This window comes from Sphingobacteriaceae bacterium, assembly GCA_002319075.1.
Classification (GTDB): Bacteria; Bacteroidota; Bacteroidia; order B-17B0; family Aurantibacillaceae; genus Aurantibacillus.
In genome coordinates, this window is sequence record NVQB01000001.1 from 4,206,251 (window position 1) to 4,321,593 (window position 115,343).

A 115,343-nucleotide genomic window follows, 5' to 3' on the forward strand; every position below is an offset into this window, starting at 1 on the left:
CGTCCTTCGGACGCGACGAAAACTTAGCTGTTGTGTGCTTTACATTTTGTCAGCTCATTCCTGTATTTTACAACCGTGTTTTGCTTCTCTAAGTTGGTTTTCAATAGAGTTACCGTCTAGCAACGACCAGTGCTCTACAATTTTTCCATCGGTAAGTTTGTAATACCTGTAACCAACCGTTGATATTTCAAAATAAGTAGGTTCAATATCTCTCCAAACGCCAATGTGTTTAAGATGCATTCTCATTTTCAGCATAACCTTATCTTCTTCGCAAACAATGTCATCGATAATAGTTTTATGTTCGAAAGATTTGCCTGTCCCGATAATCCATAATTTCATACCGTCTTTGTCTGCTGAAAGAGATGGCGGTAGCGAATGGTCAATAAAGCCGGCAGAGATGTAATTGTCAATTTTTTCAAATTGGTTTTGATTCCAAATTTCTTCAATGAAATTTGTTACGATTGATTTGTTTTTTGAATTCATCTTTTTAGATTTTTAAATGAATTGCAAAGCTCAACCTTTCTAATTTTTTTTACCTGTGATAATCGTCACAAAAACTTTCTGGACTTTATTTTTTTCTTATTCTGCTTAATGTTTCCCTTGCAATACCCAAATAAGATGAAAGTTGGGAAAGACTTATTCGCTGCAATATTTCAGGTTTGTTTGCCTGTAAATAGTGATAGCGTTCCGTTGGGGAATAAATTTTAAACAAGTTGCTGTGTTCTTCCTGGGCTATTAAAAGTTGTTCTAGAAGTTTTCTGCCGAATGATTCCATCTCTGCCGATACATTGTAAAGTTGTAGAAGTTTGTCTTTGTCAAATTCGTAAATGGTTGTAATTTCTCCCGCTTGTATTGAATTGTCAGCCGAAGAAGCAGAGCGTAAACTTTTTAAGTTGGTAGTAAAATTGCCTTCAAAAGTAAAGTCTGTGTTTATTTCTGTACCATCTTTTTCAATAAACGTCCTTAAATATCCTTTTTCAACGAACATGATAGTTTTACAAATTTGTCCCGTCTTTAGAATAAATTCTCCTTTTTGAAATTGCCGTTTATCAGCAATTTCAAAGAGCTTGTCAAGGCTTGAAACAGAAATTTCAGTAAGTTCGGTTATCGTTTTGTATAATATGGTTTTTGAATTGTCTGTCATATCTTAGGGTATTCCAGTGCATAATTGCTTTATACCAGCTATCAGGTATAGGAATCAGCTTAAACCAAATATAATTAAATTATCAGCTTTTATTTTCTCCTGAACAAAAAATCCCCCACCAAAGGCAGAGGATTTTTAATTTTTATTTTCGAAAAGAACTAGTTCAACTCTTTTACACGTTCTTTTAATAGAGCAAGTTTTAAAACTTCTTCCATTTGTGTGACGTAATGAAACGTTAAACCTTTTAAATATTCTGGTTTAATATCGTCTACGTCTTTTTTATTATCGATGCACAAAATAACTTCTTTAATGCCCGCACGTTTTGCTGCAAGTAATTTTTCTTTTATGCCACCCACTGGTAATACTTTACCACGCAATGTAATTTCCCCGGTCATAGCCAAAGCTTTTTTTACCTTGCGTTTGGTAATAGCACTTGCTACAGAGGTTAACATCGCAATACCTGCGCTCGGACCATCTTTCGGAGTTCCGCCCTCAGGCACGTGAATGTGAATGTTCTGATTTTCAAAAGTTGTTTCGTCAGCGTCTACCAGATGCGGATGTGCTTTCAAATATTCCAAAGCAAGTGTTGCACTTTCTTTCATCACATCGCCCAAGTTTCCTGTTAGAGTTAACTTACCGCCTTTGCCTTTGCTTAAGCTGGTTTCGATAAATAAAATATCACCACCCACTTGTGTCCATGCTAAACCCGTTACTACGCCGGCAATATCATTGCCCTGGTATTTGTCTTTAATGTGCGATGGACCTAATATTTTTACAACCGCTTCTTCCGTAATTTTAGGAATATCTTCATTCTTGGCTATGTGAACAGCTGCGTTACGTGCGATCTTAGAAATTTTCTTTTCTAAATTACGTACTCCACTTTCAGCTGTGTAAGTCTCGATTAAATATTCTAAAACTTTATCGGAGATTTTTAATTGAGATTTTTTCAAACCACTTTCTTCCACTTGTTTCGGAATTAAATGGCGTTTAGCGATCTCCATTTTTTCTTCTACGGTATAGCCATTCACTTCAATAATCTCCATACGGTCGCGCAAAGCGGGTTGTATGGTGTTTAGATTATTACAAGTAGCAATAAACATTACTTTACTTAAATCATAATCCAATTCTAAAAAATTATCGTAGAAAGTTGAATTTTGTTCGGGATCTAAAACTTCTAACAATGCAGAGGAAGGATCACCATGATAATCGGAACCTACTTTGTCAATTTCATCTAAAATAAAAACAGGGTTTGAAGATTGCACCTTTTTTAAATTTTGAAGGATACGTCCTGGCATAGCACCAATGTAAGTTTTACGGTGACCACGAATTTCGCTTTCGTCTTTTAATCCGCCTAAACTCATGCGGACATATTTTCTATTCAATGCTTTGGCAATGCTTTTTCCTAAAGACGTTTTACCCACTCCCGGAGGTCCGTAGAGACAAATAATCGGGGATTTTAAATTGTTTTTTAGTTTTAAAACAGCAAGATGCTCGATGATGCGGTCTTTCACTTTTTCCAAACCAAAGTGATCTTCATCTAAAATAGCCTGTGCATTTTTTAAATCGAAATTGTCTTTCGTTACATCATTCCAGGGTAATTCTAAAATGAGTTCTACGTAATTTGTTTGAATGCCGTATTCGGCAGCATTCGGATTCATACGTTGTAATTTAGAAACTTGTTTTTCGAAAAGTTCTTTTACTTCTTCGCTCCACTTTTTAGTCAGCGCTTTTTCTCTGTAGCCACTGATCTCCTGTTCGAAGTTAGTGCCACCCAATTCTTCCTGGATGGTTTTAATTTGCTGATTTAAAAAATACTCACGTTGTTGTTTATCCAGATCCATTTTTGTTTTGTTCTGGATCTGATTGCGAAGTTCCAGCATTTGAAATTCCTTGTTCAGGTATTCCAACACTAATAAACTGCGTTCTTTTAAATTCGGCACTTCCAGCATTTTTTGTTTGTCGGCTGTTTTAGCGTTCATGTTGCTGGAAATAAAGTTTACCAAAAAGGTAGGACTCTCAATGTTGTTAATGGCGAAACTAGCATCACTTGGAATATTCGGAGAAATCTTCACGATCTGGGTAGAAGTTTCCTTCAAATTGGATACTATAGCCTGAAATTCCTTGTCATTCTTAGGTGGCAGAGCCTCTTCCATAGCCGATACTTTCGCTTTATGGTAAGGTTCCGTCTGAATATAAGAATCGATTTTAAAACGTTTTTTACCTTGAATAATAATCGTGGTATTGCCATCCGGCATACGCAACATTTTAATGATATGGGCTACAGTGCCCACACTGTAAAGGTCTTCGCTGGTAGGTTCTTCGGTACTGTCGCTTTTCTGAGCAACCACACCAATGGTTTTATCGCCTTTATTGTAGTCTTTTATTAAGTGTATTGATTTATCGCGGCCAACGGTAATCGGAATTACGACACCAGGGAACAAAACTGTATTGCGGAGCGGTAATATTGGCAGTATTTCAGGAACTTTCTCATTCCTCATATTGTCTTCATCCTCAGCACTCAAAAGGGGGATAAAATCCGAGTCCTCGTCAATGCTGGTTTTAAAGTCTAAATCGTTCAAATCTCCAAAGTTCATAGTCAAAGTATTTATTAGTACTAAAGGTAGTTCATATTTTGTGCCACAGCAAAATATTAGACTATTTGTCAGTAGCCGGAATTCTCATGTAGAACGAAAATCCGTTTTTGCTATACAATTTGTGAATTTGTGTTAAAGCATTCATCTGGCTTTCATCTTTGGTTTTGCAGACTATGTAAGCAGGGCGTTTGATGATACCATACTCCATCCACATAAGATTAGAGGTAGCAAAACTTTTAATGCGCGAATGTCCTTCCTTCACCATGATATCGAGTTGATTTTCGATGTATTTGATCTGGTTTGGATTACTGTAATCGTCGGGTTTTCTGTCGGAATAAAATAAGTAAGCGTAACTTTTAAAATTATGCGTTTCCACATCGGCATCTTTTCCTGCACAATTCTTATAAAATTCAATAGCAGCGTGTTGCGAATACTGTTCAATTTTTGGAACGAGGATGAGAATGGAGCCCGTAATAAACAAAAGATTCAAAAGCAATCCGTAATAAAGTAATTTAAGTTTATGTTCGGTAAGAGCCTTGTAAATTAAATAGGATCCTGCTAAAAAAATCAGCCCTATCATAAATTCAAATCCGGTCCAGTGCACATCGGCTTGTAAATTTTGTACGGCAAATTCGTCGGCAATCAGTCCGCTGTTTATGATCGGCTCTTTTATAAATTTCATCAACCCAATAAGTGTAAAAGCCAGCGACAGCAGGCCTGCACAAAACCAGTACAAGATTTTTAAAGCCTTTGAAAAACTAAAGGTCTCAAAATAATTTATAAGGCCAATAGTGGCAACAAAGGTTAATGGAAAATAACACAGGGAGGAGTAGTGAACAATTTTTGTTTTGATGACAAAAGAAAATAAAATAAGAACACTCCAGAAAAGGCAAAGAAAAATTTTTCGGATCTGTCTTTGAAAAGGAGTCAACTCACGGCACTTTAAATAAGATGCAATAAAGATGAGTGACGCAGGAAAACAACCGATAAGTAACACTACAAAATGGTAAATAAAGGGACCGCCATGCCCAGCATCTTCTGTTTCCAGGAGACGGATCTGGTATTCAATAAACTCTTCAATGATCTTTCCATTGCCTTTAGCCAACTCAATTAAGAACCAACTGCCTGAAACAAGCAGCGTAGTGGCTACAAAAATTAAAAAAGGTTTAGAAAGTAAAAGTTTTAATTGCCTGTTCCAGATGAAGTACGAGAGTAGTGTAAGTGCAACTATTACAAGTGCTGCGGGACCTTTGGTTAATACAGCAAGGCCAAGGAAAAGTCCGGCGAAAAGAGCATTCAGAATTTCTTTTTTGCCTTGTGGATTATTTAAAAAAAGAAGGCATTGATAAACAGATAGAAAAATAAAGAGATTAAACCAGGGATCAATAATTCCCGACTTAAAATACATGTGTGGGAGCAATGACGCTGCATATAAAAATGCCCAAAGAAGTCCGAATTTTTGAGAATGAAATTTTTTTCCGATCAAATAAATAGAAATTAAGGAAACGATACTGCATATCGCATTTGGAAAACGTGCGGCAAATTCATTCACGCCAAAAAGATTCATGCTTAAGGCCTGCATCCAGATAAAGAAAGGCGGTTTCTCCCAAAAAGGACGAAAGTTGAGTTGAACGTGTGAATAGTCGCCGGATACTACCATTTCGCGCGCGCATTCCGCAAAGTTTACTTCATCCCAGTCAAACAAAGGACAATTGCCGATAAAAGGAATGAATACAAGCGCGCTGATGAGAGCGATTAAAAAAATAATCAGTTTATTGTTTGTTAGAGCAAACATTAAGATTTCTTTAAATTCAGCAAAGGGCGGTTTAATTTTTCTATCCGGTTTCCGTGGATAAAAATAAAATAATAAACAAGGCTAAACAAAGTACCTATGATACTACCAACGGTAATGTCTACCAGCCAATGCTGTGAAAGATAAACGCGGCTTATCGCGGTAAAAACGGCAAGGCCCAAAAACAAAAATTTGTATGCCTGATTTTTAGTGGCAAATATCAGGCACATAAAAATACTAAATGCCTGTGTGGAATGTCCACTTGGAAAGCTGTTGTGAATGAAAAGGTGAGTTCCTTCCACCACGTTTAATTTTTTCCATAAATAATATTTAAAAACAAAACTCGGTCGGTTAACATCGTCGTAAATTTGGTGCTTTAAAGTAATAGACAGAAGCGTGGCAGTGAGAAAAGAAGCCGAGGCATACAAGCCCAAACGGATGTTATAGAGCAGGATAAACAAAAGGATAAAGGCTGCAATGGCGCCATCGCCAAGGTAGGTGATGTAGTAAAAGAAATAGTTAAAGAATGAATTACCTACAAACTGGTTCAGATAGTCGTGTATCTGAACTTTGCCATAGTTTAACAGAAAGCCAACGGAGGTTCCAATGAGCAGTAAATAAACTAAGACTATTAAAAAATTATTTTTGAGAAATCCCTTCAAATCCACTTACAGTTTTTTTGCCTCGTTCCAGTAAACGTCCAACTCCTCCAATTTGCAATCGGCAATTTGTTTACCTTGTTCTTTCACTTTGCTTTCCATATAGTTAAAACGCTTTATAAACTTTTTATTAGTTTGTTCTAAAGCATCTTCCGGATTGATATTTAAAAAACGCGCATAATTAATTAATGAAAATAAAATATCGCCAAATTCTTTTTCGGCATTGGCCTGATTTTTATTTTTTATTTCTGCTTCAAATTCATTTAGTTCTTCTTTTACTTTTGCGTAAACTTCCGACGGATCTTCCCAGTCAAAGCCTACGGCACGCGCCTTTTCTTGTATGCGGTAGGCTTTTAGAAGCGCGGGCATACTGTTAGGAACGCCCGAAAGCACCGTTTTATTGCCACCTTTTTCTTTTTGTTTGAGTTGTTCCCAATTCTGAGAAACCTGTTCAGGGGTTTCGGCCTTTACATCACCATAAATATGAGGATGACGGAAGATCAGTTTTTCGCAAAGTGTATCCATCACATCCTTGATATTAAAATCGTTGGTTTCGCTTGCTATGCGTGAATAAAACACGATGTGAAGGAGGATATCGCCCAGTTCTTTTTTTACTTCAGTAAGATCTTTTTTGAGAATCGCGTCACTCAATTCGAAAGTTTCTTCAATTGTAAGGTGCCTGATACTTTCAATGGTTTGTTTTTTATCCCAGGGACACTGTTCCCTTAACTCATCCATTATTTTCAGTAACCGTAAAAAAGAGCCTGCCCGTTCGTCCATAGAGGGCAAATTTAAGAAATTAATAGAGTAAATCGGGTTGAGAAAAGTAAAGGTTTAGTTATTTTAATTATTTTAGCACCTTGTTTAAAAAATACCTCTTTTTAGCGCTTTTGTTCTGTTTTGCGGCCTCCGAAATGACCGCCCAAAATGGTATTACCGGTAATCCTGACTGGCAAATTAAACCTGTTATCAACCAGGGTTTTATTCTTGTGCACCGCATAAGCATCGGCCATTTGGTAAAAGGCTACCCAACCAATTACGAATTAAATATTTCAAAACCTTCATTAGGAAACAAACTCTGGCAAATTGAAAATAACAAACCCGATTTTGGAGTGAGCCTGCAAGTGCTTGATTTTAAAAATCCCGTACAATTAGGGTATGCTCTTACCGCTGCGCCCTACATCGAACTTCCCTTAAATGCACGAGAAAAAGCATCGCGACTTATTCTGAGATTATGTTTTGGAGCAACTTATATAACAAAGAGTTTCGACATCCAGAAAAATCATAAAAACATTGCTATTGGAAGTCACGTAAATGCCTTCGTGCAGTTTAAATGGTTCTGGCAATTAAAATTATCGAAGAACTTGCGCTTCGAGCCCGGTTTTGCTTTTACTCACGCCAGTAATGGGAAAGCAAAAAATCCCAATCTCGGTTTAAATGTGGTGAGCTTAAATTTCGGATTGAATCTCCTGATTCCATCTAAAAAGCCAAAACCGGAGATTATCAAAATTGATTCTTCTACAAAAGCAAAGTCTAAAAATGAGATCATGGCTTTTGCCGCTGTAGGGTTTAATCAACGCAGTATAGCTACAAAAGAATTAAAGGCGTACGTAGTTTCGGTAAGTTATCAAAGAAATGTTCGCAATACACACAAATGGAGTGCCGGTATTGATTTGTTTTTAGATGAAAATTATGCTTACGATTATGAAAACCGATTTGGAAATAAACCAAAAGGCATCGATGCTACACGCATGAGCCTGAGGTTAGGATATTCTTATAACGTAGGCCGTATCAGCTTTCCCATAGAGTTAGGCTATTATGCCTTTCAAAAAGTGAGCCCTGGTCCTGATGGTGCTGTGGTGAGCCGAATAGGAGTAAGGTATTATGATAGATCGGGAATTGTAGCACACTTCGGTTTGCGCACACACTTTGCGGTGGCCTATGATTTTGAATACGGCTTAGGGTATCGTTTTTATCTCAAATAATGGTGAGAGGTTTTTTATATTTTTTTCTTTTCCTTTTTTTAAGCTCTTGTAAAAAAGAAAATGCCGTTGATTGTTTTAAATCAAACGGTAAAGAGATTACTGAACTTCGTCAGCCCGGCAGCTTTACAAAGATCGATATGAATGATAAGATTGATGTAACACTTGTTCAGGGGCCGGAAATAAAAGTGGAAGTCACTGCCGGGCAACACATCATTAAAAATATTTCTACCCGGGTAGAAGACGGAATTTTAAAAATTCAAAATAACAACAAATGCAATTTTGTGCGGGGATACAAAAGACGTGTGCGTGTAAAAATTACTTTACCTTATTGTTATAGCGTTATTAATAACGGAGTGGCAATGCTTACTATAGAAGCAGGCTTCGCACAGGATTCTATCAGAGTAAGAGCAGAAAGTTCGGGAGACATTCATTTAAATGGTACATACGATTACGTAAAAGCGCATTCTAATGGTAACGGTGATGTGTATCTGAATGGAAGTTGTAAATCATTAAATGTTTTTATAAACGGTACTAATTTTTTGCGAGCAGAGAATTTTGTCATCAGCGATTATGTTTTTGTGCAAACATTAAGTAAAGGCGACTGCTTTTTTAGCATTGATAAGTTAAATAAGTTCGAGTACATTATTTACGATAAAGGAAGTATTTATTACAAAGGCAGTCCTGCCACAATGAGTGGCTTTGTGGAAAAAGATGCCAGCGGGAAACTTGTAAAGGAGGATTAGTCTCTGCATAACTTAAAAACATAGAAACATAGAAGGGATAGGAATAAGCTGGATGCTTAAACTAACACAAAGGATTTGAAACTTTGCTTCAAATTCACGAATGAAATCCAGCCTGCGATTCAAAGATTTTACTCCAAAATGTTTCGCGGCCAAAACATACTATGTGTTTCAATCTTTGTTCGGATAAACAAAAACCCCGCCATCACGGGTAGCGCGATCGACGGGGGGTGTTGCGTGATTAGTTGGATGGTTATAACCACAAATTAATTATCAATAAACCGGTCTTTTAATTGTTGTTCGGTATTGATGATATGAATTATAAAATTTAAAAGATTAAGTAAATGCAGTTGTTGGTTTTGCGCTGCAAGCAAACGGTATTTTTCAGGATGCGTTAACTGTAAAGCAGAGGCTACACTGTAAATGGTAAGATTAGCAACTGTTTCATAATCTATTAATTTATTCTGAACGGTGCCAAAGTAATTTACAGTAGCATCCTGAAGATTATTTAAAATTACTTTTTGGTTGACATTTAAATATTCTATAAGTCCTGCACCATATAACTTCGGACGAAGCACTTCAGAAAATTCTAAGAGTTCAAAAATGTTTGTACCTTCTACAAGAATGTCCATTCCGCCGTTTTCGTAGGTTTTAAGAATGCGGTTGATCTTTACTTCGCAACCAAAACGTTGTCTTTTTCCTTTTTCCACGAAGGGAATACCAAAGGAAGCATCATTGTCTAAACAGTCATCCACCAATTGTTTGTAGCGCTCTTCGAAAATATAGAGCTTTGTTGTCTCTCCCGGAAATAACACCATGTTAAGGGGAAACATGGGAAGCGTTAATTGTCTTGTTTTCATATGCGTGTATTTAGTGTTAATTACAGGCCGCATGAAATAATCATGCATCTTTGGAGCTGGTATATCAGGTAGCCTGTAGGTACTTATACCTTTAGAACGGAATTTTTCAAAAATCGTGCTGAGTTTTGAAAGAATTTGTTCGAATATACCTGGAGATTTGTTTAGCATAACGGTTCAAGTATATATACGAAGGCGGCACCCGGAACGTTGGGTACAAGTAAAGGTAATTTGATACAGCAGTCTAAAAGGTGCTTTTCGGTTATTGAATAGCAGTTTTCAATGAGTGAATGAAATGCTCAATTGCCTGATTTTAGGGCAATTTTCCATAAAAAGCGTGTAAGAGGGTTATAAAGTAATGCCTAATTTTTTGGCAATTGCCGGACTCAGCGCTTTTTTGTGAAGCATAATACTCGTTGTTTTATAAAGCACATAGCTTTCGCTGGCATAGAAATAACCATCGCATTGATTTGATTCTGCGCCCCAGCTGTTCTTTACAATATAGTAAGGGGTAGTATTCTGATCTTTTACCAGGCCAACCACATGCATACCATGATCATCCTGCGTCTCGTAGTTATCAAATGCTTTCTGGCGCAGCTCCTGGGTTATTTCCAGTTGTTTTACAGGTTTAAGAGACATGTTTTTTCTTTCCTCATCCGAGAGTTTTGCCCCGTAATTTTCAGGAATAATTGCAAGTCCATCCGCACGCATAAACCCTTTCTCACTTACATCAGCGCCCCAGGCAAAAGTATAACCGGAGTTAATAGCAGTGGTCATAACTTCTTTAAATTCGTTTAATGGTAAGTTGTAAGTCTGTTGCCAATTCCAGTTGTCTGGAATCTCCAAAACAAAAGGTGTGTAGTAGGGATGATGCGAAAAGGAAGTTAGAAAAATATAATCGTCAGGATTTAGTCCTGTTGCTTGCGCGTAACTTTTCGGAGTATAACTTTTTCCTTTGTAGTCAAATTTTTCGGGAATTTTTCCCAGATATTCGTCACACACTGCATTTACAGTGTTGTGTAAAAAGGTAAAATCAATTTTTTGCGTCTCGTCTAAAGACGTGGGTTGCAAGATGTTTTTCAGAGTTGTTTCTAACATCTTATGATTATGAGGCGCACTGAGATCTTTTTTACCTGTGTAAACTTCTTCTGGTACCATTCCGTAGTTTTTTAAAACGTTAATAGCATCTGGAAATCCGCCCCCCTCGCCGAAGTTCGTCCGTCCATGCATGCGGATGTAGTTATCTGCTTTTAGAGCGTACACTTTGTTTACCACAAACATTTCGCTCAGGTTAAAATCTTTCCCTTTTCCCATTCTTATCATTTCACTTTCAAAGAAGGAGAGTGATGAAAATGACCAACAGGTGCTGGTTTGGTTCTGATTTTGAACAGGGGTATTTTCAATGTCTTTCACCACTGTGAATTTATATTCGCTGTCTTTTTTATTTGTTCTCTCTTGAGCTGTAATGCCAAGACTTAAAAAGAACAATCCGATAATCAGTTTGTGTTGCATGATGTTTATTTAGCTGGAGTAGTTTTTATAATGTGAAGCAAATATCTTATTTCAAAAACGGTAAACAAAATATAATGCAGTATGAAATGGATTGAAAAAGTATAAAATCCCGGATTGTCAATCACAGAATAGGCCAGGATAAAAACCAATGCAAAAAGTAATTTCACCACCACTGTACCCAATAAAAGTTCGGTAAAGCCTTCCTTACCTGCTTTATGGGAGTATAAAAAATTAAGAATGATGGAAAGTAGGGCGAAAAATGAAAGCCCCAGGTACCAGTTCTTCGAAACTAAAGAACTTAAACCATTTAAAGCAAGAGAAAGAAAGATGCAAAGGAGAGAGGTGTAGAGAACTGTAAGTAAATTTCGGAGCACTAACTTCATTCCTTTTTTGGATTTATAAAATCTTTCAAAACCAAATATAAGGCTGTTCCAATTCCTAACAAACTTAAAATGATAGTATAAACGGGTGTGGTAGTTTTGAAGTGCTCGTCGAGTTTGGCTCCTCCCCAGCAGCTCAACCCAATAATAACAGCCATTTGTATGGCTATATTACCGTATTTAAAAAAAGGATTAGGCTGTTTTTGCTGTGGCATTCATTCTGTCTGAATTCTGAACCATGTTTTTTACTTTGGCGCCCATGTTACAGCTTCCGGTAAATAAGGCTCCCGGCTCAATCATTAATTTAGAAGTAACAATATCACCATTGATCTTTGCGGTTGCTTTTAAAGAAAGCGTTTCCGAAATATTCACAGTGCCTTTCACTTCACCTTCTAATTCGGCATTTACGCTGGTAATATTACCTTCTACCATCCCGTTCGGACCAAGAACTAACTTTCCGGTTATCACAATGTTTCCGGTTAAAAGTCCATCAATACGAACGTCACCTGCAGATGTAATGTCACCTACGATTTTGGTTCCTTTTCCGATAATGTTTATTGATCCGACTTCTACTGTCTGATTTTTTGATGATCCCATTCCCAACATGATGTTTAATTTTTTGGTCAGTAATTAATAATTCCAAAAATAGCAGAATCTTTTGTTTTTACGCTTGATTTAACGTTAAAATTGGCATTTTTTCGACAAAACTGCTTAATTTGAGCATAAAGCCGGGCCCAGCGTTTTTGTGCCTGATCGCTAAACAAGCCAGCAGATCTAAGAAAATTCTCAAACCTGGAAACAACAGGAACTTATGGTATTCTGAGGGTTACTTAATGGTTTACCTGGCAATTATCACAATATACTGTCATCCGTTTTCCTTTCCCGATATTTTCTTTAATCAAAGGAAGGTTGCACCGCGGACAAATTTTTTTCTCGTAAACATTAAAGTGCTTACTAAGCGTATTCTCTTTTTTCCATTTGTAAAAATTCCAGGTGTAGGTTTCAGTTTTTTTAATGAGTTCTCGTAGTTTTTTAAGAGGAAGATCCTTCACCAAGGACCTTGGATGAATACGCGCTAAAAATAATGCCTCATTTTTAATAATATTTCCTACACCTGAAAAAATTTGTTGATCGAGTAGGGCGTCGCATACATTTAAGTCTTCAGATTTTGTAAGTTCTTTCAATTTTTTCTCTGCGCCTTTAGCGTCCCACTTATCAGACATGATATCTGCTTTCATATCATAAACATCTTCGGGAGAGCCTTCTACCAGGATCACATTGCAGGTATAAAAATTTATTTCTCCTTTGATAAAACTCAACCGTAGGCGTGGCTTTGCGTCCCGACGTTCATTTATCCGATAAGAACCAAACATTAATAAGTGAATGCGGATGAAAAATCCTTTGAAACAAATTAAAGTATGTTTACCCCAGCTTTGTAGTGTTAAGATTTTTTTGCCCTTCATGCGCTCCAGGCCGACTCTAGCAGTGCCACTCGCTTCAATGACTTTTTTACCTTCAAAAGGTTTTAGTTTTTCTTTGAGAATGAGTATAGATGGACCTTCAGGCATGTGTGAGCTATGCGAAGGGTATGCCAGTTCTCGACTACCAACAAGCTGGCCCTAACCTCCACCGGATGGGAGCACTGCTTGCACTGACAAGCTACGTTCGCATTGACAAGACTATACTTGAAACAATATCGACTACCTGCTATCCAAAGTCGTAATCTCGAAAAGATGTTGGTGATGCTCGAGCTTACCTAAGGGATGTTACTTCGAGCGTAGTCGGCTGTTACTTCGAGCGTAGTCGACTGTCACTTCGAGCGTAGTGGAATGTCACTTCGAGCGTAGTCGACTGTCACTTCGAGCGCAGTGGAAGGTCACTTCAAGCGTAGTCGACTGTCACTTCGAGCGTAGTCGAGAAGAGTCGAACAAATCCATCTGCACGCAGTCTTTAGGTGGTTTTGATTTTCCGAAGACGGTTCTGCCGCCGTATTTATAAGCATCTCTGCGCTCTTGTTCAATGACTTTATAAAAATTGGCATTGGGCATAAAGTTTTTTTCTATGGCCTGGGCAGCGAGAGTCAGATTTTTAATTGCTTCTTGTTTGTCTGTTGCTCCAATTTTTGCAGCTTCTACAGCGGTTCTTAAAATAGTAATGGTTTGATCGTATGTCTTTGTGGGAACGGGAAACGGATGTCCATCTTTTCCGCCGTGTGCAAAAGAAAATCTTGCGGGATCAGTAAATCGTGAAGGTGTGCCGTGAATAATTTCGCTCACCAGTGTTAAAGACTGAATGGCCCTCGGACCAACCCCTTCGAGCAGTAACAAAGATTCAAAATCATCTACTTGTTTTTCATGCGCTAAAGCGAGAACAGACCCTAACCTTTTCAAGTCTACATTTTCTTCTCTGAGTTCATGGTGCCGAGGCATAACAATCCTGCGAATTTCTGGCATCATCATTTCTGGTGATTCTTTTACCATGGCGAGCAGACCGGCTTTGGTCTGGCCCGCGTTTTTATCCGTGAGATTCAAAATTTCGCCCTGGTTCAACCCATAAATAAAAGTATGGGGTTCTTCTACAAAAGAATTAAACTCCGTTGAATGCCAGTGGTATCTGCGGGCCATGCCGCTGTTGTTGTTCATGCCTTGTTGAATAACAGCCCATTCTCCTTCTTTAGTCACTATAAAAGTATGCAGGTAAATCTGGAAGCCATCTTGTATTGCATTGTTATCAACCTTTGCAGTAAGGCGACTGTTTTTTACGAGCTCTGTTCCATTCAGCCCGGTTCTTTCGCTGAGCGCAATCAGTTCAGAAGGGGTTTGCCTGGAATATTTTCCTTTTCCTCCACAAATGTAAATACCAAGCTCATTGAATTTATAATTGAGCGCATGTTTCAAAGCGCCCATAACGGAGGTGGTTATGCCGGAAGAATGCCAGTCCATTCCCAGCACACAGCCCAGGGCTTGAAACCACAAGGGATCACTCATACGCGAAAGCACTTCCGATCTTCCGTATTGCTGAACAATAGATTCGATAATGGCCCCACCTAGTTTACTCATGCGTTCCGCGAGCCATAGAGGAACTTTTCCATGATGTAACGGAAGGTCAGCGTAACGTGTAGAATCGAAATGGAGCGTAGGCATAAACAAAGGTAAGTCTGCAAAAGACCTACCCTTGCTATGATCTGTAGTATTAAGGGGAATTAGATTGTCTAATGATCTTAACTTTTGCCTCCGAAATAGAAATTTATTCCAAGCGAAACATTCGAGAGTGAAAAATTAAGTCGTGAATTGAAACCTGAATATGTACTTGAGTTTGGATTATTTTGTCCGCCTTCATTTTTTGTATAGAAATAACCTACATTGCCGAAGAATGCTTCAGCAGCAATTGTTTTTGTGAAAAAGTAAGTAAGGCCGGGTCTTATAACTACATTAAACGAAGAGATTTTTGGTCCTGGTAGCTCCGGATACTTCACTCCGTTAGTTTCATTTGTGTTTTTGGACTTTCCGCTGCCGTAAGTTGCCGCTAATTCGCCAAAGACCGCAAAACGACTAGTACCGATCATTTTATAATATCTTGAAAATGCTCCTGCAGAAAATTCAAGAGTGCTGGATTTATTGCGTTCTGCATAATTATAACTTGGGACCGGAGAAACAACTTCCGTTTCACCCTCAAATTTCGATCCGTTTAAACCTCCCAGTAAGCCAATCATAAAACCATCGGCAACAAAATACCCGTAGCGGAGAGATACATTGTAACTGTTATTTTTAGAGGATTGCGTTCTTTGTGTTTGATTGCTTGTATCCTTATAAGAGCTGTTTGTGTTTTGCGTATTGAAGCTTCCACCGAGCATCATACGTCCTTTATTGATTTGTGCTGAGGCAACAGAACACAGTGTTATTGCCGTTAAACATAAAAAGAGTTTTTTACTCAATGTTTTGGCTCTTAGTTTAGAGCCTTCGTGAATCTTTGATTTCATAGGGTTAAGCGTTAGTTTATTTACAAACGCAATGTCGCCCTAAATATTAGAAGGCTTGTTACCGCTTTACATATATTAACACCTAAATGCTTACAGATGGGTGTAAAACGATACAGAGAAGCCTTAAAAATCGATTTTAATCTACACTTTACCGATTAAAAATTTAGCGAGTGCTTTGTCCTTATGATGGTAACGAATGCTAAGAATGCAAAGAATACTATTTACGGTAAGGGAGAAACCGTTAGAGATAATAATGATCAGGTCGGTTTTATAAAAGCCATAGATCACCCAAAAAACAAGCCCTATAAATAATGATCCCAGCATAAGTGGTGAGGTGCCGCCGCTTTTTTTTTCCTGAATGATTTTAATAAGTTGTGGCAACAGAGCAATTCCGGTAAATACACTGGCTAGAATACCGACTATTTGCGTAGCGTCCATTACCTCCAGTATTTCTCAACGCCGCCCTTAAGTCCCAGTACGGGATCACGATCTGGTAATGCAAGTGTAAGCAGGTTGGTATCGGCTAATGGTCTTTCACCTTTTTTGCCGGTGCAAATATCATAAGTTGCGCCGTCGGCATAAGCTCCTACACAGGCTACAGCATTCTCGTCGCCAAGATTTTTATGGGCCACTCCGGCAGGTATAATAATCACATCGCCTTTTTCGAGCATCACTTTTAAGCCATTTTCTCCGCCTAACATAAGCTCTGTTTTTCCTTTATAAACACCAATTACTTCATGGGCATTGCTATGATAATGGTGATAGGTGAAGATGCCTGCTTTCCAGCTATTGGTCCAGTTATTTTTTTCAAAAAGATGCGTGATGTAAACTGCATCAAAAAATAGCGGAAAATCAAGAACATCTTTGTAAATCAAAACAGGTAAGTGACTGTTTGGAAAAATTCCATTGTCGTCGATTACATGTGAATATTCTACAAATAGTTTTTGAGCTGCTCTTTCCATGAACCCTGATTTTATTTTTCCAGATGAATACTGTCCTTATCTATGTTTCCGGGATGCACTACCGTATCAACCCCTGTCTTAACCTGACTACCTGGAGTTTCCGGAGGCGTATTGGCGTGTCCTTGCTCCTGGTAACCACAGTTTGAAAGTCCTATCAATAGAGCCATCACAGCCGGTAAACCATAAGAATGAAGAAATCGTATCATGTTGTTATTTTTTATTTTTTAATGCTTTACAAGTTTCTTTAGCCTTATCCCTGTTTTGTTCAAGAACAGGATAATAAGAGGCAGCCCATGATTTTATTTCCGCGTCTTTAGCTTTCTTAGATTTTTTCTTTACATAGCAGGCTCCCATTTTATGCGATTTAACGGCGCATTTGGTATACCATTTGTCAAAATCAGCTCCTTCTTTTTTGTTTAGTTTATCATAATAGTTTTGCTGTTTTTCGCTAATGGAAGAAGGCAACTGGATGTTTTTTTGAGAAGCCAATTGCTTTAATTCTCCTAAAGCCTTAGTATGTGAATTACTGAGGGTACTTGCCAGGGATTTTACATCAGGCGAAGTTGATTTGCTTTGGGCAAGGTCTGCCAGTTTTATTTCTAATAAAGTGTGCTCGTACGAGTGAATTACAAAATTGCTGTCTTTTTTGCTGAGGTTTTTTTGACTGAATAAAATTCCCGAGCAGAGGCTAAGGAGAAGTAAAAAGGTCTTTTTCATAAAGTTTTTTATTTTAAACTCAGTAAAAAGTATGCCAATACAACTTAAGCAAAAAGGGGTCTACAAAGCCTGAAAATGCTTACAGACGCTCTTTAACCGCAATTTTTTGAGAACTAAGGGGGAATTTTTTTCTACGTTATGAAAGCTCAGGAGAGGGAAAATTAATTTTTGGAGTTAAGCTTGCGGTAATTTTCCTGGTAAAATAAGCGATAACCCTCAACATTTTTACTTTTGTAAAAGAAGGGGAGATTGCCTGCAAGTATTGGAAAAACATCAATTTGGTCTTTTTTCACTGCGCCTTTAAACACTTCTGTATCCGCTACTAAATTATCGTGGTAGGCAATGGCATCCTTAGCGTTTGCGAAGGTTTTTAAAACTATAAGTTGTTTGTTGGTTCCAAAAAGGTTAGACGTCATGTCGAAGCTTTTATCACTGTAGTAGGTGGAGTTGAAGTTGCCTATGCGTGTTTTTAGAACGTCGGCAATTTTAGGGTCGTCGGGTGCAACAGCGATAATAAAATGCTGGGAGTCAAAATCCACGTTAAACGTATCTTTTTTAGAAACGCCTACTTCCTGGGTCTTAAACATATCAGGATTTTTTTGTTTTTTAATAGCTAAGAGAATGTCTTCTGAAAGTGGTGTAACTTCCGTTTTGGGATACTTTGCTACAAATAATTTTAAATTCATTTCAAGCGTATCAATTCCTTTAAGTTTACCCAGGCTCATGATGCGAATAAATTCGAACTGCGGTAAATATTGACTTTTTCCGAATTTACTGATTCCTTCTTTTGATTGTGTGTAAGATTCCTGGTAGTTACTTAATGTGTAGGTTGTGTAAACACCCGTGTAGAATTCTTCCACCTCACTTTTTTGTGCGTTTATTTCTGCAACACGTTCTGGATTTTTTATAATCGCGGCGAACTCACTGTCCGGAAATTCGGTCAATATTTTGTCTTTATAATAATCGGATTTAGGAATATTTTTGTCAGCAAGATAAGTTCTGTATAAAACATAATAGCTACGAAGTAAGTAGCTGTTATCAGGAAAACGTTTATTTAGTTCTTCAAGGGTGGCGATAGCTTTTTTCGAGTTATTTAAATCCTCTTTGTAAAGTGACCCCATCAGATAATAGGACTTCACGATTCTACCATTACTTTTGCGAAACATGGTATCGTTAGTGAACAGGTTTTTCGCGTAAAATGCTCGTGTTTTTTGAGGAACTACTCCTGTATCTCCCCCGGCTGTGGTTCGCGTTTCATCCTCTCTTGTTTCATCGAGGGTCATTGCTTTATTTGAGCGACGCCAGTTATCTTCTAATTTTCGCGATCCCCACTTTTTCTGAAAGTCTGCTACGCCAAAGGCCACTGTTGTGGGATTATAAAAGTAAAAAGTAGCGCCACTTCCTCCACCAAAGGCAGGTTCTGCCACCGAACTTCCGCCACCCAATGTATTTGTAGAGCCCGCTAAAAGAGCTGCTGCTTTTTCTTTAGCAATACGGTCTTGTTCTTTTGTGTAGTTTTCAATCAACTTATCTATAAAAGCATCCTGTTGCTCTTTCGGTAGTTTAGAAATGCGCTGTATGCTGTCTTCACGCGAAATAGTTTTAATATATCCTACAAGTGTTTCAAGTGTTTTTTTACGAGCGAGAATTGAATTGTAATCAGGGTGATCTTTAGGAAGTGTTGTGATGGTGCTGTCGTAATAGGCTTCAGCAGGGGTGTAGTTGGTAAGATCAAAATTGATCTCGCCTAATTTTAAATAGGAGAGCGCTTTTTGATTGGGGTTGTTTGTGCTTTTCTGTACTGATTTTTTATAATAATATAAAGCCTGTTTAATATTTCTTTCTTTCTCTTCAATTTCTCCCAAGGTAAAATAGATCACATCATAATAATCGCTGTTTTTAAATTCACGCGTCATTTTAAGTAGATCTTTTTTTGTTTTCTCAGAATTATTTCTCTTAACATCCAGTAAACGCGCCATTTTGATCTTGCTATAAAAGATCATTTCATATTCTGGTTTTAGTTTTATTGTCTTTTTGTAATACTGGATCGCTCTTTTAGTATCTTTCATTTGTTCTGAAAGCTGGGCTATGATAAAAGAATAACGGGCACGGTCTTTTTTTGGAATTCCGTTTATAAAACTGGTATTGCGGGTGGCTTCCATTAGCTTGGCAACTGCCTCAGAATTCTGACCACGGCGCATGTAATAATCGGCCCAAACAACTGGAAGTTGATTTTTTATTTTTCTTTTTAATCCTTTTTCGTTTTTTAAGAGGCTGATAATGGGTTCAGAACTACTTACAGCGCCAATTTCATTGTTAGCCTTAATAAGCCAGAGCATTGCCAGGTATTTATCGTCAGACTTTGTATAGGTGCGCATCACATATTCAAAAGTTTCGATGGCACTAAAAAATTCGCGTTTGTAGAAATGCGAAATTCCAATATTGATCCAGTTGTTATCGATCCACTTGCCCGACGAAGGAATCTCATTTCCCTTCTTATCCTTAATGGCATGTTTCTGAATACTAAGAGATGATTTTTTTATAGCCTTATCAAATTCAGGAAAAGTCGACTTCGCTTTTTCCGGAGTTGGATAAACGAAAACAGGAAGAATTTTCTCGTAGTTTTCTTTGTTGCCTTTTTCGGTTTTATAAACGCCTTCATCTATACTTACCGTAGAATAATAAAGTCCGTTAAAACGCGCGGTTAAGTTATGGTATCCGCGATGCACAACCGTGTTCTTTTTAGTAGTACAGGCGGCCAAAAGAGCAGTAAGGCCCAAAAAATATAAGAGTCGTTTAACTAGCACGGTTTTTATTAACGTGAATATACTAAAAATAGTGTGTGGAGCGTGCTAAAAATCAATAAAGCGCAATGTCGAATTGAACAAGATCAACAAATTCCTGAACGCGTTCCTCAACATCTTCTTGCGAAAGACCTATCAAGCGTTCTGTTCCGAATTTTTCGACTGTAAAGCTGGCCATAGCACTTCCGAAAATGATCGCATTTTTCATATTTTCGAAGCTAATGTCTTTGGTCTTAGCAAGGTAGCCAATAAATCCACCTGCAAAACTGTCGCCGGCGCCCGTTGGATCATACACTTCTTCTAAAGGAAGGGCAGGGGCAAAGAACACTTCATCCTGGTTAAATAATAAAGCACCATGCTCTCCTTTTTTAATTACCAGAGTTTTTGGACCCATTTTTAATATTTTTTGAGCTGCTTTTACAAGTGAGTATTCCCCTGAAAGCTGACGAGCTTCGGCATCGTTAATAGTAAGAACATCTATTACTGCAATCACTTTCATCAACTCTTCCATGGCGATATCCATCCAGAAGTTCATGGTATCCAATACGATAAGTTTCGGACGTTCTTTCATTTGGTTGATTACACTTAACTGTACAGCAGGTGCAAGATTACCAAGCATTAAAAACTCAGCATTTTTGGCAGCTTCAGGCACCACGGGCTTAAAATCGGCAAGTACGTTTAATTCTGTTACTAAAGTATCGCGTGAGTTGAGGTCGTTATGGTATTTTCCACTCCAGAAAAAAGATTTTTCTCCTTTTTTTACTTCAAGTCCATCCAGATTAACCCCTTCTTTTTTTAATGTTGATAAAAAAGATTCCGGAAAATCATCACCGATAACTGAAACCAGGTGAATGTTTTTATTAAAGTATGACGCTGCTAAAGCGATGTAAGAGGCTGCTCCGCCTACAATTTTATCTGTTTTTCCGAATGGTGTTTCAATAGCATCAAAGGCTACGGTACCTACAACTAATAGACTCATTTATTTTTTTTTATTTTTTTTGTAAAGATATTGTTTATTTCATAAAAGCTATGTAAATTTGCAACCCTAATCAGGGAAATTACTTTTGAAAAAAAGAAATTTTTAAGGTTAGTAACAGATAAATTCCTTCTTAGCTCTCCCGATAGCTATCGGGAGGTTGGAGCACAAAACGGGAATAGTTCTTTTTGAGATTGTTAGTACAAAAAAATTACAAATTTAGTTTGTAATTATAACCAGAATATTTTCCTTCTTAGCTCAGCTGGTTAGAGCACATGACTGTTAATCATGGGGTCCCTGGTTCGAGCCCAGGAGAGGGAGCTTGAGTGGGATGGAGACCAAAATAGGTCTCCATTTTTTTTTGCACCTCGCCGGAGGCATTGATTTATTGGCTATCCGGAGCGCTGCTTTATTTATATATGTGGTTCGAGGTCGTTTATTTTCGAACCATAATTTTTGAGGGAAAATCACACCAACTATTCTTCGTTTTGTATCAAGATTTCCTTGTTTGTATAGTTCATCTATTTGCAGCATTAGTTGCGTGGCAGATTTTACTGGATCAGGCGCAAAAGTTGTGGGGAAGAAAAAATAATCTGAATTTTACGGGGACTAAAACTAACTATGGACCCATCCTACAATGACTTTTTAAAAATAGTATTACCTGAGGGGATTTGCGATTATTTTGAACTCACAGGTTATAAAAAAGACTCAGAAAGCGAGCGCATTGATTTGTATTTACAAGAGATAAGCACTATTCCTGCTGAGTACGCGACTGTCCGATTAACTTCAAAAGGTTTTTTTGATCAGGTAACTATACAAGATTTTCCGATTCGGGGGCACAATGTTTTTCTGCATGTCAAGCGTCGTCGCTGGCTTAATGAGGAGACCGGAAGTGTAGTTTTTCGTAATTGGGATATCATTACAAAAGGGACGCGAATCACAAACGATTTTGCGGCTTTTTTAAAAGAAATTAGTTGATACGCATGCGCATAGCATTAAAACTATAGGCTCATTTTACGGCATTAATGGCAAAAAGCTTCAGCGTTACTATCGTAAGAAATTAAGTGATTATAACGATTGGAAATACAAGAATAAAGCCGAACAAGGAATTATATTTCCTGAAAACATTGGTCCTTATTTATCCATTGATGAGACCTGTTTATCACACTCAGAGCTTTACACAATCCTCTCCAACAAAGCGGCAAAAGGGAAGAAGGGTACCATAGTTGCGATTTTAAAGGGGACTCACTCGGAGAGCATAATCTCATTGCTACAAAGTATCCCCTTACATCTTAGAAAGAGAGTTCGTGAAGTCACACTGGATCTTGCGGGTAGCATGGGGTTAATCGTAAAAAAATGTTTTCCTCATGCAAGTATGGTTATTGATCGCTTCCATGTTCAACAGTTAGCTACCGAAGCACTCCAGGAAATAAGAATAAGACATCGTTGGGAAGCTATAGAGGCTGAAAATAATGGCATTGACGAATCCCGGAAAAACAAAAGAGCTTATGTCCCTGAAATTTTAAGTAATGGTGAGACTCTCAAACAACTACTCGCAAGAAGCCGCTATTTACTCTACAAAGCCGAACACAACTGGACTTTAGAACAATCCCAAAGAGCTAACATACTTTTTGATCGTTATCCTGATATTAAAAAAGCGTATGGTCTGGCTCAAAAATTATCCTGGATCTACAGCAATACAAAAGAGAAAATATATGCGTTTACAAGATTAGCCAAATGGCATGAAGAGGTTGCCCAATCTGGGTTCAAGACCTTCAATACCCTATCCAGAACCATTGAAAACAATTACAAAAGAATACTAAACTACTTTAATAACAGAAGTACTAATGCCTCAGCCGAATCATTTAATGCGAAAATCAAAGCTTTTAGAGCGCAATACCGAGGAGTTACAGATGTAAATTTCTTCCTATTTAGACTCTCTAAACTATTTGCCTAAATTTTACTCCACAGATTTTGCGCCTGATCCATTTTACTTTATTCAAGATATCTTTTCCGGATGTGTCAAATTCTATTTGCTTTGAGTATAGTGCCGATATTCTCGCGCTGTAATCCTTTTTGAGAAGCATGTATGTTTCAAGAGGTATTGTTTTCAAAATATGATATCCCTCTTCGAGTTTTGTAACATTTGCACTCAGCTCTTCGAGTTTATTATCGATTGTTTCTTTTTCCCGTTTTTGACTCTTAGCAGTTTCGTTCATTCTGTCAGTGAATTTTGCGACAAACAAGTCTCCAACTTCCGGACTGATCCTTAACTCCTGTAAAACCGACTGGATTTCGTGATCCACCATACCAACACCGTATATATCCTGGCGGCACTTATAACACTCGTAATAAGAGTATTTACCTCCACTAGAGATTGGCTTGACACGAATGCAGGTTCACCGGATAGAAGCCGGTTATAATATCACGCTTAAAACACTTCTGAAATTATCACTCGCACTGGAAATTACACCCGAAACTCTTTTAAAAGTAAAAAAGAAATTTAAGAAGGAGGATTTGGAAAGGCTTATTAACCCGGGTAGACTTTCTAAAGGAAAGTAAATTAAATTTCTGGGTCAGTTCCGATCGGCAATTTGATCTGAATTTATGACTTTTGATGATCGGGTATATTCACTTGAGTATTATAATAATATCGAATGTTTATAAAAATCACAATTTTTGATATACCTGAAATCTTATTCAACAGTACCGGAAAACATCTAGTTCGAATTACTCCAAAAAAAATCTCCGGATATGGCTATGCAACATCCGGAGATTCTAAATATTGTAGTATATCTACTTCTGCATCAAATAATCAAATCTTAATTCGCTACTTGCTTCTCCTCTTCCATTCTGTTTTCTTCTACCCAGCCATAATGCAACCTGACCATGATGCCAGCGCGCACGTTGCCAGGTCATTGTTAATATTGCACCGGAACGCGGCACCTCTTCCTCCCAGATATAACTTCTCTGCCATGATGTATCTGTTGAGCCAGCCTTAAGTATCGTTGTCCGTGGTCTTACGCGACCACTCGGAGCATTATTTAGAATTTGTCGCGCCATTGCTCCGCGTTGTAATTGAATATCCGGAACCCCAGTAGTTGACCCTCTGTTTACCGGTATAAACGGAATCCAGTTTTCAGGAACCCTTGTCATCAAATTATATTTTATTTCCGCAGTATTTGGATTACCAAATGTGGACGGAGTAGATCCAGCATTAGCTTCCAAGAATGCTGTCAATCGCTGAGCAGCTTCTTTACCAGGTTGTCCGCCTGAAACGCCATTAGGAATAATTGTTTCAATTCCCCAAACCATATTGGCCATCTCGTCGCGCATTAAATTCACGCTTTCCAATTCAGCACTCTCTTCCATATTTTGAACAACGGGTGGAATAAATAGTCTGGGATCAACAACATCAGAACCTTGAGTTTTGAGCGTGAACATGTTCCAGTCGTTATTACTGGCAGAGGTAATGTAAGTGACTTGTCCAAATACATCGGTCACAAGCACTTTACGAAGATTGCAAATTGACCCGGTAGGCACAGTATAAGGTAAAAGAGTCCAATCATTGCTGTATAAAGTTGCGAATTCACTAACTAAAAGTTGAGCAGTATCGGTAGTAGATGCACTCATATTTCCAATGTCAATACGGCGATCTTCCATTTCCCAGAAGCGAGGGGCAGGCATACCTCCAAAACTTATTTTTGATGGAATTACAGTGAATGGCTGCTGTTCGATAAGCTCCCGCGCCGGATTATCGGATATCAATGAAGTAAACTGTGAATACTGGTCCTGGATATTGAAAGAGTACCAGTCCAAGTGGCCTTGATAATATTCTTCAGCACTAAGCACGCTATAAGCCGTGTCACTTTTGGGTGCAGAACATGTGAATTGGTATTCAAGATGATCATGAAGCCAGTAGTCTTCAGATGCTCCTGCTGGTTGAGAATAAACACTATTATACCAAGCTAGAAATGCTAATCCAGTAGCATCTAGTTTTGAAGTCATCGAAGGGTTTGTTGGAGAAAAAGTAATAAGTGTTGATAGAGCAACTGCTGCTTTTAGCTGAGTTATGATTTTAAAACCATCTATAGCTCTTCCGTTACGAATTGCTAAGGTGGCTTGATGTAATTCTGGACTACTCAAGAACTCTGGAGTCGTCGGCATTGGTGAACCAAATTTAAAAATAACTGTATTACGAACATTATCCAAAGCTGTATCAAGGGCTGGATCTGCTAAAGCATTTGGAGTTGTGCCCAAACTCTGTTGAAGCATTTTAATAAACTGTCTTCCTAATTCAATGCGGTGCAATAAATCAGGAACCACTGGTTCACGCTCTACAAGACATTCTAAAGGCACGTTAGTATCTATAGTCACATCTGCGCCTTGTTTTTTTGCTATACGATTTATGCGCGAAGTCTGCATATCAAGTCTGGCAAATGCTGCCGTGCCAGTATCTTCAGCATTAAATTCTCCAATTTGCCATTGGCGCGTTATCATCCACAGGGCGTCGCGTACTTCCGCGCGTAATGATCGCGCAAAACTGTTTGTTCTAGGGCGAGGCTCTAGTCTATTCCATGTTTGTACAGGCATATCTTTTTATTTTAGTATTGTTATTGAGTTGAACCATTTCTATCAACAGGATAATCATATCCTAGCGACGTATCAATGCCATTTTTGCCGAAGTCGAGTGAAGGCGATACATCAGAGCCACCACCACTTATTTGAGCCATGATAGCAGGCAGTACTTGGCTCAAAGGACTATCTTGAATCATGTCTGGCTCTACAGCACGAATTTGCGCCATTTGTATTGTTTCATTAAGCGTATCCATGAGATCATTCCAGGCCCAACTGCTTTTAATTTCAGGAGTAACGGCAAGAATAATACTTTGAGGTGCTTCAGAAGAGGGCTGATCATAATTAATCGCAATACCAGAGGTAACTTGATCAATAGGAATTTGTTCTGCCCACTCGTCAATCACCATCCCACAGGTTGGTATAGCTGAGGATGTTCCGTCAGATTCAATAATCATTGAAATAGCGTCGGGTGGAATTTCATAGCCAGTTGGTAATTTCATACCAATCCATCTGTCTGTTCCTGTGGTTGTATCTTTAACCGGAAATTGAAATACGTTCTGTTTTGTAAACGCAAAGGAGCTTGTAGATGCAGGACTATAACGCACACTTTCAGCAATAACCATTTGCTTATGATATTCACCCATGCGTGAGCGAACTCTCGCCACACCAGCCATCCATGCTTCAATAGGAAATGGACCCGCATCATCTAATAAGGTAGTATAATTTGAGGCAGCTTGAACTTCCGTTGCATTGTGCAATGTAAAAGTTGTAAATACTTTAAACGAACGCCCAAAAATAAGTTTTGCAATTTCTGCCAATTCGGTAACACAAACTTTATGTTTTGCAGCTGTGTTAGCTTGCCCCACCAAAATAGTTACAGCTGACAATCTGGTATCGGCCTCATCATATCGTTTTTTTAAGTCTTTGTATGCGGTGTCAGCTTGTTCTACTAATCTATCTCTTGTCTCCACAGTCGTCGACGAAAATGCTTCCGGATATGCTGTGGTAACTCCAAATTCTGAAGCCGTAACTAAAACTGTACGTAAATTATTTAGTTTAGTCGCGCCGCCCGCAGGAATTGCTGGTGCATAGACCATTGCGGCCACAAGGTCGCGTTTTGTTGTAGGGGTAGTAGTTGGTTGTCCACTAACGTAGACTGCCTCAAGATCACCAATCAAGCCACTCATAGTAACCTTTGCAGTTGTAATCCGGTTTTTCAATGCTACGCTGTCTAGCGCTCCTGCTGGCGACGCCATGGCGCTGAGAACAGATGGAAGTAAAAAATCATCAGGACTTAGTTGCCGCCCATTTCCTATAATTCTGCTAAGGCTCTTAAGCATAGGCGTTAACTGGAAAATACTGCATTGATCAGCCGTAAATCCGGTCTCGTCCATGAAAAAAATCTTTACTTCTACATCGTCAGTCAACGTATTTGCAGATCGAACGTAAGCTTTAATTCTGCGCGAAAGTTCGCTGGAGTCAGCTGATTGATTCTCTCCCGACGATTCAAAAATGTAAAGTAAATCTATTGGTTGCAAATTAAGATTTGCAACAGTTAGATTAAACATAGTTGCATTTGTTCCGTGCTTGTAATTAATGCGAATGTTCGCAGGCGTTGGGAGTTGAGATGCTAACCAGATATTTAAAGCAGGTTCGGCAGTCGCACGTGTACTGCTTGCAGTCCAATTAGTATTGGCAATAGCTGGTGTAAACTGCACTGCACAGCGATGAGTAAACGTATCTGCCTGACGAGGAGTTTTTATTATTTCTGGTTCGGGTATATTCTTGGCATATCCAAGCGCTTGTAGCACACTACCTGCCCGTTCATGATTACCTTTAGTAATTTGAAATATGGCCTCTGATAATAACAAATCTCCAATTGCATCTAGATCGTCTTTTATCTTTACAATCTCTTTTACAATATTTGCTCCATCAGTGGTGTAGGCACTTGTAGTGGTATTGTAAATTAAGGCGGGGTTGGATAAACCACTATACCAAAATGGCGTGGTAGTTCTAGCATAGTATTCAAGTAATTTTAAGCCATCAACGACATTTCTACTTTGTCCATCTTTATTCTGCCCCACGGGAGTTTGTGTAAGAGTTCCTGCAACGAGTGAGTAAAGACTTCGAAGATCTTCGATATAGCCGTCCAATGACGTGACGGAAGATTGCCTCTCATGCAAACCTCTTTCAAATCGATAACCTAACAATGCGGCAAGGTTCTGACCGTTACGAATACCATCAATGTAAAACATGGCTGTGCGCACACGATCTGAAGAAAGGGTAACTGCCATAGTTTTTGCATTCGTCACTGTGCTGTTGTGAGCTGCATATCCTGCCCGCATTACAGCTGCTGCCACCGCATGGTTTAAAGATGGAGCGAGAATAAATCCTTTATTGTCTGTGTTATATTGCTGTCCAGAAACGATTTTTCCACTATCTGGATCTTCTATCAAAAGTGTATTAGGATCATCGCCGAGGTAGACAAATGAAGCTGGTTGTGTTCCTGTCGCCTGCGCTGTAACATAAGCCCCTCCAGAATTAACTGGGTAACCATTTATTTCGGTTAGGTCAAGAATCTTACGCTGACCTTTTTTTGCGACTGCACCGGTCCAGGAATCTGCTGCACTAATATTTACAACGTGAACTCCCTTAAAAGAACCTGGTTTTGGCCTTTCTAAAATTCCATAGGCTCCGAGATAAATTCCATTTGGTGTTGCTGTCCTTTGTTCCTGAAGACGTTTGTTTACCAAACCATTAAACCACGAATCTAATCTGTAAGCACAAGTATCCAGGCTTTCAGCGAAAATACGTTCAAGGCGGGCCGTTGGTAAATTTTTTAGTTTAATGAGGGCGTTATTAGTATCCCGTAAATCGGTATAACATGGGTTTGTTGAATTTATCTGCGACCTAATATAGTCGCCTACTGATACATCACGAGAAATGGTGTCGTATTTTGCGCTAACATAAGCCCACTGATTTTCATTAACCGTGTACTCACTAAGTCGCTGATCGTATCTGCTGGTTGTGGAACTTGCAACCGAACTGGCTGATTGATCACGAAGGTAAATTTCGTATTCGGCCTCGTTCAATCCCGATTGCTGATAGTGCGTATTAGTTGTGAGATTACGCATGGTATCCTCTATCACCAATTCATTTTCAAACTGCACTTCCGATCTTACAAAGCCAAGTAGCATGTCTTTTTGTTCAGCTGTAGCATTTGATGGTCCATTCTCAGCAGTCATCTTAGCGGCTTCATGGTTATGCCAGGCATCCTGGGTTATTGTCCCAGTCGTGGTCAAAAGGCAATGCGCTGTTTTAAGATACTCAAGCAACCATGCGTGTCTCAGTAATAAATATAACAAAGCTCTTGGAGCTTTAAAATCAGACGGTACTGGATTTTGAACGTTTGTGAAGTTTTCGCTCCGTATATTACCGATTGGACTACCTACTAACCATTCAATGTAGTTAGACGTGCTATTAGTCAGCTTTTCTAATTCCCTTATTTCTGACAAAGGCAGCGTATCTATCACTGGCCCGTTTAGTAACCATTGTGATCTTGCAAAACCCATAGTGAAAATACGGGGGATGTTAAAGTAAGAAAAGCTCTGTAGAGAAGCACTCTTATATAAAGCATCAAGTTGAAGAGATGCATTTACGTCAGATAAGGGACTTAATGGTTGAGTTATACCTGCAGCGGTCATAAATTTGGTCATGTTCGATGACAAAACCGCTCCAATACTTGTGCGTTGGTGAAATTGTAAGGAGCTTGGATGAAGCCCTAAAATATTAATTAGTAAATCACCGGGGTTGGCAGATCCTTGTTGTATGTGTTTAACCTTAACAAAAAAATTTGCTATCCAATACTTACGAAGTCTTTCCAAGATGCCTTTATGCAATTTGGCTTCGTAAATTGTTTTATCGCTGTACTTCCATTTAGAATAAACAGTAGATGTCAAAATACCATAAGGTTGATTTCGAACTCTGAACGCTGGAATAAGTCCTCTTCCTAAAACATAGTTGGTAAAAAAACTCCGCGTGTCATCAATATGGCTTTGAACTATAGATGGTGTTAGCATATTTTTTGCGTAATATCCCATTGTTGCCGGCCACAATGCACGATTCATAGCCATTCCTTCTTCAACATCTTTCGTTTTGCTGTTACGTATATGTTGAAAAACAGACGTATTTACACCGAGCGCTTCTGCAATTCTTTGACCATCGGCTTTATCATAATGTGTGCTTGTCGTAGTAAATTGATTTGCGCCTAATTCTATCTCAAAACTTTCCTCATATCCTGGTTCTAAACTAGCAAACCCAGATTTGCTTTCTTCTGTATTATTAGTAGGCGTACCCTGCGGCACCAGCGCTAAGCCGGCAGAGTAGTGATGATTGTCTAGAAGTGTTTCAAGTTCCTGTTTAGATGCCGTTGCATTTAAATCTAACTTCGTACCAAGTACTAATAAACGGTCGAAACCATCATTTTTTTCATTATTTTGAAGTGTAATACGGATTCCCATCCCGATTTTTTCAGCTTCTTCAAAATCAGTAAGCCAACGTAGATCCGCGGGCATATTAATCTCGCTGCCATTTTGATCAAGATAATTCGTGTACGGATCCATCGGATCAAACCCCACTGGCAATGGCGAAGGAACTGGCTGACCTACCACCTCTCGGTAAGTGTTATTGCTGTATACACGAACTACAAATCGCTCAGGCATAACCCGAGTTTCCGGCTTTTGTGACCACGACGCTGTTTGCAAAGCTATAGTTGGAAGCGTGGGAAAAGGATTTAATATCGTTAATGACGGGTCGGTTAAACTTGGATCATCCGCAGGCTTGCCTGTTGTGCCTGGATTAGTCTGTGAAACGATCCACGCTGCTCGCTTCGATCCGTAAGAACTGCACAAAACCCTCCACGCACCTAGTTCAAATTTTTTAACGCCGCAAGCTTTCCATACTTCGTTCCAATAAATTTGCGCGTCATCTTTTTCAGTCTGCGTGAGTTTACTTTCGTGTGTATGTATAGAAATTGCATCAGGATAGATCCTTACCCAAAGCTCATGTAAGTCTGCAATGGCCTCTGAAACAGTTGCAGTGGGTACTGTGCTGCCTGTCACCGGTGGAGAGCTGTAAGTTACCGTCCTGCTATCTGTCACAGTCTTTATCGCTTGTACATCCGCATCAGTTCTTATAACGCTTGTGTAAGAGGAATAAGATATATTGTCGCGAACATGTTTAATGGTCATAAAACGCGTCTCCAAACGCACTGGTAAAAGGGCGAAAGGTATATTGTCGTTTAACAACTGCACTTTTAATCTTGGATCAGCACTATAAAAATCGAAGAGATTCCAGAATACACTTGTAGCACTGGCTAACTTGCTTCCTGTAGACTCAGCGTAAATCGCCATTATATGAAACTTATCTACCGTTACTCGGAAATCTTTGTAATAAGCTATTTCGGCTGCTGTGCCAGTTCTAAATTCGAGTTGCTTACTATAAGCTTCGAGCTCGTTGTAAGCAATTGTTAGTAGACGGGCATTTTCATTTATAATCTTCGCTTCAGCTCTTCTTTCCGTTGCTGTTGCTTTTGCAGTGGGAAGGTCTGGATTACTTGCTTCACTTGTAAAACCTACTGCCGCTGATTTTAACTGTCTAAGCAGAGCATCTTGTGAGGTACTTTTAGATGGAGCAGCGGCTATTAAATTATTAATTGACGTTTTAACTGTGTTTAATAAAGTGTCAGTGGTAACATTTATTATGCCTTTCACCAAGCCATCTCCAAGGGTTTTCAGATTCGTTCTGGCGGTCTGCATTGCGCTGATAACTGGCGTCATGTCATCTGAGATAGTTTTTGCCTGAACTAACAAAGTATTAACTTGTGCTGCAGTTTTAGGAGCGATAGAAGCTATGAGTTCCTGTAATTTAGTCTTCACGGCGAGTAGACGCGCTGTATAGGTGCTGGCATTACTTTCCGAAAAGTTTACCACAGTGAAATCACGCTCTAATTGAGCATCAAATTGTGTTACAAAATTTCGCCTCTGTGAACCAGGTGTGCCAATATTAAAATGTTGACGAATCTCTGTAATTTCATTATAGATTTGATGGGTTTCTGCGGCATCATTATACAGATTTACAGCATCATTATAGAGAGTGTTTACAGTATTTAATGCACTATTCATGCTAGCAGACGTGTCCACAACCAAAGTATTAGCGGCGTCAGCTAGACTTGAAAGTATACTTGTAATAGGTTCCGAGTCATCATTCATCTGTTCGTCAGATGTAGATAACATATTGGTTATCTGATTAAGTGTTGGATTATTAGTATAGGGAATACTGTTATTTTGAAATCCATTAGCTAATTGAATAAACTGGGGGTGCACTTCGTTTTGAAGACGATCTTTGTGAGCCGCAAGTCTGTTTACAAGATCAGGGGCATTCCCTAAGAGTGTGTTTAAAGTTGTAATAGTCATAAGTAAAGCTTATAAATTCAAAATTATTTGGGTTATTTTCTAAGGTATCATTTCGTTAGCGTGAATAAATACCTGTACAGGCTGCTGGTAAAGTATTTGTGCCATAGCGGCTGAGTCTTCCGCCCAAAGAGTGTCGGTTGATTCTGGCTTAAATACTTTTGCATCAGATGGCGCTGAACTGGAGAATCCGGGTGACTGGTTTAATAACAAGTATTTGCAATAGTTTTTAGCAACATGATCCCAAGTAAGTTCCGCCCAGTTGTTTAAAGGAAGGGTCGGTGGAGGCAATGGCTCATCTAGACCAAAGCGCAGCTCTCCGGTTCGTTCCATTAAAACAAAGAACCATCCTGGAATCGGTGGATTCAAAGTTTTATCCCCCTTCGCAGCAGTATCAGTCAGATCGAATCCCAAGAATGTAATTTCCGGATCAATATCTGCCCTAAAAATTGGCATCTTAACAGCGGCTGTTTCATCAGGAATGCGCTTTTTACTATAATCTAAACCTGGGCCGCTTTGATTTGGCGGATATGTTGCTGGCACTGCGTAAATAATAATGTTTGGAAACTTTTTTAACAGATCGCCTCGTATCGCTAATACAAGGGTGTTGCCTACCGTAACGGGTCTGGTAGAATGACTCCCAAGAGCAGTGTTCCCCCAGCTGTACATATCTGTTATATCTGTTGTAGGTGTTGTGGCATCTACACTACTCCAAAAATGTTTAAAATAGGTGCCCCGCTGATCGGTTGGATACTCACGCCATAACAATTCTCGTCCCATCTCATAATTAGCCCCGGCAAGAAAAGCTTCTATAAATTTCTGATTAGATTTTAAAAGTGTTATTGAATTTTGTGGGATCAGATTTAAATTCGGAACAAGGTAGTCGACTCCCAGTTCGAGAAGCGACTTGTACATAGGAAGCTTAAAAGATGGAGCTGCCATTGCAGGTAATATTACTACTGGAGTTGTGGTTTGGTTAGGATTATTTACGCTACCATAAAAACTGTTGGTGTGTGTTACGGAAGGATTAATACCATCGGCCACAGTTGCAGAACTTGTGGTTAAATTAGGTGCGTTTGCAGGAGTGGCCCAATTCGCAGCAGCATATACTCCGCTATAGGCCGAGAAACTACCCTTAAAGTTATTGGCTACTGTATAACTTGCGCTCGGCATCGTGCCCTGTGGCAAACTAATATTAAATTGAATAGAAGGTTGAATTGCAGCATTCTTAATTGCTGTAACTGAATAGTCGAGACTACTAATATCAAAGGTCGCGTACTGTAGTGGTAAGGCGGGTTTGGGAGCCACAGGCGCCGCATTTCCTTGTATCATCCTTGCCACTGGATTGTTAGTTTGGCCAACCGTAAAGCTAACCCTTCTCATAATAGCTCCATTAGGGCTACTTAGCCTGCGAAAAGTTGATGATGTTGCACCAACCGCCATGCTACTACTTACGGCAGCCTGTTTCACAGTCGTTGTCCCACTTCTAATTCTTCCCAGCACATTAGTAGTCATCGGTAAAATTTGTTCGATGGGTTGTGAGGCAATGTGTTTTGCATGCATTGCTGCTGAGGTATTCGCGGTAAGTTGTGCAATGTTCGCTTTTCTATTTGTGTCCAAAACTTTGCCTACCTGGCTCCAGGCCTCTTTCATTAATAAATCCTGATTTTTACGTACATAGTCTCCACCAAGGGAAGCTGCAACTCTGTAACGAGGATCAAGATTTAATTCATTTAACCAGGGAATTCCTGTACTCGTATTTAATTTATTTTGCAACGCGTGCCAACGTCCATACATCGGTGGCGTAACAATCGGATCGTCTCCGAGGGAATTGCTGCTATTCCCGGGATCAAGAGTAGTGTAAATAGTATTAGTAATAGTTGCACTCTGAATGTCTTGTCCTAGATTTATAAAGTCACGTAAATAATTACGATAATTGGTTTCATTTGTTCCTGTTGGGAAAAGCGGTGCATTATAGCCTGCGATTCCCAATGCCCCTTCGAGCATTTCGGTGCCTGCTGTCGGCCCTGCTGTACTGGCGAGTTGCAGACCATAACCAGGATCCTGAATATCCATAAGTCTTTTACCCACACGTTGGTCCAGCAATCTCGGTTTTACTTGTCGTACCAAATATTCAAAATCTCCCGTCGCTCCTGTTCTAAAGTACCATTCATGATAAATTGGAAATGTTCCAAGCTGTTCGTCAGGAGTGCCCGGCCAAGGTGTTGCATGATTCCAGGCAGGAGCTTGAGCCATGATACCTGATGTGGATAATCCTAATCCGGCTCTCCGACCAGTTTCATAGGTCGGAATAAGAAAGGCGTAGTAGGATGTATTTTCTTCTAGTTTTCTTGGGCAAAGCAATCTGGAGATTCCTATGTAGGGCTTGTCTTTTATTTTCTGATCAAGCGCTGCAAGGTCAGCGTCCAGATTCGTAGGCGTTACCTCATCATCAACGCTAACATGTGCCCATGCCCAAACTTCCTCGTTAAAAGGTAGTGGCCTATTTAATGGAGTTGTGAGGGGATCTAATACAACTGCATTTAATGGTGCATCTTTTAACGTTGCACGGGTAAATTCATCTTCCTTCAATACGATAAGAGTTAACCAAGGTCTTAATTTACCTCCTTCAGTTGCGTTAGGTACTGAGGGAAACTTTGCTACTGCTGGACTATAACGCCAAGGAAAATCCTCTTCATAAAAGTCAATGAAAGGAAAACTGTGGGGCTCAAAATTGGTGATCCAGTCGCGAGGTTCTGTTTTTACAATCGCGTCTGGATGAATCCCTATAACATCACCTGGTCCTATGATCTGGAAATCCATATCCAATGGACTAGCAGAAGCTGGAACAACCGCATTGCTTGAATTTTTTACATTTACGTGAACATATGCTTTTATGGTAGGGCGTTCGGTAACATTTGATGTTCCTTGCGTGGTACCATCAAAAATTTCAGTTTGTGAAATTTGGGAAGCCAGTCCTCGTCTGGCCCACGGAAGAAAGGTGTGATTTGCGTCGCTCATAATTTACTAAGTCGAATTTGTTTATATATACTGCTCTGCTAATTGTAAGGCATACTTCAATCATACACCTTGTATAATTTTATAAGTTTAACTCCTGCACAATGAATGTGCAAGAACAGGTGTACCTGATTTTTGTTGCTCAGGTACTGGAAATGGATTGTCTTACTCGCCGTTTTCATTACACTGCCACTTCAAATTGGTTAACTATTTGTAATTGTCCTTCAAGTGCTGGGTTTAATAGCAGTTGCTGTTCAAGAATTTTTTGTGCTTCAATTCTTGAACCGGCTATTAAGCTGTTGTAACTTGTAAGATCCGATGTTTTTGCAATTGCAAAGCTTGCTGCTGTTTCCGTAATGGGTAGTGGTGCATCAGAGGCGCGCAAGCGATCTGTTGAAGCTGACCCTAAGTTAGAGTTGGCCGCAGTTGTTCCCATCGTACTATTAGCTCTAAATGCTACAGCAATTGTAGATGGACTTGTCATACGTACTGGGGTTCGGCGTGAATCCATAATTATTTGTTCATACTCATAACGTCTTCTGCGGGGCTTGCCTCCTTTTAAGGCGGTGCTTGTACTTTTTACCTCTAGGCCTGATGTCAGCTCTTGAAAGGATGCACTATTGAGTCGGTCAGTTTCTGACAGGTTAAAGAATTCGTTAGGTGCAAAATATTCTTTCAGAGGGTCTTTTTGTAAAATATTTGTAGTGGAAGCATCGTAAGAAATATTTAAACTAAAATAAGAATAACCAAGTGGATCAGGACGACAATTACCAAAGCGTGTAATGTCAATATCCAGTGGCACTATCTTCTGACTCACTGCCAGCTTGCCTTGTGGGTGAACTACCACTTCTGGTCCAGATGTATTAAATTCACGTATTGTTACAAGCAAAGGCACATCATCCGATACCGTGGCCTGCCAGTTCTTTTTATCTTCAAGAGCTACGATGAGCTTATCTAATACTTTAACATCCAGTAAGGTTGTAGTGTCGTGATCTCCAAAGGTTTTATCAAAATCTTTGTCAAACTCAACGCCAAGTACTTTAAACGATACATTGCCTTGTACATGCCAAGGTGTTGGTCCTTCAAGCAAGCCTGCAAAAGATATGCTTAATATAGCTTTGTCTTTTCTGCGAACTTCTAAACTTCCATCAATGGATGCTTCAAAACGAAATGGTGAAAAGTAAAACAGTGCATCAAATCCTAAATGTCCACGCAGATCAATGTTGTCGTTTATTGCCCATAGAAAATCTATGGCTGCTCCAAACTGTGCTGTGTTAGAGGTGATGGCAAAATAAGTACTGAGCGTTAAGCGTGGTTTTTCACCATCAATTAAATTGATGGTAAGTCTACGCATGTTTGGAATGTTGAGTGGTGGGATAGGGAATTTCGGATGAAAACCTCCAACACTTAATACAAAGGTTGGCTTATCGCCCCACACAAGTCTGAATACCATATCCCCAGACAATCCCATGCCGGCTACTGAAGAATCAAATAAGGTAGCATCAAAAGTGATTGTCTTTTTCTCAAAGTTGATAATCCCTGCAAAAGCAATTTGCAGTTTTAAAACAGGTTTATCTTTATTTGGAAGAAGTGCGCGTATAACGCCAATCAACGCAAATTCATTAGCACCGGGTAGTTCAAAAAATAATCCCAGTTCTGCTGTAATTAAAGTCGGTGTTCCCCAACCAATAATAGCCATCGGTCCAAAAGAATATCTTCCTTCCTGTATTGGAAACACAGTTTCCAAAGAAGAAATTATACTATCGATATTCTCTACCGGATTGGTTGGAAATAAAATATTATCAATACTTCCATTACGAACACCATCGCGCAAACCATCGGTATTCATCCTGCGATGCAAGGCAATTATTCCTCCAACGCCGTTCAACGTAAATCCAAAGCCTAACTGAATCGGTTGAAACTCCGCTGTAATCAAAAGCAACAAAGAATAGCCTGGCTGTCCACTTGGTAGCTTCGTAGTTAAAATACCAATCGCCTTTATAGCAATCTTATCCTTAATACTTAATTCTAATGCCCCTACATATCTGCCTTCGTCTTTATTGAATGATAAAAAGCCGCCGCCAGAAATGGTTTTTGATTCCATCTTTAAACCTAAACCTGTTGGGGGTTTGAAGCCTAGATCAAGTTCAATGTTACCTAAAATACCTTGGTTTTCGGTAGACAACTTTTTGCTAGCTATCAACTCTACACCTATTCCTTTTACTGTGGCGCTGAAAGGTCCTAGTTTTAAACCAGCATTTAAAGAAAAAGCGAGCCCTGCACCAGTAGATTTTTTAACCAAACGAACTAATAACTCATCAACGGATAACGGGCCAATAGTTTTATGAATAGGTAAACTATATTCAAAACCTAAATGCCCTTGTATCCCAAATCCTGATTTGGATGACCACTGCAAAGATCCATCCCAGGCAATATCCAAAGAATTAGTAAAGATTTTACTTATAAATCCATCCCCACTTCCAGGTTCTAAGATAAATCTAACTTCTCCACCTTCTGCTGTACCTAATGCTACAACTACTTCAATATCGGCCAAACTCCCTAGGATCTCCAAACTAGCCTCAAATCCATCCAATTCAAGGCGGCTTTCACCTTTTGCTCCCAATAATATCCAAGGTCCATTGGATTCTTCAGGCACACCTGTGAGTTTGATATTTCCTTCAATAAGTCCTGAACTTAAATTGGTATCTAACTCTGTTCCGTCTGGAAAAATTTTAAGTCCGAACACCCCAGTGCCCTCAAATTCTGCATTAAGGGCTAAGGTTAGCTCTGGTGTTAGAGGAACGCTCGATCCTAATTGCCCACGGACTAGAGGCGTCAAATACAGGCCATCTGGCACAGCATTAGTACCTGGAACTTTTGTTATGGGCATAATTAATGCGCCTGCTTCAACGTAGTCGGTTTCATCAATCGTATGACCAGAAATTATCGGAACAGTAAGAGCTTCTATTCTTTGATCGTCAATTTGCTGGGTCGTGAAAAAAGAATTGTATAATGCTTTAATCGGTGTATCCCGCGAAACAAGAATCTTCATTCCAAGCGCGAATTGTTCTAGATTATATAGAAGTTTAGCATGATTGAAATTATTATTGGGATCATTCCAAGAGTAAAGATTTCTAAGAGTTCTAGGAGCGTCAGTTACAAAATCTCCTAGCTGGGTAATATCTATAGTGAACTTTTTATAGTTCATTTGATACGATAAAAGGTTTCCACTTGGAGTTTCATCTTCAATTTCAATTACACCTATTGAAAGAAAAATTCCATATATAAGCGGTTGATTTAGCCTTAAATAGTTACAAATTAAATAAGATGGTAGACGTTCACTAATTGTCTGCCAAAAGAACGAATCATTCATTGGTCCAGGAATACCTAATACACTACTCTGATCGTAATTTTTAATCGTGTTAAAAAAATCTTTGATTTTTTGAGCAAGATCAATAGTATTTTGAAGTTCATTTCCGCTTTGTTTCTGAATGTCTTCAACAAGAACTAATGCGTCATCAACGAGGTTAATAATAGACTGTAAAGAGGTTGCAATAGTCACAATTGAACTATTATCAATCTCTACGTTCCAGCCCAATTCTCCTAACAATACTTCCATTTCTGATGGATCTGACACTGCCGATTTAAGAGGATTGAGAGCTTCAGTCAGCGCGGTGCCGATGGGTTTTAAAAATAAACTCATAGATTTTCAAGTGTTACTGTTGTGCTCGTAGGAGCAATAGGTTGACTATGAAGGTCCATTAAATAACCAGTTGACCAACCTTCTGGAATTTGAACCTCATAATTATTTCCTTGTGGGGAAAAGAATCGAATTTTATCATAAACTCGATGAATGCTATGGCAATTATTATCATCCAATGCAACTCCATACATAAGTTGGACTGCACCGTGATTATTAAATGGAGTGCCTGAAGCAAATGAGCAACCATGCTCCATTATTACTTGTTTCTCACCAGGATTTGGGTTAAAGATTGACACGTTGTAATGAACACGTTTTATGTTATCTGCAATATGTCTAACCTCCACTTCTAGCTCTTGATTTGGTGGAACCATCGGCGCTCCCCTCTCTGAATTTGATCTGGACTGCAAACCTTTACTAGACCATCCTCTAAATTTGTAACCTGGCGGTACTTTAATATATAAATCTCCCGCAGGAAAAATCTTTTTCATTGTATCAAGATCTGCTAAAATGGCCGCCCATCTCCAGTGAAGATGAAAACAGTTATGGGGACAAAAAGGTGCTTCGACAGAATTATTTGTATATTGTGAGTACGGAATTCCGTCCACAGTCACATTATTTGGAACGTTTCCACCAGAATAAAGTGTTTCAAGAATCTTTCCAGAATTACCATGAATGTGGATGCTATCATAATCGCCTTGTCTAGGAAATTTTAGAGAATAATAATTTTGCAGGGAATGACTAAATTTTCCCATTCTATACGTGCTGAACTTTGTGTTTTGTGGGCCATAAACTCCAGTTATTTGCTTTGATATGTTAGAACTTGAAACTGCATTGGGATAATATCCATCGAATACGAAAGCCCAATCAAAAGGTTTAGGTATCAGAGTATTATATTTTCGAGTCTTGAGATACTGATTACTATCTATATAAAAACCTGCGAAATTTTGCGGGTTGCTAGTTAGTTCATCATCATAATCCAGAACATTAACATCCATTCGAATTGTCCCAAGGCAAGTTTTCACTTTTCTAGTACCCCCTGTCTGCCATTCGAAACTTATTTGAGGAAAAGCTTTCATTCCACCCGAAACTCCACCAGGGTCGAAATCATTTACTTTACCGCGAAATACAACAGATAATGTCACTTTAACGTTACAAACTCCACCCACATTGTATCCCAGAACCAATTTATACCCCCGCTGATACATTGAGTCTACCGAGTTCAGGCGCGTCCCCTCTCCAACAAAGAGCTGAGCAGTTCCTGTATGAAATGCGCTATTAATGCTGAAGGTTGCAGAGGAATTATCATCAAAAACCACTGATAAATTATTAAAAGTGATTTGATCAAATGCTTTTCTAACTTGAAAATTACCCGGAGTTTGATACACAGCATTACGTGCATCAATAATTCTTAGTCCAACTATATCATTTACCTCATATTTAAACTGCCAATACTCTGGAGGATTATCAATTGGAGCATTTGTAATAGTAGTTTGCGCTACCGTTGGGTCACCGGTAGATTTAGTTAAGCTCATCCAATTAACTTCATCAAAAACAAGCCTTTGCTTTGATAGTGACTTCTCGACCGCTAATTCTGCTGTTGATCGTCCTGTTAGAAGTCTTCTTAGAACTTCGTTACATATGGGACAAAATGAATGCATTGGAGTTTTCAGGTGTCGGGTAAAATCACCAAAATTTCTCTTCATTATACAATCATATGAACTTCTATAAACTTGGGTTTGAAAACCACCGCCTCCAATATGGAGTGCCAGTTTTTGAGGATTAGATGCCGGAGGATTGTTGTCTATATCATACACATTCAACCCATTTAAACGCTGATTATAATCCATAAAGTTTTTCCACTTAAAGCTTAGGATGGGAATGTAAACCGAGTTTGCTTGAGGAGGAAAAACAGAAATAACAACTAGATTAGGATATTTTGACAAAGTCTCTCTTTGACTTGCATTAGGTGCTAAGTAACTCGCATTTGGCAGTACAAATTCATCTCCTAGCCCAACCGATCTCGCAATTCCTCTAGCTAAAGTTAATTCAAAATGCTCGTTTGCAGACGATGCAACAAAATAATACAAGTTATTATTCCGATCTTCTAATTCAACTAAACTATTATCAGCGGCCCCAAGAGTTGTTTGTTCAGGTAATAAAACAAAAACAACTCCCATTCCAACGAAATCAGGATCAGCGCTTGGATTTAACGTTGATGAAAGTGCCACAGCTTGATCTGAGTGCTTTATCGACAATGATCCTACAAGACTATTTAGCGATGTAACATTCAACCATAATTTTTTGTTGGCCGTATTATAAACTGAATCTAAAGGCGTTTTTCCTGCAGTGTAGCTGAAATCATTCAGTGTAGTCTTAATTTGAGGGCCTGTAACATTCGCTGAACTCGCAATAAAATGACTATGTATAGCAAGCGAGCCTGTATATAGTTTTACTACATTAAAAGGTGAAAGTTTGAAGAGTTTATCACGAAGCTTAGCGCAATCATTAAGAAAGGTTTGTTGACTGGTATAGCCTTCGGATATTATATGAATATTAAAGGCTGAATCAGGCCGCACATTAGTGTCGAACGGAAATATTTTTTTTGAGATAGCTGTTGGCATAATGTAGCTTTTTTTAGTTAACCTGTTTACAGTAATCGTAGTTCAAAGTCTATTAGCGCATCAACTTAAATCTATTTTTTTTGAATAGAGCCAAACGCTTTTAGCTAAATTATGAAATCCTTATTCGCATAAGAAAAAGTCAGATACCGGAAATTCAATTGTTAGGTACGGGAAATTGAGTATATAAATTGCTATTTCAACAAAGGTTGAGATATTAAAAAGAATTCTCTTGCAAAGTCTGAATTTATAAAAGGCTTCTTTTGATTTTTTGTTCTACTTTTTCAGCCCATTTTTAAAACGACCACTGTAAATATCGATATACCCGAATTTATCTCTTCCTACGCGATAAGTTAAATTTTGGAAGGTTGGCGCGTCAATTGTATCTATAATTTTCTCACCCTTTACATTATAGTTGAGCTTCCGATTTTCGTAATACACCCATTGTTTGTCTTTAGAAAACTCACCTTCACCCGCTAAAATCACGAAACTTTCCCAGTCGGCTCCATGCATTTTTTTACTACCAAAATAATAAGACTTTCCGTCTGTTCCCCAATTGAAAATTCCTACGCCTTTTACAATTTTGAATTTCCTTGCCTCCACCTGTAAGTTTTTTCCATCATAAAAAACAGCTTTCCCATCAGTCTTAAAACGCGGATTTTTTAGGATGCCAGACGGTTCGTAAGATTTTAAAAACGTCTGATCTTGCCGATATTCAAAGTATTTATCTTCAGCGTAATCAGAATCTACCACTTTAAATGTTAATGGGTCTGCAGTAGAAATATGTCTTCCTCGATAGAAAACTTTGTGGTTATCTTTTGCATAACGAGTGTCACTAAAAATGATAAATTTTTCAGGATTAACTTTAACAACTTCACTACCCTCAAGCATTATCTCACCTTTTTCCCACCCTTGATAGTAATTGTAATTTTTAACTTCATTATGACGTGCACAATGTGTAAAAGTAAACAGACTAACTATAAGCAAGTTTTTTAAAAAAAAAGAAAAAGAATTTACATTTTTTCTCATCGTTTATATAATACCAAACCGTTGATAGAAAATTTGTCAAAGGCGACATATATCCCATAATGGCGATCACCATTATTAACTAAAAAAGAATTAAAATAATTGACTCTAGTAAGTTCTATGTAATTTGAGCCGAGTTCTTGACAGCGCTCAAAGATCAATGGAATAACCCAATGACGATCGAAATATTTCTCCAATTTCCAGGTTCCCGATGCATGTATAATTTTATATGTGCTTTTTAATTCGGTATCGAAATCGAATGGAAAATACTCTAATTCAAAAGTGCTATCGGCATTGAACCGGGCAATCGTCTTTCCTGCTACTTTGTCTTCAATATTAAACTGCCACTTACTAACAATATCAATTGTATACTCTCCGACGATATCTTCGCGGTGCACCTCTTTCATAACATATTCTGGAGATCTGGATGCAATTTCGCTCCCAACAATTGATGTATACGATAGAGCTGCAAAAAGAGGGATTAACATTATAAAAAAGAGTAAACCTAAAACTAAGGTGAATGAATATAGTCTAAGTTTCTTTACAATCTTGTTATGTTTATCATGCGTTAAATAAATTACTACGTAAAACAGAAAATAGAATATGTTTACTGCTATCAAAAAAACAAAGTAATATCCAAAGAAAGAAATAGGAGGATTAAATAACTGTGTTGGTTCGTGGACAAAAATCGATAGAAGATTGAAAGCGAAAAAACTAAATAGTATAACAATGAAATTAAAAATTAGCCTTCGGGATTCCCACCAGCGGTAGAATCCTTTAAACGATAGATTGCCGTCATCTAATATTAACTTTTTCAGCAAAGGCAAAATTAATAGATTTTGTTTTACTTTAAATGGATATGTAGTTTAGTCTTTGCCAAGGTCTACCCAAAAATATTCAATTAAAATTACATCAATAGATTACAAATTTGCACGAAGTAATGCCTTTAGAATCCCTCAAAAAATAAATTCCTTTAGTTAGAGAGCTAAGATCGAGTTGATGAATGCCAACACCAAATTCAGCAGTATGTATTACTTGTCCTAAATTATTACAGATTATTAATTTAGCGTAAAAATCTAAGTTTATATTAATTGTCCCGGATGTTGGATTAGGATATAGTCTTATACTGCTATTACTTAGATTCTCTATATTTTTCATTCCCGCACACTCACTAACGCTCTGCGTAATAACCGCGGTATTCTTACAACCGTTAGCATCTATCCCACTTAAAGAATAAGTGGTATTAACCACTGGGCTTACTGTTATAATTCCGGCAGAGCCGCCAGGGTTAAAAGTATAATTAACGGCACCGTTGGCGCTGAGCGTTGCACTTTCACCCACACATAACAAATTACTAGTACTTGAAATGCTTAAAGTAGGTAAAGCATTCACTGTCACATTAAGTGTCCTTTGTGGCGATACTCCACAAGCATTGCCGGATGTTAAAGTAAAAACCCCCGAAGAGCCAGGCGTTGCCGAAATGCTTGTACTGCTGCTTGAACCAGACCAACCGGAAGGTAGTGACCATGTATAGGAAGCTGCACCGAATGTTTGAATTGTATTGTATGTTGTTGTGATTCCTGCGCAGATTGATGTGCTTCCTGTTATTGCGCTGGGTGCACTCGGAGCTATTTCGCAGCCATCAAACTTTACTAGGAATCCATCAGTGAATGCGCCAAGCGTGCTTTGGTGACTGCCTATAGTTGCGATACTTAACCCTGTAGTAGATTGAGTTATCCCTGCTATATATACATTCCCGGAAACGTCTACTGCACACCCTCTAGCATCGTCACTTGCAGTTCCGCCATAATATGTGGCGCTCTGCCTAATGCCATTTGTATTAAATTTTACAAGGAAGCCATCCATAGATCCGCCTCCATAGACGAATTGATGCCCATTGCTAGTTGCAATAGTTGACCCACTATTAGAACCAGTTGTACCTGCAAAATATACGTTACCTAAAGCATCGGTTGCTGATGAATAAATCTGTTCAAGCCCCGCACCGCCATAGTATGTTCCCCATTGTCTCACGCCATTAGAGTTAAATTTAGCTATCATCCCATCCAAATTTCCTCCAGGTGCGGTTTGATGCGCCCCTAACGTATATAATGCTAAGCTTGCCACGGTTTGTGAAGTTGGTCCAGCTAAAAATACGTTACCTAAATTATCTGTAGCACAAGTCCTGGCTCCCTCGTCACTGTTATCTCCATAATATGTTCCCCATTGCCTTACACCACTTCCATTAAACTTCACAAGAAACGCATCACCACCACCACCAGCATGGGAAGTTTGATAGCTTCCCGATGTGCTGACAACATTCGCAGCGGCAGTACCAGTAACCGTACCGGCCATAAAAATATTGTCGTTCAGATCAACCGCGCAGGATTGAGCAAAATCATTGCCTAATGAGCCACCATAATAGGTACCCCATTGCCTTATTCCACTTGAATTGAATTTTGCAAGAAAGGCGTCTGAACTCCCACCCCCATATGTAGATTGATGACTACCAAATGTCGCTATTGTAGTATTTGTGCTTGTTGTAGTTCGTCCAGCGATATAAATGTCATTAGTACTATTTGTACTGCACGAGTAGACGTAATCGTCACCAGCGCCACCATAATAAGTGGCCCACTGACGAACTCCGCTCGAATTAAATTTAACTAAGAACCCTTCCCAATTTGAGCTATAGTTAGGTTGATGACCATTAGCTGTAGAAATTCCACTACTAGAGCTTGTAATACCGGAAGCATAGATATTACCTATTAAGTCTGTTGCGCTTGAATATGCAATTTCGCCTTGAGAACCTCCATAATATGTTGCCCATTGTCTCACGCCATTTGCATTAAATTTCACGAGAAATCCGTCACCGCTGCCATCCGCTGTTGATTGATGACTTCCGGAGGTTGCAATTATTGTTCCTGTTGATGATAATGTTGAACCCGCTTCGTAAACATTTCCGACAGCATCGACGCTACAAGAATAAGCTTCATCAGTTGATGCTCCGCCATAGTATGTTCCCCAAATTCTTGTAATTGGATCGATAATTAATTCATAGTTTGAATTATAATTTTCTATCTCAAAACTGAGAACGTTGTTTGTTACTATCCATTTAGCTTTTAAACGTTTTCCATTTTGAAATACTAATGGAGCTCCTTCCTGAACTTTTCCTAAAGGCGTGCTTAGAAGTAGTGATCCATCTTCATTAACACTTATTTCCGCACCTTCAACTTTTACTTGTATCTGTTTATAGTCTGCATGTGCAGCTACACTATAATCGTGTTTTAATTCATTGTTCTTTTCGTAGTAATGTAAATTAATACCCTCGTATAAATTGTGTAAGGTAACTCCTTTGTAACTTTTCACATTCAATGCTCCATCAGGGCAGCTTTCCAGATAATAATTATTATATCCATTAAGCACTTGGTCTTCAGTCTTTGTAAAATTCTTGTTACAATTCAACCAATTTAAATCGATGCGATAAATGCTAAGTCCTGAGCTTGTCGAAGGGGTTGGTTGATCTATTTCTTTTCTTTTTTGTTTGGTTCTTTCATCCGTCACTTGCTTATAACTATCTATTCTGTACAATTGATAACTCACACCTGTTTTCTTGATATGCACGGCCATGTTGCCAGTCATCGTGCCATACAAAACATCGGGGCGAGCCTTATAATTTTGGTCATATACCTGGCCTTTATTTTCAGTAAAACTGATAGTTTGTTGTTTTTTGTTAACCGGATTTTCAGGAGTTGTTTTTGAAAAACCAAAAGCAATAACAGATAGGATTAGTGTCAGGGTAAAAATGATTTTTTTCATGAGAGTGCACACATTAATTAATATGATATTAAGGTAAGAAAATAATCCCTAAAGCCACTACCGGATTTTTAGACACTTACTACCGGAAATGTCTCCAACGCATAGCAATTCTAGTCATCACAAAGTTATTTGCTAATTAACTTATGTGTTAATCGTTTTCATTACACCGCCACTTCAAACTGGTTAACTATTTGTAATTGTCCTTCAAGTGCCGGGTTTAATAGCAGTTGCTGTTCAAGAATTTTTTGTGCTTCAATTCTTGAACCGGCTATTAAGCTGTTGTAACTTGTAAGATCCGATGTTTTTGCAATTGCAAAGCTTGCTGCTGTTTCCGTAATGGGTAGTGGTGCATCAGAGGCGCGCAAGCGATCTGTTGAAGCTGACCCTAAGTTAGAGTTGGCAGCAGTTGTTCCCGTCGTACTAGTAGCTCTAAATGCTACAGCAATTGTAGATGGACTTGTCATACGCACTGGGGTTCGGCGTGAATCCATAATTATTTGTTCATAATTATATTTTCGTCTGCGTGGCTTGCCTCCTTTTAATGCGGTGCTTGTGCTTTTTACCTCTAGTCCAGAGGTCAGTTTCTGAAAGGAAGCGCTATTGAGTCGGTCAGTTTCTGACAGGTTAAAGAATTCGTTAGGTGCAAAATATTCTTTCAGAGGGTCTTTTTGTAAAATGTTTGCAGTGGAAGCATCATAAGAAATATTTAAACTAAAATAAGAATACCCTGTAGGATCAGGACGACAATTACCAAAGCGTGTAATGTCAATATCCAGTGGTACTATCTTCTGACTCACTGCCAGCTTGCCTTGTGGGTGAACTACCACTTCTGGTCCAGATGTATTAAATTCACGTATTGTTACAAGCAAAGGCACATCATCTGATACCGTGGCCTGCCAGTTCTTTTTATCTTCAAGAGCTACGATGAGTTTGTCTAATACTTTAACATCTGGTAAGGTTGTTGTGTCGTGATCTCCAAAGGTTTTATCAAAATCTTTGTCAAACTCAACTCCAAGTACTTTAAACGATACATTTCCTTGTACATGCCAAGGCGTTGGTCCTTCAAGCAAGCCTGCAAAAGATATGCTCATTATGGCCTTATTTCTTCTGCGAACTTCTAAACTTCCATCTATAGATGCTTCAAAACGAAACGGTGAAAAATAAAATAAGGCGTCAAATCCTAAATGTCCGCGTAGGTCAATGTTATCATTTATTGCCCATAGAAAATCTATAGCTGCACCAAACTGTGCTGTGTTAGATGTAATGGCAAAATATGTACTGAGCGTTAAGCGTGGTTTTTCTCCATCAATTAAATTGATGGTGAGTCTACGCATGTTTGGAATGTTGAGTGGTGGGATAGGGAACTTCGGATGAAATCCTCCAACACTTAATACAAAGGTTGGCTTATCGCCCCACACAAGTCTGAATACCATATCCCCAGACAATCCCATGCCGGCTACTGAAGAATCAAATAAGGTAGCATCAAAGATGATTGTCTTTTTCTCAAAGTTGATAATCCCTGCAAAGGCAATTTGTAGTTTTAAGATAGGCTTATCTTTGTTTGGAAGAAGGGCGCGTATAACTCCAATTAAGGCAAATTCATTAGCACCTGGTAGTTCAAAAAATAATCCCAGTTCTGCTGTTATTAAAGTAGGTGTTCCCCAACCAATAATTGCCATTGGTCCAAAGGAATATCTTCCTTCCTGTATTGGAAACACTGTTTCTAAAGAAGAGATTATATTATCTATATTTTCTACCGGATTGGTTGGAAATAAAATATTATCAATAGTTCCATTACGTACACCATCGCGCAAGCCTTCGGTGTTCATCCTGCGATGCAATGCAATTATTCCTCCAACACCATTTAAAGTAAATCCAAATCCTAATTGTATCGGCTGAAACTCCGCTGTGATCAATAGCAACAAAGAATATCCTGGCTGCCCACTCGGCAACTTCGTAGTTAAAATACCGATAGCCTTTATAGCAATCTTATCCTTTACACTCAATTCTAAAGCACCTACATACCTTCCCTCATCCTTATTAAATGATAAAAATCCGCCGCCGGTAACTGTGCCACTTTCCATCTTTAAGCCCAATCCTGTTGGGGGCTTGAAACCAGCTTTTATGTCAAACGGACCTGCATTTCCTTCGGCAAAAGTTAGGGCGAGTTCAACTCCTATTTCTTGAACAATTGCTGTAAATGGACCAAGTTCTAGTTTCACTCCTGCTGCTGCAATTACCTTCACCTTTGCCGGAGTCGTAGGTGGTGCTTGTACGGCTAAGCGAAGATTATCAATAGTAATAGGTCCTAGCTGAATGTGCGGATTTAATTGAAGCTCAAATCCTCCTGCTCCCCGAAATCTTAATCCACCGGTGTTCGACCAGTTTACGCCTAATTCTACTTCAATGCGTTTTTCAACGTTACCTAATATCTTACTTATAAATCCATCTCCATCACCGCCTTTCAAAACAATGGCAAAGCCTTTTAAAGCTGCGTCGAGTTCTATCTCAAATGAATCCTCTAGGTAATCTACATTGAAACTCAAATCTGCGCCTCGCATCTCTAATCTAGAACCAAGCGGATTGCCTAAAAGAGTAAGAACTTCGTCTGGTGTATACGACAATGTCGCTCCAAAGCCAGCCTCCGGCAGCGTTGTATTAGGTTGTCCAGGAAAACGAATGTCGATGTTGTCTGCGGCAATAACAATCGCGAACAATTCGAATAAATTAGTTGCCGAGCGGAGATTTATTTCAAAATTTTCACCTAAGTCAATTGTGGTTCCGAAACTGTTTGGTAAGTAGGGTTGAATAATTATGCCAGTATCAGGGGTTCTCTCATCGCCATAGAAACCGGTTATTTCAACTCCGATTTTCTGAGATCCGCCTGCTATAAAATTCAGCAATGGAACACAAAGCACTTGTTGCTTAGACCTCTCATATGTTTGTGTAATACCGTAGTTCAATAAATATCGGTAAGGTAAGTCTCTCATATTAGGACTAAAACCAATGCTAGTAAAAAGTTCAAATAAATTAGCAAGTACTTTATCGGCCCGGAAACTCGAGGTTCCCCAACCATAAACAATTGCAGGAATAGTACTCGGTTGAGAGATCAGGTCAACTAGTTTATCTGGATCGAACTTTACCTCGTTAAAAAAAGGTCGTGTTCCGCTTGCCGCATTATACTGAATTGTTATAGCGTTACTAGAAGTCAACACATTATAGATAAGGGGAAACTCCGTATTAATATATCTAAGTAATAGATATTCAAATATACGTTGTGATGCATCCAGATAAAAAGAAGAACTCACACTAGATGGTAGTGAAGTGTTTGGGATGTTTTTTATACTTGTGTATAACATCTTTGCCTTAGAAATCAGGTCTTGTATATCCGGCAGGGTAGGAGAAGAACCTATCGCCTGCAGTTTAATAATCAGCTGGTTAATGTCATTCGCTAAATTGGCGAAATCTGAAGGTACTGATGTTACCGCTGCATTCCAGCCCAGTTCGCGAAGAAAGGAATTAAAGTTAGCCGGACTTGCAATAGCATCTTTAAGTGGCCGAAGAGCTTGCGCTAATTCACTTGCGATAATATGTAATGTGTTTTTTGTACTCATATTTTTGGGTTGAAGTGTCGATTATATTCTTCATTAAGGATTCTATGTTTGGATGGATCTATCCGATTTACCATTATGTACCTGCAAATCGGGCAAAAAGGCATATCTCCCTTTGAATCACTACCACGCATTGCACAGTAACCTGTTGGATGATAAACATCTTTCGAAGCTTCACCGCCACCCCCGAACAACCCAACAACGTTTTCGTGTAATATCAAAACATCAAATTTCTTGTAGATGCTTTTTTCCTCGTCATTATGGGAACGATCAAAAGTTAGTTGTGTCAGAACTGGGTATTGTATGTCGTCATCTGATCCTGGATAAGGTTCAGCGGTCATTGGTCTATTATTATTTGTAATCGCTAACCTTACGCTGTTATTAATCATTTCAGCATATTTTTCTTTTGGTATAATAGAATATTGCTTATCAACAGTGATACTGGGAACCGCGTTAGGTTGTACCGTTTTTAATGTAATGTTGGTATCATCGTCGACATAATCAACAACGTAATTATTGCCATCGGCTATTAATACGGCACCACCTCCAAATCCCAACTCAGCTACCTGCGTCAAAAACCAAGTATCTGTGCCTTGCACTTTTTTAGTAGTCATGTCAATCTTAATTGTACCGAATCCTCGGACCTCAGAGGAAACAAGTTTTACCAACAAACTGCCAACTGGCAGGGCTCCTGGATTATTGTCTACAACAATGATATTTTGATCAGGCTTAATATTAACAATAGTGACTTCTGGACCATAATATTCGGGTCCTTGTTCTGGTTGTGGTAGTGCCCCCGGCGGTGGAGGTACCTGATCGTTTTCAACAACATCACCAATATCCCGTCTCCTTAATCTAACCTTATCAGTGATTTTAAATCCCGTTAAATGGCTTGCCGCGGCCAATGTTATATCCGTGTTAGGAGCGTTGGCTTGAATAGCGGCAACTACTCCAGATGCTGCAAAACGCAACCAGCGCCAAGGGATATTATCTCCGACAAAAAGCACAGGCTTTACCACTGATTTTGGAACGAGATTATATAGTTCTTCATCATTATACTTTAAATTTTTGTCGTCACCTTCATACTCGTCGCCTAACCAAAATGTATGTGCTAATTCATGAGTAACAGTTCCGAACACGTGATCAGGTATCTCAGACGGAATTGCTATAGGTGTAAGATCAAGTTGCCTTCCAGCCCCTGCTGTTGCACCCTTGAAGTATGTATCAGGATTTAGGGAAATGCACAAGGTATCTGTTCTTCTTTTATTGTTGGTATTATCGCGTTGCGTTCCTCCATCACATGGCCCATGCATTAGAAACGCTACAAAATCAAAGTCTTTATTGAATCCGGCGCCATTTTTTGCCCAAACTCCACCTACCACTGGAGCCGCTGCGCTTGCTGAACGTATATTTTTTAGCAGATTGTCAAAATTGTTGCGGTTCATTCTTTGATAACCTGGCCCAACTGATACAGAACTTGACGGTAGCATACCATCTCGTCGCGGGGCGGAAGAAAATTCGAGTTTTAATGCAGTATTTCTGTGATTAATCAGCCTTCGCTCGCCGGTACATAACCAACATTTATAAACATCGTCATAAACGTGTGGATCAGGTGACGCCCCCCCTGTCACTCCCTCAAGGGTTATCGTTGGGTGATATAATGTCTGCCATTTAGCTAATACCTCCGCTTTTGACGCAAGGGTATCTGATGGGGTGGCCAGTCCTACCTTTGCAACCAATTCACTCAGGCGTTGCTCATAGTCAAGAGATATTTTACTTGCTCTTTGTTTCAAATAACGAGCTGCAGTCCCAATGTCTTCATTAGTATCCTTGAGATAGATTGCTTTTATTATAATTGCACCGTCTTTTTCTTCGCTTTGTGATAAAAAACTATCAACGCCATTAATAAAAGTATCTACATCTGCTAATTTATCATAAGTGGTTTCTGTTGGCGGAAGGCCTTTGGGGTACTCGTCAACTAATACCTGAAACGGGATTTGCTCGCTTCGCACCGTGCATTCTGACTGTTGCGAAGGAAGAAACAAAGACCAAAAGTTCATATTCGGTGAAATTAAATCCCAGGGTCTTTTAGTCACCCTGTTTATCATTTTACATCGTAAATCAGAAACCATCCTTTCAAAGTCAGCTTCTTCACTACTAGCAAACCCTTCACTAATAAAAAGTATATTCGGGAAGTCATTAATTCGTTCTTCCGCGGGACCGCCAGCAAATTGGACCTTGGGCTGACTGGCTTGCGATAAAGTGGGGTTTTGCCAGGAATCCAGTATAGTTAAGGTACCTGGCGTTATCGTCAGGTTATTGTTAGCGTTGTTGATCGGCGAACCAATCGCTATCACAGCATTTATTTCAATCGAGGGTACACCAATACTTGCTGCAAGTGGAGTAAATTTTCCCGTGTTCGCTACGGAAATTAGAGCGCTATTCGAACCCCAAGTAATGTCTGGATGAAAGGTGATGTCTCCGACTGTTCCCTCTGAAAATTCAGCGTAGATTGAAAACATATTATTATCTTCCTCGGCAATAACATCCATGGCAGAAGGGGTCATCCAAGCACTCACAATTGCATCATGTACATGCACCCGATAACTCGTTTCAGTTAGGTGGTCGGATGTTTCCATTGTTACTTTAACATCAAAATTGAAATTTCTATTGCAATCGGGGTCTCCGGGCGCCAGGGCACTGGCATAAACTTCTCCTGTATTGGTGTCAAAAGCGATTCCATATGTGGAAATTTGAAATGGCTGGGGATATGTACCGGGCTGATTGATATGGTTAGTATGAAAAGTTTCTGCACCCAATAGATTAGGAATAAACATCACACTACTGTAATCATTCGCGTTCGGAAATGGTGGATAGGGTGAAGGAGGTGCAGTATTATTTATAACGTCCATTAATCGGTAGTATGTATCATCACCTTCAAAGTTAACCCCTAAATGGTTACGCATATCATGTGTTGGGATACCGTTTCGTAATACATGCACATCAAATCCGAGATAATGTATACGCGTGCCTGCATATTCCAATTGTTTGGGATCCCAGATAATATAATCTATTGGCATAATTTAATTTTTTAAGTAAATATATCTGTAACAGCCTCCTGGATTGCAACGTGAAGCAATTAATTTGTTAGGCAAATACGTCAGTGTTTCAACTTGCTCCCTCATCAATGATCTATTAGAGCAATTAGTTTCCTGGTATTTTATCCGGCTTAAACGCCCATGGTCGTAAACGTAAGTGTATACCTCTTCAGTAGCCGCTGGCCATTCCTCTGTAGGTCTATTTGATGAACTTGATGGGCAACTGTTCTCGTAACGGATTATTTTTCCAGACCGGTTATACTGATATTTTTCCACGCCCCTATACCTTTCCTTAGACTCGATTGGTTGGCCTGCTGAATTATATTTGTAGGTAATGTAATAATCTTTCTTTGTAAAGGAATTGTTATATCTTGATTCCTCTTTGAGTATTTTATAAGTATTATCATATTCGTATATGTAGGAATACTTGAAACTTTTATCTCTGTTAATACATAGGCCAATCTTTTCAATGCAATTTCCAGCAGTATCATATGTATATGTATAAACCGTTGTGTCGGCATTTACAATATAAGTTTCCGTAGTCAATACCTTCGACTCATCAAAGATCTGTATTTTCAATACACGAAAAGGATTAACCTCCTGCTTTACTATTTCTTCAATACGAACAATACTGAGCCTTCCATCAGTTGAATAATTAATTCTTCGCGATAAAAAAACACGAGATAAAGTATCCTTCTTTAAAGGAAAGGAGTCCAAAGCAGTCAAAAACCCGTTGAAATCATACTGCCTTATGCTAAGCGTGTCGTTTCTTTTCGAATTAGATTTATTACTCTCAAATTTGTAAATTACTTCTACTACACCGGCTTTTGCCAAATCCTTGCGTTGATAATCGGAAAACTGTGGTGGGTTAAATGCGAATATCACATTACATACAGCAAGTAAAATACACAAAAAAACACTCCTTATTAACTTATTAGTAGACTTTACTCCTAGACAAACTTGTGGTAAATATTCCAATCCGTGGCTATTTATAGTTCGAAACAACATTCAGTAAGAGATTAATTGCTAGCTAATAAATATAATGGAATAAACCCAACGATTCAAGAAGACGGTTACCGGAAATTCGCCCCTCAACTACCGGAAATGTGTGAACGTATAATTTATAACTGCCAGTATACTCTGGATTATTTACTAATAAAGTAAATTTGGCGAAGGAATCTAATAAGTAACTTTTATTTTATTGATCGCTAAAACAATTTAAGCCGCATCATCTTTTTTTAGAATTCCCCGTACAGCTTTTGCCCTAACTGAGTCGAGATTTGATTTACGCTCTATTCGTTTGCTTATTCTTTTACAAAAACCATCAAACTCTTCGCTACCACTTTCTTCAGATCTCAATAATTCCGATAAAGCTAGCCAGGCCTCGGCTTTTTCCTCAGGATTTAAATTGTCAAGGTATCCGATAATCGATAAATAAATATTGTCGGCAAGCCTATCAGAATAATTTTCGTCCCAAGATTTAGATCCTTTTAATACTTCAGGACGCCACATAGCTAAGGCTGCTAGAATAGGCTTCTTAAATTTGTGACGATAGATAACGTCAACACCGAAAATATCCCTATCTGATTTTTGATAGGGGATTCTCGATATTGTACCCCAACCATATATCCCTCTAATCGATAGATCAACTGCCATCCAGAAATAGACTACATCACCAATTTTCATTTCATTACGATATCGGGTTGCATATCAGGTATCTTTATCACCTACTCTTAATTTTTTTCATAAATCAAAATTGCCCGGTGCCGCTTGAAAAATAAATGTGTTCATCTTGTAAAATAGCTTTAATTTGTCTTTTCTAAAAAATAATAGTACAGTAATTGATTTGTCCTTAGATAGGCAGGACAACTTTTAACGCAGTAAAAATAGCTTTCGATACAATTCCCAAAACCGCATTCACCACATCCTGCGCAGTAACCAAAGCAATACCTTGTATTGCAATAAGTACGTTTGAAAGACTAGTTCTCTGAATTATTATCCTTTGCTTAAGCTCTTCCTCCGAAATTTCACCCAACAGCTTCAGTTTAGCAAGATCCTCAGCATTTTCAGCGAATTTTTTAAACTCAGTTTCCGCATAAGGCTTTACTTTCTTCCACGATTTTCCAACAATGATTTTTGTTACCTCAAAGGAGTCTTTTAAAATCTGCTCGTAATCCATCTTATTTATTTTTTAGGTTTAACTGCTTCCTGAAGCCTGATAATAGATTCAAAAGAGGCGTTTACCGCATCCCTTATATCGTGTCTGTCATCAACATAACTATCTTTAAAACCAGGCGATTTATGCAGACTCTCAAAGGCATGCAAGGTACTGTCAAGATTCGTAATTTGCTTCTTTACCAATGCTCCTTTTTTGTCTAAGTACTTTGTTCTGCTTTTCAAAACAAATAAGCTTGCGTTCATATTGTCATAGTAATCTTGAAAGTTTTTAACTTTTTGATTCGTACTATCATTATCCTGAAAAGTCCTCGCGAGTTTAATAAAATGTAAATTAAAATTCTTTTGCAGCTCGCTAACCGTCGATTCTATAATTGGATCATAACCCGAAATAAAAGTAACTTTACAACAAGCTAATAGAATAGCAAGTAGCAGAGCTGTACTTAATATTCGTTTTGAACCGGCTCTTTTCTTGAAATCAAAAGTCTCTAAATGTGTATTTTTCATTTAATTTGGTTTTAATCCCAGACGCATCAAAACAGCTTGCAGAAATTCAATACGCGGCTGTTGCCCTTTATAGAGCGAACAGCAAATCTGTATGGCTTTGTTAATAGTGGCATCTGAAAATTCAGTATGATATTTTTTAATTTTATTACGTAGATATTCTACCTCCCATTGTTCAGTGCATGAAAAGAATCTTCCATCTCTACCGTCTGTGATTTTGAGATTGTCATAGTCTGACCAATCGTCTTCAATTATGCTTTTGGCAGACATGCTTTATCTATAAATAATACTTACTATTAAGATACTTCTCTACGTTCGCACTGGCCATGATATCCCAGGCATTGCTAGCCACACCCTGTTTTGAAACCAAAGAATATTCTAAAGCCTTCCTTCTGAATATTGCAAACGTATCTTTCTCTTTTGCCACACGCTCTGTCATAAAAAAATCTGTTCCAAAAAGTATGCGGTCTCCATAAGGTTTTTTCAATTCACTAAAGATAAAGTCGTGAGTCTTATGGTCAGTAAGAGAGTAGGATACATCTGTATAAACAGAATCGAAGTCAAGCATCAGTTGTTGAATTTGGGCGGTCCAGTTTACTGTATTATTTACTCCATAATAATCATCTGCAGCATTTTTACCTCCATTATTAATTGTGTTTTGTAGCATCATATGCTCCGAACCTCCAAAATGAGCAAAGCACAATTTTAGAGGGGTGCCTTGATCTTTAAAATATTGTAGCATAGCTCTATAACTTTCGGGCTCAAGAAAATAACTGCAATAATTTTGATTGTTACCTAATTTCTGAGTGTTTATTAATCGTCTGAAAAATTTACTTTCAAGTTTGTGACCTGGTTTAGGTGCAGCGTGGTAACTTTGTAAATAGGGATTCCAGGCTCTCAAACTTGCATTTAAATAGTCTCTGTTGTTATTGAATATTCCGCCGAGGTAACTGCAGTGCGTTAGAATTGGAACGTTATTCTGAGCAGCCCATTCAAACGTGGGCTTAAGCTTTTCATCAAAAGCATAAAATCCTGTACTGGGATATAATTTTAAGCCTGTAAAAGCATTTATTGCTGGTTGTGACTCCGCCACTTTTATTTGGGTGTCAAAATACGTTTTTACCGTAGTCAACAATTCCTGGCCACTTGTCTTCCAGCGCGGATCAACACTTAGAAATATCAATAGTCGTTCAGGATAACGCCTTTTTACATTTATGATTTCTTCTAATTGCCCTTCATATCCTGATACAGATCTTTCAACACCTAACTCTTCCATAAAGAGGGTAAGCGCTGTAATTTTCATAGAGGCATCTGGATACTGCTGTAGTAGATCTCGAAAAACATCCATTTGTCCCGCTCTCTTTCCTACGTGCAGAAAACATGCATATCTTTTGCCGCTATCTCCTCCCAAAACATTTAAAAGTTTTTCCATCGCCTTAGCACCGCCGTCAGTGCTTGTCAAAGAATCTATAGCATTGGCAGCAACTGCCGGCATATACAAACTAAGAAATTTCTCGGGTGCATTGTTCATCGTAAAGATGTGCGAATGCATATTGTGATAAATCATGCTTTATTAGTTTTACGTGAATATATTTTTTTCAGTAAGTCAAACCAGAACGGCGCTCCAAAACTGGCGGCTAAACCTGATAAAGCAAAACCCAAGAGTTTAGGAAACAGAATAGCAAAAAGAAATACTGATAGCTTATCAATCCAGGAGCTGGATTTCACAGACTGAAGCTGTGCTTGATTTGCGCTATTTTTATCCTGGCGTTTATGTTTGTTGAGAATGCTATGACTCCATCCTACGGGAAGGTTTGCTTCAAGAGCTAAGCTATCCATGAGATTGCCATAGCTAACTATCTTATCTTTCAGCGAATCTTTATCAAGCGTGTTATTTGCACGTGCTAAAGTATTAAGACGATCCGTATTAGATTCGTAAAAATTCATTAGCGCCGCCTGAGAAGACTTATTAGTCTGCAGATGATTAAATAATTGCACACTGTCTATATTGAAAAGTATAGCTAATAGAATGCCCAACCAGAAAAGTCGTACACGTGCTCTCTTACGATACCAGTAGGTTAATCGTTCACCCATTTCATTGTACCAACTTTCAATCTGGTTAACAAGACAATTATAGATAGCTGTTTCATCCGCATTACCACTTGCGTTTTTACACATCTCTGCCGAATGCATTGCCTTCTGAAAAAAACTTACTACATCGCTTGGTTTCAAAGTGAGTGTAGCGGCTTTAAAATTGTTTAGGAGTCTGGAACTAAAAGGTAGCTCCGAAGGTTTATTCATCTGAACAATCTGAGAATTTCCTACAACTTCAATGAGTGTCTCAGCAAAGAGTCGTGACTCAATATTATTAGTTGGTGTAGAGGTTGCACGATTAAGCAAGTCTATAGACCCATGCATATATAAAAGAGATCCCCAATTCACACCATTTGGATGATCAAACAATTGTTTAAGCAGCCATTTTTTCATGAACCGTCCGCGTTCTGCTTTCATAAGGGAAACAGCTTCGTTAATAGTACTGCAAAATATTGCAAACAAAGCCCAACAGATAACCAGACTTATAGTTACTGTTACTATCGGCATTGAAAATACATCCATGTCTATTTATTTTAAATTATTTATGGTCTTTTATCACCCTTTAAATAAGATCCGGTAACTCTGAAAAATGCGTCTGAAGTATTTGTACCGGCAAAGCCATCAGCTTTCAAAGGCTGTCCAACGTTGCTTAGTAATTGTTGTAGCTCTTTAGCTTTCTCATCATACTTTTTTGGATTGTAAACAACATTGGATCCTAAAGATTTAATCCGTGAAATGGGATCTACATCTCCGGTCACAACTATTTGCTTTTCCGCCATTCTTCGAAGAAAAGCTGCAGTGCCTATTTGTTTTGATACGGCATTCGGATCATAAATTCCATCAGCCGTGTATTTGCCCTTTGTATACTGATTTGTAAAGCTCCACAAGTAGGGTGAGTTGATCCCCTTAACGCGATAACCAAAACCATTATATCCTTCAAATTGATATAGTAGTTCTGGCACCGTCCAATTACTAATCTTATCTAGTTTTCTAAGTATCAATGCGTCAAAGGCACTATCTTCCCAGGTAAAGGGTGGGCTTCCAGTGGCTGGTCTGTTTTTTGGAACTTGAACGGTTTTAGCAGTCAACGGGTCTCCGTTATGAAGGTGAGTATTAAATTTTCCGCCACCTTCCATAGTATGAACTATAGCGATAAAGTACCATGGCACCCCTGTGCGTTTTGAGACGGCTTCATATTTGGCGCGATTTGCAACTATCTTATCGATCGCTGCATCAACCAACGGATACTTGTCGACTTTAATTTTACAAGTATCGAACAGTCGTTGATACTCTTGTTGCATTTCAACTGAATTAGTAGGCATATATTTATGGGAGTTTGAAACAAATTAAATACTTCATTACTTCCATTACAATTAAATTGGTACGGGAAAATTTGCGTCTTACTACTGGAACTGAAATAATCTATTACGCATTAGAATCTTTTTGTCCAGACTCGGCGTTGCTGTCTGTACCCGAAATAATTGATTCGCTCTTATGTGCAAGGTTGGGTACAAGATTTTGACTGAAGCCTCCAATAACCGCTAGTGCATAGATGAAAAAATTGTTTGATGAATTACTAATAGCATAAAGCAAACCAGCTCTATAGATAATATAGATAATGAGCCCACTGAGCATCGAAATAAGGATTCGAAAAAGACCTGCATAGGTTCGTATCACGGTAAATCTGCTAAATTTCTGATCGTGCTTATCTATGTAAATCGCTATAGACAACAATCCTCCTATTGATCCAAAAACCATCATGTTTATTAAATCGATCACATGATTTTTTATAGGGTGATAGCTGTTAGGTAATAAGTCATTATAGATTTTAAGTGAAAGACTAAACAAACAAAGAAGTATAACAGCAGCAAGACATGGTAACAAGTAATATACCTTATTGTATTTATTATACTGAATCTCTCTGGTTACTTCTTCTAAAAGTTTTTTAGCAGCTTTCTTTCTTTCAGGTTTGTTGGAAAGATACAGCGTGTAAACATCCGCCATAGTGTTTTTATACTGCCCCCACAAAGTGGGATCTTCACCCAAAAAAGCTTCAACCTTATCAAGCTGGATAGCTATCTCAAAAGTATTATCTTCAAAATCTGAAGAAGTTTTGTATGAGATCTGCCCAGTCTCTTTAACTTCATAGATTACAAAGTTTGAATGACGGTGTATAACAAACAGCACTGATTTTTTCGGCTGATCGTTTAATTCATAGCCCTTTGCAATAAGCATAAGGTCTTCGTGTAAATCTTTCATAAATAGTGTGACAAACAATTATGGATAAATGTACCATACACTAATACTGCTGGAAAAATTTTTCACTACCGGATTTTCACTCTTCAGGTACCAGAAGAGGAGCAATATTTTGTTGAAGACTATAAACCAATAACATGTTCGTTAGATCATTGCTTGTATTCTTTTCTAACCTTACATATACCCAAAATCCCGAAGAATGCGCAAATCCAAAGAATCAAAATATAAAGTTGTCTGCGAAGTAATAAACCGAACGACCAACAAAACGCATTTCGAAAATCAAATCATAACTTTGGAGAATCGAAAAAGAGTATTTTCTGATCGGGAAATTCTTTCGAAAATCATTTACACTAACGTTATTGCCATCAACAGTGTTGATCTAGTGGTAGATTAATGCAACGTTTACGTTTTTATTTCGGTCACTTGTATGAAATGAGGTTCAAAAACCAGGTAATTTACATGATTGTAAGTATCCGGTGTTTCAAAGCGTATAAGATTAATTCCGAAATCGATTTACTTTCTATATTGGTCTTATGCCAAATACAGTTTCTGTTATAATCAATAGTTCGCTCTGATCTGTGTAATTTGTCGGCAATTTTTTTTGTCGCCAAACCAAGGCACATGAGTTTTAAAACCTGGATCTCCTGAAAGTTCAGGTTAACTTCGTTTTTGGTTTTAGAATTAAGATCGTTTGCCGAATCTGCAATTGCCTTGGCCATAATTTCAGAAACTGTTTCGTCAAAGTAATGTCCTGTTGTATAGACTGTGCGAATGGCTTCAACAATTTTTTTCGTAAGCATGGTTTTACTTAGAATAGCAGGTACTTGCTTCTTGATAAAATTAACTACGAATGATTCGTTGAAATGTCCAGTGAGTATGATTACCTTTATTTCTGGGTATTTTTGTTTTATCAGTTCTAGAGTTTCTTCTCCATTCATACCATTCATATCCAAATCCATCAACACAATATCAGGTGAATGAGTCTTAAGTTTTTCCATCACTTCACCGCCATCATTGGCGTCAAATACAACTCTCAAGTCGCTATATTTTTCAAACAGCGACATAAGACCTTCTCTGAAAGGCGTGTGATCATCGGCTATAGCCAAAGAAATTTTATTAGGCATATAAAATTTTTACAAAAATGATTACTAATTATACGAGAGTTCACTTGATGGTATTACGCAGCTTATCGCAGGCCCATTCTTATCATCGGAATAAGTAACCTTAGCCTTTTGTATGAGCATTCGACTCTTAATAGATTTCAACCCAAGACCTTGATTGGAATGAATAATTCTTTCGATTTTTTCAGTAGTCGTTTTTTGTCCATCATGATCAATCTGGATTAAAAGACTTTTCTTTTGCATAGAAATAGTTATTGTTAATGAGTTAGGACGCGCATGTTTCATAACATTATTCAATAGTTCAAGGCAAATGCGATAGATGTTGAGTTCATCCTGCTTATTAAAATATTTCGAAATTTTCTCATTCACAAAAACATTACACTTAGCCTTTAATTTCCCGCCTTGGTTAATATGTCTCACATGATCTTGCAAAGTTGCGAAAAGCCCATTCTTTAGTAAAAATGCAGGCACTAAATTATTCGCACATGCCGTTACAGCCTCACGTATCATTTCAATGTTACCAATCTCCTCATAATACTCATCAAGAACAAATTTTCCATTCTCGATATTAAAAGCGTGCTTTTCAAGCACCTGTTTATGAACCGCAAGCATAAGATTTATTTCGTCATGTAAATTTCTTGCTATTCGCTCTCGCTCTTCCTCTTCTGCTTGGGAAGCAGACTTAAAAATAGACAACTTCTTTTCAAGTTCTCGATCATGGTACTCTTTTTCTTTTGCCCGCCTCGTCTGCTTTCTAACATTTAAAATATAAATGTTGACGCAAACGATTGCCGCCAAGCATACCACGAAAAAAGAAGCTCCGTAAAAAACACTTTGATGTTCCACAATTAAATTATTTATAAAGTTTTGGCATTTGATCAAATGCATAAATTTGTAAGTCCAATTACAGAAAACGAAACAAATATGTAAAAGATACGATGCGGTTGGGTAAAATATATTGTTCCAAAGTAGTTAAAATAACTTTCGAAATTTAGTCATATCGGGCATCTCACGTTAAATTATTGTAACGTACATTTTCTTACATGTTCAGATTCAAGCACATCACCGAAAAATATTGAGAATGACAGGCGGAAAATCCGGTAGTTGATTCAAGTATTTCCGGTACCTAATATTCATTTTTCCAGTAGTTTAAAACTACACTTTTATAGTTTTTATTCCACAGTTTTAACATTTTACCGCACTACACTTTTGGATTTGCTGAGAAAACTTCCAATTGACACCTAAAATTAATTTATATGAGTTACGTCATGGTGACTGGTTATTTCCGTCCGCAAAGGTAGAACAGAGAAAAAAAATATACATAGCTGATAGAAAACAGGGAGAAAGTTAAAAAATATCGGGAAAATAGCACTGATAATTGAGAAGCATAATTTTTTAGAAATGCGTATATAAAGAGCTTTAATAATTGGTAAAAAAGTGTGATTTAGCAGATAATAAAAGTCTTATCGTGAGAAGAGTTTGCATATTATTATAATTGCACATTATCGATTAAAAAATAGTAAAGAACACAGGAAGTTACCAGATAAATATCGCAGTGCTTATGTATGGAAAAGAATCTAGCCACACCAGCAAAAAGCCAATCCAACGCTTGCAAGCAACCACACTATTGCATTTTTGCTGCAGCCGGAAACTTGCAAATTTCAAACAAATCTCTTTTTTTAAACAGGAATTAACTCGCTATTTTTTACTTCTTTGTAGAATTTTCTTAAGGCTGTCAGATCCTTCAAGGGATAATTAATTCCAAGATTAGAATAGTAATATTGACCAACTTTGAGCACGATGTCATAATTATCTTTGCTCACTATTAACTTTAAGATAATGAACTAGTTAATGCTAAATAAATTTCTTGGAGCTTATTCAGGTCGATCATAAATTGGTGTGTGTTTAGCCCAGGAGAGGGAGCAACAAAAGCCACACTAATCCCGATAGCTATCGGGAGTGGCTTTTTTGTTTTATAGATAATGCATTTCGTTTACGTTATATTCAGTCAAAACACTAATAAGTTTTACATTGGAGAAACACCCGACGTATTGACGCGGTTAGCGTTTCATAATGATATCGGGAAAAATACCAACTCAACAAAATCCGGGATACCCTGGGAGATTTTTTGGTTTTTAGAGGTAGGTGACAGATCGCTAGCCAGGCGCATAGAAACTCATCTAAAAAAGATGAAGAGTAAAAAGTATCTGGAAGATTTAAAAAAACACCCTTCGATTTCTGAAAATCTTGTTGAGAAATATAAAGGGGTCCCTGGTTCGCCCCGATAGATTTCTATCCTGGTTCTTTGATAATTTCGAATACCTGATTTTTTTTTGTCTTCTTTATCTTCTTAGGCTTTCCTCCTTTTTCTCTGCCTGCCAAATCGTAGTATTTTTTTAGTTTATCATTTTTGGTGAGTTTAATTGTGCCGTCCAAATCCCATTCCTGTGTGGTAAAATCGATTAAGACGGTTTGATTTTTTTCGTCAGTAGCTGACGCTTCAACTAACAGGAAGCGTACTTCAGTATCTGTAGAATCGGTAAAAATGGAGTCTTTGTTGATGCGGTATCTTATCCACTTATACCCAAACTTTTTGTAAAGAAAGTCACTGAACAATTTTCCATTCTTAAAATATAATTTATCTGCAATGACTTTTTTTGCGACAACGCCATTTTTTCGTTTCGGACAAACTAGTATTAAAAGTCCTTCTGTGCAATGAATCGTTCTCATCTTTAAAGCTAAAAAAGATAAGAGTGAATGCTGAAAACACGAAGGCCCACATTGCCCATAATAGAAGATTTATTTTCATCTGTACTGTTTTTATAATTATTGCCAACCACCGCCAAGCGCTTTATACATATCTATGACAGCGTGGTACTGTAATTTCTTTGTTGTAACAAGATCCAATTGAGATTTAAGAGAATTGCGTTGTGCCATAAGCACTTCCATATAGTTAGCTCTACCTGTTTTAAACAGCACAGAGGATGTTTCAATCGCATTAGTAAGAACCTTTGCCTCCTGAGATTTAAATGCCAGCATTTTACCCAGCCTTTCAATTTTTGACATTTGATTATAGACCTCGGTATAGCCTGTAAGAATAGACTTCTGATAATTATAGAGTGCTTCGAGTTGCACAGCATTCGCGGTTCTGAATGCTCTCTTAAGAGCTGTACGGTTGATGAGTGGTGCGGTTAAGCCACCCAAAATTGTGTAAGCGATCGACTGAGGTGAATAAAAAAGAAATGCTGTTTTGAAGGCCTGGTAGCCAAGAGACCCAGTGATGGTTAGAGCTGGATAAAAAGCTGCTCTTGCGCTTTTTACATCTGCTTTTGCTGCGGCGAGTTCAAATTCTGACCTTCTAATATCCGGTCGATTTCTTAAGAGATCTGAAGGGATACCTGCTTTTACGGAAGGAGGCAGCTGATCTGCAAAGTTTGTGGTATCCCGTTTAATTGCCTGGGGATACCTTCCCAAAAGAAAATTAATCTTCGTTTCGATTTCCGTAATACTTTGCCGAACTTCCAGCTCAAGACTCTTCGAATTTAATAATTGGGCTTCAAATTGATTTACCGCTAATTCATTGGCACTCGCAGCCTCTTTCTGTATTTCTACTATCTGCAATGCTTCATCCTGTATTTTTATGGTTTCCTTTACAATGGCTAATTGATTATCTAATGATCGCAGCTCATAGTAATTTGCAGCAATCTGTGCGATGAGGTTAGTTGTAACCAGGTTTCGACCTTCAATGCTGCTGAAATATTTAGCTACCGCCTTTTTCTTTTTATTACGTAATCTGCCCCAAATGTCGATTTCCCATGATGCAAGAAGCCCCGCATAATAATCAGGGAGGTGAACTGGAACAATTTTTCCTGGGGTAATTTCGGTAGAACTATTCCCGGCACCATCCATTGTGTACAGGCCATACTTTCGTTGAGCTGCTGAAATATTGAGAGCTACGGCAGGCAAAAGAGCTCCTTTTGCCGAAGTGATCCGTTGTTTAGCGACTTCTATTCTTTGCAAAGCAATTAGCTGATCGAGGTTCGCACTCAAACCTTCGTTAATTAATGCAACAAGATTGGAGTCTTTGAAAAAAGATTCCCATTTAATGACCGTTGAAATACTGCTGTCCTTATTTTCGTGGTAGGAAACGGGCAAACTCTTAAGAATTTTATTTTCTGTTTTGGGAAGGGTTTTGCACTGACTCAAGCATACAATGAGACATGTGAGAAAACTCCAACGTATTTTTAGTCCTACTTTCATTTTATTAAACTATTCCGTTAAAGGATTATTTACGACAGGTTGTTTTTTATTTTCTTTTTTTATTTTCAGAGCCAGCTCAGCAAAAATCACGTAGAGACCTGGTATAATAACCAGGCCAAAGATTGTTCCGAACAGCATTCCACCAATAGCCGCTGCGCCAATTGTTCTATTTCCTATAGCGCCCGCACCGGTGGCTAACACCAGTGGAATTAGCCCGAAAATAAAAGCGAAAGAAGTCATTAAAATAGGCCGTAAACGTGTGGTTGCCCCTTCAATAGCGGCTTTCAGAGGGGATAAGCCTTCCTTCTGTTTTAAAATCGCAAATTCTACGATAAGGATCGCATTCTTTCCTAAGAGCCCTATTAGCATGATCAGCGCTACTTGTGCATAAATATTATTTTGCAATCCAAGTAAAAGCAATAAAAAAAAGGCTCCGAAAATTCCCGTGGGAAGGGATAAAATTACTGGCAAAGGCAATAAAAAACTTTCATACTGAGCAGCTAAGAGCAAGTACACAAATAAGAAGCAGATAAGAAAAATATAGATGCCCTGGCTACCCGAAGAAATTTCATCGCGTGTCATACCTGACCAATCGAAAGAGTATCCTTTGGGTAATTTATTTTTCGCCAGCTTCTCGATTGTTTTTATAGCATCGCCGGTGCTGTGGCCTTCAGAAGGTTCTCCATTGATCATGGCGGAGTTATACATGTTGTAGCGTGTAAGTTGTTCGGGGCCATAAACACGCTCAATATCTGTAAAGGCAGAATAAGAGACCATCTCTCCACTGTTGCTTTTAATATAAAGTTTAAGGATATCTTCCGGTTGCGCCCTATACTTTGGTAATGCCTGGATCATCACTTTATACATTTGCCCGAACCGTATAAAATTGGTGGCATAATAGCTTCCAATCAGTGCTTGCAAATTGTTCATTGCGATATCTATTGAAACTCCTTTTTGTGCAGCCTTATCATTGTCTATTTTTAATAGATATTGGGGAAAGCTGGCGTCGTAACTCGTAAATACATTTTGCACCTCGGGTTGTTGGTTTAATTCAACAATAAAATCTTTTGTCACTTTTTCCAGTTTATGAAGATCTCCACTTCCTGTTTTATCTTGTATCCTAAATTCAAAGCCACTTGAATTTCCATAGCCAGGAACGGCTGGTGGCGGAAAAAATTGAATACTAGCGCCCTTAATGTTTATGGTTTTCTGCTTTAACTCAGAAATAATGTCTTCCACAGACTCGGTTCTACTATGCCAGGGTTTTAAAGTAATCATAGCCATTCCAAAAGAAGCGCCAGCGCCATCAGTAAACATGCTATATCCCGCCAGAGTTGAAACGCCTTCGATGGAAGATATACTCTCACTTGCTTTTTGGATCCTATTGGTAACCTCGTCGGTTCGCTCCAATGTTGAACCCGAAGGAGTGGTAATATTGGCGTAGATTGTGCCCTGATCTTCGGTTGGAATAAACCCGGAAGGAACAATTGCCAGGGTTCCCCAACTGGCCGCCACAAAAACAAAAAGTACTACAATGGTAACTAGTCTTCTGTCAATAATAAGTTCTATCAGCCGTTTATATTTGTCGGCAATGTTATCGTACATGTTATTAAAGAATTTGAAAAACCTCTGTATTAGGCCTTTCGGAGCAGTACTGCCGTGAGTATTTTTAAGTAGCATGGCGCATAGGGCAGGTGTTAAGGTAAGAGCGTTTATACCTGAGATAATAATTGCGATGGCCATGGTGATAGAAAACTGCCGGTAAAAAACTCCAACAGGGCCTGACATAAATGCCACAGGAATAAACACGGCAGACATAACTAAGGTAATAGCGATGATCGCGCCGCTTATTTCCTGCATTGCTTGCACCGTTGCCGTTCTTGCGTCTAAATTCAAAGTCTGCATTTTAGCATGCACGGCCTCAACAACCACAATGGCATTATCTACCACTATTCCAATGGAGAGCACCAATGCGAAGAGTGTAAGCAGGTTTATTGAGAACCCAAATAGTTGCATGAAAAGAAAAGTGCCTATAAGCGAAACTGGCACCGCCAGGGCGGGAATTAATGTAGATCTGAAATCCTGAAGAAAAATAAATACCACTAGAGCAACAAGCAGGAAAGCTTCCAGAAGAGTACGCAGTACTTCATCAATGGATGCATCCAAAAATCTGGAAACATCGTAACTTAAAGTGTAATCCATGCCTGGTGGAAAAGAGCTCTCTTTTAGTTCGGCCATTCTTTTCTTTACATTTGCTATAACTTCACTAGCGTTTGACCCTGGCCGCTGTTTGAGCATTATGGCAGCTGATGGCCGCCCGTTCTCTTTCGATAACACATCGTAATCAAGTGAGCCGAATTCAATGTCTGCAATGTCTTTAAGACGCAGGAGCTTACCCTCTACATCCGCTTTAACAACGATGTTCTCATATTGTTTTTCACTGGTAAACTTACCCGTGTAGCGTAAAACGTATTGTAGTGACTGTGATTTTTTTCCCGAGCTTTCTCCTACTTTGCCAGGGGCGGCCTCTACATTTTGTCCCCTCAGCGCGCCTATCACATCATCCGTAGATATATTGTAAGTGGTCATCCTATCCGGCTTCAGCCAAATTCGCATGGCATACTCCCTTGAGCCCATAATGTCTGCAAAACCTACCCCGTCAATTCTTTTAAGTTCAGCCAGTACGTTTATGTCAGCAAAATTGTAAATAAACTTTTCTCCGACGGTTGAATCTGTGCTGATAAGGTTTAAATAGAGGAGCATGCTATTTACTTCTTTTTCTGTGATAACACCCGCCTGAATAACTTCTTCGGGCAGTTCATCCAAAACGGTTGTTACTCTGTTTTGAACATTCACAGCGGCTAAATCTGGATCTGTGCCAGATTCAAAATACACCTGAATAATACTTGTTCCATCGTTTCCCGAAACAGAGGTCATGTAATTCATTCCCGGAACGCCATTAATAGAACGTTCGAGCGGTGTAACTACTGCCTTTGCACAAACCTCAGCATTAGCCCCGGTGTACTTGGTTGTTACTGTTACAGACGGGGGCTCTATCTCCGGAAACTGGGTAACCGGCAGTTGTGTCATAGAGAGTGCCCCTAAGAGTGTTAATATCAAAGATATAACGATAGATAAAACGGGTCTGTTTATAAATGTGGTAAACATAAATACTAAGTGGTTTTTTAATTTTTTTCTAGTTCTGCGATGATCTCCCGCATAGTAATTATCTTCGAATTTATTTTAGCGCCATCCTTTACCTCTTGTATTCCCTCATATATTATTTTGTCGGAGGGTGTGAGGCCTGACTGAACAACATACAAATGTGGTAGTCGAAGTCCTGCCGTTATGCTTTTCATGCTTACTTTATTATTTGAGTCAACAACAAAAACATAAATCCGGTCCTGGATTTCAAATGTTGATTTTTGAGGAACTACAAGGGCTTTTCTAAGCGAACGTTTTATAAGGATTTTTCCGCTGGAGCCATGTTTCAAGATCCGTTCTTTATTTGGAAATCGCGCCCTGATAGCAATACTTCCTGTATTGTTGTCAAATTCGCCCTCAATAGTTTCGATCGTGCCCACATAGGGATGTACGCTGTTATTTGCTAGTATTAAAGTAACGTCGTTTTTCTTGGTAGAGTCTTTCAGATTTGCCGCAAAATCAAGATATTCTTTTTCCGAAACGTGAAAATAGGCGAATACCTCCCTGTTGTCTGAGAGAGTCGTTAACAACGTTCCTTCATCAATTAAGCTTCCTATCTTATATGGAATCCTGTTTATTATTCCGTTAAATGGTGCTTTGATCTCGGTGAATTGCAAACGTAATTTTGCGCTGGCTTCGTACGATTGCACCTCCTCAATTTTGGCATTCAGGGCATCGAGTTTTGATTTAGCCATTTCCAATTCTGTTTTTGACACAATGTTTTTTTCAACCAGTGTTTTTACGTTTTGCAGATCCAGTTCAGCTGACTTTGCTTCGGCTATTGCACTCTTTACCATGGCCTTTGCTTTTAAAAGTTCCTCTTTATAAAGCTGACTGCTTATTCTGAAAAGTACCTCTCCCTCTTTCACGGTTTGCCCTTCATCTACATAAATACCTTCGATGTAGCCTTTTATTCTTGCCCTGAGTTCAATGTTTTGAACCGCATGAATGTCTGAAACATATTCATTTGTATATAGTGTGTCTATAAAGACTGGACTGGTTACAGGAAATGTTTCCAGGGATTTGGTTTTTAAACTGATGTGCCCGCAGGATGCAATAAATAGGGATAGTCCTGCCAGGAAAAAAAATACTTTCATAAGTTTACGGATTCGTGGTGTGTTTATTAGTTATGCGTTTAATGTTAGTTACTCTGACGATTAATTACTTCCGCTTCTGCATGCACTTTTTACGAAACAAGCGAAGCAATTTCAGTCGTCCACAAGTGGTTTTCAAATTACAGTGAGCTTTATAATTTATAAATGCCTCGCGGTATAAATTATCTGTTGTACTCATTATTAAATTTCAGGTAAGTGCTGGTGATAACAGCTTTTTTATTTTGCCGGACTTTCAGTATAAAAAGAAGCATGCAAATGCCCACTGTTAGAAATGACAAAGCTATTGCCTCTGCTTGCTTAAACCGGATGCCAAACCAGGTGAATTCTACTTCTATTCTTATTTGCTCTACAAGAAAACGTTCTATTCCATTTAAAATCAGATAGCATCCCAACATAACACCAGGTACTATTATTCTTTTTCGAAGAAACCATAATACAAGAAATAATAAAGAACAAACGATGCTTTCATGTAATGCGGTTGGAAATACCGGTTTGCTCAGTTGCATGCAATAGTCATCAAAACAATTTGCTATTGGCACACCTGCTCCGATAACATTATGAGGGTAGTTGCACGCCCAGAATGAATCTGGCAAAAAACCAAAAATTGCGGGACTGGCACCCAGGTTGTCAATTCCCCAGTCTCCATCTCCGGATAAATGACATCCAAGTCGTCCAATAGCATAAGCTATCATTAAAGCTGGTGCGGCAGCATCTGCTAAATGAACAAACTTTAAATTTACTGTTCTCGCATAAAATGCAACTGCAATTGCGCCAATAATAAGTCCGCCATAGTAGGTAAAATCCGAGGGGGACAATAAAGTGTAAAGAGGAGCTTCAAGAAATGCATTTGGATATTCCAGAATTGAAAAAAGTCTGGCACCAATAATTCCTGAAACTAGTGCAATCAATACACTTGTGTTTATTTGTTCATGAGGTCTTACAACCCGGCCTTTTTTAGTCACAAAGCTTTGAATCAAATGTGTTTTTCCCTTTCTTTTTACCTCGCTGTTCAAAAAATAATAACCCGTGAGAATGCTTAATGCCATAAAAAATCCGAATGTTTGAACAGGTAAGGAAATCCATATACCTGTAACATCTTTTATCAAGTGAGAAATTGTGGGATACATGTTTTTAAATTAAAGTGAAACTACTTAGAGTCTTTCGCAGAAACGATCGACCAGCAAGAGCACAGGTGCTAATGCCATTTAAAAAGAAACTTGAGTTTAAACTTTTGGGGGACCTCTTTTTGGACAGTAGAAAGAGTCGTTGAGAACGCTTGATTTTAGTTCAACAAGAGATGGATATCCGGTAAATCTAAAATACTGATCCACTTTTACTTTTGTGATCTGTAAGATTGCAATCTGGGTGCCTTTAGCCTTATATTTTCTTTTAAAATTAGGATTTTCATCCGGAGTGTTATTTACCTGGTTTTTTTTGTCATCTGAAATATTACTTTTCGCACTAAGAATTACGCATGCAGAATCACGCTTTGTGATAAGCCCAGTAGTTATACTCTTTCCTGCGAGCGAAAGAATCGCCAATACTATAACAGCTATGTATTTAAAGTGCTTCGACAAAAAATCAAATTAAAAAAATCAAACAATGACCTGAAAAACTTCATGCTTACAAAAGGTCAAATGAGCATTTGTTGCAAAAGCTTTAAAATTTGAAAGCTCTAACTTATTTGTTTTTTTTTTCGCAAAGGTTGACAATTATCAATACGAAGGTGCTCTCAGAAAATAAAATCCCAATAAATCAAAAAAAGCAACGGTCGGATAGTTTAAGAGAAGGTTTTGTTTCCCACCAGTAAAGCCTTTTTAGCTGAATCAGATATTTAATAAAGTAAAATTTCAGAGAGCATTAACAGGTGATTTTAAATTGCGAAACACTTTTTCTTTAAATAATTATTTTTTTTCATTTAATGAAACTCTGGCGATAGTAACCGGCTTGGGTGAATCGCTTAAAACAGTCGTCGCGTAACTTCCAAATAAAGTGTTTTTTAACCGCGTTCTACCATGTGATCCTACAATGAGTAAATCGTAATCAGATTTTTTTAAAAGTTCGGTTATTTTTTCGTTGGGCAAGCCATATTCTTCGAGGTAGGTAATTGTTTTTAGAAATGTATTTTCCGCCATTCTTTCTATTTCCCGGCTTCGCGCTCTTAAGGCCGATTTTAATTCAATGTCGGCCTCATCAATGCTATTTGCAAGTGTTTCACCAATCATATGCAATACATAAATGTCTGCGTTATTAGAAGTTTTTGAAATCAGGTCGCGGGCAGCGTTTAATACAACATGAGTGGAAGGCGATTTATCGAGGCAAATAAGAATTTCATTTTTATAATTTGGACACTCATTTTTATTTGTGAATCCTGAGTCCTTTGCTTAAGTAATATTCTTCTATTTGATCCCACGGACCAAAAGTATGCTGTTCTTCTGAAAACGGGTCGGTGTAAGGTCCTTGAAAAAAGTCAATGGGTTTTGTTTCCGTGTTCTGATAAGAACTGTAGGGTGTTTTTGGTCTTTTATGAATTCTTCCGTCATTTATAAATGCCGCTACATCCAGAGCTTCCTGATCGCTTAGCGTGGGATTATCATGACTGGTTGTAAGATTTGGCATATTGTATTTAATAAAGCTTGCTGCTTTAATAACGCGGTGCATGCTTGAGGTTTCCTGATAACTGTGTTCTCCCCACAAGGGAGGATAAATGTAGGTGGTGTTTTCAAGGTTCATTTTCCCTTCTCCGTTTTTTTGATGACAACTTTCGCAATGTGTGCTATAGACAGCCGCTCCGCGTAACGGGTCGGCAGTTAAACCCTTATAGTCTATAGTTTTTAATCCATAGCCGACATGCCTTTGGGGATGGTACGATTCTCCAATCCATTTGATGTACGACACTATAGCTACCATTTCCTTCGAATTTAAAGGCAAAGGTTTTCCACTATGAGGGCGTTCGATACAGTTATTAACGCGTTGTTCCATTGTCAAAATCTTATCTTCTCTTGCTCTGTATTGTGGATAGGTTCGGTGTGAGTCGAAAAAATTAAGGCCAAATGGCCTTGTTCCGTTTTCTAAATGGCAATTGGTACAATTCATCTTGTTCTTCAGATTTTTGCTTACAGTACCTTCGGGGCCGATATAGTGTGCTGTATTTTTTACAAGCAATAGTCCATACTTAACCGCCCTGGCCCAATCATCATTTGCTAAGCTTGCTGTATCTGGCACAGCATATTGTTCTGCGGAAACAGCAGGTGCACGTTTTTCGACAGAAGACAACCGGGATGATCTATTTGAATTTTTTTGACTGCAGCCGAAAAAAATAAATACGGGTATGTAGATTAAAAGTTTGCGCATAGTTAGTTCCATAAAATTTTAAAATACCTTATTTAAAAAGACTGCTCTGTAATCGCATCTGTTTTGAGGTTTAGCCCCCAGCCAGAATCTGCTACTAACTTCATGAGATTTTTAAGGCCTGGTGGAATCAGGTTTAATTCTTCCTGAGTGAATGTATGTTTGTAGCAAATCCATCTGTTACCATAGAAAATCATTTTTACCTTATACCTGGAACCTATCTGAATGAGTTCGCAACGTGTTATAGCATCAGGAAATTGCGAAGTGATCATTGAACCATTTCTAAAGTACTTACGAATATTTTCAATTCTAAATTCATTAGAATTTCTTATTGATTTTAGAATTAGAGACAGTATTTCACCTGGAATCTTCTTTGAATCCTTAATAAGTTCTCCTCTGCTAAGGCGTTCAATATTTTTACAAACGTCCTTCAGATCTCTGAAGCTGATCATACAACTTAAATTAGATTAATTGCGTACTTGCTTTAAACTCATTTATAAGTCAAGAACTATTAGACCCTGCAGACTTGCAGGTTCACTGGTATTTAGAAGATAAAAAGCGGGGGCCCTCTTCTGTAGAGACTGGTTTTTAATGAAACGAAAGAGTAGGAGGGGAATTCATTGAAACTGCTTCTTTTATAATGGTAATTCCTTTCAATTTTTAGGTCAGCTAGTACGATAGGAAATTCTTCAATTGCTCTGGGTTTGTATTTTCTTTTTGTGGGAGATATTTTTAAAACCAGTGTAAGGCTATTGAAATGCGATTCTTTTGCAAAAAGTTTTTTCTCAGTAAGAAGTGATTTATTTGACGGTTTAATTGAAAAAAAACTCGCTCTTGCGCCAGTAAAAAGGATTACTGTAAAACAATATAAAAGAAATTTGAAACGCATGCTTTATCAAATGTAACAATTTAAATAAATGCACTACATTAACCTTTGTGATTTTTTTTGAATGCAAGGGATGTCTTATTTTAATTACTATGGCTGGGTCACCATAAAATGAAATGGTTTCTGTTTCATTGGCATTCGCTGCAATGAGCGGTATTTTTTCCGACCCTGAATTTGTGCTCCTGGCGACCTGACTTACGGTTTTTAATAGTCTGATTATCCTGAAACGTTAGCTTAGTCATGATCTTGATGCAAGTAGTGAGTGGTAGAGTAATTTTATAAAAAGAAGTAATTCGTAGCAACAGTTTTTCTGCTATTTTTGTAATCTATGTTAGCCTTCTTTGCAATCATTATTAGTATTTCGGCTTTATTTGGGTTCATCAATCACAAGTGGTTGAAGCTTCCTACTACCATTGGTGTTATGCTCATCAGCGTTGCAATAGGCATTTGTCTTAAAACAGTAGAAAGCCTTCAGCCTTCTTATATTGAGCCGTTCCGGGCTTTCCTCACAGGCTTCGACTTCAGTACCTTTGTGCTTGATTTTATTCTCTGTTTTTTGTTATTTGCCGGATCACTTCATGTAAACCTTAAACATTTAAAGGGCGTCAAAGCTACAGTATTTTCTTATGCCACACTTGGCGTAATCATTTCCACCTTAATTATCGGGTCAGTAACCTGGCTTATTCTAAACGCGTTTGGCTATAACATCATTCCTATTCATTGTTATTTATTTGGCGCCCTGATCTCGCCAACAGATCCTATTGCCGTTATCGGCATCCTCTCCAAATATAAAATACCTCAAAAACTCAAAACGGAGATTGTTGGAGAATCGTTGTTTAATGACGGAGTAGGTGTGGTTGTGTTTGCTGTTATTCTTTCCCTCATAACTGGCGGGCAGGAAAATTTTACTGCTGTTAACATTCTCAAAATCTTCGGGATGGAGGTTTTAGGGGGCCTGGGAACAGGTTTTATAATTGGATATATTGGTTACTTCTTTATGAAAAACATCGACCATTATCAAACTGAGATCATGATTACCCTTGCAGTGGTAACAGGAGGTTATTCCATCGCTGCTGCTATTCATGCATCGGGACCTTTGGCAATGGTAGTAGCGGGATTATTAATTGGCAATAAAGGGAAGGAGAATGCCATGTCTGACACCACTGCTGAATATGTGGATAAATTCTGGGAGCTAATTGATGAAATCTGCAATACAATTTTATTTGTCCTGATGGGACTTGAAATTTTCTTGGTTTCTTACGACGCTAATTATTTAATAATTGGAGGTATCCTTGTAGTTGTGTCCCTTGCAGCGCGTTACATCTCGCTATTGCCAGCATTTTTTTTATTTAGCAGAAACGAAACCAGAAAAAGTCTGAATCTTGCTGTGCTCACCTGGGGAGGATTAAGAGGAGGTATTTCTATTGCATTGGCACTCTCATTAACTCACAGTATTCGGGAAGCAAACGTTTTTATTGTCTGCACTTACTGTATTGTGTTGTTCTCAATTGTTGTACAGGGACTTACTATTAAAAAATTATTGAGCAGGTACAACTAAGATCAATGAGATTAATCTGGTTTAACACTAACAAATTCACAATTGCGTAAGGAGCTATCATTGTTATTATTCTTACTCTGATACACTGAATTGCAGAAGTATTCCTGCTTAAATGCACTTACGGAAAATGCCTCCTTGTAGATCAGATCGATCTTTTTATTTCAGCAGCGTTGATTGCTGCTATTTCAGTATTTTGCCTGCTTATTATTTCTTTGGTCAACATAAAGTTGTCATCCTTTTTGCTGCACTAACCATCATGTTGGTGATGCTGGTTAAAAACCTCTATTCCTGATCCTGCAAGCGATAAAAGCAAGCACGGAAATAGAACCTCCTTTTCAATTAATTCAGGTATTTATTAATCTCATATTTCAGTCGCTCCACTTCACTCAGCTCTCTGAAACTTCCTGGCGCGTATACTTCTACCAGTTTCTTATCTTTATCCAAGAGGGTTAGCTTTAACACCGACGGCCGTGTGCCAATTCGTTTTGTGGTGATTTTTAAATTTTCTGAAGCAACCATAAATCTTTTATGTTTGTCCTTTTCTACAAATTCAATTTCCAGCCCACCTTCTATCTCCGACAGTTGAAGTATTTTTCTTAAAGACCATTTATAGCAGCTTCAATAAAGTACTAGCATGATAATCAGGTCGAGTGAAAGCCAAAGAGAAATAATAAATTTATCTCCCTTCAAATTAAACAAAATGGGTAGAGCCATAAAAATGCCACTACTAAAATAAGGGGCAAATAAAAGCCATAAGCGACGCGTGAAATTATCTACAAGTGACCTATAAATTATATTATCTTCTGGTTTCAAGTTTCTTTGATAGATTATGCCTGCACTAAAATGTAACCAATTGCAGACTTAAAACTGCATAAAATAATCCGGATAAAATAAATCATTTAAAGAGTTTCTTATGCGATTCATAGTACGCTTCAATGTTTGAATTCATAAACGGCATGTATTTGTCGTCATACAAAACACCTTTTTGTGTTAAACCCTCGGCGTTAATATACAAGTTCAAGAGTAGGGTTTGCGTCTTTTTTCTTTATTTTTTTTGGTTTGCCCCCTTTTTCTCTTCCGGCAAAATCGTAATAACGTCTTGGTTTATCATTCTTGGTAATTCTAATAACGCCGTCTATGTCCCATTCACACGTTGTAAAATCCATTAAGACAGTCAGATTTTTTTCATCCGTTACCGAAGCTTCAATCACCAGTAACCGAACCTCGGTGTCTGTGGAGTCTGTGTAAATCGAATCTTTATTAATGCGGTATCTAATCCATTTAAATCCAAATTTTTTATACAGAAAGTCACTGCGCAATTTTCCATTTTTGAAGTAAAATTTGTCAGCAATTGGTTTTTTTCCTACCGTGCCGTTTTTTGTTTCAGACATACTCACATTAAATTCTCTTTTATGAAGAGGATCCGGCTCATTTGGATTAGCCAGCAAAGTATAGCCAGCTATTACAAAGTATAAGCCGGTAATTAGTCGTATCCATTTTTTTAAGGCCATGGCTTTTTATTTTAAGTTTCTTTTACAAAGTTACATGCTCTGGGAGTTTTTGAATTGATATTTATCAATGCACTTATTTATTTCATTGTTCAACTTGCAGTCGTACTGTGTAAATAGATTTTATAGCCATGCAAATAAGTATTGAAATAAAAGGATTTAAACCAGGAATAAAACTTACCGGGCTCTTACACGAGCAATTAGAGCCGCTTATGCAAATTGATAAAGACCTTGTATGGGCCAGGTTAAAGCTCACTTTTGAGGAAAATGTTTTTTATAGCGAGCTATGTCTTATTTTTTCAGATGGTAAAATAGCGCTTACACTTACTAGTAACAATTTTTATAATATACTTAATGATACGGTAGATCTTGCCTGTTATCTGCTGCAGGAAAAAAGAAAAGGGAGCGTGGTAAAACGAAATATGCAAGACCGGGGTTTCACGCTGCCGAATCGGATGTCATTTGATTTCAGTTCTAATTAACCATCTTAACCAGTCAATTGTTTATGAAAAAAGAAAACAAGTATAGCGATAGCCTCAGATATATTCATTACTACTGGAAGCAGATCACTTATTTCAACCCAAAGGACGAGCGTATTCACCTTGGTTTGCCTAATAAATATATTGCACCCAACAACGATATTTTTAAATATGATCAATTCTACTGGGATAGTTATTTTGTAATACTTGGACTCGTAAAAGACAACAAAGTGAAATTGGCGAAGGGCATGGTTGATAATTTTGTTTACCTCTACAAACGTTTTAACATCATCCCTATGCGAAACCGGTATTATAATCTTGGCACTTCTCAAATTCCTTTTCTTACCTCTATGGCTTCTGAAATTTATGCCATTGAGAAGGATGACGCCTGGCTGGGAAAAGTTCTGGCTGTAGCCGAGGGAGAGCTAAGTGGGTATTGGATGAACGAGAAATTAACTGAAACGCATATAGTTTATAAAAAACTATCGAGGTACTGTGATCATTACATCACGCATTTAGGTGCCGAACACGAATCGGGTTGGGATATGACTTCTCGCTTTAATAATCTTTGCCTCGATTATCTGCCCGTGGATCTCAATTCGTGTTTGTACAAATATGAGATTGATTTAGCGGAAGGATATACTCGCTTAAAAAAATACGCAAAGGCCAAAAAGTACAAGCAGCAGGCAGCCGAAAGAAAAGAAACTATGCAGGAATTAATGTGGAATGAAAAAAAGAAATTCTTTTTCGATTATAACATTCCTGAAAAGCAAGCTGGTAGTTTTTATTCCGTGGCAGGTTTTTATCCGCTTTGGGCTATGCTGGCTACACAAGAGCAGGCAGATGTCATCCGGGAATACGTTTTACCGAGATTCGAATATGAAGGGGGTATAGTAAACTCACAGGACACTCATCTTTCAAAAGTAACCAAACAGCACGATTATCCAAATGGCTGGCCACATCAGCAATGGATAGTGATAAAAGGGCTTTTAAATTATGGTTTTATAGCCGACGCAGAAAGGATCGCACGCAAATGGGTAGACATGAATCTTAAATTATTTCAGGAGACCGGAAAGTTTTGGGAAAAATATGATGTTGTCCGATGTCAACCCGGCGTTTATAATCCGGCGCGCTATCCCACACAAAGTGGCTTTGGCTGGACCAATGCCATTTATCTTCTGTTAATTTATAAGTTCAATTTTAGCTAAAGTTAGAAAATATGTTAACCTCATTTCGTAATTAACATTTATCAATGTGTTTCTTTTTTAAAGGTTTTAATTTTGGAAGGGTTTAGTTTGAACAACCTTATTCACTACTCCCGTTATTTTAATGGTAGCTAAAATTCAGAGTTATGAAAAAAATTATTCTATTTTCATTTATTTTACAAGCGCTTACAATAGCAGCGCAATCAAGAAGACCTGCGAGAATGGCTCAGGTATTTGTTAACGGTTATTACGTTAACGTAAAAGGCGATACTGTAAAGGGGAAGGTGCAAATTAATCCGGATGATGAAATTGAGTTTTACAAGCAATTTGCTTTTTTGGCTCCAAAAAGTAAAAAATCAAAAAGCTTCACTACTTCAAGCAGAATAAAAGGCTATGGATTTGAGAACCGTGATTTTGTAATGGTGGATTATCAGGGCGAAAAACTCTTCGTCGAGAGGCTTGCTATGGGTAGGCTACGGTTTTATGAGATGCGATTTCATGGCAAAATCGATGGTAATCCCGCTATTGAGTCGGCATATTTTATAAAAGATACCGGGGCAGAGGGTGAGGAGAAATACCTGGGTGAAATTAGAAAGATCTCTACTAAGTATTACAAAAAAGCCTTAAAGCCTTATTTAAAGGACCAGCTTATGATTTGGAGCGATCTGGATAAATATACCTTCAACGAACAAACCCTGCTTAATGCGATAAAAGAGTTTAATGCTTATTATGCGACCACTGCAAATTAGAATTAAGTACCGATTGCTTAAGAGATAGAACAATTCAGAATTAAATTACTTTTTAGAAGGGTCTTGATCGTTATTAAACTTCAATAATTCTTCTTTTAATACTACTACGCTTTCCGATTTCTGATCACTAAAGTTCAGTGGTTTTACAATGTAACCGGTTACGCCGAGATTCTGGGCAACAATTTTTTCGTATTCTTCGCCAGAAGTTGTAATTACGAATATTTTGATATTCTTTAGACTGTAATAATTTTTAATAATAGTAAGGAACTCCAGGCCGTTCATTTTAGGCATGTTTATATCTAACAAAATAACATCGGGATTTACTCTTTCGTTTTCGCGTGTAATCATATTTAGGGCATCTACCCCATTGTGAGCTACATGCAGGATATTATCTACCTGCCACTTTTTTAAAGTACGTTTAATGCTCTCCACATCCAGGTAATCATCTTCAACTAATAATATTACTTTACTCATATTGCTTGAATTTTAAAATCAATTTTTGGGCCAGGTAAATGTGAAAACTGAACCCACACCTTCTTCAGATTCAACTGACATAAGCCCTTTATGTTCTTCTACTGTTCTTTTTGCTATGGCGAGTCCTACGCCTGTGCTCTCAAATGCATCTCTTTCCTGCAGGGTTTGAAAAATAATAAAGATCTTTTCAAAATATTCTTTTCCTATACCAGAGCCATTGTCTGTAACTGAAAAAGAATAAAAATATCCTAAATTCTTTGCGCTGATAATTATGGTTCTTTTTTCTTTAGTGTTGTACTTAACAGCATTGCTAATAAGGTTAGAAAATACTTGTTCGATCTGAAGTTTTTCTGTAACGAGTGTTGGCAACCTGTCCTGAATGATAACTTCAAAAGTTTCAGGCACTATTAAATCAACAATTTCAATTAAAAGTTTGTTAAGATCAACGCGTTCTTTTTGCCATTTGATTTTTCCAATTTTTGCGTATTCCAGCAGTCCATTTATCATTTTTTCAAGTCTCAGCGCGCGGCCCTTAATTAATTCCAGGTTCTTTTTTAAATCAGAGGTCAGGTCGCTACTATGATCTTCTTCTATCCAGGAAATAATATTGGCAATACCTCTGAGAGGAGCTTTCAGGTCGTGCGAAACAACATAAGCGAATTGATCTAACTCAGTAAAATTCTTCTCCAGAGTTTTGGACATGCTGTTTAATGAAAGTGATAGTTTATTTAATTCATCCCTTTTTGTATCCTCAATCGTTTGAAAATTACCTACCGCAATTTTTTCAGCAAGGCTAACCATACTTGTAATGCGACTCGTTATATTCCGAATAAAATAAATACTCGACAGCAATCCTAAGAGTATAAAAAACAAAGTGAGAGAAACACTGATAAGGCGTGTGCGTTCTATAGAAGTGTTAAGTACTTCGCGCCGCTGAGAGCGCAAACCATATTCTTCATTATCAAACACCTGGAAAAGCTTTTGTATTCTATCGTTGATCTTTTTTCCCACCTCCATACGAAGTTTTGTTTCAAATAAAGTTTTATACATTTTGTTTGCTTCTGGAAAAGTATCCAATCGTGTTGTAATTAAAGCGTCGGCATAATCGACCCATTCGCGATGCAGATTGTCAATTGAATCCAGTTTTAGTTTTTGGCTTTCTGACGATACAAGACTCCGCAGATCAATTAAAAGGGGAGGCAAAGATTTAATGCCCTCGTAATACGGTTCTAAAAAAACCTCTTGTCCGGTAAGCAAAAAGCCCCTGAAAGCGCTTTGCATTTCAATCATTTCTTTGTGGAGCATGTTTGAATTCCGGATCACCGCTTCCGAATTGTTGAGGTAGGCAGTATTTTTTACAATCTGATCAGATAAGCGCTGATTAATAAAAAAATTGACAATAAAAATTGTAATAAGAATAAAAAAGCCGGCTAACAGTTGAAAGCGAATTGACATACCTTAACTAATTTACAAGAAAGATCACATTATTATTAAAGCTTAAGGTTACTATGTAAAACAAAATTTCAAGTTGACATTTATCAATTTAAATTCAAACATTTAGAATTATTTTTGAAACGATAATTACTTATAGCATAGGTGAAGGAACCCACAGTATACAGCAACCGTGGGTTCTTTCCTGTTTGCACCTCAAATATTCAGCGGTGATGCTCAAATTGACTTTAGGAATTTGAGTTTGTATTACCTGCTGTTATTTCTAAAAGACACTACAACACCAGTGCCGGCTACCATTATATCAGCATGCAGAGATTTTGTATTAAGGGGAAGGTTTGCTTTTGAAATAAAACGCGATTGATAAATATCAATGCCGTTATCTTTTATACTTATTTACTTGCAGTAATTATTATAAGACACTAAAATGAACTTTCTAAATTTATTGATACCTGTAACACTCATTTCTTTAACTCTTATATTGGCGTGTTTGGGTGTGGTGTATGTTGTTCTTAAAAAACGTAAAAAAATAATTCAGGGCCGTGATCAAATATCTGCTTCTTAAAAACTATATGCCATTCAATAATTCCATCAAGGCCTTTTGATTCAGCACGGTTAGGTTTGTGCGTTTGCTGGCAATGATCTTTTCATCTTTGAAAACTCTTAAAATGCGAACAAGGTTTTCTTTAGCAGTGCCAACAAAGGCAGCAAAATCATTTCGGTTGATTGAAATTACCGTGTATTTATTTTTACTGTGATCAATATGATAGATCTCGTTGAAAATAAGCAGGCTTATTGCTATGCGTTCTTTTACCGAAGATGTGGAGAAGGTAGAAAGTTTATTGATCCAGACAGAAAATTCTTTTGAAAGGTTTACGAGCAGTCTTTTAGCAAGGGCAGTTGAATTCTCCAGGGTTTCTAAAAAAACCTCTGCAGGAATGTAAGAAACCACCACGGTATCTACTGCGGCAGCGGAGGTGGGATGAGGATCGTCGCCCAGTAAAGGCCTGTATCCAAAAAAATCGTTTTTGCGGTATAGGTAAACTATACTTTCTTTGCCCTCACCGTTTGTTTGAAATATTTTAATCTTCCCTTTTTTTACTATGTAAATTCCGCGAGAATAAGTGCCTTCTTTAAATAAAATCTGCCCAGGCTTATATTCTTTTCTTACCATTTTATTTTTAATAAAGGCAGACTCTTTCTTTGACAGGTGATCAAAAAAAGACGAAGATTTCAGATAATATTTTTCCGTTGTAAAATTCATTTTGTAAGTTAAAGTAATTAAATCCGGTTTCAAATTGACAATTATCAACTCATTTTATAATTGATCGCACTAAATTTACTCTGTTGTATTTCTTCCTGCTTTATGTTTCGCCTATGCCAGAATCTAAAGCCTTCCGCACACCATGGAATTGCCGCTAATGCCCTGTTTTCCTATGGTGCTGAAAACAGGAACACTTGATTAAACAAACGAGTTATGCAGAAAAAATTAATTATTGCTTCCAACCGCTTACCATTTAAAATCGAAAAGCGAAATCAGAAATACGAATTGATCACCTCCAGCGGAGGCCTTGTATCTGCGTTAAAAAGTTTAATTGAAAATTATAAAGACCAATACAAAATTACCTGGGTTGGCACAGCGGATTTTACCCGCCAGATGTGGTATGATAACCAGGATCTTTTTGCAAATGTGGGTTTTGATGTGCAGCCGGTATTTATAACAGATAAAAAAACCGAGAAAGCTTATTATGATGGCCTTTCCAATTCCACTATCTGGCCACTCTTCCATTACTTTCCGTCTTTCGCAGAATTTCACGAACAACATTTTGAAGCCTACAAAAAGGTGAACAGTCTTTTTGAGGCAGAAATAGTGAAGATATGTAAGCCAGGTGACGTTGTGTGGGTGCATGACTATCACCTTATGACCTTACCCGGCCAGTTAAAAACAATTAACCCCGAATTACAGGTAGGATTCTTTCTGCATATTCCTTTTCCATCTTATGAAATATTTCGCCTGCTGCCTGAGAGATGGCGAGAGGAGTTGCTAAACAATCTTATTAAGGCAGATCTGGTTGGTTTTCAAACCAAGGAATACGCAAATCATTTTCTTGGCACCGTAGCCTACATTCTTGGCATTGAAAATGACCAGGGAAAAATATACCGTAATGGCCATTTATGCCAGGTTGGTGATTATCCTATCAGTATCGACTATGCAAAATTTAATGAGGCATTCGATAGTCCTGTTGTAAAAAAAGCAAGAATCAGTCTGCTGGAAAAATACAAAGGCGTTCGGCTGATTTTTTCGGTAGACAGGCTGGATTATACAAAGGGTGTAATTAACAGGTTAAATGCTTTGGAGAAGCTTTTTGAAGATCATCCCGTTTACAAAGAGAAAGTTATTTTTATTCTCAATGTGATTCCTTCACGCGATGGAATTACAAAATATACACAGCGGAAAACCATGATCGAGGAAAGTATAGGACGTATCAATGGCAAATACGGAAATGTACACTGGCAACCCATTATTTATCAATACAGGCATTTGAATTTTAACCAGCTTCTTACTTTTTATACCACCTGCGATGTAGCTTTGGTAACGCCCCTGCGCGACGGTATGAATCTGGTGGCCAAAGAATTTATCGCCTCACGAAAAGACACTAAAGGCGTTTTGGTACTGAGTGAAATGGCCGGAGCAGTGAATGAACTCGACCTGTCGGTGATTGTGAATCCTACCGATCTTGTTAAATTAAAGGATGCACTGATTGAATCCCTGGAAATGCCGGAAAGTGAACAAGTGCGCCGAATGGAAGTAATGCAGAGAATCGTGCTAAACAACACGATCAATCACTGGCTTAACGGTTTCCTCAAAGACTGTAACGAAATTTACCTTGCCAATAAATCACTCCATGCAAATGCACTTTCATTTGAAGCAAAAAATAAAATAATGCTGAACTATCAGCAATCTAAAAGCCGGTTAATCCTGCTGGACTATGATGGTACATTGACAGAGTTTACCCGTTTGCCAGAACATGCCAAGCCAAAAGAAAACCTGTTAAACCTTCTTCAAAGGCTGGGGGCGAACAGTAAGAACAATTTGTGTGTGATAAGCGGGAGAAGATCTTCTGACCTTGAGGCCTGGTTTGGGAACCATAATTTGACTTTGGTGGCAGAGCACGGAGGTAGTTTTAAACTTACGAATAGCAGCGAATGGATACAGATTAAAAATGTAGACATTAGCTGGAAACCTTCCGTTAAAGAAGTTCTGGAAAAACAGTTGCTTATCTATCCCGATTCCTTTGTAGAAGAAAAAGAATATTCTGTAGCCTGGCATTACCGCGCAGTAAACGCTGAACTGGATGAAAAACTATTTATTGACTTAAATAAGAAACTCACTGCTATCAATACAAACAACCTGTTTAAGATCCTGCAGGGCAATAAAGTTCTGGAAATTAAATGCGCAACAATTAATAAGGGACAGGCGGCACATAAATTGCTTTCTACAGGGAAGTATGACTTTGTAATGGCTATTGGTGATGACCGTACAGACGAGGACATGTTTGAAGTTCTGAATGAAGCGGCGCATGTTACCATCAAAGTAGGGTTGGATAAAACAAAGGCCAAATACAACTTTATAGGTACAAACAATGTCCTGTCTTTTCTGAGCCAAATGAGCGAACTAAACTAACAATGAATTTTGAAAGATTAAACTATCTCGACCGGGCTATACATTAAAGGAAATTATTAAAGTAGAAATAATTCATTTGATAACTTTTCGTCAATTCAACTAAAATTAGCTTTTTGCTATTGAACCAATTTAGCTCAGTTAGGGAGCACAAACATACAAATTAACTTAAGGCGAAAAAACCACACCGATCCGGATAACTGTGGGGAGTAGCTTTTTTGTTTTATGCCTTATTGTTTCTTTGTTGGTTGGCAATTGAGAGCGTGACAATTGATAGCTTCGCCGCCACTTACTTTAGGACTTACATAGGGAATGCCAAGGTTAAGACCTCTTAGTATAAAAAATACAGCCATGAGTGTAACTGCAAACGGAATAACTTTCCGCATTTTAGTTCTAAAAGGAACTGTTACTATGCCGCTTGCCAGAGGCAAAAGTAGCATCATTGGTAAAGTACCTGCACCGAAGGCGGCCATAAATAGAGTGGCGTTTAAAAGCTCTCCTGTACCCACGGCTCCTGCAAGGCCAACATACACTAAACCACAAGGCAGCAAACCATTTAGCAGGCCAATAAAAAATAAGGAAGACTGAGTTCCCTTTGAAAACAAACGTTCGAAGGCTGTCTTAATGCCTAAGAAAAAAGGATAAGCGCCTGAAGAATATTTAAAAGGAAGAAAAACGGAAACAAGAAGAAGAATTCCAAGTGTGATGGATAAACTTTGCTGAAGTCCGGCAAGTGCAAAACTTTTACCAATAATTCCTGCGAAGAGACCCAGGAGGGAGTAGGTGATAATTCTTCCGAGGTTGTAAAGGAGGATGAGTGCATACTTAATGAGCGGCGGCTTATGATGAACGGGCAGGGCCATAGCTATTGGCCCACACATGGCAATACAGTGAAAACTTCCTAAAAAACCTAAGCTAATAGCCGCAAGCAAAAAGTTCATCAGTTAAAATTTACGATCGCTTCTTTAAAATAGGTGCTTCCTTTACTCACAAAGGAGATGTGCATTTTGTAAACGCCTTTTATAAATCCCGGATCAATCATTTGAATTCCGTTTTCGTCGGTAATAAGTGGAATTGTTTTGTCTTTTGAGGCATCTGAGGGTCTTAAAAATTCAATTGTCCCTTTCAGATCTTTTGATACGACTTCTTGTGGTAAGATGATTTGTACAGATCTCTCGCGAATGATATAATCTATGGGAACCGATAGTTTGTCTGCGTTTGAGGTGGCATCTATCTGATCCTGGAATTTTAGTTCTTTTGAGTAGTAGTCTGCGTATTCCAGTTCTGTTTTATGCCGAAAGCATGTTATTACAAGTGTTAGTATGATGGCTACGAAGCTAAGATACACAATGGTTATTTTTATTCCCCAACTCATAGATGAAAGTTTTTAGTTAATAGTTTGTTGTAGATAGTCAATAGTTTATACGCTATGGTTATTTTGTTTTCGTTACTTTTTTTAATTGGTGGTAGGGCCAAGGAAATTTGTTTTTACTGTTTTTATTTTTTTGTTGTTTGAATAGATGCCGATGAGCAATTTTGTTTTCCTGCTTTTAAGATCAGATTTGTTGAGGTAAACAAAAAATTCTCCTTGCGACATGGCTTCTTTTTTTGTAGAGAGATCTTTGCCCATAATTTCAATCCGTCCTTTTAGATTTTCGAGGCGCAATTCTACCGGAAAACTATCGCGGGTTTTATTTACAAATTTGATGGTGTATAAATTACTAACCTGTTGATTCTCTCTCTCCTGATATAACATACCTTTAGCTCTTAAAATGGTGGCGTCGTAATCAGACCGTGTTGCAAGAAGTGTAGCTTCTATGCCAATGAGAATAAAAAGTACAATGGAGTAAGCTTTCATGCGGGTTGTGAATCTTAACTTTTTCTTTTCCGCAATTCCTTTTTCAGAATCAAAGCGTATCAAACCCACCGGCAGCTTCACACTTTCCATCATGTGATCGCAGGCATCAATACAGGCTGTGCAATTCACACATTCGAGTTGTGTTCCATTACGAATATCTATTCCGGTGGGACACACTTTTACGCATAAATTACAATCAATGCAATCGCCTTTTACTACCGTTGGATCTTTGGTGAATTTGTGTCTTGGTTCGCCGCGCAGATAATCGTAAGCTACCAGGATAGAATCTTTGTCGAGTAATACGCCCTGCATTCTTCCGTAGGGACACATGATAATGCAGACCTGTTCACGAAACCACGAATACACAAAAAAGAAAACAGAGGTAAAAATTAAAATACTTATGAGTCCTCCAAGATGCTGTTTTAAAGGATCTGTTACAATCTTCATCACCTGATCTACTCCAATAATATAAGAGAGAAAAGTGTTAGCAATAACGAAAGAAAGAGCAAAGAACAAACTGTATTTTGCCGATGTGCGTAAGATTTTCTCTTTATTCCACGGCATTTTTTTGAAGGCCTTTTGTTGATTTGCATCACCCATCACCCAGTATTCTATCCGGCGGAAAAGCATCTCCATAAAAACGGTCTGCGGGCAGGCCCAACCACAAAAGATCCGTCCGAAAATAACGGTAAACAAAGCGATGAACACAATAAAGATGAGTAAGCCCAATCCAAAAATGAAAAAGTCCTGCGGCCAGAAGATCATTCCGAACAAAATAAATTTACGTTCTAAAATGTTGAACAAAAAAAGAGGGGCGCCTTCAATTTTTATAAAGGGCAGGCCAAAGAAAATAATCAGGTAGACGTAACTGAAATATTTTCTAAGGTCATAAAGTCGGCCCTTTGGTTTGGTCGGATAAATCCATTTTCGTTTTCCCTGCTCGTCGATGGTAGCAATGGAATCGCGGAAACTATCTTGTATGTTATCGGTTTGGGACATTAGTTTTTAAGTTCAGAGGCAATTGTTTTTGTACTATCGGCCATTACAGATGAAGAATCAGACGGCATACTTTTTTCTATATAGAGTTCGCCTTGTTTGTCTTTTGGTTTAGCAGGATTCGTTCCTTTAAGCGTTCTGATATAGCTTGTTAACTGAGCAATTTGTATGGGTGAGAAATCTTCTTTCCACGATTTCATCCCTTTGTCGGGCCAGCCATATTTGATGGTTTTAAAAATATCTTTTAAGCTGCCACCGTGAATCCAGTACTCATCGGTTAAATTGGGGCCTACTGTGCCTTCGCCTAACTTTCCATGACATGCCGAGCAGGTTGAGATGAAAATATCTTTCCCGGCGGTTAAATCAGAAAGATCGGTTAGTGTTTTCACAGTACTTTCATCCACATTATTGGCAGAGTTTTTCATGTACTCCGCAATTTCAGCCTCTGCTTTTTTAATACTGTTTTTATATTCATCAGCTTGAAGCGGTGAGGTTTTTATGACGTGAAAATTGATAAGGTAAATTACTGCAATCAGTATGGTGAGATAAAAACCGTATTTCCACCAGGGTGGTAAATTATTGTCGAGCTCTTTAATACCATCGTAATCGTGATCGAGCATGATGCTTTGTTCTTCTTCAATATCAACGGTATCATTAATTTTGTCGAGCAAGGTTTTAGTTTTTGGTTTTGCTTCTGCGGCATTAACAAGCTTAGGTTTTTTAGCGCCGAGTATGCTTCTAAAAGTGTTAAACATAACAGCCAGTACAACCAGTTCAAGTGCTATCACAATTACCATAGTGTAAAAGGTAAACTGGTCTAGTCCTCCAATGCGATCGTCGATCACCTGCGCCGCTTTACTCTGCGAAAACGCAGCAAAATTCAGAGACAAAAAGAAGAACAGCCATCCCATTATTTTTAGACTGCCATTGTTTTTTTGTTCTTTATCCCTTTTAATTTTTTCCAGGAACATGTCTGAACCAATAATGTTCTTTAAGGCACTGCTTAAAGCCATTACCATTATGGCCAGTATAATGATCACCACCAAAAGGGTATTAAACAAAGCGTTGGAAAAATAGGTCGTCGTATTTTGAACTTCCTGTTCTTGTGCCAGTGACACTATTGGAAGTAAACAAATCCCCATTAAAAAATAGTTTTTTTTCATACTGTTTAAGCTAGTTGTTTTCATAATCAGAATCTGTTGTTTTTGTATCTAGTGGAATTGCGGCCACAACATCGAAATAGGTTTTCCCGGTTCTAATAACATAAATGGTGACTGCCAAAAAAAACAGGAAGAATATAAGGAATGATGCCAGCGGATAAAACCCAATGCCCGTGATGCTTTCTAAATAATTTATGAATTTCATAATGCGTTTTTTTAAAGATTAAATATGAAGAGCTAAAGTGCTAAACCCTGATCCACTTGTAAATGCGAATACCCGAATACAGAACAAACACGATTAATAGTGAAAAGGTAAGCAGGACGGAAAATTCAATTCCGGTAGAATCTTGTATGAAGTTTATAATTTTCATTATTTCAACTGTTATTAGTTAGACAATTTTGAAATTTCTTCTTTCGGTGCGGCTTTAATATCTCTGCCTAATTTTTGCAGATAAGCAATCAGGGCCACAATTTCCTTGTCTGGCAAAGTTTGAATACCATCTTTTTTTAGATTGGCTGCAATTTCTTCGGCCTGTTTTTTCATATCAGCAGGAGCTTGTTTTTCGTAACCCTTTGGATATGGCACTCCTAAACGTTGCATCGCTTTAATTTTACCAACGGTGCTTTCTACATCTATTTTATCATCTAATAGCCAGGGGTAGGTTGGCATGATAGAGCCCGGTGACATAGAAGTAGGATCCATCATATGGTTGTAATGCCAGCTGTCAGGATATTTCCCTCCCACGCGGGCCAGATCTGGACCAGTGCGCTTGGAACCCCATTGAAAAGGATGGTCATATACGAATTCGCCAGCCTTTGAATATTCTCCATAACGCGCCGTTTCATCTCTAAAGGGTCTTACCATTTGAGAGTGACAAGTGTAACAGCCTTCGCGCACATAAATATCCCTTCCCTGCAATTCAAGCGGAGTATAAGGTTTTACGCTCGAGATGGTGGGAATATTTGACTTTACTAAGAACGTAGGTATAATTTCTATTACCCCGCCAATTAACACCACCACTAAACTTACTATCATCAATTGGATTGGTCTGCGTTCGATCCAACGGTGCCAGTGATCGGTGTGATGTGCTTTGTAAGTAGTTGCTAAAGGCATTGCTTCAGCGTCTTCGTTAGCAAGGAAGTCTCCTTGTTTTACGGTTTTGATAAGGTTATAACACATTATCAAAGCACCGATTAAAAATAAAGTTCCACCAATTGCACGTCCAGCGTAGAAAGGAAGCATCTTCGTTACAGTATCCATGAACTGCCATTTCAACTGGCCTTCTGGTGTAAATTCTTTCCACATCAAACTTTGCATGATACCAGCGAAATAAAGTGGCACTGTATAGATAATGATTCCCAGGGTGCCGATCCAGAAATGCATGTTGGCAAGCCTGGTAGAATAAAGTTTCGTGCGGAACATGCGGGGGAGCAACCAGTAAAGTATACCGAAAGTCAAAAATCCGTTCCAGCCTAATGCTCCTACGTGTACGTGAGCTACAGTCCAATCGGTAAAGTGACTGATGGCGTTGATGTTTTTAATAGAAAGCATCGGACCTTCGAAAGTAGCCATACCATAAGCCGTAACAGCTACTACCAGGAATTTCAGAACAACATCGTCACGCACTTTATCCCATGCGCCTCGTAAGGTGAGTAAACCGTTGATCATACCACCCCACGATGGTGCGATCAACATGATGGAAAATACTACGCCTAATGATTGTGCCCAGTCTGGCACAGCGGTGTAAAGCAAGTGATGTGGACCAGCCCAGATATAAATAAAGATGAGTGCCCAAAAGTGAATGATGGAAAGTCTGTAAGAATACACAGGACGGTTTGCCGCCTTAGGTAAAAAATAATACATCAAACCCAGGTAAGGCGTTGTTAAGAAAAAGGCAACAGCGTTATGTCCATACCACCACTGCACCAGGGCATCCTGTACACCTGCATACCAGGAATACGATTTCCAGAAGGAAACAGGTATTTCGATGGAGTTTACAATATGTAACAGAGCAACTGTAACAAAGGTGGCAATGTAAAACCAGATAGCCACATACAGGTGACGTTCTCTTCTTTTTATGATTGTGCCAAACATGTTCCAGCCAAATACAACCCATACAATTGTAATTAAAATATCGATTGGCCATTCTAACTCTGCGTATTCCTTACCGGTTGTTTTTCCGGCAAGCAGTGTAACGGCAGCAAGTACAATGATCAATTGCCAGCCCCAAAAATGAATTTTGCTAAGAGTGTCGCTAAACATTCTGGCTTTTAATAAACGTTGCAAAGAGTAATAAACACCCATAAAAATGCCATTGCCCACAAAAGCAAAAATTACAGCATTCGTATGCACAGGACGCACACGACCGAAAGTAGTTTGCGCAGTTTCGAGATTAAAGATGGGCCATACTAACTGTAAAGCAGCAAGTAGTCCGGCCAACATGCCTACAATGCCCCAAAGCATGGTAGCATAGGCAAAGTATTTCACGATCTTGTTGTCATATTGAAATTTTTCGATTTCCATAGGTTTTTTATTTTGTGTGTTTGGTTATTTCGTGTTCTTTAGTTTTTAATTCAGGTTTTACAGTCGCATCGTCAAAAAGCATTCTTACCGAGGGCGTATAATCGTCGTCGTATTGACCGTTCTTAACCGACCAGATAAAGGCAATTAAAAAACCGATGGCGATGCTGAGACTAGCTGTGAGAAGTATTAAGATGACGCTCATTTACGGGTGTAAAAATAGCGGGCAAAAAAAAAGCGCCTTATGATAAGGCGCAGGATAAAATATGATTAATATCAGAATCAGATTTTCTTTGCGTGTGAAACCAATCAGCTTAATTGTTTTTAGAATGCTTCTTCATTTAAGATAAAGCTCAGGCAACCTGGCTCTTTAACGCAAAGCACTGATAGCAAGGTCTCGCTGCTTGTTAATAGGGCATAAAAACGTATACTACAGCTATGAATACATACACGTTTAATCAGAATCCTGAAGTGGACTACTTAAAATTTAAATCTTGCGGCCGAACCACCTGCTCATTACCGTTGTAAAAATAACGATGGAAAGAGAACTTAAAGGCATGAGTATCGCAGCGATAACAGGTGAGAGAAGTCCTTGCACAGCAAAGGATAAACCCACTATGTTGTAAAGAATGGAAATTATAAAACTGCCAAAAATAATGGGTTTTTCTTTTTTGCAATAGGCAAACAGTTTATCAAGATTCGCAAATTGTTTCCCGTCAAGGATGGCATCGCAGGCGGGAGAAAAATTATTGATGTTGTCGCTTATGGCAATTCCTGCATCGCTTTGTTGCAAGGCCCCTGCGTCGTTAAGGCCATCACCTATCATTATTACTTTACTACCTGCTTGCTGCAATGCATTTATGTAGTCTAATTTTTGTTGAGGACTTTGCTCAAATAAAACTTCGGAAGTTTGCCCAAACATCTGCATCATTTTATTCTCCTCTGCGTTATTATCCCCTGAAATTACTGCCAGATTGTAGCCTCTGCGTAAACGGTCAATAAGTCCTGTTAATCCATCGCGGTAAGCCGATTTAATTGCAAAGTATCCTAACACTTCGCCGTTAACCGAAACATAAACCTTAGAAGTATCTGGCAGATGCACAGATCTAGAACCTGTTACAAATTCTTCAGAACCAAGTTTAAGTTGATGATCCTGGATCGTAGCACTGCAACCTTTGCCTTTTTCTTCTGCAAAATTTTTAGTCGCTAACAGTTTTTGTACAGGAAGGTTAGAAACCACCGCTTTGCTGAGTGGATGAGCGGATTGAATCGCCAGCGATCGCAACAGCTGCTGTTCGAATGCGCTGAGTGCGCCACATTGAAAGTGTATTGAAGCTTCCGATTGCCGGCTAATGGTACCTGTTTTGTCGAATACAACAGTGTCAGCTTCAGCGATTCTTTCAAGTACTGAAGCGTCGCGGATAAAAAAGCCAGCTTCCTGCAAGCGTGCCAGTATGCTACCATTGGTGAAAGTGGCCGAAAGTAATAAGGCGCATGGACAAGCAACAATAAGGATGGCTGTAACAGAAGGCCAGATTTTTGTAGTGTCATATATACTCCAATACACAGCCGTGATCGCAGCAATGGAAAATAATACATAGGTAAAATAGCGACTCACCCGATGCACGAAAGATTTTTTACGTTCTTGTTTTTTTTGTTTGAAAATAGCGTTGTTCCAAAGCTGTGTCAAATAACTTTGTGAAACTTCTTTAATAATTTCCAGTTCAATAGCACCTCCAACCTGCTTTCCTCCCGCGTAAAGTATTTCGCCAATGGTTTTTTCAGAAGGAAGCGATTCTCCCGTAACAAAACTATAATCGATGTTTGCCCTGCCCATAAACAGGATGCCATCGGCGGGAATAATTTCGTGACTGTGGATGCGAACACGATCTCCTTTTTTTAAATCCGATACTGGGATCTGTATTTCTGTATTGTTTTTTAAAAGTGTTACACCTATTGGAAAATAAGAGGTGTAATCGCGGTTAAAAGTCAGCGACTGGTAGGTCTTATCCTGGAAAAAACGGCCAATGAGCATGAAAAAAACGATTCCACTCATAGAGTCAAGATACCCTGCACCTGTTCCGGTAAAGATCTCGTAGAGGCTTCTGCTAAAGGTAATTAGCACGGCAAGCGCAATAGGCGCGTCGATGTTCAGGAATTTTTGTTTCAAACCTTTGTTGGCGGAAATAAAAAATTCAGAGGCACAATAAAAAAAAACTGGAAGGGATAAACCAACATTTAAAAACGTGAAGAGATTTTTTAGACTTGTTTCCTGAATATCGCCCGAAGCAAAATAGTCAGGGAAACTGAGCAGCATAATATTACCAAAACAAAAACCCGCAATACCTAATTTGTACAAACGTGTTTTATCGTAGGGTTTTAATTTAGACTGTGACAGGTCATTAAGGCTGATATGGGGTTCATAACCAATGCTTGTAAGCAATTCAGCAATTTCGCGCAGGTTAGTTTTTTGAAAATCAAAAATGATGGTAACTTCTTTTTTTAAGAAATTAACCTGCGATTTTAAAATGCCTTTGTTGAGTTTTGATAACTGCTCCAGCAGCCAGATGCAACTGCTGCAGTGCATTTGTGGTAAATAAAAAATTATGTGCCGCTGTGTGCCTTCCAAAAAGTGAATGAGCTTGTCAGCAATTTCTTTCGTGTCGAGAAAAGCAAATTTTCCATCCCTGACTTTTATTTTTTGAGCAAGGCCCGGATTTTTTTCAAGATCATAATAGCTGCACAAGCCGTTTTGATCGAGAATGGCATAAACCATTTTACAGCCTTCACAACAAAATATTTTTTCATCTGTGTGAATATGCGTATCATCACAAACTTCGCCGCAGTGGTAGCAAGCGGTTTTAGGAGCAGCCAGGGTAGCCATACTAAGAATTCGTCTTTTTACGGGTACTTATTTTGAGGGGGCTGTACAAAGGGCAATAACCTATAAAGGAAGTGAGAATGAAAATTCCTGAAACACTGAGCAGCACAATCGCAAGGGTTCCGCTAATGATTTTAAATGCAAACAATGCCACAATAATCGCCGCTATAATAACCCGTATTAAACTGTCGGCAGTTCCCATGTTTTTTTTCATTTCTTTTTTTATTACAAAACTAAGCGTGCAGCAAAGGGTAGGGGCTGAGTAATCTCATGCCGGGTATATGACAAATGTCAGGCAGTTTTACTTATTTGGATAATAGGTTTGTATAAAAAAATACCTATGTACATTGAGCAGATTTATACAAAATGTCTTTCAGAAGCCACCTATTATATTGAAAGTAACGGCTTTGCCGCGGTGATAGATCCTCTTAGAGAAGTACAGCCCTATCTTGATCTTGCCAGGAGCAGGGGGGCAGAAATTATTTATGTTTTTGAAACACATTTTCATGCAGACTTTGTAAGTGGCCATATCGATCTTTCCAATAAAACCGATGCCATTATTGTGTTTGGACCCACCACACTTAAAACCGGATTTCCAGCTGTTATAGCCAAAGATGGTCAGGTATTTCAACTGGGCGATGTTACAATACAATTGATTCATACCCCGGGTCATACCATGGAAAGTTCGTGTTATCTTTTGAAATCTGACAACAAGCCAGTGGCTTTATTTACCGGAGATACCTTGTTTATAGGCGATGTAGGCCGTCCGGATCTTGCCCAAAAAGTAATCGCAGAACTTACGCCTCAAAAATTAGCGGGTCATTTGTTTGATTCCTTAAGAAATAAAATTATGCCGCTGCCCGATGATCTTATAATTTGTCCGGGTCATGGCGCAGGCAGTGCATGTGGCAAAAACATGAGCAAAGAAACGACAGATACTTTGGGTCACCAGAAAAAAGTAAATTACGCGCTAAACACTTCGTTAAACAAAGAAGAATTTATCCGCCAGGTTTTAACTGGATTAACGCAGCCACCAGCTTACTTTCCACAAGACGTTTTGCTGAATGTCAAAGGTTACGCTTCTATAGATCATGTTTTTCAGCGCTCACTAAAACCTTTGGTAACAGATGAATTTAAAAAAATGATTGAAACGACTGAGCTCGTAATTCTGGATACACGAGATGCCCAAACATTTGCCCAGGGTTTTGTGCCGGGCTCGGTTAACATAGGAATTGATGGAAGTTTTGCTACCTGGGCCGGAACGCTTATAAAGGATACCACTACATCCATTGTATTTGTCGCTTATCCTGGCAGAGAAGAAGAAGTAGTCACACGTCTTGCGCGGATAGGGTTTGATACTATTCTCGGCTATCTTGACAAAGGTTTCGAAAGCTGGAAGAACTCCGGACTTCCTGTAGAAAAAATTAGCAGCATTGAACCTGCCCTTTTTTCAACCTTGCTTAAAAATTCTGACACTAACATTATTGACGCAAGGAATCAAAAAGAATTTGAAGAAGGTCATTTACCGGGCGCAAAAAATTTGCCTCTTGAGTATATGGAAGAACATGAGGAAGAGATAAATAAAGATAAGGTTACTTTTGTTTACTGTGCCGGCGGTTACAGGTCTATGGCATTTATTTCTTTACTTAAACGCAAAGGTTATAATAACCTGGTGGATGTTAAGGGTGGTTTTGCCGCAATAAAACAAACAGCTGGTTTTGGTGATCAGATAAGTAATGAAACAGATGCTCGTACTTTTTGCGAAATCACTAAAGAAAACAAACAGTTAAACACAAATAGGGAAGTTTAGATGAGCTGATCTTTTTAAGCTCTTTTCAACTGACCTAAGTCATTTGAGATTCCTGCTGTTGCATCTATCTTGTAGTAATGAAACAAGATGAGCAAAATCTTTATGAAGAATATTACCAGGTTGCTTTAACCTTATTACAAGAAGGTAAACACCACGAAGAAATTCAGGAGCATCTTGGTAAAAAGAGCGAAGACATTGTGCTGATCACTGTTGTAATTAAAGAGGCCAGAAACGCTCATTACGCCGGTTTAAGAAAACAAGGATTGCGACTGTTACTGATTGGATGCATTACCGGCTTATCGGGTTTTTTAATTACCTGTATTAATTTCAATACAAACAGATCTATTGATCTGGCCTTGTATGGTCTTACCACCCTTGGCATTAGTTTGGTATTCTGGGGGCTTTTTAAGATCATAGGATAATTTATTTTTTGACTCAGCTCCCACTCGCATTTGAACACTACAAACGTGTTCAGAAATGCAGATGTAAGAATACCTGAGCAAACCACGAATCTCTATGACAACTATCACCAGATCGAATGAGTTTGATCAGCCGGACAAATGCGGGACTTTTAGACATTTGATCAAAAATAACCATTATGAAAGAAAAAGAATTTGCGGTTAATACAGCTATAGGTAAAGTGCGGAAAGACTACTTCAGAGATGTTTTACTTGAAGAGAATTGCGAACCAGATCCCTTTTCTCAAATGGAACTTTGGCTGGCGGAGGCCTTAGAAAAAGATAGTCTGCATGCCAATGCTATGACCCTTAGCACAGTTACAAAAACAGGAATGCCTGATGCCAGGATCGTGCTGCTGAGGAATATTTCTTACGGAGGTTTTACTTTTTATACAAATTACAATAGCGCCAAAGCACAGCAGATCGATGCCAACGCGCAGGTTTGCTTAAGTTTTTTTTGGAAAGAACTTGAACGGCAGGTTAAGATACAGGGAGAAATTAGGTTTCTTCCGGTAGCAGAATCGGACGCCTATTTTAAAGCAAGACCTTTTGAGAGCCAGGTGGGAGCATGGGCTTCACAACAAAGTAAAGTTATAAGCGGTAGGGCGACCCTGGACGCGCAATTCGATGCAGCTCTCGTAAAATATGAAGATACAGAAGTTCCACGCCCAGACCACTGGGGAGGTTATGTGGTACTGCCTTCTGTTTTCGAATTCTGGCAGGGGCGTAATAGCAGGCTGCACGACCGCATCCGTTATACCCATCAGCACGACAAAAACTGGAAGATGGAGCGACTCATGCCCTAATCAACACTAAGCATTAAATCCTCTAAGAAATAAAATAGGAATAGCTCTCTGATTTTTCCCGGCCCGCATTCGAATATTTAATGCGGACTCTGAGTTGTGTTTTGAAGTATGTATGTGCCTACCTGGTTCAGGAGCTGGGTTCTGTCCTGCAAGCCCACGCGGTTCCATATCATCGAGCCATTTATGTAGAGGATAATAACGGGTAATCCATCCACTTCAAAGTAGTCGGCAATAGCAGGATTATTTTCCATATCAATGATGAGAAAATCAACTTTATTACCCGTATCCAACATCACCTGGTCGAGAATAGGTTTTTGTCGTTTACATACTACACACCAGTCGGCAGTAAAGTTTACAAATAAAGGTTTAGTGCTTGTCTTCAATTTTAAATTAAACTGATCTACTGTCATACCCACTGGATACTGCGCTGAAGCAGATGTTGTACCGTTCTGCGCAATAGCAGTGTACTGTAATAATGCTGTAAAAAAAAGAAATACGAAAGTTTTCATGCTAAGTCGTTTTAGTGTTGTACAAAAGCTATTTTTAAATGATGATAAGCCTCATCAATTTCTTTTTTGAAAAAATCCCATTTATGTTTCGCCTCAGCTTGTTTTAATAAAATCTTTGCTCTTAGTTTATCCAGATGAAGATGGAATTCAATTTTCTTTTGTTCGATATTAAATTCCGTTTTTAGTTTTTTTAGTTGGAAGCCCAATGCTATAAGTTCGAGTTTTGCTTTGAATTTTTCAAACTCGAGTTGAATTTCGCCCGCATAGTTTTGCACAAGATCTTTTTCTTTCAGTGCAAACTCAAGGTTAGTTAATTCGTTACGGATTTTATGGATTTGCTCTTCAACTACTTCTTTTGTTTCTGCGATACCCAGGCCCAGTTGTACACGGAGTTGTTCAAAAGCTCTAAGCACCGGCGAAGTAGTTTTATCACCCTCAGTTTCTAAATACCCTGATTTCAGATGCTGAAGGCGGTTTTCGAAATTTTTCTTAAGCTCCTCAAAAAGGTCTTTTGCTTCTGATTTGCCCAGTGCTACCTGCACTTGCAACTCTTCCAGTTCTGAAGCCGCATTTTTTAAACCTGCAATAAGTTTATCTATAAAAGTTTTTTCGGGTGCCTCCATGAGATATAATTTTAATCAAATTTACACAGCACCCACGCCCACTGCGCTAACCTTGCTCATAGCAATACATGATCTTTATCAGAACTGATCTTGGTCACTTCGCGGGGACTTTATATGAAGTAGCTTTGCGCTCTTAAATTTACTATGAACTCTATACGATTTACTGCCAAAGATGCAAGAGACAATCAATTTGCTGCCGCTCTTAAAAAAAATGTTCACGACTATTTTAAAACCAATCACTTGTCTACCAAAGCCAATACAGCCATGGTGATAAAGACATTTATGCTGCTGGCGCTCTACATTGTGCCCTTTGTTTTGATTCTTTCTATTCCAATGAATGCCTGGCTGGCGTTGTTATGTGTGATAGTTATGGGTATTGGCATTGCCGGAGTGGGCATGGGTGTTATGCATGATGCCTGTCACGGAGCTTACTCCAAGAGAAAATGGGTAAACGATTTACTCGCCGGCTCACTTTATTTGCTTGGCAGTAATGTGTTGAACTGGAAAATTCAACACAATGTGTTGCATCATACCTATACCAACATTAATGGTTTGGATGAGGATATTGATTCTAAAGGTCCGATTCGTTTGTCAGAAAATACAGCGCTTAAAAAGTTTCACAGGTTTCAATATCTGTATGCTTTTTTCTTTTATGGACTTATGACCATTGTGATGCTCACCAATGATTTTACGCGTTTAAGAAGATATGCCAAAATGGGTTTACTTACCAGCCAGGATAAAAGTTTAAAAAAAGAATTTGCTAAAATGTTTATCAGGAAAGTGATTTACCTCTCTCTCATTTTTGGATTGCCTTTGTGGTTAACCCCTTTTACCTTCTGGCAAATTCTTCTTGGCTTTTTTATCATGCATTGGGTAGCCAGTATTATTCTGAGTTTTGTTTTTCAAATGGCGCATGTAGTAGAAGGTGCAAGTCAGGAAGATTCCACTAAGGATATAGAAGCTGGATGGCATGTTCACCAGTTGCAAACTACCAGTGATTTTGCAAGAGATAATTGGTTATTGAGCTGGTATGTAGGAGGCTTGAATTTCCAGATAGAGCATCATTTGTTTTCAGGTATTTGTCACATACATTACCGGAACCTTGCTTTTATAGTGGAGAAGACCGCTAAAGATTTTAATATTCCCTACAACCTAAAACCTAGTTTCCGTGCCGCTTTGCACTCTCATATTGTGCGACTAAAGGCCTTAGGCAGAGCTTAGTAAATTTTTTTTCTTATCATTCGTATAAACCCAGGTGGGAAAGTAAAAAACCGAACATCCATTCAAGAAGGGCTGTGGCTTTTGAATTATAGGTGTATAAGGGTTTACCCTTATATAAATGATAAGTTATGAAGAAATGAAACTTTTTTCAAGCCTTGCTGTTTAAGCATTATCCTTGCAAATGACGCTATTCCCGATAAGCATCAAAAAACAATTTAAATGAACCACACATGCTTTTAGTAAAAGGGAGAAAAAAATTAAAAGAATTTAAAAACGCAGTCTTTACAGTTTATTTAAAAGATACCGGCGTATTGGGTATAGAAGCAGAATCAGACATGACCTATGATGTGGACGATGTGAGGCAAATAATTGACAATACAAAATACATTGCCGGAAACCAAAAATATCTGATACTTGTAAAAACAGGTCCTATGGCGGTTACGACCTTTGCTGCTTTAAAATTATTGGCCGAGCCGGATGCTGCCGGCTATGCGCATGCTAAAGCCTATGTGATTTCAACAATTAGTCAAAGATTAATGGCTAATTTTTTCATGTATTATTTTAAACCTGCTATTCCCATCAAATTTTTTAAAGATCCCAGGTTAGCAGAGGTCTGGCTCCTTAAAACTTACCGTCATTTACTAAGATAGATTTATAAGGGTAAACCGCGAAATTATTAGTTCAGAGTGGTAAATTGTTCTATACCCTTATATAAAAAAAAGCTTTATTTTTAGCACACAACACTAAAAATATGAGCTATCATAATTTAATGCTAATTGACGACGACGAGGATGATCAGGATATTTTTCTGGCGGCATTAAGTGAAATATCCTCCACTGTAAAATGCAGCACCTTCAGCGCTGCCAGAATAGCTCTAAACAAACTTATTTCAAAAGAAAGTCATCCCCAGGTGATATTTCTCGATCTGAATATGCCGATTATGAATGGCCAGCAATTTCTTGTAGAAATTAAAAAGATAGAAGGTCTGAAAGAGATTCCGATTATTATTTTTTCAACTTCTTCTCATCCAGGTACTATACAACTTACAAAAGAATTAGGTGCGAGCGATTTTATTACTAAACCCACAAGTTTTGATGATCTGATAAATGTTCTTAGGCCAATTATAAATTAAAAAAGCTCATGACAGACTCGCAATCTTCAAAAAACAAGTACTTATTCCTTGATAATGGAGGAGAGATGGGAGAACTGATCAAGGCATACGACTGGTCGCAGTCAGTTCTTGGTAATCCTGATCAATGGCCGCAAAGCCTTTGCACAACACTTGGAATCATATTGCACTCCGCTTTTCCGATGTTTTTATTTTGGGGGAAAGACAAAATCTGCTTTTACAATGATGCATATCGTTTGAGCCTGGGAAGAGACGGGAAGCATCCGGCCATTGGTAAAAAAGGGGAGGAAGTATGGGACGATATCTGGGATTTCATAGGACCTCTGATCAATGGAGTGATTGAAAATGGCAAACCGGTTTATTTTGAAGATCAATTGGTAGGCTTCTACCGAAATGGAAAAAAGGAAGATATTTACTGGACCTTTAGTTACAGTCCGGCATACGGCGACGACAACCAAATAAACGGCGTGTTTGTTACCTGTGTTGAAACAACTGAGAAAGTAAAAATCATCAAAGCTTTAGGGGAAGGCGAGCAGGAAATTCGCGCATTGGTAGAGAGTGCACCATTTCCCATTGGCGTGTACAAAGGCAAAGAAATGCGTGTGGCGCTGGCAAACAAATCCATCATGGATATCTGGGGCAAAGGCTCTGACGTGGTGGGCAAACTGTTTAGTGAGGTGTTACCTGAACTCGACAACCAGGAAGTTTTTAAACAACTGGAGGAAGTATACATCACAGGAATTCCTTTTCATATTAAAAACCAACCCTTGGATCTTTTGGTGGATGGAGTTCTTCAAAAATATTATTTTAATTATAGTCTTACACCTCTGTTTAATAAAGAAGGTGAGGTTTATGGAGTGATGAACACAGGCGTTGACCTGACAGAATTAAATGTAGCCAAACGAAAAATTGAACAAAGTGAGCATAATTTCCGCAACATTGTTTTACACGCTCCTGTTGCCATGTGTATTTTACTTGGACCGACGTTTATTGTAGAAGTCGCCAATGAGCTCATGATCGAACTCTGGGGCAAACCAGTGGAAGATGTGTTGAACAAGCCAATATTTGAGGGACTGCCGGATGCCCGTGAGCAAGGTCTGGAAGATCTTCTCACACATGTATATACCAGCGGCGAAACATTTAAAGCGAATGAACGACCGGTTAATTTAATTCGTTTTGGAAAAGAAGAAGTTGTTTATCAGAATTTCGTTTACGAGCCCTACAAAGATGCAGGGGATAAAGTAGTGGGAGTTTTAGCCATCTCTATTGATGTAACGGATCAGGTACTTGCCCGAAAAAAAATTGAAGAAGCCGAAGGAAAAGCCCGCCTGGCCATTAATTCTGCCGAGCTGGGCGTTTATGAAATTAATTATTCCAGCAATGAAGTAAATCAAGACGATCGGTTTAACGAAATATGGGGAATAGAGGGCACTCACTCCCGAAGTGAATACGTTGCCCGGATTCACCCTGACGACCTTGCTGCCCGTGAGGAGGCTCACCGTCTCTCTTTAAAAACAGGCCACTTAAATTATCAAACGCGGGTAATATGGAAAGATAAAAGTGTTCATTGGGTAAAAATCAGTGGTAAGGTGATTTGCGATGATCAGCAAATTCCTGTTAAGTTAATCGGTATCATCCAGGATATTACGGACATGGTTATCGCGAAAAATAAAATTGAAGAAAGCGAAAAAAACATCCGGAATATGATTTTGCAGGCTCCCGTTGCGATGTGTATTTTCAGAGGACCTGATTACACCGTTGAAATAGCCAATAACATGATGATTGGCTTATGGGGAAAACAAGCGCATGAAGTTCTTAACAAGCCCATCTTTGAAGGACTGCCCGAAGCAAAAGAACAAGGACTCGAACAATTATTGTTTCAGGTATTTACAACCGGTGAAAAATTTGAAGCGAATGAAATGGCGGTAGGATTGCCGCGTCATGGCAAAATTGAAACGACCTACATTAATTTTGTTTACGAGGCATTGAGAAACGGCGATGGCTCTATTTCGGGCATTCTTGCAGTTGCTATCGACGTGAGTGAACAAGTAATTGCGCGACAAAAAATTGAAGAAGTGGTGGCTGAACGAACCAAGGAACTGGCCACCGTTAATAGTGATCTGCAAAAATCTAACAGCGAGTTGGCCCAATTTGCCTATATCGCTTCTCACGACTTACAAGAACCACTTCGCAAAATCGGAACCTTCTCGCAGATGCTTGAGAAAAGTGTTGAAGCAGAGATGAGTGAACAATCAAAAACCTACTTTAATAAAATTAATACTTCTGTGCAGCGCATGAACAGCTTGATTCGTGATGTGCTTGCCTATTCAGAAGTCACAAAAACCGGAGACCTGATTGAGACCGTTGACTTAAATAAAATTTTCGAAAGCATTAAAACAGATTATGATTTATTGATTGAACAAACGGGCGCAAACGTGTCATGTAACACTCTGCCTGTTTTACAGGCCATACCTTTGCAGATGTCGCAGTTGTTTGGTAATCTTATTGGAAATGCTTTGAAGTTTATCAGAAAAGACACAGAGCCGCGTATCCGTATTTTTTCTTCTGAACTTACACGGCTTGAAAAGACAGCACTTGGTTTGCCGAAAGATCTTTTATTTTATAAGATCGAGTTTAAGGACAATGGTGTTGGATTTAAACCAGAATATGCCGCGCAGATCTTTCATATTTTTCAAAGACTTCACCGCAAATCAGAATTTGAAGGAACCGGTATAGGTTTGGCGCTCTGTAAAAAAATTGTCTTAAATCATCATGGGATTATAAATGCAGATGGTAGTTCAGAAAATGGTGCCGTGTTTAATGTGATCTTGCCTGCTACACAACTAAGATAATTTTAAAAAGTAGTGGATAAAAAAGTAGAGCAAAGGCATGCGAAAAAAAATCCTACAAATCGTATTTCTCTCTGCTAACAAAAACCTTCTCAGTTTTCGTGGTAACCAGCGTCTATCCATTTTTGAATGGCGCTTATGTCGCAGCTTGAAAGTTGTCCACCGGTTTGAGGCATGGCCAGATATCCGCTAGTATGCCGGATGCTTCCCATGAGTCTTTTGGCTTTGATAGCAGCCACTACTCCGCTGTAATCGGATAAATTGTATCCGCCCCCGGCGTTGCTGCTGTTGTGACAGCCCACACACCAGGCATTCATAATGGGTTGAATGCGGCTTGCATAATCAAAGTTCGTTGAATCGCAACTGATACAATTGGATGTATTACGCGCTCCCTTATTTATCCATAATTTTATCATGTTCACATCACGCAAGCTTAGCTTGGCATAAGGACGTGCAGGCATAGAAGGGTTTTTACCCCTGATAACTGTATACACCTCACTCGTTAAAGGGTGTTTTGCCTTTACTCCTTGCATGATCCCTTCGTAAGTAGTAAGGTCGTATCCCGCTCTTTTGTCGGTAGCATTGTGACAGCCGGACATGGTGCAGTTAGATATAAAAACAGGCAGTACCTGTTCCTGAAAACAAGCATCGGGTCCTGCCTGATCTTTAGTACAGGTTTGCAGTAAAAAAATGCTGCTTACAAAAAGGAGTAGAGTATATTTTTTCATAATATTATGCTATCAGGCGGGCAATGGCAAAGGCTGATGCGGCTGCAATAATTCCAATAACAGTTACCTTCAGAGCCCCCATAAAGGCTGGTTGCCCGGTTACGCGGCTTTTTAAAAAACCAAAAATAAAAAGACAGAGTACGGTAATAATGGAAGAAGCAATCAAACCCTGGTACGGATGATCTGTAAAGAAATAAGCAGTTAAAGGAATTAAACCCCCTATGGCATAAGAAATACCTATGGTTAACGCGCTGTGGGTTGCTCTTCCCGCTTTAGGTTTTTCGAGGCCGAGCTCAAACTTCATCATAAAGTCTACCCATTTATGTTTGTCTTTGGCAAGCTCCTTAGCGATGGTTTCCTGCGATTCTTTGCTTAAACCGTATGTGCCAAAGATCTCTTTTATTTCCTGTAATTCGCGTTCAGGAACCCTGTCTACTTCCTCATATTCCCTTTGAAGTTCGCTTTGGTAATGCTCCTCTTCTGTTTTTCCAGCCAGGTAGCCGCCAAGTCCCATGGCAATGCTGCCTGCTACAATTTCGGCAATTCCTGCGGTAATAATAATGGCATTACTGGCAACCGCGCCACTCAATCCTGCAGCCAGTGCAAACGGAACGGTAAGACCATCGCTCATACCAATAACAACATCGGTGATAAACTCAGAACTTTTGAGGTGTTTTTCTTTATGCTCCATGCCCTAAACAGTTTAACAACAAGCGTTGGTAAATGCGGTATAAAAGTACAAAACACAGAAATTCACCGTATGATAAAGATCATTATTTATAAAGATTCTTCTCAGCCTACCCGGTAGTAGAACAAAATATCTTTGAAAAAAAGATAATGAAAACAATCCTGGTAGGTACCGATTTTTCTTCTCCCGCAAAAAACGCTGTGTATTATGCGGCAGAGCTAGCCAAATTTTTTAGTGCTAAGCTTGTTCTGGTAAACGCTGTACCCATGCCGCTTGGCGGTTACGATACAGGCGCACCATTAGAAGTGATGGCTGACCTCATGGAGAATTCGAAAACACTGCTAAAATCTTTAAAGCAGGAACTTATTCGCAAAGATTATTCTGCTGATATTGCAGTTGTTTCTGAAATTGGAAATGCTTTTACTGTTATGAAAGATGTTGCTGCCAGCCATTCTGCCGACATGCTTGTAATGGGCATGGTAGGTGAAGGAGGTTTTTTAAAACAGCACCTCATTGGCAGCTTTGCCCTGCGCGCGGCGCGTGAACTAACACTTCCGTTATTTATTGTACCTGAAACGGCCGAATACCGCCGCATACATCATATCTGTTTTGCCTGCGATATGGACAAGATCAAAGAAAGCACAGTTCTTTACACAGCAAAATATTTTGCCACGGCATTTGATGCAGAGATTGAACTGGTAACTGTAGAAAAGAAAGATATGGCCTTGGTTTCAAGTAAAGATGAACCTTATACTTTTTTAGAACAACGACTGGAAAATACAAAGCACAAAACAGTTTATATAAAAGACAATAACGTTGCAAGAGCGCTCGATTATTATCTTAAATTTCACACAACCGACCTGGTTATGGTTAATCCTAAAAAACATACGTTTTTTGAAACACTTTTTGAAGAAAGTGTTACGAGAAAACTGGCCTTTTCGGTTCAGGTTCCGTTACTTATCGTTCATGGCTGATAATTTATTTACAGATAAGGCTGGCAAGGCCGAATGAACTCCAAATGTTTCAAAACGCAAGCAGGCAGACTTGATGGGGATGCGGTTACCCCGATAGCTTTGGGAGTGGCGCGGGAGTCGATTATTTCTAGTTTTTAATATTTGGAAATGGCTAATCGATCCATGAAATAAATAATGGAAATGTTTCCTATTCACCGCTCACGTTTCGCGACTTCCACTGTACTTTCCATAAGTAATGTCGTGTGATTTACGACGAACGAAAATAAAATCTTGTATGAGTGCTTGATTAGATCTCGTGCGCTAAACTTACTACGCCAATAATAAGGATTAGGGAAAGAGTAAAATACCTGAATTGAGATTCGCTGAAGTAGCGAAGGATTTTTTTGCCAAGATAAGTGCCTGCAAAACTCACAAAAAACAAAATGCCAATCAGGTAAAGATCCTTCGCCTGAATATATCCGTTTGAAAAGTAAACCACACTTCTACTTAAATCTACACCCAGGTCAATTACAGCAGAGGTAGCAATAAAAGCGCTTTTTTCAATACTGAATGCTGCCAGAGTAAGCCCGCGAATAGCTCCTCCTGAACCTAATAAACCAGCTGTTAAACCAGACAGGGCGCCGCCTGTAATAGAATTAAAAGTTGTAGGCTTTACTTTTAAATTTTTTATGAATAAAAAGAGAGAACTTATAGCAATTAAAAAACCTGACAAAACAAGTTGTAAAATACTGCTGTTAAAAAAGCGGGTGAGATATGCGCCAAGAATGACAAAAAGAACGGCTGGAATGCCCACAGTAATGATCAGTTGTTTATTAAAGCCCTGTCTGAATAAACTGATTTTAGAAATATTACTGAAAACATGAAATACTGCGGTAACGCCCAGCACAGTGTGAAAATCAAGAAAATATCCTGCAAGCGGCACAAAAAATAAAGAAGATCCAAAACCACCTACCGTTCCCAGAACTTCTGCCAGTAGAGCGAGTATAATAAAAACTGCAAGATGATCGATCATGGTTGTGTTTAAAAGTAATGTGAGTAGTTTACCCTCTGTATTGTGACTTACTGTGTAGGTGTACGCTTAAATCTGCTGCTGAATCTTCGCTAACAACTCCTGAAGTTGAACCGTTAATGCCTTGGTGTAATCATCTAATTTAAGTGTATTGGTTTTGATGCCGTTCAAAATAATGTCCGTAGTTTTTTTGTCAATCTCCTTTTGCTCATTTGCTTCCCACAAGTTCAATAAGCCAAGACTAGAACACAAAGGGCTTCTTACGCTGTGCGAAATGCTGTACAGCAGGATTTCCAACTCTTTTACGTACTTTAGTTTATCCTCCGCTCTTCTTTCAGCGATCAGTTTGCCTTTATCAATTCTGCAACGCACAGCACTGAGAAATTCTTCTTCTGTACTGGTTTTAGAGATAAAATCATCTGCGCCGATCTCCAGGCTCCTGCAATGGGTTTCGCTATCGGCGGCAGCAGTAAAAAAAACAAAGGGAATAGCAGAAGTCAGGGCCTGATTTCTGATTCCCTGTAACACATCAAACCCATCCATCACCGGCATATGAATATCACAAAGAATGATCTGTGGTAATTCCTGGCGTGCTATTAGCAATCCACTTAAACCTTCTGCAGCCTGGTGCACTTCATAATTGTTTAGTTCCAGTAATTCAACAAAATTATCTCTCAAATGCTGGTTGTCATCTATAATTAAAATCTTATCCATGGGTAATTTTTAGTATTTAATTAATTTCAAACAACTGGCTTTTTCTAAGTTCTGGCGCCATTATTTATTACAAAAAGGTGTGTCTTGTACTTAAGCTGATCGGCAATTAAGATATGGTTGTACGTTATATTTTTTACGATAAGTCAATCTCTTTTTGTCGTATGCAATTCTCTCATTTGCGGATAAGAGAAGTCTTTAGGCGCTGCCAGTAGTGGAGTGGGTTATTTGCTTAGCCGATTCAGATCAATTTGCCTGCATGGTTTATTCGTGAATAGCCATTACCGGTATAGTAGAAACAAAGGCAACACGTTTGGTAACTGTTTCACTAAAAAAATTATATAAGGCAGAGTGTTTCCTGCTTATGATGGCAACCAGGTCTACCGTGTTTGCAGTAGAATATTTTTTCACTCCTTTTTCTATGGTCTCCCCTTTGGCGATCTCAATTTCAACCGGAGTGCTGCCTAATTTTATGGTAGTTGATTTTAAAGGAAGGATAAGTTCTTCGGGAGTGCGTATATGAACGGCTTTTACATGGGATTGGCTTGCCTTTACAAATGCATTCAGAGTCTTTAAACTTGGTGCATTCACTTTCATCTGGTTATCCACGGCAAGTAGCAAAGTGCCCAGTTTGTGTTGGGTATAGCGGCTCGGAACAATAATAACCGGTGCGGCTAATTTCCCTCCAAGTTTAACGCCTTCACTTCCGTAAATAAATTTTGAGATCTTGTCTTTGGCTTCCAGTCCTAATACCACAGCCATAACCTGGTGTTTGTGAATATAAGTCTCCAGCTCGTCTTTTAAGGTATTTGGACTCTGCAAAGCGCTTATTTTAAGACCTGGGAAATCTTTTATAAGAGCCGAAATAATTCCTTCAAGTCCTTTTTGACTTTCTCTTTTTAAGGATTGAAAAGAAAAACCCACTAAGCCGGCATTTGAATGGAAAACCGGTGTTTGAAAGAGGTTAAAAATAACAAGTTTACAATTTAATTTTTTTGCCAGCAAAGCGGCATAGCGGCAGGCATTTACAGAAGCGGGTGTAAAATCTGTTCCGGCAATAAGTGTTTTCATAGTCTTTTAGTTTATTTGAGAATAAAACTACTGTACAATCTAAACTAAATGAGTGAGTGATATCAGATCTACTCCTGATATTTATCATGATTTCTTTTATAAATACTACACTTAAAGGCGGTAAAAAGGACTTTTAGTTGGACTTTGAAATTTCGAATGTACTGTGTATTTCCCTGAGCACATCCTCTGTTAAGGGCTTAATTACAAAGCCTTTTACAGATTTAAAACGCATGGCTTTGTCCCTCTCAGATGCAAGAATAGATGCAGTTAGAATAAAAATGGCAATTTCGTACTGATTCATTTTATCATATTTTTCAAGGAAATCGAAACCATCTTCAGAGGGTAGCGTTAAATCAAGAAAAATGAGATCAGGCAAAGAAAGTTTGCCTTGAGTACCATCTATGGCTTTTAAATAGTCGAAAGCAGACTGGGTCGTTTTAAAAGTGCTAATGCTGTCGCAAAGGCCAACCTTCTTAATGAGAATTTCAGCCAACCAATTATCCATTTCGTTGTCGTCAATAATCATTATACTTTGAAAAGCAAATTTTTGCATAGGGCACTAAAAATAGGAGAATGTGTTGATCTGAAAAATATGATTTTTATCAGTTTTTTTCTCGATTTTTTTGATTATGGGTAAACTCTTATGCGTATAAAATAAAAAAAGCCGGAATAAACCGGCTTTCTATGCAAATCATTGGTATATTACTTTACAATGATTTGTTTTTTTTGGCCTGATTTTGATTCCTCTTTTTTGGGTATGTTTAAGGTCAAGATGCCATGGTTGTAGCTGGCATCAATTTTATCTCCACTAACGGTTTGCGGCAAGGTAAAGGAGCGGGAGAAAGTCGTATACATAAATTCTTTTCTCGTAAAACGCTTGTGATCGTCTTGTTTTTCTTCTTTTTTCTCAGCGCTAATGGTTAGCACATTGCCATCTAAATCGATCTTAAAATCGTTTTTGCCGAAACCGGGTGCAGCAAATTCGATATCGAATTGTTTTCCGTCTTCTTTAATATTAACCGGTGGCAGCGACTGGTTAAATTCTTTTTCAAACCAACGGTTGCTTAAAAAATTATCGTTGCCAAAAAAGTCTGACAACAGCGAAGGAAAGGCTTCCTCATTTTTGTGTGATTTTACCAGGCTCATGATTTTGTTTTTTAGGTTTTACTTTTGTGAATTCTTTGGTACAAAGGTAGCTTGTGTGTATGCAGGTGTAATTGATGGTGCTCACATTTAGAAGTGATCTTTCTCACTTCGATGCCTTTTGATTTACCAAATACTTATTAAAACTTTCTCCCTCGGCGTTCTGCTGATCTAAAGTCCAACCATCGGTAACCGTGGTTTCCAGCCACATATTACCTGAACGGCGAAATACCTGCACACTTAAGCCGTAAACATCGGCAAACCGTTGTTCCAGTTCTGCAACAGTCATTGTTCCTGTAATAGTTATAGTTCCACCCTCATGAATGGTTCTGCATTCTCCAAGTGTTTTAGAAGGATGGTTCATCAGGTTTTTTGGGGAAGGACCACCAACTTTATGAGGCTTTGCAAAAAATTCGAGCTTTAGGTAAGGAAAGGTTTCTGTAAAACTTTCTTGTATTGCAAAGATTTTGCGTTTATCGTTAATAGCAATTTTCATATGTAGTTTTTCGTTTTTTCTTATTTGTCATATGTAACAGCCATAACTGTGCCGATGACCACCGGAGTGTTTTAGCTAAAACAACATGGCTATTTTATATGTAGTATTTAGTAATTTTTTGTTAGGTGCTGCCTGCACTCAGAGTATACCCGTTTAAATCTTTCACATTTGCTGACTCAATGAATTTAAAAATAGTTGTTCTTTTTGTTTTGCTTATCTTTTTAGCTACACCACTAGGTATTAGTTATGTATGGTAAGCAGCGGCGTTTCTGTATGAAATGCCATGGCTTTGCTGTTTCGCTTTTTAAAAAATTCCTGCATAAAACTACGGTGATGCGGAAACATAACGATCATGTCAACGCGATGTGTTTCTGCAAAGTTAGTTATGCCTTTCACCACATCCTTATTTACGGCTGAATGAAAACTATGGTCCTGACCGGCCAGGAGACGCTCTAATTTTAAGCCCTGTACAGCCTGACCGACACTGGTAGTACTGTTTTCTTCTTTTGTAATGTTTAAAATATAGATATGCGATTTAAAAAGTTCTGCAAGGTGTTTTAAAGTAAAAAGTATCTCATCACTTTCTAAAGGTTCATAATCAGTGGCCAAAACGAATTTTTTTAAACTTTTAAACTTTGTTTCGGCCGCTATAGATAGTACTGGAACTGACGCGTTTTTAATAAGTTCGGAAGTCACACTTCCAAGGAGCTTCTCTTCGAGATAATTAGCACCGTGTGTGCCAACCACGATGAGGTCTGCTTTTTTTTCTTTCGCATATTCCAGTACAACATCGGCCGCCAAACCAAGGACACATACCGTTTCAATAGAAAGCTTAGGACCATAGTTTTTATGGAGTGCGAGCCTGACACGGTTTAAACGCTTCTTAGAATCTTTTTCTAAATCCTCCGTCATCGGAAAAACAGTGGCTTCCGCAATTCCACTGGTTATGGGAATTGCCGGATGACAGGCATGAAACAAAACCAGCTTTGATTTCGTACGTTTTGCAAGTTCAGCGGCATAATTCAGAGCATTGCGCGCAGTTTTCGAAAAATCGGTAGGAGCGAGAATAAGTTTCATAATCGTTTACTTTGAAAAGTAAAATTAAAACATCCAGTAGCAATGATTTATGACTGGCATCACCGGGAAACATGATTGATCTCAGTAATTGCAGATATGATCAAAATCAGTTTTTAAACTGATCAATATCAGAACTTCTTAGGCGGTAGACCATTAGTTTTGCTTAATAACAATCATTTCGCTTTATCCTTATTAAAATGAGTACTTTAGTTTCAAATAATCTATTCGAAATGGAAAGTTTGAATGCACTTTTTGAGTACGCCACCGAAGGTATAATAATCTCGGAAAGATCTGGTAAAATAATAAAGGCTAACCCAAGCGCAGAACGTTTGTTTCGTTACGAAAGAAATGAACTGCTTGGTAAGGTGATTGAAGATCTGGTACCCAGAAAATACAAAGAGCAACATGTACACGACCGGAGTGGTTATAATGCAAATCCTCATGCGCGCTCCATGGGTAAGAACACAGATTTGTTTGCCCGTCGCAAAGATGATACAGAATTTCCTGTAGAGATCAGTCTCACCTTTTATAAAAAAGGAGAAGAAACTTTTGCCATTGCCTTTATAATTGATATTACCGAACGCAAAAAACACGAAGAAAATATTTTAAGACTTAACCAGGACCTTGAGAAGAAAGTAGAAGAGCGTACCAAGGTATTGCACGAAGCACTCATTGAGCTTGAAAACTCGAAAGAGCAGCTCAGCGAGGCCCTGGCTTCTGAAAAGCAATTGAATGATATGAAGTCGCGCTTTGTAACCATGGCTTCACATGAATTCCGCACACCTTTAAGTACTATTTTATCTTCCATCTCGCTTGTAAATAAATACGATCACGGAGACAATACCGAGAAAGTAGAAAAGCATGTACACCGCATTAAGTCGGCTGTTACGAATATGACTTTAATATTGAATGACTTTTTATCTGCCGAAAAACTCGAAGAAGGAAAAGTGTTTGTGCGGATGGAAGAAAATAATTTACAGGATCTTACCAGCTCCATTATTAGCGAAGTTACAGGCTTATTAAAGCCAGGACAGAAAATAGAGTACCAGCACAGCGGCTCTGCAACAGCTTATTTCGATAAACAAATCATGCGGAATATTCTGCTCAACCTGATTTCAAACGCCATCAAGTTTTCGCTGGAATATAAAAGTATTAAACTAGTTTCGAATGTTACAGAAAAGGAACTGAAACTGGAAGTCTCTGATGAAGGGATTGGAATTCCAGGCGATGAGCAGGAACACATGTTTGAACGCTTCTTCCGTTCTAAAAACGCCACCAATATTCAAGGTACAGGATTAGGTTTAAACATTGTTGCCAAATACCTTGAAGTAATGAATGGTACTATTCATTTTAAAAGCGAACTGAATAAAGGAACTACCTTTTATATCACCATACCAAACGAAAAAACAGTAACAGACTAATTATGAAAACTATTTTAGTAATAGAAGACAATGTAGATGTTCGCGAAAATACCACAGAGATCCTCGAGATGGCCAGTTATAAGGTAATTCAGGCAGAGAATGGAAAAATAGGTGTAGACATTGCCCAAAATATAAAGTTAGATTTGATCATTTGTGATATTATGATGCCTGTGCTCGATGGGTATGGAGTGATTCATATGTTGAATAAAAACCCGGAGACGGCAAGTATTCCCTTTATTTTTTTAACGGCCAAAAGCGAACGTACCGATATGCGCAAAGGCATGGAAATGGGAGCTGACGATTATATCAGTAAACCCTTTGACGACATTGAATTGCTCAATGCAGTGGAAAGCCGCCTGAGAAAAAACGATGTTCTCAAAGCTGAATACTCTCAGAACGTGCAAGGCCTGAATAAATTTTTTAATGAAGTTCAAAAATTTGACGACCTTAAAAAACTTTCTACCGACCGCCGCACTAAAACTTACAAGAAAAAAGAAACTATTTTCAGCGAAGAAAGCATTCCTGTATTTCTTTATTTTTTGGTGAAAGGTAAGGTGAAAACTTACCGCTCACATGAATATGGAAAAGAGCTGATAACAACACTTTATAAAGAAGGTGATTTTTTCGGCTACAATTCCTTATTAGAAGAAAAACCTTACACTGAAACAGCAGAAGCACTCGAAGATTCGGAAGTTTGCCTCATACCGAAAGAAGATTTCTATGCGCTCGTTCATAATAACATGAATGTGATGCGCACCTTTATAAAAATGCTTTCTGGCAATGTGGCTGAGAAAGAAAAGCAACTCATCAACCTGGCCTATAGCTCCGTTCGAAAACGCGTAGCCGAAGCGCTGCTGCACCTCCAGGAACGCTACAGCAAACCCGCCGATCAAAACTTCAGTATGGCTATTTCCCGCGAAGACCTGGCCAACATGGTAGGCACAGCTACAGAATCGCTCATCCGCACCTTAAGCGAATTTAAAGAAGATAAACTGGTTGAAATAAAAGGCAGTAGCATTACCATTATAGATCCTGTAAAACTAAAAAATCTCAAAGCCTAAACCCCCTCCTGTTTTTTAAAGAGCCTCGTTCTGCGATGATTTCAATACTCCGTTAAAGCAATGAAACAAAAGAGTTATTAGAACGAAAAAATAGTCTTTGAACACTCATAGTCTTGTCACATAGAGCGTAGTCGAGATGATAACAGGCTGTCACATAGAGCGCAGTCGAGATGATAACAGAGCTGTCAAATCGAGAGTATTCGAGATGATAACAAATCTGTCAGATCGAGCGTAGTCGAGATTATATTGGGCTGTCAGATCGAGCGTAGTCGAGATCACATAGGGTTGTCAAATCGAGCGTAGTCGAGATGATAACAAATCTGTCAGATCGAGCGTAGTCGAGATTATATTGGGTTGTCACATCGAGCGTAGTCGAGATGATAGCAGGCTGTTAAATCGAGCGCAGTCGAGATGATAACAAATCTGTCAGATCGAGCGCAGTCGAGATGATAACAAATCTGTCAGATCGAGCGTAGTCGAGATCACATAGGTTTGTCACATCGAGCGTAGTCGAGATGCTTATACCCACTTAATTCCAAACCTTCTTCGTTTTGTTTTTTCAAAGTCCAGTCTTCCGTCATGGAAGTCTCCAGCCAGCTGATGCCCGATTTTCTCAGCACCTGGGCCGACAAGCCGAAATAATCAATAAAGAGTTGCTCTACAGCGCCTACCGACATGTTTTCGTTTAGCGCCACCCCTTGCTGTTCAACAGTTTGTTGATCGGTCCAAAGTATAAAGTCGTTTTTCAGAGCATCTTTTTTTGCGTGCGCATGAGCTAAGCCTTTTTTATTTTTAAAAAACTCAATCTTGAGGAAAGGAAATGCGGTATTAAATAATTTTTGAACGGTGGAAATTTTCATTCCTTTTTGAATGGTAACCATAGTACTGACAGCGGTTTATTGAATAGATAAAAGATGATCTAAGCTGAAAGATCTGTAGGACTCGGGCAGCAACAATAAAACTGTTACTAACACAAGTCTTGGAAAAACGTGCTTCATATTCCACATCGGTTCGAGGTAACTAAAACCAACCGTTAC

At 38.6% G+C, this 115,343-nt stretch carries 101 protein-coding genes and 1 tRNA gene (1 of these 102 cut by a window edge); 23 read left to right on the plus strand and 79 right to left on the minus strand.

Annotated elements, in window-relative coordinates; translation table 11 throughout:
• Positions 1-54: 54 nt before the first annotated feature.
• From CNR22_18170 to CNR22_18195, 6 genes are all read right to left on the minus strand, one after another.
• The gene (locus CNR22_18170) at positions 55-483 is read right to left on the minus strand and encodes a hypothetical protein (GenBank protein ID PBQ33620.1); all 429 of its coding nucleotides are present in this window, start codon (positions 481-483) and stop codon (positions 55-57) included.
• Positions 484-568: 85 nt separating this feature from the next.
• Positions 569-1,144, minus strand: a complete 576-nt coding sequence (locus CNR22_18175) for a hypothetical protein (GenBank protein ID PBQ33621.1) — start codon at positions 1,142-1,144, stop codon at positions 569-571.
• A gap of 158 nt (positions 1,145-1,302) precedes the next feature.
• Positions 1,303-3,738, minus strand: coding sequence for an endopeptidase La (lon, locus tag CNR22_18180; protein ID PBQ33622.1), 2,436 nt, complete (start codon positions 3,736-3,738; stop codon positions 1,303-1,305).
• A 61-nt stretch (positions 3,739-3,799) separates the two neighbouring features.
• Positions 3,800-5,533 carry a glycosyl transferase gene (locus CNR22_18185; GenBank protein ID PBQ33623.1) on the minus strand — a complete coding sequence of 578 codons (1,734 nt, stop codon included), beginning with the start codon at positions 5,531-5,533 and terminating at the stop codon, positions 3,800-3,802.
• Positions 5,533-6,198: a phospholipid phosphatase gene (locus tag CNR22_18190; protein ID PBQ33624.1), complete on the minus strand. Its 666-nt coding sequence runs from the start codon at positions 6,196-6,198 to the stop codon at positions 5,533-5,535. The genes CNR22_18185 and CNR22_18190 overlap by 1 nt, the downstream gene beginning before the upstream one ends.
• Positions 6,199-6,969, minus strand: coding sequence for a nucleoside triphosphate pyrophosphohydrolase (locus tag CNR22_18195; GenBank protein PBQ33625.1), 771 nt, complete (start codon positions 6,967-6,969; stop codon positions 6,199-6,201). It abuts the gene before it with no gap.
• 80 nt (positions 6,970-7,049) lie between these two features.
• On the opposite strand from CNR22_18195, the gene CNR22_18200 reads away from it, so the two are divergent.
• Positions 7,050-8,174 (plus strand): hypothetical protein, encoded by a 1,125-nt coding sequence (locus CNR22_18200; GenBank protein PBQ33626.1) that lies wholly within the window; start codon positions 7,050-7,052, stop codon positions 8,172-8,174.
• Positions 8,174-8,917, plus strand: a complete 744-nt coding sequence (locus tag CNR22_18205; protein PBQ33627.1) for a hypothetical protein — start codon at positions 8,174-8,176, stop codon at positions 8,915-8,917. Before CNR22_18200 ends, CNR22_18205 begins: the two co-directional genes overlap by 1 nt.
• A 263-nt stretch (positions 8,918-9,180) precedes the next feature.
• On the opposite strand, the gene CNR22_18210 is transcribed toward CNR22_18205, so the two are convergent.
• From CNR22_18210 to CNR22_18275, 14 genes are all read right to left on the minus strand, one after another.
• Positions 9,181-9,942, minus strand: a complete 762-nt coding sequence (locus tag CNR22_18210) for a hypothetical protein (GenBank protein ID PBQ33628.1) — start codon at positions 9,940-9,942, stop codon at positions 9,181-9,183.
• 177 nt (positions 9,943-10,119) lie between these two features.
• The gene (locus CNR22_18215; protein PBQ33629.1) at positions 10,120-11,283 is read right to left on the minus strand and encodes an aminopeptidase; all 1,164 of its coding nucleotides are present in this window, start codon (positions 11,281-11,283) and stop codon (positions 10,120-10,122) included.
• Between the two features lie 5 nt (positions 11,284-11,288).
• On the minus strand, positions 11,289-11,666 hold the full coding sequence (locus tag CNR22_18220; GenBank protein ID PBQ33630.1) for a hypothetical protein: 378 nt from the start codon (positions 11,664-11,666) through the stop codon (positions 11,289-11,291).
• Positions 11,663-11,878, minus strand: a complete 216-nt coding sequence (locus CNR22_18225; GenBank protein ID PBQ33631.1) for a hypothetical protein — start codon at positions 11,876-11,878, stop codon at positions 11,663-11,665. The genes CNR22_18220 and CNR22_18225 overlap by 4 nt, the downstream gene beginning before the upstream one ends.
• A complete protein-coding gene (locus CNR22_18230; GenBank protein ID PBQ34946.1) occupies positions 11,856-12,260 on the minus strand; it encodes a cell shape determination protein CcmA in 405 nt (134 codons plus the stop codon). The genes CNR22_18225 and CNR22_18230 overlap by 23 nt, the downstream gene beginning before the upstream one ends.
• Before the next feature lie 233 nt (positions 12,261-12,493).
• A complete protein-coding gene (locus CNR22_18235) occupies positions 12,494-13,231 on the minus strand; it encodes an endonuclease (GenBank protein ID PBQ33632.1) in 738 nt (245 codons plus the stop codon).
• Positions 13,232-13,561: 330 nt separating this feature from the next.
• Complete coding sequence (locus tag CNR22_18240; GenBank protein PBQ33633.1) at positions 13,562-14,806, minus strand: hypothetical protein; 1,245 nt, start codon at positions 14,804-14,806, stop codon at positions 13,562-13,564.
• 77 nt (positions 14,807-14,883) lie between these two features.
• Positions 14,884-15,642 carry a hypothetical protein gene (locus tag CNR22_18245; protein ID PBQ33634.1) on the minus strand — a complete coding sequence of 253 codons (759 nt, stop codon included), beginning with the start codon at positions 15,640-15,642 and terminating at the stop codon, positions 14,884-14,886.
• 141 nt (positions 15,643-15,783) lie between these two features.
• A complete protein-coding gene (locus CNR22_18250; protein PBQ33635.1) occupies positions 15,784-16,080 on the minus strand; it encodes a hypothetical protein in 297 nt (98 codons plus the stop codon).
• On the minus strand, positions 16,080-16,604 hold the full coding sequence (locus tag CNR22_18255) for a cupin (GenBank protein PBQ33636.1): 525 nt from the start codon (positions 16,602-16,604) through the stop codon (positions 16,080-16,082). The genes CNR22_18250 and CNR22_18255 overlap by 1 nt, the downstream gene beginning before the upstream one ends.
• An 11-nt stretch (positions 16,605-16,615) precedes the next feature.
• On the minus strand, positions 16,616-16,810 hold the full coding sequence (locus CNR22_18260) for a hypothetical protein (GenBank protein PBQ33637.1): 195 nt from the start codon (positions 16,808-16,810) through the stop codon (positions 16,616-16,618).
• Between the two features lie 4 nt (positions 16,811-16,814).
• On the minus strand, positions 16,815-17,321 hold the full coding sequence (locus CNR22_18265) for a DUF305 domain-containing protein (GenBank protein ID PBQ33638.1): 507 nt from the start codon (positions 17,319-17,321) through the stop codon (positions 16,815-16,817).
• 161 nt (positions 17,322-17,482) lie between these two features.
• Positions 17,483-20,101, minus strand: a complete 2,619-nt coding sequence (locus CNR22_18270; protein ID PBQ33639.1) for a hypothetical protein — start codon at positions 20,099-20,101, stop codon at positions 17,483-17,485.
• A 79-nt stretch (positions 20,102-20,180) separates the two neighbouring features.
• Positions 20,181-21,104 carry a sugar kinase gene (locus CNR22_18275; protein ID PBQ33640.1) on the minus strand — a complete coding sequence of 308 codons (924 nt, stop codon included), beginning with the start codon at positions 21,102-21,104 and terminating at the stop codon, positions 20,181-20,183.
• Positions 21,105-21,348: 244 nt separating this feature from the next.
• On the opposite strand from CNR22_18275, the gene CNR22_18280 reads away from it, so the two are divergent.
• From CNR22_18280 to CNR22_18295, 4 genes are all read left to right on the plus strand, one after another.
• Positions 21,349-21,422, plus strand: a tRNA-Asn gene (locus CNR22_18280).
• Positions 21,423-21,520: 98 nt separating this feature from the next.
• The gene (locus tag CNR22_18285; protein PBQ33641.1) at positions 21,521-21,742 is read left to right on the plus strand and encodes a hypothetical protein; all 222 of its coding nucleotides are present in this window, start codon (positions 21,521-21,523) and stop codon (positions 21,740-21,742) included.
• Positions 21,723-22,079, plus strand: a complete 357-nt coding sequence (locus CNR22_18290) for a transposase (GenBank protein PBQ33642.1) — start codon at positions 21,723-21,725, stop codon at positions 22,077-22,079. The genes CNR22_18285 and CNR22_18290 overlap by 20 nt, the downstream gene beginning before the upstream one ends.
• Before the next feature lie 25 nt (positions 22,080-22,104).
• Positions 22,105-23,058 carry a DDE transposase gene (locus CNR22_18295; protein ID PBQ33643.1) on the plus strand — a complete coding sequence of 318 codons (954 nt, stop codon included), beginning with the start codon at positions 22,105-22,107 and terminating at the stop codon, positions 23,056-23,058.
• Here the strand turns inward: CNR22_18295 and CNR22_18300 are convergent.
• The 20 genes from CNR22_18300 to CNR22_18395 form a co-directional block, all read right to left on the minus strand.
• Entirely contained in the window at positions 23,042-23,410 is a 369-nt protein-coding gene (locus CNR22_18300) for a hypothetical protein (protein PBQ33644.1), read from the minus strand. The two genes, CNR22_18295 and CNR22_18300, sit on opposite strands and share 17 nt — an antisense overlap.
• A gap of 487 nt (positions 23,411-23,897) precedes the next feature.
• On the minus strand, positions 23,898-25,601 hold the full coding sequence (locus tag CNR22_18305; protein PBQ33645.1) for a hypothetical protein: 1,704 nt from the start codon (positions 25,599-25,601) through the stop codon (positions 23,898-23,900).
• Between the two features lie 113 nt (positions 25,602-25,714).
• Positions 25,715-32,152 carry a hypothetical protein gene (locus CNR22_18310; GenBank protein PBQ33646.1) on the minus strand — a complete coding sequence of 2,146 codons (6,438 nt, stop codon included), beginning with the start codon at positions 32,150-32,152 and terminating at the stop codon, positions 25,715-25,717.
• A gap of 39 nt (positions 32,153-32,191) precedes the next feature.
• A complete protein-coding gene (locus tag CNR22_18315; protein PBQ33647.1) occupies positions 32,192-35,170 on the minus strand; it encodes a hypothetical protein in 2,979 nt (992 codons plus the stop codon).
• Between the two features lie 178 nt (positions 35,171-35,348).
• Entirely contained in the window at positions 35,349-38,870 is a 3,522-nt protein-coding gene (locus CNR22_18320; protein ID PBQ33648.1) for a hypothetical protein, read from the minus strand.
• Positions 38,867-41,491, minus strand: coding sequence for a hypothetical protein (locus tag CNR22_18325; GenBank protein PBQ33649.1), 2,625 nt, complete (start codon positions 41,489-41,491; stop codon positions 38,867-38,869). The genes CNR22_18320 and CNR22_18325 overlap by 4 nt, the downstream gene beginning before the upstream one ends.
• A 273-nt stretch (positions 41,492-41,764) precedes the next feature.
• A complete protein-coding gene (locus CNR22_18330) occupies positions 41,765-42,517 on the minus strand; it encodes a hypothetical protein (protein ID PBQ33650.1) in 753 nt (250 codons plus the stop codon).
• A complete protein-coding gene (locus tag CNR22_18335) occupies positions 42,514-43,335 on the minus strand; it encodes a hypothetical protein (GenBank protein ID PBQ33651.1) in 822 nt (273 codons plus the stop codon). The genes CNR22_18330 and CNR22_18335 overlap by 4 nt, the downstream gene beginning before the upstream one ends.
• A 91-nt stretch (positions 43,336-43,426) precedes the next feature.
• Entirely contained in the window at positions 43,427-46,327 is a 2,901-nt protein-coding gene (locus CNR22_18340; protein ID PBQ33652.1) for a hypothetical protein, read from the minus strand.
• A gap of 161 nt (positions 46,328-46,488) precedes the next feature.
• A complete protein-coding gene (locus tag CNR22_18345; GenBank protein PBQ33653.1) occupies positions 46,489-49,941 on the minus strand; it encodes a hypothetical protein in 3,453 nt (1,150 codons plus the stop codon).
• Positions 49,938-53,018: a hypothetical protein gene (locus CNR22_18350; GenBank protein ID PBQ33654.1), complete on the minus strand. Its 3,081-nt coding sequence runs from the start codon at positions 53,016-53,018 to the stop codon at positions 49,938-49,940. The genes CNR22_18345 and CNR22_18350 overlap by 4 nt, the downstream gene beginning before the upstream one ends.
• Before the next feature lie 3 nt (positions 53,019-53,021).
• A complete protein-coding gene (locus CNR22_18355) occupies positions 53,022-53,921 on the minus strand; it encodes a hypothetical protein (protein PBQ33655.1) in 900 nt (299 codons plus the stop codon).
• A gap of 333 nt (positions 53,922-54,254) precedes the next feature.
• Positions 54,255-54,722: a hypothetical protein gene (locus tag CNR22_18360; protein ID PBQ33656.1), complete on the minus strand. Its 468-nt coding sequence runs from the start codon at positions 54,720-54,722 to the stop codon at positions 54,255-54,257.
• A 166-nt stretch (positions 54,723-54,888) separates the two neighbouring features.
• Positions 54,889-55,215 (minus strand): hypothetical protein, encoded by a 327-nt coding sequence (locus tag CNR22_18365; protein ID PBQ33657.1) that lies wholly within the window; start codon positions 55,213-55,215, stop codon positions 54,889-54,891.
• 5 nt (positions 55,216-55,220) lie between these two features.
• The gene (locus CNR22_18370) at positions 55,221-55,718 is read right to left on the minus strand and encodes a hypothetical protein (protein ID PBQ33658.1); all 498 of its coding nucleotides are present in this window, start codon (positions 55,716-55,718) and stop codon (positions 55,221-55,223) included.
• On the minus strand, positions 55,719-55,985 hold the full coding sequence (locus CNR22_18375; GenBank protein PBQ33659.1) for a hypothetical protein: 267 nt from the start codon (positions 55,983-55,985) through the stop codon (positions 55,719-55,721).
• Positions 55,986-55,992: 7 nt separating this feature from the next.
• Positions 55,993-57,246, minus strand: coding sequence for a hypothetical protein (locus CNR22_18380; protein ID PBQ33660.1), 1,254 nt, complete (start codon positions 57,244-57,246; stop codon positions 55,993-55,995).
• Between the two features lie 32 nt (positions 57,247-57,278).
• A complete protein-coding gene (locus tag CNR22_18385; GenBank protein ID PBQ33661.1) occupies positions 57,279-58,331 on the minus strand; it encodes a hypothetical protein in 1,053 nt (350 codons plus the stop codon).
• Positions 58,332-58,351: 20 nt separating this feature from the next.
• Positions 58,352-59,131, minus strand: a complete 780-nt coding sequence (locus CNR22_18390) for a hypothetical protein (protein ID PBQ33662.1) — start codon at positions 59,129-59,131, stop codon at positions 58,352-58,354.
• Between the two features lie 103 nt (positions 59,132-59,234).
• Positions 59,235-60,068, minus strand: coding sequence for a hypothetical protein (locus CNR22_18395; protein PBQ33663.1), 834 nt, complete (start codon positions 60,066-60,068; stop codon positions 59,235-59,237).
• A gap of 196 nt (positions 60,069-60,264) precedes the next feature.
• Here CNR22_18395 and CNR22_18400 point away from each other — a divergent pair, with 196 nt between their 5' ends.
• A complete protein-coding gene (locus CNR22_18400) occupies positions 60,265-60,459 on the plus strand; it encodes a hypothetical protein (protein ID PBQ33664.1) in 195 nt (64 codons plus the stop codon).
• Between the two features lie 61 nt (positions 60,460-60,520).
• On the opposite strand, the gene CNR22_18405 is transcribed toward CNR22_18400, so the two are convergent.
• Both CNR22_18405 and CNR22_18410 read right to left on the minus strand, forming a co-directional pair.
• Positions 60,521-61,189, minus strand: a complete 669-nt coding sequence (locus CNR22_18405; GenBank protein ID PBQ33665.1) for a hypothetical protein — start codon at positions 61,187-61,189, stop codon at positions 60,521-60,523.
• A gap of 24 nt (positions 61,190-61,213) precedes the next feature.
• Entirely contained in the window at positions 61,214-62,074 is an 861-nt protein-coding gene (locus tag CNR22_18410) for a hypothetical protein (GenBank protein ID PBQ33666.1), read from the minus strand.
• A 1,094-nt stretch (positions 62,075-63,168) separates the two neighbouring features.
• On the opposite strand from CNR22_18410, the gene CNR22_18415 reads away from it, so the two are divergent.
• A complete protein-coding gene (locus CNR22_18415; GenBank protein PBQ33667.1) occupies positions 63,169-63,474 on the plus strand; it encodes an endonuclease in 306 nt (101 codons plus the stop codon).
• A gap of 4 nt (positions 63,475-63,478) precedes the next feature.
• On the opposite strand, the gene CNR22_18420 is transcribed toward CNR22_18415, so the two are convergent.
• The 10 genes from CNR22_18420 to CNR22_18465 form a co-directional block, all read right to left on the minus strand.
• A complete protein-coding gene (locus tag CNR22_18420; protein PBQ33668.1) occupies positions 63,479-63,916 on the minus strand; it encodes a hypothetical protein in 438 nt (145 codons plus the stop codon).
• 96 nt (positions 63,917-64,012) lie between these two features.
• Complete coding sequence (locus CNR22_18425) at positions 64,013-65,446, minus strand: RND transporter (GenBank protein ID PBQ33669.1); 1,434 nt, start codon at positions 65,444-65,446, stop codon at positions 64,013-64,015.
• Between the two features lie 9 nt (positions 65,447-65,455).
• Complete coding sequence (locus CNR22_18430; GenBank protein PBQ33670.1) at positions 65,456-68,614, minus strand: hydrophobe/amphiphile efflux-1 family RND transporter; 3,159 nt, start codon at positions 68,612-68,614, stop codon at positions 65,456-65,458.
• 17 nt (positions 68,615-68,631) lie between these two features.
• The gene (locus CNR22_18435; GenBank protein ID PBQ33671.1) at positions 68,632-69,747 is read right to left on the minus strand and encodes an efflux transporter periplasmic adaptor subunit; all 1,116 of its coding nucleotides are present in this window, start codon (positions 69,745-69,747) and stop codon (positions 68,632-68,634) included.
• 179 nt (positions 69,748-69,926) lie between these two features.
• Positions 69,927-70,892, minus strand: coding sequence for a diacylglyceryl transferase (locus CNR22_18440; GenBank protein PBQ33672.1), 966 nt, complete (start codon positions 70,890-70,892; stop codon positions 69,927-69,929).
• A 96-nt stretch (positions 70,893-70,988) separates the two neighbouring features.
• On the minus strand, positions 70,989-71,306 hold the full coding sequence (locus CNR22_18445) for a hypothetical protein (protein ID PBQ33673.1): 318 nt from the start codon (positions 71,304-71,306) through the stop codon (positions 70,989-70,991).
• Between the two features lie 363 nt (positions 71,307-71,669).
• A complete protein-coding gene (locus CNR22_18450; protein PBQ33674.1) occupies positions 71,670-72,095 on the minus strand; it encodes a hypothetical protein in 426 nt (141 codons plus the stop codon).
• A gap of 28 nt (positions 72,096-72,123) precedes the next feature.
• The gene (locus CNR22_18455) at positions 72,124-73,131 is read right to left on the minus strand and encodes a cytochrome C class I (GenBank protein ID PBQ33675.1); all 1,008 of its coding nucleotides are present in this window, start codon (positions 73,129-73,131) and stop codon (positions 72,124-72,126) included.
• 20 nt (positions 73,132-73,151) lie between these two features.
• The gene (locus CNR22_18460; protein PBQ33676.1) at positions 73,152-73,568 is read right to left on the minus strand and encodes a hypothetical protein; all 417 of its coding nucleotides are present in this window, start codon (positions 73,566-73,568) and stop codon (positions 73,152-73,154) included.
• Positions 73,569-73,660: 92 nt separating this feature from the next.
• A complete protein-coding gene (locus tag CNR22_18465; protein ID PBQ33677.1) occupies positions 73,661-74,005 on the minus strand; it encodes a hypothetical protein in 345 nt (114 codons plus the stop codon).
• 325 nt (positions 74,006-74,330) lie between these two features.
• Between CNR22_18465 and CNR22_18470 the strand changes: the two genes are divergently transcribed.
• Entirely contained in the window at positions 74,331-75,560 is a 1,230-nt protein-coding gene (locus CNR22_18470) for a sodium:proton antiporter (protein PBQ33678.1), read from the plus strand.
• Between the two features lie 339 nt (positions 75,561-75,899).
• Here the strand turns inward: CNR22_18470 and CNR22_18475 are convergent, their stop codons facing one another.
• Both CNR22_18475 and CNR22_18480 read right to left on the minus strand, forming a co-directional pair.
• Positions 75,900-76,079 carry a hypothetical protein gene (locus tag CNR22_18475; protein PBQ33679.1) on the minus strand — a complete coding sequence of 60 codons (180 nt, stop codon included), beginning with the start codon at positions 76,077-76,079 and terminating at the stop codon, positions 75,900-75,902.
• Between the two features lie 485 nt (positions 76,080-76,564).
• Positions 76,565-77,071, minus strand: a complete 507-nt coding sequence (locus CNR22_18480; GenBank protein PBQ33680.1) for a hypothetical protein — start codon at positions 77,069-77,071, stop codon at positions 76,565-76,567.
• A 128-nt stretch (positions 77,072-77,199) separates the two neighbouring features.
• Between CNR22_18480 and CNR22_18485 the strand changes: the two genes are divergently transcribed.
• From CNR22_18485 to CNR22_18495, 3 genes are all read left to right on the plus strand, one after another.
• A complete protein-coding gene (locus CNR22_18485) occupies positions 77,200-77,550 on the plus strand; it encodes a hypothetical protein (protein PBQ33681.1) in 351 nt (116 codons plus the stop codon).
• A 23-nt stretch (positions 77,551-77,573) separates the two neighbouring features.
• Positions 77,574-78,755 (plus strand): hypothetical protein, encoded by a 1,182-nt coding sequence (locus tag CNR22_18490; GenBank protein PBQ33682.1) that lies wholly within the window; start codon positions 77,574-77,576, stop codon positions 78,753-78,755.
• Positions 78,756-78,898: 143 nt separating this feature from the next.
• Positions 78,899-79,501, plus strand: a complete 603-nt coding sequence (locus CNR22_18495; protein ID PBQ33683.1) for a hypothetical protein — start codon at positions 78,899-78,901, stop codon at positions 79,499-79,501.
• Between the two features lie 45 nt (positions 79,502-79,546).
• On the opposite strand, the gene CNR22_18500 is transcribed toward CNR22_18495, so the two are convergent.
• From CNR22_18500 to CNR22_18510, 3 genes are all read right to left on the minus strand, one after another.
• Positions 79,547-79,975: a hypothetical protein gene (locus CNR22_18500; protein ID PBQ33684.1), complete on the minus strand. Its 429-nt coding sequence runs from the start codon at positions 79,973-79,975 to the stop codon at positions 79,547-79,549.
• A gap of 18 nt (positions 79,976-79,993) precedes the next feature.
• Positions 79,994-81,430 carry a histidine kinase gene (locus tag CNR22_18505; GenBank protein PBQ33685.1) on the minus strand — a complete coding sequence of 479 codons (1,437 nt, stop codon included), beginning with the start codon at positions 81,428-81,430 and terminating at the stop codon, positions 79,994-79,996.
• 562 nt (positions 81,431-81,992) lie between these two features.
• Entirely contained in the window at positions 81,993-82,688 is a 696-nt protein-coding gene (locus CNR22_18510; protein ID PBQ33686.1) for a hypothetical protein, read from the minus strand.
• A gap of 213 nt (positions 82,689-82,901) precedes the next feature.
• Here CNR22_18510 and CNR22_18515 point away from each other — a divergent pair, with 213 nt between their 5' ends.
• Complete coding sequence (locus tag CNR22_18515; GenBank protein PBQ33687.1) at positions 82,902-85,109, plus strand: bifunctional alpha,alpha-trehalose-phosphate synthase (UDP-forming)/trehalose-phosphatase; 2,208 nt, start codon at positions 82,902-82,904, stop codon at positions 85,107-85,109.
• Between the two features lie 227 nt (positions 85,110-85,336).
• Here CNR22_18515 and CNR22_18520 read toward each other — a convergent pair whose 3' ends face one another.
• The 9 genes from CNR22_18520 to CNR22_18560 form a co-directional block, all read right to left on the minus strand.
• Complete coding sequence (locus CNR22_18520) at positions 85,337-86,047, minus strand: hypothetical protein (protein PBQ33688.1); 711 nt, start codon at positions 86,045-86,047, stop codon at positions 85,337-85,339.
• A complete protein-coding gene (locus CNR22_18525; protein PBQ33689.1) occupies positions 86,047-86,481 on the minus strand; it encodes a hypothetical protein in 435 nt (144 codons plus the stop codon). The genes CNR22_18520 and CNR22_18525 overlap by 1 nt, the downstream gene beginning before the upstream one ends.
• An 81-nt stretch (positions 86,482-86,562) precedes the next feature.
• A complete protein-coding gene (ccoG, locus tag CNR22_18530) occupies positions 86,563-87,963 on the minus strand; it encodes a cytochrome c oxidase accessory protein CcoG (GenBank protein PBQ33690.1) in 1,401 nt (466 codons plus the stop codon).
• Positions 87,963-89,147, minus strand: a complete 1,185-nt coding sequence (locus CNR22_18535) for a cytochrome C oxidase subunit III (protein ID PBQ33691.1) — start codon at positions 89,145-89,147, stop codon at positions 87,963-87,965. Before CNR22_18535 ends, ccoG begins: the two co-directional genes overlap by 1 nt.
• Positions 89,134-89,325: a CcoQ/FixQ family Cbb3-type cytochrome c oxidase assembly chaperone gene (locus tag CNR22_18540; protein ID PBQ33692.1), complete on the minus strand. Its 192-nt coding sequence runs from the start codon at positions 89,323-89,325 to the stop codon at positions 89,134-89,136. The genes CNR22_18535 and CNR22_18540 overlap by 14 nt, the downstream gene beginning before the upstream one ends.
• Before the next feature lie 180 nt (positions 89,326-89,505).
• The gene (locus tag CNR22_18545) at positions 89,506-91,644 is read right to left on the minus strand and encodes a cytochrome C oxidase Cbb3 (GenBank protein PBQ33693.1); all 2,139 of its coding nucleotides are present in this window, start codon (positions 91,642-91,644) and stop codon (positions 89,506-89,508) included.
• Positions 91,645-91,651: 7 nt separating this feature from the next.
• Positions 91,652-91,846, minus strand: coding sequence for a cbb3-type cytochrome oxidase assembly protein CcoS (ccoS, locus tag CNR22_18550; protein PBQ33694.1), 195 nt, complete (start codon positions 91,844-91,846; stop codon positions 91,652-91,654).
• 282 nt (positions 91,847-92,128) lie between these two features.
• Entirely contained in the window at positions 92,129-94,525 is a 2,397-nt protein-coding gene (locus CNR22_18555; GenBank protein PBQ33695.1) for a heavy metal translocating P-type ATPase, read from the minus strand.
• A 1-nt stretch (position 94,526) separates the two neighbouring features.
• Positions 94,527-94,736 carry a hypothetical protein gene (locus CNR22_18560; GenBank protein PBQ33696.1) on the minus strand — a complete coding sequence of 70 codons (210 nt, stop codon included), beginning with the start codon at positions 94,734-94,736 and terminating at the stop codon, positions 94,527-94,529.
• 126 nt (positions 94,737-94,862) lie between these two features.
• On the opposite strand from CNR22_18560, the gene CNR22_18565 reads away from it, so the two are divergent.
• The 3 genes from CNR22_18565 to pdxH all read left to right on the plus strand — a co-directional run bounded on the left by CNR22_18565 (position 94,863) and on the right by pdxH (position 97,596).
• Positions 94,863-96,332 (plus strand): MBL fold metallo-hydrolase, encoded by a 1,470-nt coding sequence (locus CNR22_18565; protein PBQ33697.1) that lies wholly within the window; start codon positions 94,863-94,865, stop codon positions 96,330-96,332.
• A gap of 77 nt (positions 96,333-96,409) precedes the next feature.
• Positions 96,410-96,754, plus strand: coding sequence for a hypothetical protein (locus tag CNR22_18570; GenBank protein PBQ33698.1), 345 nt, complete (start codon positions 96,410-96,412; stop codon positions 96,752-96,754).
• A 176-nt stretch (positions 96,755-96,930) separates the two neighbouring features.
• A complete protein-coding gene (pdxH, locus tag CNR22_18575) occupies positions 96,931-97,596 on the plus strand; it encodes a pyridoxamine 5'-phosphate oxidase (protein PBQ33699.1) in 666 nt (221 codons plus the stop codon).
• A 77-nt stretch (positions 97,597-97,673) separates the two neighbouring features.
• On the opposite strand, the gene CNR22_18580 is transcribed toward pdxH, so the two are convergent.
• A complete protein-coding gene (locus CNR22_18580; protein PBQ33700.1) occupies positions 97,674-98,105 on the minus strand; it encodes a hypothetical protein in 432 nt (143 codons plus the stop codon).
• Between the two features lie 11 nt (positions 98,106-98,116).
• Positions 98,117-98,728: a hypothetical protein gene (locus CNR22_18585; protein PBQ33701.1), complete on the minus strand. Its 612-nt coding sequence runs from the start codon at positions 98,726-98,728 to the stop codon at positions 98,117-98,119.
• 144 nt (positions 98,729-98,872) lie between these two features.
• Here CNR22_18585 and CNR22_18590 point away from each other — a divergent pair, with 144 nt between their 5' ends.
• The 4 genes from CNR22_18590 to CNR22_18605 all read left to right on the plus strand — a co-directional run bounded on the left by CNR22_18590 (position 98,873) and on the right by CNR22_18605 (position 103,930).
• Positions 98,873-99,949, plus strand: a complete 1,077-nt coding sequence (locus CNR22_18590; protein PBQ33702.1) for an acyl-CoA desaturase — start codon at positions 98,873-98,875, stop codon at positions 99,947-99,949.
• Positions 99,950-100,179: 230 nt separating this feature from the next.
• Positions 100,180-100,599, plus strand: a complete 420-nt coding sequence (locus tag CNR22_18595; GenBank protein ID PBQ33703.1) for a hypothetical protein — start codon at positions 100,180-100,182, stop codon at positions 100,597-100,599.
• Between the two features lie 101 nt (positions 100,600-100,700).
• Complete coding sequence (locus tag CNR22_18600) at positions 100,701-101,081, plus strand: response regulator (protein ID PBQ33704.1); 381 nt, start codon at positions 100,701-100,703, stop codon at positions 101,079-101,081.
• Between the two features lie 8 nt (positions 101,082-101,089).
• Positions 101,090-103,930 (plus strand): hypothetical protein, encoded by a 2,841-nt coding sequence (locus CNR22_18605; GenBank protein PBQ33705.1) that lies wholly within the window; start codon positions 101,090-101,092, stop codon positions 103,928-103,930.
• A gap of 89 nt (positions 103,931-104,019) precedes the next feature.
• Here the strand turns inward: CNR22_18605 and CNR22_18610 are convergent, their stop codons facing one another.
• Complete coding sequence (locus CNR22_18610) at positions 104,020-104,655, minus strand: hypothetical protein (protein PBQ33706.1); 636 nt, start codon at positions 104,653-104,655, stop codon at positions 104,020-104,022.
• 4 nt (positions 104,656-104,659) lie between these two features.
• Positions 104,660-105,346, minus strand: coding sequence for an iron transporter (locus tag CNR22_18615; GenBank protein PBQ33707.1), 687 nt, complete (start codon positions 105,344-105,346; stop codon positions 104,660-104,662).
• A 146-nt stretch (positions 105,347-105,492) separates the two neighbouring features.
• Between CNR22_18615 and CNR22_18620 the strand changes: the two genes are divergently transcribed.
• Positions 105,493-106,317, plus strand: coding sequence for a hypothetical protein (locus CNR22_18620; GenBank protein PBQ33708.1), 825 nt, complete (start codon positions 105,493-105,495; stop codon positions 106,315-106,317).
• 286 nt (positions 106,318-106,603) lie between these two features.
• Here the strand turns inward: CNR22_18620 and CNR22_18625 are convergent, their stop codons facing one another.
• The 7 genes from CNR22_18625 to CNR22_18655 form a co-directional block, all read right to left on the minus strand.
• Positions 106,604-107,329 carry a hypothetical protein gene (locus tag CNR22_18625; protein PBQ33709.1) on the minus strand — a complete coding sequence of 242 codons (726 nt, stop codon included), beginning with the start codon at positions 107,327-107,329 and terminating at the stop codon, positions 106,604-106,606.
• Positions 107,330-107,395: 66 nt separating this feature from the next.
• Complete coding sequence (locus CNR22_18630) at positions 107,396-108,040, minus strand: hypothetical protein (GenBank protein ID PBQ33710.1); 645 nt, start codon at positions 108,038-108,040, stop codon at positions 107,396-107,398.
• Between the two features lie 261 nt (positions 108,041-108,301).
• The gene (locus CNR22_18635) at positions 108,302-109,108 is read right to left on the minus strand and encodes a hypothetical protein (protein ID PBQ33711.1); all 807 of its coding nucleotides are present in this window, start codon (positions 109,106-109,108) and stop codon (positions 108,302-108,304) included.
• Positions 109,109-109,241: 133 nt separating this feature from the next.
• Positions 109,242-109,661: a hypothetical protein gene (locus CNR22_18640; GenBank protein PBQ33712.1), complete on the minus strand. Its 420-nt coding sequence runs from the start codon at positions 109,659-109,661 to the stop codon at positions 109,242-109,244.
• 149 nt (positions 109,662-109,810) lie between these two features.
• Positions 109,811-110,254 (minus strand): hypothetical protein, encoded by a 444-nt coding sequence (locus CNR22_18645; GenBank protein PBQ33713.1) that lies wholly within the window; start codon positions 110,252-110,254, stop codon positions 109,811-109,813.
• A gap of 103 nt (positions 110,255-110,357) precedes the next feature.
• A complete protein-coding gene (locus CNR22_18650; protein ID PBQ33714.1) occupies positions 110,358-110,747 on the minus strand; it encodes a hypothetical protein in 390 nt (129 codons plus the stop codon).
• 240 nt (positions 110,748-110,987) lie between these two features.
• Complete coding sequence (locus CNR22_18655; protein PBQ33715.1) at positions 110,988-111,824, minus strand: hypothetical protein; 837 nt, start codon at positions 111,822-111,824, stop codon at positions 110,988-110,990.
• Positions 111,825-112,021: 197 nt separating this feature from the next.
• Between CNR22_18655 and CNR22_18660 the strand changes: the two genes are divergently transcribed.
• On the plus strand, positions 112,022-113,245 hold the full coding sequence (locus tag CNR22_18660; GenBank protein PBQ33716.1) for a PAS domain-containing sensor histidine kinase: 1,224 nt from the start codon (positions 112,022-112,024) through the stop codon (positions 113,243-113,245).
• Positions 113,246-113,247: 2 nt separating this feature from the next.
• Positions 113,248-114,306 (plus strand): transcriptional regulator, encoded by a 1,059-nt coding sequence (locus CNR22_18665; GenBank protein PBQ33717.1) that lies wholly within the window; start codon positions 113,248-113,250, stop codon positions 114,304-114,306.
• Positions 114,307-114,788: 482 nt separating this feature from the next.
• Here CNR22_18665 and CNR22_18670 read toward each other — a convergent pair whose 3' ends face one another.
• Complete coding sequence (locus CNR22_18670; protein ID PBQ33718.1) at positions 114,789-115,187, minus strand: hypothetical protein; 399 nt, start codon at positions 115,185-115,187, stop codon at positions 114,789-114,791.
• A 15-nt stretch (positions 115,188-115,202) separates the two neighbouring features.
• A protein-coding gene (locus CNR22_18675; protein PBQ33719.1) for a hypothetical protein crosses the window boundary here: on the minus strand, positions 115,203-115,343 show its 3' end. The gene runs 276 nt beyond the window's last position; 141 of the gene's 417 nt are visible here — the last part of the coding sequence; the start codon falls outside the window, past its right edge — the gene reads right to left on this strand; it ends in the stop codon at positions 115,203-115,205.

Bases quoted from the DNA above. Each gene is read 5' to 3' on its own strand.
- CNR22_18170 (PBQ33620.1), bottom strand. From the start codon at position 483: ATGAATTCAAAAAACAAATCAATCGTAACAAATTTCATTGAAGAAATT.
- CNR22_18175 (PBQ33621.1), bottom strand. From the start codon at position 1,144: ATGACAGACAATTCAAAAACCATATTATACAAAACGATAACCGAACTT.
- lon (PBQ33622.1), bottom strand. From the start codon at position 3,738: ATGAACTTTGGAGATTTGAACGATTTAGACTTTAAAACCAGCATTGAC.
- CNR22_18185 (PBQ33623.1), bottom strand. From the start codon at position 5,533: ATGTTTGCTCTAACAAACAATAAACTGATTATTTTTTTAATCGCTCTC.
- CNR22_18195 (PBQ33625.1), bottom strand. From the start codon at position 6,969: ATGGACGAACGGGCAGGCTCTTTTTTACGGTTACTGAAAATAATGGAT.
- CNR22_18205 (PBQ33627.1), top strand. From the start codon at position 8,174: ATGGTGAGAGGTTTTTTATATTTTTTTCTTTTCCTTTTTTTAAGCTCT.
- CNR22_18210 (PBQ33628.1), bottom strand. From the start codon at position 9,942: ATGCTAAACAAATCTCCAGGTATATTCGAACAAATTCTTTCAAAACTC.
- CNR22_18215 (PBQ33629.1), bottom strand. From the start codon at position 11,283: ATGCAACACAAACTGATTATCGGATTGTTCTTTTTAAGTCTTGGCATT.
- CNR22_18220 (PBQ33630.1), bottom strand. From the start codon at position 11,666: ATGAAGTTAGTGCTCCGAAATTTACTTACAGTTCTCTACACCTCTCTC.
- CNR22_18225 (PBQ33631.1), bottom strand. From the start codon at position 11,878: ATGCCACAGCAAAAACAGCCTAATCCTTTTTTTAAATACGGTAATATA.
- CNR22_18230 (PBQ34946.1), bottom strand. From the start codon at position 12,260: ATGGGATCATCAAAAAATCAGACAGTAGAAGTCGGATCAATAAACATT.
- CNR22_18235 (PBQ33632.1), bottom strand. From the start codon at position 13,231: ATGCCTGAAGGTCCATCTATACTCATTCTCAAAGAAAAACTAAAACCT.
- CNR22_18240 (PBQ33633.1), bottom strand. From the start codon at position 14,806: ATGCCTACGCTCCATTTCGATTCTACACGTTACGCTGACCTTCCGTTA.
- CNR22_18245 (PBQ33634.1), bottom strand. From the start codon at position 15,642: ATGAAATCAAAGATTCACGAAGGCTCTAAACTAAGAGCCAAAACATTG.
- CNR22_18250 (PBQ33635.1), bottom strand. From the start codon at position 16,080: ATGGACGCTACGCAAATAGTCGGTATTCTAGCCAGTGTATTTACCGGA.
- CNR22_18255 (PBQ33636.1), bottom strand. From the start codon at position 16,604: ATGGAAAGAGCAGCTCAAAAACTATTTGTAGAATATTCACATGTAATC.
- CNR22_18260 (PBQ33637.1), bottom strand. From the start codon at position 16,810: ATGATACGATTTCTTCATTCTTATGGTTTACCGGCTGTGATGGCTCTA.
- CNR22_18265 (PBQ33638.1), bottom strand. From the start codon at position 17,321: ATGAAAAAGACCTTTTTACTTCTCCTTAGCCTCTGCTCGGGAATTTTA.
- CNR22_18275 (PBQ33640.1), bottom strand. From the start codon at position 21,104: ATGAGTCTATTAGTTGTAGGTACCGTAGCCTTTGATGCTATTGAAACA.
- CNR22_18285 (PBQ33641.1), top strand. From the start codon at position 21,521: ATGTGGTTCGAGGTCGTTTATTTTCGAACCATAATTTTTGAGGGAAAA.
- CNR22_18290 (PBQ33642.1), top strand. From the start codon at position 21,723: ATGGACCCATCCTACAATGACTTTTTAAAAATAGTATTACCTGAGGGG.
- CNR22_18300 (PBQ33644.1), bottom strand. From the start codon at position 23,410: ATGGTGGATCACGAAATCCAGTCGGTTTTACAGGAGTTAAGGATCAGT.
- CNR22_18305 (PBQ33645.1), bottom strand. From the start codon at position 25,601: ATGATAACGCGCCAATGGCAAATTGGAGAATTTAATGCTGAAGATACT.
- CNR22_18310 (PBQ33646.1), bottom strand. From the start codon at position 32,152: ATGACTATTACAACTTTAAACACACTCTTAGGGAATGCCCCTGATCTT.
- CNR22_18315 (PBQ33647.1), bottom strand. From the start codon at position 35,170: ATGAGCGACGCAAATCACACCTTTCTTCCGTGGGCCAGACGAGGACTG.
- CNR22_18320 (PBQ33648.1), bottom strand. From the start codon at position 38,870: ATGAGTTTATTTTTAAAACCCATCGGCACCGCGCTGACTGAAGCTCTC.
- CNR22_18325 (PBQ33649.1), bottom strand. From the start codon at position 41,491: ATGCCAACAGCTATCTCAAAAAAAATATTTCCGTTCGACACTAATGTG.
- CNR22_18330 (PBQ33650.1), bottom strand. From the start codon at position 42,517: ATGAGAAAAAATGTAAATTCTTTTTCTTTTTTTTTAAAAAACTTGCTT.
- CNR22_18340 (PBQ33652.1), bottom strand. From the start codon at position 46,327: ATGAAAAAAATCATTTTTACCCTGACACTAATCCTATCTGTTATTGCT.
- CNR22_18345 (PBQ33653.1), bottom strand. From the start codon at position 49,941: ATGAGTACAAAAAACACATTACATATTATCGCAAGTGAATTAGCGCAA.
- CNR22_18350 (PBQ33654.1), bottom strand. From the start codon at position 53,018: ATGCCAATAGATTATATTATCTGGGATCCCAAACAATTGGAATATGCA.
- CNR22_18360 (PBQ33656.1), bottom strand. From the start codon at position 54,722: ATGAAAATTGGTGATGTAGTCTATTTCTGGATGGCAGTTGATCTATCG.
- CNR22_18365 (PBQ33657.1), bottom strand. From the start codon at position 55,215: ATGGATTACGAGCAGATTTTAAAAGACTCCTTTGAGGTAACAAAAATC.
- CNR22_18370 (PBQ33658.1), bottom strand. From the start codon at position 55,718: ATGAAAAATACACATTTAGAGACTTTTGATTTCAAGAAAAGAGCCGGT.
- CNR22_18375 (PBQ33659.1), bottom strand. From the start codon at position 55,985: ATGTCTGCCAAAAGCATAATTGAAGACGATTGGTCAGACTATGACAAT.
- CNR22_18380 (PBQ33660.1), bottom strand. From the start codon at position 57,246: ATGAACAATGCACCCGAGAAATTTCTTAGTTTGTATATGCCGGCAGTT.
- CNR22_18385 (PBQ33661.1), bottom strand. From the start codon at position 58,331: ATGGATGTATTTTCAATGCCGATAGTAACAGTAACTATAAGTCTGGTT.
- CNR22_18390 (PBQ33662.1), bottom strand. From the start codon at position 59,131: ATGCCTACTAATTCAGTTGAAATGCAACAAGAGTATCAACGACTGTTC.
- CNR22_18395 (PBQ33663.1), bottom strand. From the start codon at position 60,068: ATGAAAGATTTACACGAAGACCTTATGCTTATTGCAAAGGGCTATGAA.
- CNR22_18400 (PBQ33664.1), top strand. From the start codon at position 60,265: ATGCGCAAATCCAAAGAATCAAAATATAAAGTTGTCTGCGAAGTAATA.
- CNR22_18405 (PBQ33665.1), bottom strand. From the start codon at position 61,189: ATGCCTAATAAAATTTCTTTGGCTATAGCCGATGATCACACGCCTTTC.
- CNR22_18410 (PBQ33666.1), bottom strand. From the start codon at position 62,074: ATGCATTTGATCAAATGCCAAAACTTTATAAATAATTTAATTGTGGAA.
- CNR22_18415 (PBQ33667.1), top strand. From the start codon at position 63,169: ATGCATTTCGTTTACGTTATATTCAGTCAAAACACTAATAAGTTTTAC.
- CNR22_18420 (PBQ33668.1), bottom strand. From the start codon at position 63,916: ATGAGAACGATTCATTGCACAGAAGGACTTTTAATACTAGTTTGTCCG.
- CNR22_18425 (PBQ33669.1), bottom strand. From the start codon at position 65,446: ATGAAAGTAGGACTAAAAATACGTTGGAGTTTTCTCACATGTCTCATT.
- CNR22_18430 (PBQ33670.1), bottom strand. From the start codon at position 68,614: ATGTTTACCACATTTATAAACAGACCCGTTTTATCTATCGTTATATCT.
- CNR22_18435 (PBQ33671.1), bottom strand. From the start codon at position 69,747: ATGAAAGTATTTTTTTTCCTGGCAGGACTATCCCTATTTATTGCATCC.
- CNR22_18440 (PBQ33672.1), bottom strand. From the start codon at position 70,892: ATGTATCCCACAATTTCTCACTTGATAAAAGATGTTACAGGTATATGG.
- CNR22_18455 (PBQ33675.1), bottom strand. From the start codon at position 73,131: ATGGAACTAACTATGCGCAAACTTTTAATCTACATACCCGTATTTATT.
- CNR22_18460 (PBQ33676.1), bottom strand. From the start codon at position 73,568: ATGATCAGCTTCAGAGATCTGAAGGACGTTTGTAAAAATATTGAACGC.
- CNR22_18465 (PBQ33677.1), bottom strand. From the start codon at position 74,005: ATGCGTTTCAAATTTCTTTTATATTGTTTTACAGTAATCCTTTTTACT.
- CNR22_18470 (PBQ33678.1), top strand. From the start codon at position 74,331: ATGTTAGCCTTCTTTGCAATCATTATTAGTATTTCGGCTTTATTTGGG.
- CNR22_18475 (PBQ33679.1), bottom strand. From the start codon at position 76,079: ATGGTTGCTTCAGAAAATTTAAAAATCACCACAAAACGAATTGGCACA.
- CNR22_18480 (PBQ33680.1), bottom strand. From the start codon at position 77,071: ATGGCCTTAAAAAAATGGATACGACTAATTACCGGCTTATACTTTGTA.
- CNR22_18485 (PBQ33681.1), top strand. From the start codon at position 77,200: ATGCAAATAAGTATTGAAATAAAAGGATTTAAACCAGGAATAAAACTT.
- CNR22_18490 (PBQ33682.1), top strand. From the start codon at position 77,574: ATGAAAAAAGAAAACAAGTATAGCGATAGCCTCAGATATATTCATTAC.
- CNR22_18495 (PBQ33683.1), top strand. From the start codon at position 78,899: ATGAAAAAAATTATTCTATTTTCATTTATTTTACAAGCGCTTACAATA.
- CNR22_18500 (PBQ33684.1), bottom strand. From the start codon at position 79,975: ATGAGTAAAGTAATATTATTAGTTGAAGATGATTACCTGGATGTGGAG.
- CNR22_18505 (PBQ33685.1), bottom strand. From the start codon at position 81,430: ATGTCAATTCGCTTTCAACTGTTAGCCGGCTTTTTTATTCTTATTACA.
- CNR22_18510 (PBQ33686.1), bottom strand. From the start codon at position 82,688: ATGAATTTTACAACGGAAAAATATTATCTGAAATCTTCGTCTTTTTTT.
- CNR22_18515 (PBQ33687.1), top strand. From the start codon at position 82,902: ATGCAGAAAAAATTAATTATTGCTTCCAACCGCTTACCATTTAAAATC.
- CNR22_18520 (PBQ33688.1), bottom strand. From the start codon at position 86,047: ATGAACTTTTTGCTTGCGGCTATTAGCTTAGGTTTTTTAGGAAGTTTT.
- CNR22_18525 (PBQ33689.1), bottom strand. From the start codon at position 86,481: ATGAGTTGGGGAATAAAAATAACCATTGTGTATCTTAGCTTCGTAGCC.
- ccoG (PBQ33690.1), bottom strand. From the start codon at position 87,963: ATGTCCCAAACCGATAACATACAAGATAGTTTCCGCGATTCCATTGCT.
- CNR22_18535 (PBQ33691.1), bottom strand. From the start codon at position 89,147: ATGAAAACAACTAGCTTAAACAGTATGAAAAAAAACTATTTTTTAATG.
- CNR22_18540 (PBQ33692.1), bottom strand. From the start codon at position 89,325: ATGAAATTCATAAATTATTTAGAAAGCATCACGGGCATTGGGTTTTAT.
- CNR22_18545 (PBQ33693.1), bottom strand. From the start codon at position 91,644: ATGGAAATCGAAAAATTTCAATATGACAACAAGATCGTGAAATACTTT.
- ccoS (PBQ33694.1), bottom strand. From the start codon at position 91,846: ATGAGCGTCATCTTAATACTTCTCACAGCTAGTCTCAGCATCGCCATC.
- CNR22_18555 (PBQ33695.1), bottom strand. From the start codon at position 94,525: ATGGCTACCCTGGCTGCTCCTAAAACCGCTTGCTACCACTGCGGCGAA.
- CNR22_18560 (PBQ33696.1), bottom strand. From the start codon at position 94,736: ATGAAAAAAAACATGGGAACTGCCGACAGTTTAATACGGGTTATTATA.
- CNR22_18565 (PBQ33697.1), top strand. From the start codon at position 94,863: ATGTACATTGAGCAGATTTATACAAAATGTCTTTCAGAAGCCACCTAT.
- CNR22_18570 (PBQ33698.1), top strand. From the start codon at position 96,410: ATGAAACAAGATGAGCAAAATCTTTATGAAGAATATTACCAGGTTGCT.
- pdxH (PBQ33699.1), top strand. From the start codon at position 96,931: ATGAAAGAAAAAGAATTTGCGGTTAATACAGCTATAGGTAAAGTGCGG.
- CNR22_18580 (PBQ33700.1), bottom strand. From the start codon at position 98,105: ATGAAAACTTTCGTATTTCTTTTTTTTACAGCATTATTACAGTACACT.
- CNR22_18585 (PBQ33701.1), bottom strand. From the start codon at position 98,728: ATGGAGGCACCCGAAAAAACTTTTATAGATAAACTTATTGCAGGTTTA.
- CNR22_18590 (PBQ33702.1), top strand. From the start codon at position 98,873: ATGAACTCTATACGATTTACTGCCAAAGATGCAAGAGACAATCAATTT.
- CNR22_18595 (PBQ33703.1), top strand. From the start codon at position 100,180: ATGCTTTTAGTAAAAGGGAGAAAAAAATTAAAAGAATTTAAAAACGCA.
- CNR22_18600 (PBQ33704.1), top strand. From the start codon at position 100,701: ATGAGCTATCATAATTTAATGCTAATTGACGACGACGAGGATGATCAG.
- CNR22_18605 (PBQ33705.1), top strand. From the start codon at position 101,090: ATGACAGACTCGCAATCTTCAAAAAACAAGTACTTATTCCTTGATAAT.
- CNR22_18610 (PBQ33706.1), bottom strand. From the start codon at position 104,655: ATGAAAAAATATACTCTACTCCTTTTTGTAAGCAGCATTTTTTTACTG.
- CNR22_18615 (PBQ33707.1), bottom strand. From the start codon at position 105,346: ATGGAGCATAAAGAAAAACACCTCAAAAGTTCTGAGTTTATCACCGAT.
- CNR22_18620 (PBQ33708.1), top strand. From the start codon at position 105,493: ATGAAAACAATCCTGGTAGGTACCGATTTTTCTTCTCCCGCAAAAAAC.
- CNR22_18625 (PBQ33709.1), bottom strand. From the start codon at position 107,329: ATGATCGATCATCTTGCAGTTTTTATTATACTCGCTCTACTGGCAGAA.
- CNR22_18630 (PBQ33710.1), bottom strand. From the start codon at position 108,040: ATGGATAAGATTTTAATTATAGATGACAACCAGCATTTGAGAGATAAT.
- CNR22_18635 (PBQ33711.1), bottom strand. From the start codon at position 109,108: ATGAAAACACTTATTGCCGGAACAGATTTTACACCCGCTTCTGTAAAT.
- CNR22_18640 (PBQ33712.1), bottom strand. From the start codon at position 109,661: ATGCAAAAATTTGCTTTTCAAAGTATAATGATTATTGACGACAACGAA.
- CNR22_18645 (PBQ33713.1), bottom strand. From the start codon at position 110,254: ATGAGCCTGGTAAAATCACACAAAAATGAGGAAGCCTTTCCTTCGCTG.
- CNR22_18650 (PBQ33714.1), bottom strand. From the start codon at position 110,747: ATGAAAATTGCTATTAACGATAAACGCAAAATCTTTGCAATACAAGAA.
- CNR22_18655 (PBQ33715.1), bottom strand. From the start codon at position 111,824: ATGAAACTTATTCTCGCTCCTACCGATTTTTCGAAAACTGCGCGCAAT.
- CNR22_18660 (PBQ33716.1), top strand. From the start codon at position 112,022: ATGAGTACTTTAGTTTCAAATAATCTATTCGAAATGGAAAGTTTGAAT.
- CNR22_18665 (PBQ33717.1), top strand. From the start codon at position 113,248: ATGAAAACTATTTTAGTAATAGAAGACAATGTAGATGTTCGCGAAAAT.
- CNR22_18670 (PBQ33718.1), bottom strand. From the start codon at position 115,187: ATGGTTACCATTCAAAAAGGAATGAAAATTTCCACCGTTCAAAAATTA.